The sequence below is a fragment of the Photobacterium sp. HL06 genome (genome assembly GCF_059552575.1).
On record NZ_CM183914.1, the window covers coordinates 3750001 to 3865343 of the forward strand.

The 115343-nt window shown below is 49.9% G+C and carries 94 protein-coding genes, 20 tRNA genes and 4 rRNA genes (2 of these 118 only partly in view); 45 read left to right on the forward strand and 73 right to left on the reverse strand.

The annotated features are described in order from the left end of the window. From AC51G0_RS16865 to cysG, 10 genes are all read right to left on the reverse strand, one after another. Positions 1-240, reverse strand: a 16S ribosomal RNA gene (locus AC51G0_RS16865) (it extends 1313 nt beyond the left edge of the window). Between the two features lie 329 nt (positions 241-569). Further along, positions 570-685: ribosomal RNA gene (rrf, locus tag AC51G0_RS16870) — 5S ribosomal RNA — on the reverse strand. 183 nt (positions 686-868) lie between these two features. Then, positions 869-3759, reverse strand: a 23S ribosomal RNA gene (locus AC51G0_RS16875). Positions 3760-4071: 312 nt separating this feature from the next. Further along, positions 4072-5624, reverse strand: a 16S ribosomal RNA gene (locus AC51G0_RS16880). Together the 16S, 23S and 5S rRNA genes form the textbook arrangement of a ribosomal RNA operon. Before the next feature lie 752 nt (positions 5625-6376). Beyond that, positions 6377-7117 carry a 3'(2'),5'-bisphosphate nucleotidase CysQ gene (gene cysQ / locus AC51G0_RS16885; RefSeq protein WP_496299900.1) on the reverse strand — a complete coding sequence of 247 codons (741 nt, stop codon included), beginning with the start codon at positions 7115-7117 and terminating at the stop codon, positions 6377-6379. 12 nt (positions 7118-7129) lie between these two features. Beyond that, positions 7130-7753, reverse strand: a complete 624-nt coding sequence (gene cysC, locus AC51G0_RS16890; RefSeq protein WP_496299901.1) for an adenylyl-sulfate kinase — start codon at positions 7751-7753, stop codon at positions 7130-7132. Positions 7754-7793: 40 nt separating this feature from the next. After that, complete coding sequence (locus AC51G0_RS16895) at positions 7794-9521, reverse strand: SLC13 family permease (RefSeq protein WP_496299902.1); 1728 nt, start codon at positions 9519-9521, stop codon at positions 7794-7796. Positions 9522-9525: 4 nt separating this feature from the next. Next, positions 9526-10956 (reverse strand): sulfate adenylyltransferase subunit CysN, encoded by a 1431-nt coding sequence (gene cysN, locus AC51G0_RS16900; protein ID WP_496299903.1) that lies wholly within the window; start codon positions 10954-10956, stop codon positions 9526-9528. 10 nt (positions 10957-10966) lie between these two features. Continuing rightward, a complete protein-coding gene (gene cysD, locus AC51G0_RS16905; protein ID WP_496299904.1) occupies positions 10967-11875 on the reverse strand; it encodes a sulfate adenylyltransferase subunit CysD in 909 nt (302 codons plus the stop codon). 13 nt (positions 11876-11888) lie between these two features. Beyond that, positions 11889-13310: a siroheme synthase CysG gene (gene cysG / locus AC51G0_RS16910; protein ID WP_496299905.1), complete on the reverse strand. Its 1422-nt coding sequence runs from the start codon at positions 13308-13310 to the stop codon at positions 11889-11891. 410 nt (positions 13311-13720) lie between these two features. Between cysG and AC51G0_RS16915 the strand changes: the two genes are divergently transcribed. The 4 genes from AC51G0_RS16915 to AC51G0_RS16930 all read left to right on the forward strand — a co-directional run bounded on the left by AC51G0_RS16915 (position 13721) and on the right by AC51G0_RS16930 (position 17774). Further along, positions 13721-15682, forward strand: a complete 1962-nt coding sequence (locus AC51G0_RS16915) for a bifunctional 2',3'-cyclic-nucleotide 2'-phosphodiesterase/3'-nucleotidase (protein ID WP_496299906.1) — start codon at positions 13721-13723, stop codon at positions 15680-15682. Between the two features lie 96 nt (positions 15683-15778). Further along, positions 15779-16345 carry a Crp/Fnr family transcriptional regulator gene (locus tag AC51G0_RS16920; RefSeq protein WP_496299907.1) on the forward strand — a complete coding sequence of 189 codons (567 nt, stop codon included), beginning with the start codon at positions 15779-15781 and terminating at the stop codon, positions 16343-16345. Between the two features lie 78 nt (positions 16346-16423). Beyond that, entirely contained in the window at positions 16424-16888 is a 465-nt protein-coding gene (locus AC51G0_RS16925; protein WP_496299908.1) for a GNAT family N-acetyltransferase, read from the forward strand. Beyond that, on the forward strand, positions 16881-17774 hold the full coding sequence (locus AC51G0_RS16930) for a DMT family transporter (RefSeq protein WP_496299909.1): 894 nt from the start codon (positions 16881-16883) through the stop codon (positions 17772-17774). Before AC51G0_RS16925 ends, AC51G0_RS16930 begins: the two co-directional genes overlap by 8 nt. A gap of 18 nt (positions 17775-17792) precedes the next feature. On the opposite strand, the gene AC51G0_RS16935 is transcribed toward AC51G0_RS16930, so the two are convergent. Further along, positions 17793-18464, reverse strand: coding sequence for a LysM-like peptidoglycan-binding domain-containing protein (locus AC51G0_RS16935; protein WP_496299910.1), 672 nt, complete (start codon positions 18462-18464; stop codon positions 17793-17795). Positions 18465-18587: 123 nt separating this feature from the next. Here AC51G0_RS16935 and bamJ point away from each other — a divergent pair, with 123 nt between their 5' ends. Then, complete coding sequence (gene bamJ, locus AC51G0_RS16940; RefSeq protein ID WP_496299911.1) at positions 18588-19208, forward strand: BamJ family beta-barrel-assembly machinery protein; 621 nt, start codon at positions 18588-18590, stop codon at positions 19206-19208. 175 nt (positions 19209-19383) lie between these two features. After that, positions 19384-19881, forward strand: coding sequence for a DUF2780 domain-containing protein (locus AC51G0_RS16945; protein ID WP_496299912.1), 498 nt, complete (start codon positions 19384-19386; stop codon positions 19879-19881). 189 nt (positions 19882-20070) lie between these two features. Here AC51G0_RS16945 and AC51G0_RS16950 read toward each other — a convergent pair whose 3' ends face one another. The 8 genes from AC51G0_RS16950 to cyaB form a co-directional block, all read right to left on the reverse strand. Beyond that, on the reverse strand, positions 20071-20832 hold the full coding sequence (locus tag AC51G0_RS16950; RefSeq protein ID WP_496299913.1) for a phosphoadenylyl-sulfate reductase: 762 nt from the start codon (positions 20830-20832) through the stop codon (positions 20071-20073). Then, the gene (gene cysI, locus AC51G0_RS16955; protein ID WP_496299914.1) at positions 20825-22516 is read right to left on the reverse strand and encodes an assimilatory sulfite reductase (NADPH) hemoprotein subunit; all 1692 of its coding nucleotides are present in this window, start codon (positions 22514-22516) and stop codon (positions 20825-20827) included. The genes AC51G0_RS16950 and cysI overlap by 8 nt, the downstream gene beginning before the upstream one ends. Next, entirely contained in the window at positions 22516-24327 is a 1812-nt protein-coding gene (locus AC51G0_RS16960; RefSeq protein WP_496299915.1) for an assimilatory sulfite reductase (NADPH) flavoprotein subunit, read from the reverse strand. The genes cysI and AC51G0_RS16960 overlap by 1 nt, the downstream gene beginning before the upstream one ends. Before the next feature lie 156 nt (positions 24328-24483). Then, the gene (locus AC51G0_RS16965) at positions 24484-24717 is read right to left on the reverse strand and encodes a thymidylate kinase (RefSeq protein ID WP_075767902.1); all 234 of its coding nucleotides are present in this window, start codon (positions 24715-24717) and stop codon (positions 24484-24486) included. A gap of 116 nt (positions 24718-24833) precedes the next feature. Beyond that, positions 24834-25475 carry a TIGR04219 family outer membrane beta-barrel protein gene (locus AC51G0_RS16970; protein ID WP_496299916.1) on the reverse strand — a complete coding sequence of 214 codons (642 nt, stop codon included), beginning with the start codon at positions 25473-25475 and terminating at the stop codon, positions 24834-24836. A 153-nt stretch (positions 25476-25628) separates the two neighbouring features. Continuing rightward, positions 25629-25865 (reverse strand): envelope stress response protein PspG, encoded by a 237-nt coding sequence (pspG, locus tag AC51G0_RS16975; protein WP_496299917.1) that lies wholly within the window; start codon positions 25863-25865, stop codon positions 25629-25631. A 211-nt stretch (positions 25866-26076) separates the two neighbouring features. Next, a complete protein-coding gene (dusA, locus tag AC51G0_RS16980; RefSeq protein WP_496301995.1) occupies positions 26077-27024 on the reverse strand; it encodes a tRNA dihydrouridine(20/20a) synthase DusA in 948 nt (315 codons plus the stop codon). A 657-nt stretch (positions 27025-27681) separates the two neighbouring features. Then, the gene (gene cyaB, locus AC51G0_RS16985) at positions 27682-28224 is read right to left on the reverse strand and encodes a class IV adenylate cyclase (protein WP_496299918.1); all 543 of its coding nucleotides are present in this window, start codon (positions 28222-28224) and stop codon (positions 27682-27684) included. Positions 28225-28805: 581 nt separating this feature from the next. Between cyaB and zur the strand changes: the two genes are divergently transcribed. The 3 genes from zur to AC51G0_RS17000 all read left to right on the forward strand — a co-directional run bounded on the left by zur (position 28806) and on the right by AC51G0_RS17000 (position 30234). After that, the gene (gene zur / locus AC51G0_RS16990) at positions 28806-29255 is read left to right on the forward strand and encodes a zinc uptake transcriptional repressor Zur (protein WP_496299919.1); all 450 of its coding nucleotides are present in this window, start codon (positions 28806-28808) and stop codon (positions 29253-29255) included. Positions 29256-29289: 34 nt separating this feature from the next. Further along, the gene (locus AC51G0_RS16995) at positions 29290-29754 is read left to right on the forward strand and encodes a chemotaxis protein CheX (RefSeq protein WP_496299920.1); all 465 of its coding nucleotides are present in this window, start codon (positions 29290-29292) and stop codon (positions 29752-29754) included. A 270-nt stretch (positions 29755-30024) separates the two neighbouring features. Continuing rightward, positions 30025-30234, forward strand: coding sequence for a cold-shock protein (locus tag AC51G0_RS17000; protein ID WP_047875438.1), 210 nt, complete (start codon positions 30025-30027; stop codon positions 30232-30234). 81 nt (positions 30235-30315) lie between these two features. Here the strand turns inward: AC51G0_RS17000 and pgi are convergent, their stop codons facing one another. Beyond that, positions 30316-31968, reverse strand: coding sequence for a glucose-6-phosphate isomerase (gene pgi / locus AC51G0_RS17005; RefSeq protein ID WP_496299921.1), 1653 nt, complete (start codon positions 31966-31968; stop codon positions 30316-30318). A gap of 283 nt (positions 31969-32251) precedes the next feature. On the opposite strand from pgi, the gene AC51G0_RS17010 reads away from it, so the two are divergent. Then, positions 32252-32671: a secondary thiamine-phosphate synthase enzyme YjbQ gene (locus tag AC51G0_RS17010; protein WP_496299922.1), complete on the forward strand. Its 420-nt coding sequence runs from the start codon at positions 32252-32254 to the stop codon at positions 32669-32671. Positions 32672-32740: 69 nt separating this feature from the next. Here the strand turns inward: AC51G0_RS17010 and AC51G0_RS17015 are convergent, their stop codons facing one another. The 3 genes from AC51G0_RS17015 to AC51G0_RS17025 form a co-directional block, all read right to left on the reverse strand. Further along, positions 32741-33988 carry a BamA/TamA family outer membrane protein gene (locus AC51G0_RS17015; RefSeq protein ID WP_496301996.1) on the reverse strand — a complete coding sequence of 416 codons (1248 nt, stop codon included), beginning with the start codon at positions 33986-33988 and terminating at the stop codon, positions 32741-32743. A gap of 25 nt (positions 33989-34013) precedes the next feature. After that, positions 34014-35093 carry an alanine racemase gene (gene alr / locus AC51G0_RS17020; RefSeq protein ID WP_496299923.1) on the reverse strand — a complete coding sequence of 360 codons (1080 nt, stop codon included), beginning with the start codon at positions 35091-35093 and terminating at the stop codon, positions 34014-34016. Between the two features lie 69 nt (positions 35094-35162). After that, positions 35163-36560 (reverse strand): replicative DNA helicase, encoded by a 1398-nt coding sequence (locus AC51G0_RS17025; RefSeq protein WP_496299924.1) that lies wholly within the window; start codon positions 36558-36560, stop codon positions 35163-35165. Between the two features lie 247 nt (positions 36561-36807). Between AC51G0_RS17025 and AC51G0_RS17030 the strand changes: the two genes are divergently transcribed. Further along, complete coding sequence (locus AC51G0_RS17030; RefSeq protein WP_496299925.1) at positions 36808-37563, forward strand: DUF481 domain-containing protein; 756 nt, start codon at positions 36808-36810, stop codon at positions 37561-37563. Between the two features lie 100 nt (positions 37564-37663). On the opposite strand, the gene rplI is transcribed toward AC51G0_RS17030, so the two are convergent. The 7 genes from rplI to nsrR all read right to left on the reverse strand — a co-directional run bounded on the left by rplI (position 37664) and on the right by nsrR (position 43297). Next, positions 37664-38116, reverse strand: coding sequence for a 50S ribosomal protein L9 (gene rplI / locus AC51G0_RS17035; RefSeq protein WP_496299926.1), 453 nt, complete (start codon positions 38114-38116; stop codon positions 37664-37666). Between the two features lie 37 nt (positions 38117-38153). Continuing rightward, positions 38154-38381 carry a 30S ribosomal protein S18 gene (gene rpsR, locus AC51G0_RS17040; protein WP_002539422.1) on the reverse strand — a complete coding sequence of 76 codons (228 nt, stop codon included), beginning with the start codon at positions 38379-38381 and terminating at the stop codon, positions 38154-38156. A gap of 3 nt (positions 38382-38384) precedes the next feature. Next, positions 38385-38699 carry a primosomal replication protein N gene (gene priB / locus AC51G0_RS17045; protein ID WP_496299927.1) on the reverse strand — a complete coding sequence of 105 codons (315 nt, stop codon included), beginning with the start codon at positions 38697-38699 and terminating at the stop codon, positions 38385-38387. Between the two features lie 7 nt (positions 38700-38706). Then, the gene (gene rpsF, locus AC51G0_RS17050) at positions 38707-39108 is read right to left on the reverse strand and encodes a 30S ribosomal protein S6 (RefSeq protein ID WP_496299928.1); all 402 of its coding nucleotides are present in this window, start codon (positions 39106-39108) and stop codon (positions 38707-38709) included. A gap of 354 nt (positions 39109-39462) precedes the next feature. Further along, on the reverse strand, positions 39463-40197 hold the full coding sequence (rlmB, locus tag AC51G0_RS17055) for a 23S rRNA (guanosine(2251)-2'-O)-methyltransferase RlmB (protein ID WP_496299929.1): 735 nt from the start codon (positions 40195-40197) through the stop codon (positions 39463-39465). Positions 40198-40200: 3 nt separating this feature from the next. Then, complete coding sequence (gene rnr / locus AC51G0_RS17060) at positions 40201-42741, reverse strand: ribonuclease R (RefSeq protein ID WP_496299930.1); 2541 nt, start codon at positions 42739-42741, stop codon at positions 40201-40203. A gap of 124 nt (positions 42742-42865) precedes the next feature. Next, entirely contained in the window at positions 42866-43297 is a 432-nt protein-coding gene (nsrR, locus tag AC51G0_RS17065) for a nitric oxide-sensing transcriptional repressor NsrR (protein WP_496299931.1), read from the reverse strand. A 115-nt stretch (positions 43298-43412) separates the two neighbouring features. Between nsrR and hmpA the strand changes: the two genes are divergently transcribed. Further along, complete coding sequence (hmpA, locus tag AC51G0_RS17070; RefSeq protein ID WP_496299932.1) at positions 43413-44597, forward strand: NO-inducible flavohemoprotein; 1185 nt, start codon at positions 43413-43415, stop codon at positions 44595-44597. Between the two features lie 84 nt (positions 44598-44681). On the opposite strand, the gene motX is transcribed toward hmpA, so the two are convergent. From motX to AC51G0_RS17130, 12 genes are all read right to left on the reverse strand, one after another. Next, the gene (motX, locus tag AC51G0_RS17075) at positions 44682-45308 is read right to left on the reverse strand and encodes a flagellar protein MotX (RefSeq protein WP_496299933.1); all 627 of its coding nucleotides are present in this window, start codon (positions 45306-45308) and stop codon (positions 44682-44684) included. A 254-nt stretch (positions 45309-45562) separates the two neighbouring features. Beyond that, entirely contained in the window at positions 45563-46879 is a 1317-nt protein-coding gene (locus AC51G0_RS17080) for an adenylosuccinate synthase (protein ID WP_496299934.1), read from the reverse strand. 122 nt (positions 46880-47001) lie between these two features. After that, positions 47002-47196, reverse strand: coding sequence for a DUF2065 domain-containing protein (locus AC51G0_RS17085; protein WP_496299935.1), 195 nt, complete (start codon positions 47194-47196; stop codon positions 47002-47004). A gap of 126 nt (positions 47197-47322) precedes the next feature. After that, complete coding sequence (gene hflC, locus AC51G0_RS17090; RefSeq protein ID WP_496299936.1) at positions 47323-48318, reverse strand: protease modulator HflC; 996 nt, start codon at positions 48316-48318, stop codon at positions 47323-47325. Between the two features lie 2 nt (positions 48319-48320). Beyond that, a complete protein-coding gene (gene hflK / locus AC51G0_RS17095; RefSeq protein WP_496299937.1) occupies positions 48321-49481 on the reverse strand; it encodes an FtsH protease activity modulator HflK in 1161 nt (386 codons plus the stop codon). A gap of 57 nt (positions 49482-49538) precedes the next feature. Continuing rightward, on the reverse strand, positions 49539-50828 hold the full coding sequence (gene hflX / locus AC51G0_RS17100) for a ribosome rescue GTPase HflX (protein WP_496299938.1): 1290 nt from the start codon (positions 50826-50828) through the stop codon (positions 49539-49541). 28 nt (positions 50829-50856) lie between these two features. Continuing rightward, positions 50857-51126 carry an RNA chaperone Hfq gene (gene hfq, locus AC51G0_RS17105; protein WP_160657761.1) on the reverse strand — a complete coding sequence of 90 codons (270 nt, stop codon included), beginning with the start codon at positions 51124-51126 and terminating at the stop codon, positions 50857-50859. 85 nt (positions 51127-51211) lie between these two features. Then, positions 51212-52147: a tRNA (adenosine(37)-N6)-dimethylallyltransferase MiaA gene (gene miaA / locus AC51G0_RS17110; RefSeq protein WP_496299939.1), complete on the reverse strand. Its 936-nt coding sequence runs from the start codon at positions 52145-52147 to the stop codon at positions 51212-51214. Further along, on the reverse strand, positions 52140-54221 hold the full coding sequence (gene mutL, locus AC51G0_RS17115; RefSeq protein ID WP_496299940.1) for a DNA mismatch repair endonuclease MutL: 2082 nt from the start codon (positions 54219-54221) through the stop codon (positions 52140-52142). Before mutL ends, miaA begins: the two co-directional genes overlap by 8 nt. A gap of 19 nt (positions 54222-54240) precedes the next feature. Continuing rightward, positions 54241-55911 carry an N-acetylmuramoyl-L-alanine amidase gene (locus AC51G0_RS17120; RefSeq protein ID WP_496299941.1) on the reverse strand — a complete coding sequence of 557 codons (1671 nt, stop codon included), beginning with the start codon at positions 55909-55911 and terminating at the stop codon, positions 54241-54243. A 50-nt stretch (positions 55912-55961) separates the two neighbouring features. Next, positions 55962-56426, reverse strand: a complete 465-nt coding sequence (tsaE, locus tag AC51G0_RS17125) for a tRNA (adenosine(37)-N6)-threonylcarbamoyltransferase complex ATPase subunit type 1 TsaE (protein WP_496299942.1) — start codon at positions 56424-56426, stop codon at positions 55962-55964. 8 nt (positions 56427-56434) lie between these two features. Continuing rightward, entirely contained in the window at positions 56435-57922 is a 1488-nt protein-coding gene (locus tag AC51G0_RS17130; protein ID WP_496299943.1) for an NAD(P)H-hydrate dehydratase, read from the reverse strand. Positions 57923-58153: 231 nt separating this feature from the next. Between AC51G0_RS17130 and queG the strand changes: the two genes are divergently transcribed. After that, positions 58154-59287, forward strand: coding sequence for a tRNA epoxyqueuosine(34) reductase QueG (queG, locus tag AC51G0_RS17135; RefSeq protein WP_496301997.1), 1134 nt, complete (start codon positions 58154-58156; stop codon positions 59285-59287). 866 nt (positions 59288-60153) lie between these two features. Here queG and AC51G0_RS17140 read toward each other — a convergent pair. From AC51G0_RS17140 to orn, 21 genes are all read right to left on the reverse strand, one after another. Then, positions 60154-60244 (reverse strand) — tRNA-Asn (locus AC51G0_RS17140). A gap of 24 nt (positions 60245-60268) precedes the next feature. Next, positions 60269-60345: transfer RNA gene (locus AC51G0_RS17145), tRNA-Met, on the reverse strand. 108 nt (positions 60346-60453) lie between these two features. After that, a tRNA-Gly gene (locus tag AC51G0_RS17150) sits at positions 60454-60529 on the reverse strand. Between the two features lie 24 nt (positions 60530-60553). Then, a tRNA-Met gene (locus tag AC51G0_RS17155) sits at positions 60554-60630 on the reverse strand. A 108-nt stretch (positions 60631-60738) separates the two neighbouring features. Then, positions 60739-60814 (reverse strand) — tRNA-Gly (locus AC51G0_RS17160). A gap of 24 nt (positions 60815-60838) precedes the next feature. Further along, positions 60839-60915: transfer RNA gene (locus AC51G0_RS17165), tRNA-Met, on the reverse strand. Positions 60916-61023: 108 nt separating this feature from the next. Continuing rightward, positions 61024-61099, reverse strand: a tRNA-Gly gene (locus tag AC51G0_RS17170). A 24-nt stretch (positions 61100-61123) separates the two neighbouring features. Then, positions 61124-61200: transfer RNA gene (locus AC51G0_RS17175), tRNA-Met, on the reverse strand. 108 nt (positions 61201-61308) lie between these two features. Further along, positions 61309-61384, reverse strand: a tRNA-Gly gene (locus tag AC51G0_RS17180). Positions 61385-61408: 24 nt separating this feature from the next. Continuing rightward, positions 61409-61485: transfer RNA gene (locus AC51G0_RS17185), tRNA-Met, on the reverse strand. Between the two features lie 108 nt (positions 61486-61593). Further along, positions 61594-61669: transfer RNA gene (locus AC51G0_RS17190), tRNA-Gly, on the reverse strand. Between the two features lie 24 nt (positions 61670-61693). Next, positions 61694-61770 (reverse strand) — tRNA-Met (locus AC51G0_RS17195). Between the two features lie 108 nt (positions 61771-61878). Further along, positions 61879-61954: transfer RNA gene (locus AC51G0_RS17200), tRNA-Gly, on the reverse strand. Between the two features lie 24 nt (positions 61955-61978). Next, positions 61979-62055 (reverse strand) — tRNA-Met (locus tag AC51G0_RS17205). A gap of 108 nt (positions 62056-62163) precedes the next feature. Next, positions 62164-62239, reverse strand: a tRNA-Gly gene (locus AC51G0_RS17210). 57 nt (positions 62240-62296) lie between these two features. Beyond that, positions 62297-62372 (reverse strand) — tRNA-Gly (locus AC51G0_RS17215). 57 nt (positions 62373-62429) lie between these two features. After that, positions 62430-62505: transfer RNA gene (locus AC51G0_RS17220), tRNA-Gly, on the reverse strand. A 57-nt stretch (positions 62506-62562) separates the two neighbouring features. Then, a tRNA-Gly gene (locus tag AC51G0_RS17225) sits at positions 62563-62638 on the reverse strand. A gap of 57 nt (positions 62639-62695) precedes the next feature. Next, positions 62696-62771 (reverse strand) — tRNA-Gly (locus AC51G0_RS17230). A 22-nt stretch (positions 62772-62793) separates the two neighbouring features. Next, positions 62794-62870: transfer RNA gene (locus AC51G0_RS17235), tRNA-Met, on the reverse strand. Positions 62871-62997: 127 nt separating this feature from the next. After that, positions 62998-63543 (reverse strand): oligoribonuclease, encoded by a 546-nt coding sequence (gene orn, locus AC51G0_RS17240; RefSeq protein WP_496299944.1) that lies wholly within the window; start codon positions 63541-63543, stop codon positions 62998-63000. A gap of 133 nt (positions 63544-63676) precedes the next feature. On the opposite strand from orn, the gene rsgA reads away from it, so the two are divergent. The 5 genes from rsgA to AC51G0_RS17265 all read left to right on the forward strand — a co-directional run bounded on the left by rsgA (position 63677) and on the right by AC51G0_RS17265 (position 70503). Next, complete coding sequence (gene rsgA / locus AC51G0_RS17245; protein WP_496299945.1) at positions 63677-64729, forward strand: small ribosomal subunit biogenesis GTPase RsgA; 1053 nt, start codon at positions 63677-63679, stop codon at positions 64727-64729. Between the two features lie 163 nt (positions 64730-64892). Continuing rightward, positions 64893-65774 carry an archaetidylserine decarboxylase gene (gene asd, locus AC51G0_RS17250; protein WP_496299946.1) on the forward strand — a complete coding sequence of 294 codons (882 nt, stop codon included), beginning with the start codon at positions 64893-64895 and terminating at the stop codon, positions 65772-65774. Between the two features lie 136 nt (positions 65775-65910). Continuing rightward, positions 65911-67326 carry an SLC13 family permease gene (locus AC51G0_RS17255; protein WP_496299947.1) on the forward strand — a complete coding sequence of 472 codons (1416 nt, stop codon included), beginning with the start codon at positions 65911-65913 and terminating at the stop codon, positions 67324-67326. Positions 67327-67568: 242 nt separating this feature from the next. Beyond that, positions 67569-69452: a methyl-accepting chemotaxis protein gene (locus AC51G0_RS17260; protein ID WP_496299948.1), complete on the forward strand. Its 1884-nt coding sequence runs from the start codon at positions 67569-67571 to the stop codon at positions 69450-69452. 166 nt (positions 69453-69618) lie between these two features. Continuing rightward, positions 69619-70503 (forward strand): DMT family transporter, encoded by an 885-nt coding sequence (locus AC51G0_RS17265; protein WP_496301998.1) that lies wholly within the window; start codon positions 69619-69621, stop codon positions 70501-70503. A gap of 338 nt (positions 70504-70841) precedes the next feature. Here AC51G0_RS17265 and epmA read toward each other — a convergent pair whose 3' ends face one another. Next, positions 70842-71813, reverse strand: coding sequence for an elongation factor P--(R)-beta-lysine ligase (gene epmA / locus AC51G0_RS17270; RefSeq protein WP_496299949.1), 972 nt, complete (start codon positions 71811-71813; stop codon positions 70842-70844). A 556-nt stretch (positions 71814-72369) separates the two neighbouring features. On the opposite strand from epmA, the gene frdA reads away from it, so the two are divergent. The 4 genes from frdA to frdD are packed head-to-tail and all read left to right on the forward strand — an operon-like array spanning position 72370 to position 75683. Continuing rightward, positions 72370-74184 (forward strand): fumarate reductase (quinol) flavoprotein subunit, encoded by a 1815-nt coding sequence (gene frdA, locus AC51G0_RS17275; protein ID WP_496299950.1) that lies wholly within the window; start codon positions 72370-72372, stop codon positions 74182-74184. Then, a complete protein-coding gene (locus tag AC51G0_RS17280; RefSeq protein ID WP_075768179.1) occupies positions 74184-74924 on the forward strand; it encodes a succinate dehydrogenase/fumarate reductase iron-sulfur subunit in 741 nt (246 codons plus the stop codon). Before frdA ends, AC51G0_RS17280 begins: the two co-directional genes overlap by 1 nt. A gap of 2 nt (positions 74925-74926) precedes the next feature. Continuing rightward, entirely contained in the window at positions 74927-75310 is a 384-nt protein-coding gene (gene frdC, locus AC51G0_RS17285; protein WP_496299951.1) for a fumarate reductase subunit FrdC, read from the forward strand. A gap of 10 nt (positions 75311-75320) precedes the next feature. Then, the gene (gene frdD / locus AC51G0_RS17290; protein WP_496299952.1) at positions 75321-75683 is read left to right on the forward strand and encodes a fumarate reductase subunit FrdD; all 363 of its coding nucleotides are present in this window, start codon (positions 75321-75323) and stop codon (positions 75681-75683) included. 162 nt (positions 75684-75845) lie between these two features. Here frdD and efp read toward each other — a convergent pair whose 3' ends face one another. Next, entirely contained in the window at positions 75846-76412 is a 567-nt protein-coding gene (gene efp, locus AC51G0_RS17295) for an elongation factor P (RefSeq protein ID WP_496299953.1), read from the reverse strand. Between the two features lie 33 nt (positions 76413-76445). On the opposite strand from efp, the gene epmB reads away from it, so the two are divergent. Further along, a complete protein-coding gene (gene epmB / locus AC51G0_RS17300) occupies positions 76446-77468 on the forward strand; it encodes an EF-P beta-lysylation protein EpmB (RefSeq protein ID WP_496299954.1) in 1023 nt (340 codons plus the stop codon). A gap of 1511 nt (positions 77469-78979) precedes the next feature. Here the strand turns inward: epmB and groL are convergent. Further along, the gene (groL, locus tag AC51G0_RS17305; RefSeq protein ID WP_496299955.1) at positions 78980-80626 is read right to left on the reverse strand and encodes a chaperonin GroEL; all 1647 of its coding nucleotides are present in this window, start codon (positions 80624-80626) and stop codon (positions 78980-78982) included. Between the two features lie 41 nt (positions 80627-80667). Further along, positions 80668-80958 carry a co-chaperone GroES gene (locus tag AC51G0_RS17310; protein WP_075768202.1) on the reverse strand — a complete coding sequence of 97 codons (291 nt, stop codon included), beginning with the start codon at positions 80956-80958 and terminating at the stop codon, positions 80668-80670. Positions 80959-81167: 209 nt separating this feature from the next. On the opposite strand from AC51G0_RS17310, the gene AC51G0_RS17315 reads away from it, so the two are divergent. Beyond that, positions 81168-82535, forward strand: a complete 1368-nt coding sequence (locus AC51G0_RS17315) for an MATE family efflux transporter (RefSeq protein WP_496299956.1) — start codon at positions 81168-81170, stop codon at positions 82533-82535. 107 nt (positions 82536-82642) lie between these two features. Here the strand turns inward: AC51G0_RS17315 and AC51G0_RS17320 are convergent, their stop codons facing one another. After that, positions 82643-83179, reverse strand: coding sequence for an FxsA family protein (locus AC51G0_RS17320; RefSeq protein ID WP_496299957.1), 537 nt, complete (start codon positions 83177-83179; stop codon positions 82643-82645). 466 nt (positions 83180-83645) lie between these two features. Between AC51G0_RS17320 and aspA the strand changes: the two genes are divergently transcribed. The 7 genes from aspA to AC51G0_RS17355 all read left to right on the forward strand — a co-directional run bounded on the left by aspA (position 83646) and on the right by AC51G0_RS17355 (position 93144). Then, positions 83646-85106 carry an aspartate ammonia-lyase gene (aspA, locus tag AC51G0_RS17325; RefSeq protein ID WP_496299958.1) on the forward strand — a complete coding sequence of 487 codons (1461 nt, stop codon included), beginning with the start codon at positions 83646-83648 and terminating at the stop codon, positions 85104-85106. A 108-nt stretch (positions 85107-85214) separates the two neighbouring features. Continuing rightward, positions 85215-86516 (forward strand): anaerobic C4-dicarboxylate transporter, encoded by a 1302-nt coding sequence (locus AC51G0_RS17330; RefSeq protein WP_496299959.1) that lies wholly within the window; start codon positions 85215-85217, stop codon positions 86514-86516. Between the two features lie 613 nt (positions 86517-87129). Beyond that, positions 87130-88026: a LysR family transcriptional regulator gene (locus AC51G0_RS17335; RefSeq protein WP_496299960.1), complete on the forward strand. Its 897-nt coding sequence runs from the start codon at positions 87130-87132 to the stop codon at positions 88024-88026. Between the two features lie 215 nt (positions 88027-88241). Next, positions 88242-90104, forward strand: a complete 1863-nt coding sequence (locus AC51G0_RS17340; protein WP_496301999.1) for a protein-disulfide reductase DsbD — start codon at positions 88242-88244, stop codon at positions 90102-90104. 193 nt (positions 90105-90297) lie between these two features. Beyond that, on the forward strand, positions 90298-90933 hold the full coding sequence (locus AC51G0_RS17345) for a response regulator transcription factor (RefSeq protein WP_496302001.1): 636 nt from the start codon (positions 90298-90300) through the stop codon (positions 90931-90933). A gap of 229 nt (positions 90934-91162) precedes the next feature. Beyond that, positions 91163-91429 carry a DUF4212 domain-containing protein gene (locus AC51G0_RS17350; RefSeq protein ID WP_496299961.1) on the forward strand — a complete coding sequence of 89 codons (267 nt, stop codon included), beginning with the start codon at positions 91163-91165 and terminating at the stop codon, positions 91427-91429. 11 nt (positions 91430-91440) lie between these two features. After that, positions 91441-93144 (forward strand): sodium:solute symporter family protein, encoded by a 1704-nt coding sequence (locus AC51G0_RS17355; RefSeq protein ID WP_496299962.1) that lies wholly within the window; start codon positions 91441-91443, stop codon positions 93142-93144. 112 nt (positions 93145-93256) lie between these two features. On the opposite strand, the gene AC51G0_RS17360 is transcribed toward AC51G0_RS17355, so the two are convergent. Together AC51G0_RS17360 and AC51G0_RS17365 are read right to left on the reverse strand one after the other, a co-directional pair. Continuing rightward, positions 93257-96709 (reverse strand): hybrid sensor histidine kinase/response regulator, encoded by a 3453-nt coding sequence (locus tag AC51G0_RS17360; protein WP_496299963.1) that lies wholly within the window; start codon positions 96707-96709, stop codon positions 93257-93259. A 124-nt stretch (positions 96710-96833) separates the two neighbouring features. Continuing rightward, a complete protein-coding gene (locus AC51G0_RS17365) occupies positions 96834-97997 on the reverse strand; it encodes a 3-phenylpropionate MFS transporter (RefSeq protein ID WP_496299964.1) in 1164 nt (387 codons plus the stop codon). A 227-nt stretch (positions 97998-98224) separates the two neighbouring features. On the opposite strand from AC51G0_RS17365, the gene AC51G0_RS17370 reads away from it, so the two are divergent. The 12 genes from AC51G0_RS17370 (at position 98225) to AC51G0_RS17425 (ending at position 110637) form a co-directional block, all read left to right on the forward strand. Beyond that, the gene (locus tag AC51G0_RS17370) at positions 98225-100027 is read left to right on the forward strand and encodes a DUF294 nucleotidyltransferase-like domain-containing protein (RefSeq protein ID WP_496299965.1); all 1803 of its coding nucleotides are present in this window, start codon (positions 98225-98227) and stop codon (positions 100025-100027) included. Positions 100028-100029: 2 nt separating this feature from the next. Then, a complete protein-coding gene (locus tag AC51G0_RS17375; protein ID WP_496299966.1) occupies positions 100030-100653 on the forward strand; it encodes a 3'-5' exonuclease in 624 nt (207 codons plus the stop codon). Positions 100654-100849: 196 nt separating this feature from the next. Continuing rightward, a complete protein-coding gene (gene acs / locus AC51G0_RS17380) occupies positions 100850-102799 on the forward strand; it encodes an acetate--CoA ligase (protein ID WP_496299967.1) in 1950 nt (649 codons plus the stop codon). Positions 102800-103247: 448 nt separating this feature from the next. Next, complete coding sequence (aroQ, locus tag AC51G0_RS17385) at positions 103248-103700, forward strand: type II 3-dehydroquinate dehydratase (RefSeq protein WP_496299968.1); 453 nt, start codon at positions 103248-103250, stop codon at positions 103698-103700. Between the two features lie 27 nt (positions 103701-103727). After that, positions 103728-104186, forward strand: coding sequence for an acetyl-CoA carboxylase biotin carboxyl carrier protein (gene accB, locus AC51G0_RS17390; RefSeq protein ID WP_496299969.1), 459 nt, complete (start codon positions 103728-103730; stop codon positions 104184-104186). A gap of 12 nt (positions 104187-104198) precedes the next feature. Continuing rightward, positions 104199-105542: an acetyl-CoA carboxylase biotin carboxylase subunit gene (gene accC, locus AC51G0_RS17395; protein ID WP_496299970.1), complete on the forward strand. Its 1344-nt coding sequence runs from the start codon at positions 104199-104201 to the stop codon at positions 105540-105542. Between the two features lie 196 nt (positions 105543-105738). After that, the gene (locus tag AC51G0_RS17400; RefSeq protein ID WP_496299971.1) at positions 105739-106023 is read left to right on the forward strand and encodes a YhdT family protein; all 285 of its coding nucleotides are present in this window, start codon (positions 105739-105741) and stop codon (positions 106021-106023) included. After that, complete coding sequence (gene panF, locus AC51G0_RS17405) at positions 106016-107476, forward strand: sodium/pantothenate symporter (protein WP_496299972.1); 1461 nt, start codon at positions 106016-106018, stop codon at positions 107474-107476. Before AC51G0_RS17400 ends, panF begins: the two co-directional genes overlap by 8 nt. Before the next feature lie 166 nt (positions 107477-107642). Continuing rightward, positions 107643-108527, forward strand: a complete 885-nt coding sequence (prmA, locus tag AC51G0_RS17410) for a 50S ribosomal protein L11 methyltransferase (protein ID WP_496299973.1) — start codon at positions 107643-107645, stop codon at positions 108525-108527. A 163-nt stretch (positions 108528-108690) separates the two neighbouring features. Beyond that, complete coding sequence (dusB, locus tag AC51G0_RS17415) at positions 108691-109656, forward strand: tRNA dihydrouridine synthase DusB (protein WP_496302003.1); 966 nt, start codon at positions 108691-108693, stop codon at positions 109654-109656. 22 nt (positions 109657-109678) lie between these two features. Further along, positions 109679-109975, forward strand: coding sequence for a DNA-binding transcriptional regulator Fis (gene fis / locus AC51G0_RS17420; protein ID WP_005372656.1), 297 nt, complete (start codon positions 109679-109681; stop codon positions 109973-109975). Between the two features lie 149 nt (positions 109976-110124). Then, positions 110125-110637: a fasciclin domain-containing protein gene (locus AC51G0_RS17425; protein ID WP_496299974.1), complete on the forward strand. Its 513-nt coding sequence runs from the start codon at positions 110125-110127 to the stop codon at positions 110635-110637. A gap of 51 nt (positions 110638-110688) precedes the next feature. Here the strand turns inward: AC51G0_RS17425 and ppnP are convergent, their stop codons facing one another. Beyond that, on the reverse strand, positions 110689-110970 hold the full coding sequence (gene ppnP / locus AC51G0_RS17430) for a pyrimidine/purine nucleoside phosphorylase (RefSeq protein WP_496299975.1): 282 nt from the start codon (positions 110968-110970) through the stop codon (positions 110689-110691). Positions 110971-111051: 81 nt separating this feature from the next. Next, positions 111052-111519 carry a Zn(2+)-responsive transcriptional regulator gene (gene zntR, locus AC51G0_RS17435; RefSeq protein ID WP_496299976.1) on the reverse strand — a complete coding sequence of 156 codons (468 nt, stop codon included), beginning with the start codon at positions 111517-111519 and terminating at the stop codon, positions 111052-111054. A gap of 239 nt (positions 111520-111758) precedes the next feature. Between zntR and purH the strand changes: the two genes are divergently transcribed. Together purH and purD are read left to right on the forward strand one after the other, a co-directional pair. Beyond that, positions 111759-113351, forward strand: coding sequence for a bifunctional phosphoribosylaminoimidazolecarboxamide formyltransferase/IMP cyclohydrolase (purH, locus tag AC51G0_RS17440; RefSeq protein ID WP_496299977.1), 1593 nt, complete (start codon positions 111759-111761; stop codon positions 113349-113351). 114 nt (positions 113352-113465) lie between these two features. Continuing rightward, positions 113466-114755, forward strand: coding sequence for a phosphoribosylamine--glycine ligase (purD, locus tag AC51G0_RS17445; protein WP_496299978.1), 1290 nt, complete (start codon positions 113466-113468; stop codon positions 114753-114755). A gap of 121 nt (positions 114756-114876) precedes the next feature. Here purD and AC51G0_RS17450 read toward each other — a convergent pair whose 3' ends face one another. Further along, positions 114877-115343 carry the 3' portion of a DUF1481 domain-containing protein gene (locus AC51G0_RS17450; RefSeq protein WP_496299979.1) on the reverse strand. 232 nt of this gene lie beyond the right edge of the window, so only the last 467 of its 699 coding nucleotides appear in the window; its start codon lies beyond the right edge, outside the window; it ends in the stop codon at positions 114877-114879.

A 115343-nucleotide genomic window follows, 5' to 3' on the forward strand; every position in this document is an offset into this window, starting at 1 on the left:
AATCTTAGCGCGAGAGGCCCGAAGGTCCCCCTCTTTGGCCCGTAGGCATTATGCGGTATTAGCTATCGTTTCCAATAGTTATCCCCCACACTAAGGCATATTCCCAGGCATTACTCACCCGTCCGCCGCTCGCCGCCCAACAGATCCCCCGAAGGGTCAATGTTGTCGCTGCCGCTCGACTTGCATGTGTTAGGCCTGCCGCCAGCGTTCAATCTGAGCCATGATTAAACTCTTCAATTAAAGTTTTGTTGTTTCTTTCGAAACGGCTCAATGAATACTGATTGAGTTCCTAGTGACTAGAAGCTAGTTCCTAGAAGCTCGAATTGACTGTGCCGATATTTCTATCGTTTTGGTCACTCAGTTCATTGATAAATCTTTCGACTTAACTTTTTCACGAGTGCCCACACAGATTGCATGGTCAAATTGTTAAAGAGCTTTGCTTTCAAGCGTTTAACGCTGAAGCAGGAGGCGTATAATACGCTTTCCACTTTGAAAGTCAACATAATATTCTAAGTTTTCACTTAAAATCTTATGGTGACTCACCTCTGACGAGGTCAGTCAAAATTAAAGCCTGGCGATGTCCTACTCTCACATGGGGAGACCCCACACTACCATCGGCGCTATTACGTTTCACTACTGAGTTCGGCATGGGATCAGGTGGGTCCATAATGCTATGGTCGCCAAGCAAATTCTGTTTTATTCACCGCCCAAAGGCGATAAATAGCAATCTGGGAAAGTTAACTAGTTGTTCTCAGCACCATTCAAGTGCTTCGTGGAGTCCATACCTACATGGATGTAGGCAATACTGATAATCGTCTTGGTCCGGCATTCCGGGAACGATTTCAGTGAAAAACCCCTTGGGTGTTGTATGGTTAAGCCTCACGGGCAATTAGTACAGGTTAGCTCAATGCCTCGCAGCACTTACACACCCTGCCTATCTACGTCGTAGTCTCCAACAACCCTTTAGGATACTTAAAGTATCAGGGATGACTCATCTCAGGGCTCGCTTCGCGCTTAGATGCTTTCAGCGCTTATCGATTCCGAACTTAGCTACCGGGCAATGCCACTGGCGTGACAACCCGAACACCAGAGGTTCGTCCACTCCGGTCCTCTCGTACTAGGAGCAGCCCCCTTCAATCATCCAACGCCCACGGCAGATAGGGACCGAACTGTCTCACGACGTTCTAAACCCAGCTCGCGTACCACTTTAAATGGCGAACAGCCATACCCTTGGGACCGACTTCAGCCCCAGGATGTGATGAGCCGACATCGAGGTGCCAAACACCGCCGTCGATATGAACTCTTGGGCGGTATCAGCCTGTTATCCCCGGAGTACCTTTTATCCGTTGAGCGATGGCCCTTCCATTCAGAACCACCGGATCACTATGACCTGCTTTCGCACCTGCTCGAATTGTCATTCTCGCAGTCAAGCGGGCTTATGCCATTGCACTAACCTCACGATGTCCGACCGTGATTAGCCCACCTTCGTGCTCCTCCGTTACTCTTTGGGAGGAGACCGCCCCAGTCAAACTACCCACCAGGCACTGTCCGCACCCCCGATAAGGGGGCGACGTTAGAACATCAACACTACAAGGGTGGTATTTCAAGGACGGCTCCACCATATCTAGCGACATGGTTTCAAAGCCTCCCACCTATCCTACACATGTAGGGTCAATGTTCAGTGCCAAGCTGTAGTAAAGGTTCACGGGGTCTTTCCGTCTAGCCGCGGGTACACAGCATCTTCACTGCGATTTCAATTTCACTGAGTCTCGGGTGGAGACAGCGTGGCCATCATTACGCCATTCGTGCAGGTCGGAACTTACCCGACAAGGAATTTCGCTACCTTAGGACCGTTATAGTTACGGCCGCCGTTTACCGGGGCTTCGATCAAGAGCTTCGACCGAAGTCTAACCCCATCAATTAACCTTCCGGCACCGGGCAGGCGTCACACCGTATACGTCATCTTTCGATTTTGCACAGTGCTGTGTTTTTAATAAACAGTTGCAGCCACCTGGTATCTGCGACTCCCAGTAGCTCCATCCGCAAGGGACTTCACCGCCAGGAGCGTACCTTCTCCCGAAGTTACGGTACCATTTTGCCTAGTTCCTTCACCCGAGTTCTCTCAAGCGCCTTGGTATTCTCTACCTGATCACCTGTGTCGGTTTGGGGTACGATTGCTTACAACCTATCGCTTAGAGGCTTTTCCCGGAAGCATGGCATCAATGACTTCATCACCGTAGTGACTCGACATCGGGTCTCAGCCTTAAGATGGTCCGGATTTACCTAAACCATCAGCCTACACCCTTGAACCAGGACAACCGTCGCCTGGCCCACCTAGCCTTCTCCGTCCCCCCATCGCAGTTATAAGCAGTACAGGAATATTAACCTGTTTCCCATCGACTACGCCTTTCGGCCTCGCCTTAGGGGTCGACTTACCCTGCCCCGATTAACGTTGGACAGGAACCCTTGATCTTCCGGCGAGGGAGTTTTTCACTCCCTTTATCGTTACTCATGTCAGCATTCGCACTTCTGATACCTCCAGCAAACCTTACGATTCACCTTCAACGGCTTACAGAACGCTCCCCTACCCAATGCAGTAAACTGCATTGCCGCAGCTTCGGTGTATAGCTTAGCCCCGTTAAATCTTCCGCGCAGGCCGACTCGACCAGTGAGCTATTACGCTTTCTTTAAATGATGGCTGCTTCTAAGCCAACATCCTGGCTGTCTGAGCCTTCCCACATCGTTTCCCACTTAGCTATAACTTTGGGACCTTAGCTGGCGGTCTGGGTTGTTTCCCTCTCCACGACGGACGTTAGCACCCGCCGTGTGTCTCCCGGATAGTACTTACTGGTATTCGGAGTTTGCAAAGGGTTGGTAAGTCGGGATGACCCCCTAGCCTTAACAGTGCTCTACCCCCAGTAGTATTCGTCCGAGGCGCTACCTAAATAGCTTTCGGGGAGAACCAGCTATCTCCAGGTTTGATTGGCCTTTCACCCCTAGCCACAAGTCATCCGCTAATTTTTCAACATTAGTCGGTTCGGTCCTCCAGTAAGTGTTACCTCACCTTCAACCTGCCCATGGCTAGATCACCTGGTTTCGGGTCTAATCCTAGCAACTGTACGCCCAGTTAAGACTCGGTTTCCCTACGGCTCCCCTATACGGTTAACCTTGCTACTAAAATTAAGTCGCTGACCCATTATACAAAAGGTACGCAGTCACACCACGAAGGTGCTCCTACTGCTTGTACGTACACGGTTTCAGGTTCTATTTCACTCCCCTCACAGGGGTTCTTTTCGCCTTTCCCTCACGGTACTGGTTCACTATCGGTCAGTCAGGAGTATTTAGCCTTGGAGGATGGTCCCCCCATGTTCAGACAGGATATCACGTGTCCCGTCCTACTCGATTTCACTAAGAGCGCGCTGTCGGCTACGGGGCTATCACCCTTTACTGCTGTGCTTTCCAGCACATTCGCCTAACGCTCAACTAGCTTAAGGGCTAATCCGGTTTCGCTCGCCGCTACTGCCGGAATCTCGGTTGATTTCTGTTCCTCGGGGTACTTAGATGTTTCAGTTCCCCCGGTTCGCCTCGCTACGCTATGTATTCACGTAGCGATACTGGCTTATGCCAGTGGGTTTCCCCATTCGGAAATCCCAGTCTCAGGTGGCTTTTACTGCCTAAACTGGGCTTATCGCAAGTTAATACGTCCTTCATCGCCTCTGACTGCCAAGGCATCCACCGTGTACGCTTAGTCACTTAACCATACAACCCCAAGAGGTTTCGTATGGTCAACAACCAAGGTTTGTGTGCCTGATAAGGACACAATTGGTTTTTCGCCGGACTCTACACAAGACACTTGAATGTGTTTGCTTGAGAACTCGTTTCATCTCTCGATGAAACATTTTAATTCAATTGTAAAAATTGAATTTACTAGTCAGCTTTCCAGATTGTTAAAGAGCATAACGCAAAAAGCGTTAATCAATAACCGGAGTCATTCATTAGCGCTTTCGCTGTTCTTTCACATTTTAACCAAGCAATCTGTGTGGACACTGCATAAAACAGCAAGTCTTTAGGTAAGGAGGTGATCCAGCCCCAGGTTCCCCTAGGGCTACCTTGTTACGACTTCACCCCAGTCATGAACCACACCGTGGTAAACGCCCTCCCGAAGGTTAAGCTATCTACTTCTGGTGCAGCCCACTCCCATGGTGTGACGGGCGGTGTGTACAAGGCCCGGGAACGTATTCACCGTAGCATTCTGATCTACGATTACTAGCGATTCCGACTTCATGGAGTCGAGTTGCAGACTCCAATCCGGACTACGACGTACTTTGTGGGATTCGCTCACCATCGCTGGTTGGCAGCCCTCTGTATACGCCATTGTAGCACGTGTGTAGCCCTACTCGTAAGGGCCATGATGACTTGACGTCGTCCCCACCTTCCTCCGGTTTATCACCGGCAGTCTCCCTGGAGTTCCCGCCATTACGCGCTGGCAAACAAGGATAGGGGTTGCGCTCGTTGCGGGACTTAACCCAACATTTCACAACACGAGCTGACGACAGCCATGCAGCACCTGTCTCAGAGTTCCCGAAGGCACGAAACCATCTCTGGTAACTTCTCTGGATGTCAAGAGTAGGTAAGGTTCTTCGCGTTGCATCGAATTAAACCACATGCTCCACCGCTTGTGCGGGCCCCCGTCAATTCATTTGAGTTTTAATCTTGCGACCGTACTCCCCAGGCGGTCTACTTAACGCGTTAGCTCCGAAAGCCACGGCTCAAGGCCACAACCTCCAAGTAGACATCGTTTACGGCGTGGACTACCAGGGTATCTAATCCTGTTTGCTCCCCACGCTTTCGCATCTGAGCGTCAGTCTTTGTCCAGGGGGCCGCCTTCGCCACCGGTATTCCTTCAGATCTCTACGCATTTCACCGCTACACCTGAAATTCTACCCCCCTCTACAAGACTCTAGTCTGCCAGTTCAAAATGCTGTTCCGAGGTTGAGCCCCGGGCTTTCACATCTTGCTTAACAGACCGCCTGCATGCGCTTTACGCCCAGTAATTCCGATTAACGCTCGCACCCTCCGTATTACCGCGGCTGCTGGCACGGAGTTAGCCGGTGCTTCTTCTGTCGCTAACGTCAAGGCATGCAGCTATTAACTACACACCCTTCCTCACGACTGAAAGTACTTTACAACCCGAAGGCCTTCTTCATACACGCGGCATGGCTGCATCAGGGTTTCCCCCATTGTGCAATATTCCCCACTGCTGCCTCCCGTAGGAGTCTGGACCGTGTCTCAGTTCCAGTGTGGCTGATCATCCTCTCAGACCAGCTAGGGATCGTTGCCTTGGTGAGCCGTTACCCCACCAACAAGCTAATCCCACCTGGGCTAATCTTAGCGCGAGAGGCCCGAAGGTCCCCCTCTTTGGCCCGTAGGCATTATGCGGTATTAGCTATCGTTTCCAATAGTTATCCCCCACACTAAGGCATATTCCCAGGCATTACTCACCCGTCCGCCGCTCGCCGCCCTTAACGTCCCCCGAAGGTTCAGTTAAGTCGCTGCCGCTCGACTTGCATGTGTTAGGCCTGCCGCCAGCGTTCAATCTGAGCCATGATCAAACTCTTCAATTAAAGTTTTGTTGTTCCTTTCGGAACGGCTCAATGAATACTGATTGAGTTCCTAGTGACTAGAAGCTAGTTCCTAGAAGCTCGAATTGACTGTGCCAAATAACCCCTCTCTATAAAGAGAAAAAGTATTTGTATTGGTCACTCAGTTCATTGATAAATCTTTTGACTAATCATTTTACGAGTGCCCACACAGATTGCATGGTCAAATTGTTAAAGAGCGTTGACTCAACATCTTGTGTTGGTCAGGGCTGCGTATGTTACGCGCCTCTATTTTTAAGTCAAGAAGTATTTTTGATTTAATCAAAACCACTCTCTGACTGGCCTCAACGATGCAAAATGTTATTTTTAACGATTTCGTCTAACTCGCTGAAGAAGTTGGCCATTCTAAGCAATTAAAAGTCAGTGTCAAGCACTTAATTTCAATGATTTTCTTTACCAACCTATTTACCTACAAGTTATACACAGCTTGCAAATAGCTTACTAAGTGCCTAGCTGCCTTGTTGGTGAGGCGGCATTATAGGGGGGCAAGGAGATATGACAACCGATATTTTGATCTTTTTTACTGATCGATGATGATTCAATCCAAAACCCACATAAATGACAATAAATACATCAATTCAAAACCACAAAACAAAGACTCTAAACTCATTGCAGTAGATTAAGCGTAGTCAAAAATAAAAAGAAGTGATCTTATTTGAGAGAATTCGTAAAAAAGGCAGCCTTAGGCCGCCTTGGTCTTGTCGCAATAAAGATGATTAAACAGCGACAATGAAGTGAGGGTTAAGTAACTCTTCCCTGTGATAACTCAGCTCTTCACCATTAAGCTGTTTAACTGTTGCTCCTGCACTTTCCGCAATACATTGTCCTGCAGCTGTATCCCACATCATTGTTGGACCTAGACGTGGATAGTATTGAGCTCGCCCTTCGGCCACCAAGCAGAACTTTAACGATGAACCGACTTCTGTCATCTTATGCTCGCCAAGCTCTTCTAGGTATTTCGCCATATCTGGGCTAGGGTGTGAACGGCTACCTACCACCGTAGGAACAGTTGCCGGCCTGATCTTGATTTGATCCCGGCCTGCTTTCGTTTGTAGCCAGGCTTTTTCATTATCACCTAACCATGTTTTATCCAATGCTGGAGCATGGACCACAGCCAAGGTCGGCTTTCCATTCTTTATCAAGGCAATATTAACGGTGAACTCACCATTCTTACGCAAAAACTCTTTGGTTCCGTCAAGAGGATCCACCAGCCAGAATGAAGACCAATGCTGTCGCTCTGGCCAAGGAGTATGGGCAGACTCTTCAGATAGGATAGGAATATCTGGTGTTAAAGCTTTTAACTGCTCAACAATAATAGCATTAGCAGCGAGATCTGCTTCCGTTACCGGGCTACTGTCAGCCTTTTCAGAAACTTGAACATTGCCGTGATAACGCTCCATGATAGCCACCCCGGCTTCTAGCGCTATACCATAAATCGATTCGAGTAGAGTACTCACCCGCGGCTCCTTTTATTCGCAGATAATCTGACGTTCTTTCAACGACTCCAAACACAGCTCAACCAACTCTGCTATCGATGCCTCTCCAGCTTGCAAATGGATTTCTGGAGAATCTGGCGCCTGATATTCAGAATCAATCCCTGTGAACTGCTTAATTTCACCTGCTCGTGCTTTCTTATACAAGCCTTTCGGATCACGCTTCTCACATTCAGCTAATGGTGTATCGACAAAGACTTCAAGAAATTCACCTTCCGGCAATAAGTCACGAACCAGCTGACGTTCCTGACGGTGGGGGGAAATGAATGCACTCAGCACAATTAAGCCGGCGTCTGCCATTAGCTTGGCCACTTCACCAATTCGCCGAATATTCTCACGACGATCTTCAGCTGAAAATCCGAGATCTCGGCATAACCCATGCCTGACATTATCCCCATCCAGCAAATAAGTATGGTGCCCCAGCTCTGCAAGACGAGATTCCAGTGCGCCTGCTACTGTTGACTTCCCAGCGCCACTCAAACCGGTAAACCACATGACACAAGGTTTTTGTTTTTTCTGCTGGGCGCGAAAAGCCTTATCTGTTTGATGGCTATGCCATACAACATTCTCATTATCATGAGACTGAACGGTGGCTGTCATAATAAACTCCGTTTCGTGACGTTCAATTTTAAAAGTAGGTTTAAAAAGGAAATAGTTGAGGGATCAATGAAAGAACAACCACTGAATACACAATAGATATCGGTAAACCGATTCTCAGATAGTCTCTTAGTTTGTAGTTCCCAACGCTATATACCAATAAGTTAGTCTGGTAACCATAAGGAGAGATAAAGCTGGCACTGGCCCCAAACAAAATAGCCATAATGAACGGCATAGGGTCAGCGCCATAGCTCACAGCCAAACTGTAAGCGATGGGAAACGACAAAGCAGCCGCGGCATTATTCGTTATCAATTCAGTTAACACTAAAGTCAACAGGTATACCGCTATCAAGGCGCCATATATTCCCCAACTATCAAATGATGTCATGAGCATATTGCCCATACGCTCGGACAGGCCGCTGGAAAGCATCAATTGGGCTAGCGATAAGGCAGAACCAACAATCACTACGATATCAATCGGGAACCGCCGCCTTATTTCAGCAAAAGAGATGATACCTGTTACCACCAGCACCAATAGGTAAGCTGCCAGCCCATTGATAATAGGAAAAAAATCCAGTAAGGCTGATGCAATTACCGCCATGAAGCCAACCAGTACAGTTAAACTTTTGGTGCTATCAAGCCTCGCACTGGAGTCCAAGCCGTTAACCAAAACAAATTCACGGTTTAACTGCTGCTTTTTTTCATTGAATGTTTTACCGGGTACCACCACTAAGGTATCACCAGCATGAAGTTCGATGTTGCCAAGCCCACCAGCCAAACGTTCATGTCCTCGGCGGATAGCAACAACAACGGCATCAAAACGCTCCCTAAAGCGAACACTCTTCAGCGTTTTTCCTCGAATTCCGGCTGAGTGACTGACGATCACTTCCAACATTGACTGGCCATTGAGGTGGTGCTGGCCAAATAAATGTAAGCCATTTATTTCCTGTAAGGTGGTAACACTTTCAATATCACCGCAAAACAATAAAGTATCACCTGCCATTAGCCGAGTATCTGGGCATACCGGCGCTATTGTTTTGCCATTGCGGATCACCTCGGCCAGAAACAAACGCCGCAGTGCCCTTAGGCCATTGTCGGTAACGGTTTTACCTGCAAGCGGCGAACCACCTTCAATTCTGGCTTCAAGGAAGTAAGGCAAATCATCCTGACTATGATCATCATAAACAGGCAATAGGTAGCTTAACGGGACCAAAATAATCAGCCCTATAACCAACACCGCCAACCCTATGGTTGTTGGAGCAAAAAAACCTAAACTGGGTAACCCTGCGCCTTCAACAAAACTGTTGATGATCAAATTGGTGGAAGTCCCAATCAGCGTCAGGGTTCCGCCTAAAATGGCGGCATAAGACAGTGGAATCAGTAATCTTGATGGTGCATGGCGCTGATTACGTTTAATTGCACCGATCAACGACACGACGACTGCGGTGTTATTGGTAAACGATGACAGAAACGCCGTCGATAACCCTAACTTGGCTACTACGGTAGACTGGCCACCTTGGGAAATTTGACGCCCGACCCAGCTGATCAGGCGTGTTTTCTCCAAGGCAATGGAAACAAGGATCAGCAGCACCAAGGTCAACAGTGATGAATTAGTAAAATTGCCCGCCAACGTTGGCAGATCAATCATTCCAACCTGAAAGCCGACAAAGGCCGCCCCGGCAAATAAATAAGCCGGTTTGATCCGTGTTGTCAGCAGACAGGTTACTATCACCATTAACATGGCAAGAACCATTCCTTGTTCCCAACTCATGCCATTATCCCAGTAGTTTACTGATATCTTTCGCATCCCAATGCGGGAAGTGCTTACGGATCAGTGCATTCAGCTCGACTTCAAACTCGCTAAACGAATTGTCTTGCGCTTTGTCAGTACCTGCCAAGGCCTCACGAACCATACCCGCCCCAACCGTTACGTTGGTTAAGCGATCGATAATAATGAACCCACCGGTATCAGCACTATTTTGGTAAGCATCAACGGCAATCGCTTCATTCAACGTGACTTCACACAGTCCAATACCATTTAGCGGTAATGCCTCAACAGCGAAAGTATCCAGGTTATTGATGTCTACCTGATGACGTATTGCTTGTACTGAACCTATCGTTTTCTTGCCAGCAACTTTAATATCGTACTGACGGCCGACTTCCAGTGGTGCTTCTGCCATCCATACAATGTCAGCTAGTAACTGATTGCTCAGTGGAACGTCATCATCAGCGGCAACGATGGTGTCACCACGGCTAATGTCGATCTCATCCGCCAGGGTTAGTGTTACCGCCTGACCAGGATGTGCTTCTGGCAAATCACCATCAAAAGTCACGATACGATCAATAGTAGAAGTTTTACCTGACGGTAACGCTTTAATTCTATCGCCCGCCTTTATGACGCCTGAGGCAATCGTTCCGGCAAACCCCCGGAAATCTAAATTAGGGCGGTTCACATACTGCACCGGGAAACGAAAATCACCTGATTCGCGTTCCTGACCAAAATCAACATCTTCTAGAAGCGTTAATAGTGAGTCGCCATCATACCAAGGTGTTTTATCACTCAGGCTAACAACGTTGTCGCCATCAAGTGCCGAAAGCGGCACCAACTTAATATCAAGTTCAGCATTAAGCTTCTCGGCAAACGCCAAGTACTCATCACGAATCGCTTCGAAGCGTTCTTGTTCATAGCCAACCAAGTCCATCTTGTTAATTGCCACAACAAAATGACGAATACCCAGTAGGCTGGCAATGTAGGAGTGACGGCGAGTTTGATCCAGCACCCCTTTACGGGCATCAATTAAGATCACGGCAACATCACAAGTCGATGCGCCCGTTGCCATATTCCGGGTGTACTGCTCATGCCCGGGGGTATCAGCAATAATGAATTTACGTTTTTTGGTTGAGAAATAACGGTAAGCAACATCAATGGTGATGCCCTGCTCACGCTCGGCCTGAAGGCCATCAACCAATAACGCTAGATCTGGTCTGTCTCCGGTCGTACCGACTTTCTGGCTATCGGTATGGATGGCGGCCAACTGATCTTCATAGATCTGGTGAGAATCATGGAGCAGACGACCAATCAGCGTACTTTTTCCATCATCAACAGAGCCACAGGTTAAAAACCGAAGCAACGATTTATTATGGTGTTGGTCAAGGTAAGCTTCTATGCCTAGCTCAGCCACTTGTTGTTCAATAAGACTGTTCATATATCTTTCCTTAGAAGTAACCTTGACGCTTTTTCAATTCCATCGATCCTGACTGATCGTGGTCAATAGCCCGGCCCTGGCGCTCACTGGATGTTGCCACCAGCATTTCTTCAATGATACCCGGTAGCGTTTTGGCCTCTGATTCAATGGCTCCCGTCAGTGGGTAGCAACCAAGGGTGCGGAAACGTACGCTCTTGTGCTCAATTTTCTCACCAGGCTGTAGTTCCATACGCTCATCATCCACCATGATCAACATGCCATCACGATCGACAACAGGACGCACTTCAGACAGGTACAACGGGACAATCTCAATGCCTTCTAGGTAGATGTACTGCCAGATATCAAGCTCAGTCCAATTCGACAACGGGAAGACCCGGATACTCTCACCTTTGTTGATCTGACCGTTGTAGGTTTTCCAAAGTTCAGGACGCTGGTTTTTCGGATCCCAGGTATGGTTCTTGTCACGGAAGGAATAAACACGCTCTTTGGCTCGTGATTTTTCTTCATCACGACGCGCACCGCCAAATGCAGCATCAAAACCGTATTTGTTCAGTGCTTGCTTCAGGCCCTGGGTTTTCATGATATCGGTATGCTTTGACGAGCCATGCTTGAAGGGGCTAATCCCCATTGCCATGCCTTCTGGATTTTTGTGTACCAGCAAATCAAAGCCGTACTTTTCAGCGGTGCGATCGCGAAATTCGATCATTTCACGGAATTTCCAGTCGGTATCCACATGTAGCAGAGGGAATGGGATTTTGCCCGGATAGAACGCCTTGCGTGCAAGGTGCAACATAACCGATGAGTCTTTCCCGATGGAATACATCATCACGGGGTTATCGAACTCAGCAGCCACTTCGCGGATAATATGAATACTCTCCGCTTCTAACTGCTTGAGGTGGGTTAAACGTTTAGGGTCCATCACTCTCTCCATACTATGCCAACTTCACAACATCAGACTGCTGCGATTGCTGTTCCTGCTTTCCGAACCAATGTAGTTTTTCTGATAAATTCACCACTTCCCCGACGACAATCAATGAGGGAGAAGCGGCGTGTTGAGCTAACTCTGCCAGCTCACTGAGCTGACCTTTCAATACTTTTTGCGATTTCTGCGTACCACGTTCAATGATGGCAATAGGCGTCTCTGCCTCACGGCCGTGGGTCAGTAACTGCTGCTGGATGTGGCTGGATTTCATCAGCCCCATATAAATCACCAAGGTTTGCTTGCCACGGGCAAGGGTTGACCAATCCAGCTGATCGCCATCCGGCTTTAGGTGCCCGGTAATGAACATCGCTGTTTGAGCATAATCACGGTGGGTTAATGGAATTCCGGCATAGGCCGTCGCTCCCGCCGCTGCCGTAATACCCGGCACAACCTGAAAAGGGATATCGGCATCAAACAGTACTTCCAGCTCTTCGCCGCCGCGGCCAAAAACAAACGGGTCACCACCTTTGAGGCGAACGACACGCTTGCCCTGCTTGGCATAATGAACAATAAGTTGATTGGTGTCTTCCTGCGGCACACTATGGAAACCGGCTTTCTTACCCACGCAAACCAACTCGGCATCGCGGCGAACTAACTCCATCACCTCATCTGAAACCAAGTAGTCATATAGCACGACATCAGCCTGTTGCATTAACTGCAAAGCACGTAGCGTAAGCAGGCCAGCATCACCAGGCCCTGCACCAATCAAGGCCACTTGCCCGTGAGGTTGTACTTGCTGCTGCGTTTGCTGCGCTAGGGAAGTCAACTCCTGCTCGGCTTCTTTTTCCTGACCTGAAGCGACAAGTTCGGAAAAACGTCCATCAAACGCCTGCTCCCAAAAATGCCGACGCGCCGACAGTGAAGATACGCTTTGGGTCAACCGTGCACGAAAGCGCCCGGCAATGTCTGCCATCCGGCCTAGGTGCTGAGGTAACAGTGCTTCTAACTTTTCACGAATTAACCGGGCAAGGACGGGTGCCTTGCCAGAAGAAGAAATGGCGACGATGATCGGCGAGCGATCAACAATAGAAGGAACAATAAAACTGCAGCGCTGAGTATCATCAACGACATTCACCATCACCTGGCGTTGGTTAGCCGACTGGTACACCAAAGCATTCACCGCTTTGCGATCGGTCGCGGCAATAGCCAAGAAAATGCCATCTAGATCTGACGGTACAAACTCTTCAGCCTGATGAATAATGCTGCCAGCCTGTAAGGCTTGCTGAAAATCATGATTCAGCTCTCGGGCAATCACTCGCACATCGGCTCCCGCCTTCAAGAGCATGCGGGTTTTACGCCATGCGACTTCACCGCCCCCAACAACCAAGCAAGGTCGACGTTTTATGTCTGCAAAAATTGGCAAGTAATCCATTTACAGCGCCCTCTGTTCCTATAACTAAAAGCACTATAGTCGGGCTGGAATATTACCTGAAATTCTAAAATTTCATTTTTTATTCCAAAAAGTTTGGATGATGTATATACGAGGCAAATAGAAGAACAAGAAACGTTCCCGTTAATAAATCAGTCTAAAAAAGGCAGTAATTACAGGTAAATATAGCCTAGGTTCATATTTGCCCCATGGCCATTAGGTTTATGTTATTCCTTTTTTGTATTACTGGCCGATCACGAATTCGATGAAATCATAAGCATAATGCGATGTTGTCCGCCTTTTTGAGCAAAAAACGAGATTCCGCACACAATAAGGTAACCAGTTCACGTAAAAACAACATATTTTTTGATACCTTAAGCACGCTTTTTCTGTTCTATTTCCTGGAGAAAATCATGAAACTATCTGCCAAGCCACTGTCAATTGCAGTACTGGGCGGCCTGCTGACAATGGCGGGTCCTGCCACGGCTGAAACGATCAAGTTACGTATTTTAGAAACGACCGATATCCATACCAATGTGATGGATTACGATTACTACAAAGACAAGCCGACCAAAAAAACCGGCTTGGTACGTACTGCCACACTTGTAAAGGAAGCTCGTGCAGAAGTTACCAATAGCGTATTGGTAGATAACGGTGATTTATTGCAGGGTAGTCCTATGGGAGACTACATGGCTGCTAAAGGTATTAAAGCTGGCGAAATCCACCCAGTTTATAAAGCCATGAACCAACTGAATTATGATGTGGGTAACTTAGGTAACCACGAGTTCAACTATGGTTTAGACTTCCTGAAAACCTCACTTGAAGGTGCAACTTTCCCATATATCAACTCGAACGTGATTGACCTGAAGACAGGCAAAAACATGTTCACACCTTACATTATCAAGCCGCACACATTTAAAGATACTGACGGTGTAGAGCACGAAATCAAAGTAGGTTATATCGGTTTTGTCCCACCGCAGATCCTTATCTGGGACAAGAAAAACCTAGAAGGCAAAGTTGAAGCGTTAGATATCAAGCAAGCTGCTGAGAAATTTGTTCCGCAAATGAAGGCAGAAGGGGCGGATGTTATTGTTGCAATCCCTCACTCCGGTGTCTCTGCAGACCCATATAAAGTGATGGCAGAAAACTCGGTTTACTACCTCACAGAGGTGGACGGTATTGATGCGATTGCCTTTGGTCACTCACATGCTGTCTTTCCTGGAAAAGCCTTTGCCAACCTACCAAATACTGATGTTGAAAAAGGCACCATCAACGGTGTTGCCGCAGTCATGCCGGGCCGTTGGGGTGATCACCTCGGCGTGATGGATTTGGTGCTGGAAAAAGACGGTGATGAGTGGGCTGTCACAGGCGCACAAACCGAAGCTCGCCCTATCTATGACAAATACAAAAAAGAAGCCCTTGTCGAAGCCGACGAAAAATTGGTTGCCGCTGTCAGCGCAGATCACAAAGGCACCCGAGAGTTTGTCAACCAGCCTATCGGCAAAGCCAGCGATGTGATGTACAGCTTCCTGGCTCTGGTACAGGACGATCCGACCGTCCAGATCGTGAGCCTGGCCCAGAAAGATTATGTTGAGCGCTTCATTCAGGGCGATCCGGATCTGGACGGTATTCCTGTTCTATCGGCAGCGGCCCCATTCAAAGCCGGTGGCCGTGGTAACGATCCAGCTAACTTTACCGAAGTGGAATCCGGCCAGCTGACTTTCCGTAATGCTGCCGATCTCTACCTGTACCCTAACACCCTGGTTGCGATGAAAGTAACGGGTAAAGAAGTCAAAGAGTGGCTGGAGTGCTCTGCAGGCCAGTTCAACCAAATCGACCTAAGCAGCACCGAGCAGCAAGGGCTGATCAACTGGGACGGCTTTAGAACCTATAACTTCGATGTTATCGACGGTGTTAACTACAGCATCGATATTTCGCAGCCAGCCCGCTATGACGGCGACTGTAAGCTGATCAATGACAAGGCATCACGTATCAAAGAGCTGACGTTCAACGGCAAGCCTGTCGATCCTGCCCAGCCATTCATCATTGCCACCAACAACTACCGTGCATACAGCGGTAAGTTTGCCGGAACCGGCGAGCAGTTTGTTGCCTTTGCTTCACCTGATGAGAACCGTACCGTTATTGCCGACTACATCAGCCGGATCAGCAAAGAACAAGGCCTGGTCACACCAAGCGCCGATAATAACTGGCAATTTACGCCACTGAAGAGTGACAAGAAGCTCAATGTGACGTTTGAAACCTCGCCAAGCGATAAGGCTGCACAATTTATTAAAGACAAAGGCCAGTACCCAATGGACAAAGTGGGTACGGACAAGGTTGGCTTTGCGGTTTATCGTATCGACCTGCAAAAATAACCTCTGATGCACTGTCAACCCCAAGGTACCGCGGCTTAGCCCGCGGTATTTTTTTGCTATGATGGCAACATAGACCTAAAACCAATGACGACTGTTATGAACGAAGCCCTACAAGCATTTCTCAGCCAGCTCGGTGCCTCACCGGAGACGATTCAAGATGCAATCACTGCTGCCGAGCCAATGGAGTTACCCACCCGCCATGTTCTGCTAAACCAAGGGGAAAAACCGGCTTATTGCTACTTTCTGCTCGATGGGCTCTGCCATGCCTGCTACCTCACCGAGGATGGCAAACAGTTCAGCAAGGAATTCTACTGGGATCAAGATGTCCTGGTTGGCTTTGAAAGCCTCATTAACGATCTGCCGTCGCCTTTTTTATTAGAAACCCTCTCTGCCAGCAAACTACTGGCACTGCCAATCAGCCTCCTCCAGCAGTGGCGGGAGCAGGGCAATCCACTCTACCTCCGTTTGATCGAGCGCCAGCTGAGCTATAAAGAACACAAAGAACGTTTCATGCTGATGCACAGCCCGGAAGAGCGCTACCAACTATTCACCGCCAGCTTTCCGGAGCTACTGAGCCGTATCGCTGATTATCAAATAGCCTCTTACCTTGGGATCACGCCAATTAGCCTCAGCCGGATCAAAAAGCGCCTTGAAGAGGAATAATTAACATTCGTTAATGCCAGACGAGCGCACTGAGATTAACCTGCAGCTATCAATCCAGTATCAATCAAGGAGAATACGATGCAATGGCAATGCCTGCCTTTTGAACAACTCACCACCCACCAGCTTTATGACTTGCTCAAGCTCAGGGTGGATGTCTTTGTGGTCGAGCAGAACTGCCCCTATCCCGAGCTGGATAACTGTGATCGCCAAGCAGGTACCCATCATTTGCTGGGGTACCAAAATGACGAGATCGTTGCCTACCTGAGGCTGCTACCTCCGGGCACTACCTATGCCAATACCAGTATCGGCCGCGTGCTGACCGCTGCCAATGCCCGGGGGACAGGAGCCGGCCATGAACTGCTCATGCTAGGGCTTGAACACGCCGAACGCCTATGGCCAGATCACACCATCGATATCGGTGCCCAGTCTCACCTACAACACTATTATGGCCGCTACGGCTTTGAAGCGATTTCCGCAGAGTACCTGGAGGATGGTATTCCGCATGTCGATATGAGGTTGAGTAAAGGCATCATGTGTGAGTAAGCTTTCCCCCTTTGCCATCGGGGCGTTACTGCTGCTACTGGGCAACCTGTCCTCATCATTTTCCGATGTGGCGGTGAAGTTACTCGATGGTGGCGTCAGTGCCTTTCAGTATATGTTCATCCGCCAACTGATCAGTGTCTTGCTGCTATTTCCGCTATGGCTAAAATTGACACCGCAGCAACAGGCAATCGGCAACCGCGGTATTACCTTGATCCGGTCACATCTGGTGCTCGCCGGTAGCGGGTTTGTCATGGTCGCCCTGACCTGGCTACCCCTGGCGACTGCCAATGCACTTTTTTACGCGGCCCCGCTTCTGATGCTGCCATTATCAGCCTGGCTACTTAAAGAAAAGCCGGAACGGCAGAAAGTACAGGCAACCATCATTGGCTTTTGTGGGGTTTTGTTGGTGCTCAGGCCAGATCAGTTCCACTGGGCCGCGATGGCCGCACTAGGCTGCGCTTTCACCCTGGCATTGTATAACGTCCTGGTCAGAAAACTGCCGGAGCAGCAACCCGTGATCAGCACCCTGTTCTGGACCGGGGTATTCTCATTGCCTCTTGCGGGAGTTCTCGCAGCTCTATTCTGGCAGCCAATGACCTCCATAGAATTACTACTCATTGCTGCCAGCGCACTGTTTACCCTTGGGTACCATGGCTGTGGTGTTGCCGCCTACCGGCGTGCCGAAACCTGTCAGCTTGGGTTGATTGAGTACTCCGGACTGATTTTTGTCACCCTGCTGGGCATCATTGGGTTTGATGAAACCCCGGACCTATTGACAAGCATGGGGATCATACTGATCGTACTGCCGATGCTCCCTCTACCAAGAAAGGGCCGTTTGACTCCCTCAGGCCACGGCGACGCAACAATCGAAAAAAAGGCCGCTTAGCGGCCTTTTCTCTGTCAATTATTGGCTTCGGACGAAGCTACCGTCAGAGCGGCGGAAAAACATCACAGGCTCACCGCTACGACTTTCAATCTGCAATGCATCCAGCCCGCCTTTTGCCGTCTGCTTATAGCGCAGCCATTGGCCGGCTTTGATCCGGCTAAGCGGCTTGCCTTTGCCTTCAATAGCCGCAACCGCATAGAGGTCAGTTAAAGGTAACGACTGTTCACGGAAAATAGCGGCAAGCGTTTCACCCTGCTGTACCTGGTATTTTTGCCATTGCTTTTCTGGTGGCAATATTTCAACCTGCTGTTCACGATCCGGGGAGGCAGGTTCTTGGGCAGTTGTTGTGGCAGGACGTTTAGGCGATAGTGGTTCGGCGCGCTGTCCAACCGGAGGAGGGGTGCCCTGGCCATCATCAAGATTTAACGCCAGTTCGCGTCGCTCAGGCTCTCCGGATGCTACCGTCAACGGCTGTTCACTGGCCGGTAACAGCATCAATAGCCCAACGACAGGGAGCAACACTGCAAGCGCTCTGCGGTGCAGGGATGGCAAGGCCAACCATTTAGCCTTCAGAGGCTCCAGCTTGGCTTTCAACAGATCATAATTGATATGCAAGCTATCCTTGTTAAAGGAAAAACGGGGAAGTTTAAACTCACTTTTTTTATTTGAACGGCGTCTGGCCTGTCCCATATTCAACACTCCGGCGCTCTCAACTCACGCTATCAAACGACATCTTGTCACAAAAGTTTACCCCTTGGGGTCGAAACTGTTATCCTGCCTGCTTTAATTCACTCTACATTAAGAGATGACATCATGTCTGACGTTAAACTAGATACAGTTGAAACTAAAGCAAGCTACGGTATCGGTCTACAAATGGGCCAACAACTAGCACAAAGCGGTCTTGAAGGCCTGAACGTTGCTGCTATCGCTAAAGGTATCGCAACTTCACTAACTGGCGAAATGCCAGAAATCGAAGTTGACGAAATCAACAATGCACTACGTGACATCCACACTCGTGCAGAAGCGGCTCGTCAAGAGCAAGCTAAAGTGGCAGCAGCTGACGGTGAAGCTTTCCTAAAAGATAACGCACTACGCTCTGAAGTAACAGTGACTGAATCTGGTCTTCAGTACGAAGTTCTTGTTGAAGGTAACGGCGAAATCCCAACTTCAGACAAGCAAGTACGTGTTCACTACCACGGCGAGCTAACTGACGGAACTGTATTCGACAGCTCTGTATCTCGCGGTCAGCCTGCAGAATTCCCAGTAACTGGCGTTATCGCTGGTTGGGTTGAAGCTCTACAGATGATGCCTGTTGGCTCTAAGTGGAAGCTATACATCCCTCAAGATCTTGCTTATGGCGAGCGCGGCGCAGGTGCTGCTATCCCTCCATACGCAGCACTAGTATTCGAAGTTGAACTACTAGACATCCTGTAAGCCTCCTTTGGCTACACAGAACATCTAAAACGGTGCCTTGGCACCGTTTTTTTATCCTACCAAACACCGAACCCCAGCATACAGCCCATCTAAGTAAAACATATTTTTTTAATTTAATTTGGTAGCTACACCGCATTCCCCACTACGCTTATAACGTTAATCATAGGAGGATGCCATGGTATATAAACCATCTACAATCGGTCACTTACTTGCACTCGCTACTCTTTTTTTCAGCTTAGTGTTCTCAACCACCAGCTTTGCTTTTAGCCTATCAGATCTTTTCGGCGGCGGTGATGATGACAAGCAAGCCGCAGCAACTACATCCAATCCCTTAACAGACATACTCAGTAGCCAACTTGGCGTCACATCGGAGCAAGCCGCAGGAGGCGCTGGTGCCCTGCTGTCACTGGCATCAAGTCAGCTCAGTGGCGATCAAGCGAGCGAATTAAGCAAAATGATCCCCGGAGGGGATGCCCTCAACGCAGCTATTCCACCAGGTTTAAGCGGGATGATGTCCAATATAGATACGATTAACCAGGTGTTCTCTGCACTCGGTATGGATGCCAGCATGGTCAGCCAGTTTATTCCCGTTGTAATGCAGTTCCTTGGTGATCAGGGAGCCAGTGCCGGGCTCATGGATGCCTTAGGGAAAGTGTGGAGCCCTACCAGCTAACCCATTTCGGCCGCGAGGATATAGGGAAAGACACCTCCCCCTGTCAGGGTAAGGTAAAATATTTAACAAAAACAGCAAGCTGAAGTAAAGATCACAATGTTCATAAAAAAACCTTATCTGGCTGCCTATTGGGCAAAAACAGATAAGGTTTTTATTTTCAGAGATCTTGCCTAGCCCAAAACAGTCAGATCAAATACCCGAACCATCGGACTCCGCATCATCTTCATGCAGCCCACACTCTCGCTTAAGACCAAAGAAGCGGGTTTCCTCTTCTTTCATTCCTGGCTCCCATTTGCGGGTCGTATGGGTATCACCAACAGATAAATAACCTTGCTCCCACAACGGGTGATAGGGTAAGTCATACTGAGTCAAATACTGATGAATATCTTTGTTGCTCCAGTCGATCAATGGCAAAAATTTAAACAAGCCATTTTGAATAGCCAGTATCGGCAACGTCGCTCGGGTATCAGATTGCTCCCGGCGCAACCCCGAAAACCAACTGCCGACATTGAGCTCATCCAATGCACGGCGCATGGGTTCCACCTTGTTCAGGCGGTTGTATTGCTTGATCCCATCAACCCCTTGCTCCCATAACTGACCAAATCGAGCTTCCTGCCAGGCTGTACTCACCTCTGATCGGTACACATACAGATTCAGCGACAGGCGTTCGGTCAGCTGGTCAATAAACTGATAGGTTTCCGGAAATAAATAGCCCGTATCCGTCAAGATCACAGGTACATCAGGTTTTTCCTGAGTCACCAGATGCAGCATAACGGCTGATTGGATCCCAAAACTTGATGCCAGCGCAAATTCACCGTCCAGATTCTCTAACGCCCAACGAACTCTTTCCTGGGCTGTCAGGGTCTCCAATTCTGCATTAATTTCCGCTAGCTGCAGGATCTGCTCCACTTTATTTTTCTGAAGCAGCTCTGCTAACGCTAACTTAGGCATAAAAATCCCTCTTTGAGACTAACACCGGCTCAATGATCCCGGCACGTATCGTGAAATCGCCAAAGGCTTCACCGTCTTCGCGCTCTTGTGCCCAACGTCCCACCAGTGAATCAATCTCTTCCATGATCTGGGCGACGGTAATGTTTTCCCGGTACATTTTTGGCACCCGGGTACCACTTCGGTTACCGCCAAGGTGGAAGTTATAGCGCCCCGGCGCCTTACCGACCAAGCCAATTTCTGCCAGCATTGCCCGGCCACAACCATTTGGACAGCCCGTAACGCGCAGAATAATATTGTCGTCTTCGGCTAAACCGTGCTTCTCTAGTACGCCTTCAACGTCGGTCACAAACTCAGGCAAGAAACGCTCGGCTTCAGCCATGGCTAATGGACAGGTTGGAAAGGCAACACACGCCATAGAATTTTTACGCTGCTCACTGACACCGTCGTCGATCAGACCATGATCGCGTGCGATCTTTTCGATCCTACTCTTATCCTTCGCAGCCACCCCAGCCACAATCAAATTCTGGTTGGCTGTCATACGGAAGTCACCCTTATGGACTTTGGCAATTTCAGCCACACCCGTTTTCAGCGGCTTACCCGGATAATCCAGCAAACGACCATTTTCGATAAACAGCGCCAGGTGGTGCTTACCATCAATACCTTCTACCCAGCCAATACGGTCACCACGGTCGGTGAACTCATATGGGCGGCTATCAGCAAACGCGATCCCCGCACGTTTCTCGACCTCAGCCTTAAATACATCGCTACCCACGCGATCTAGGGTGTACTTAGTCTTAGCATTCTTACGGTTAGAGCGGTTACCCCAATCTCGCTGGGTTGTCACGACCGCAGCGGCAACGTCCAGTGTTTTATCCAATGGGACAAAACCAAAATCATCGGCACGACGCGGATAGGTTGACTTGTCACCGTGGGTCATCGCCAAACCGCCGCCAACCAGTACATTAAAGCCGATCAGCTTGCCTTGTTCGGCAATCGCGACAAAGTTCAAGTCATTAGCGTGCACATCAACGTCATTCTGCGGCGGGATCACCACTGTCGTCTTGAACTTACGCGGCAGATAAGTACTACCGAGGATCGGCTCTTCATCAGTGGTTTCGACTTTATCACCATCGAGCCAAATTTCAGCATAGGCGCGTGTTTTCGGCAGCAGGTGCTCACTGATCTTCTTTGCCCATTCATAGGCTTCTTGGTGCAGTTCAGATTCAACCGGGTTGGTGGTACATAATACGTTACGGTTTACGTCACCCGCGGTTGCGATAGAATCAATACCAATCTTATTTAGCGTCTGGTGCATCAACTTAATGTTTGGCTTCAATACACCGTGAAACTGAAACGTCTGGCGCGTCGTTAAACGGATACTGCCATACAGGCTGTGCTCTTCGGCAAACTTGTCGATCGCCAGCCACTGCTTCGGCGTAATCACCCCCCCCGGCATCCGGGCACGCAGCATCACATTTTGCAACGGCTCCAGTTTCTGCTTGGCACGTTCGGCGCGGATATCGCGGTCATCTTGCTGGTACATACCATGAAAGCGGATCAACTGGAAGTTATCTGCCGTAAACCCACCGGTGATGCGATCTTTCAAATCGTCCTCGATGGTGCCGCGCAAGAAGTTGCTTTCCCGCTTCAGGCGTTCGTTATCTGATAATTTTTGATCGCTCATTAGTACACATCCCTTTGATAACGCTTGTTCTTACGCAGCTCGGTGAGATACTGCTCTGCCTGCTCACGGCTTTGTTGACCTTGTTGCTCAGCTATGGTGATTAGGGCCTCGTGCACATCTTTGGCCATATGGTTGGCATCACCGCAGACATAGACATGTGCGCCATCCTGTAGCCACTGCCAGACCTGGGCAGCATGCTCAAGAAGTCGATGCTGGACATACACCTTTTCTACCTGATCGCGGCTAAAGGCCACGTCCAACTGAGTCACGGCTCCCGATTTCAGGTACTTCTGCCACTCAACCTGATACAGGAAATCTTCGGTAAAGGTACGGTCGCCAAAGAATAGCCAGTTCTTACCTTCTGCTTCTCGGTTATCCCGTTCCTGGACAAAAGCTCGGAATGGGGCAATACCGGTACCCGGGCCAACCATGATCACCGGAGTATTGTCATCAGCTGGCAATTTGAAGTGATTATTGCCCTCAACAAACACCTTGACGCTATCCCCTTCTTCCAGGCGATACGACAGGTGACTAGAGGCTCCACCCTGTCGGGTTTCGTCACCACTATCAAACTCAACCACACCAACAGTTAAGTGGACTTCCTCGCCGACTTCTTCCTGACTGGAAGCAATTGAATACAGACGCGGTGTCAAACGGCGCAGCAACCCTATCAGCTGATCAGCACTGAGCTTGGTTTTCTTTTCTGCAAGGACATCAATAACCTGAGTTTGGCCGGCATAACTGCGTAGCTTGTCTTTGTCAGCGACCAATTTTTCCAACTTTTTACTGCCAGAAAGCTCAGCAAACTTCGTCACCAGCTGCGGATTCGCCGCAGTAATTTCATACTTGCTGATCAGAGCCTGTTTCAGCGTCAGGGCTTCCCCGTCAACTTCGACACTTTCAGTACCATCCAGTCCAACACGTACCGCCAGGGCTTCTGCCAGAGCCGGATCATTTTCATACCAGACTCCAAGCGCATCCCCCGGCTGGTAAGTCAGCCCGGAGCCTTCAAGATCGATTTCTATATGACGGACATCTTTACCAGAGCGGCGCCCGGTGATCTTCTGGCTCGTCAGCAGCGTCGCCGGATAAGGGTTTTGCTTTGAATATTGCGAAACAGCTTGCTGGGCATTCGCAACAGGCAGCTGAACGACTTCAGCTTCCCCGGTTGATAAGGTTTCTTTTACCTTATCCAGGGCCTTGGCTCGCCACTCAGCGGCTGGCGCTTCATAGTCGACATCACAGTCAAGACGCTCCAGCATCGATTCACCACCCAGGCGGCTTAGATAGCTATCGAAATCTTTTGCTGTCTGGCAGAAGAACTCATAACTAGAATCACCGAGGCCAATAACTGCATATTTTAAATTCGGCAGCTTCGGGGCTTTCTTCGATTGTAAGAATTCATGCAACTCAATAGCATCATCTGGCGCTTCACCCTCACCATGAGTAGAGGCAACAATAACCACATGGGTTTCTTTCGCTAAATTTTTGCCTTTGTAGTCACCGGCGGCAAATAGCTCGACAGCAATACCGGCAGCCTCTGCTTCACCTTTCAGTGTTTCAGCGACACCTTTGGCATTTCCCGTTTGAGAAGCATGAATAATGGTTAGCTTGCCTGCTGGCTGGGCAGCCGCTGCAAGTTGTTGAGCAGGTTGCTGTTGGCCTGCTGGCTGAGTTTGGCTTAGCCCCCAAAAATAACCACTGATCCACGCCATTTGCTGTGGCGATAATTCTGCAGCGGCCTGCTGCAGTTGACCTATTTGCTGATCATTGAGTGGGCTGGCTATGGCCGAGAGTTCCTTAAGTAACATGACACGACGATCCCTATACATTGCGTAGTGTTAGATTAGCTACTCAAGGAAATAACAAGAAAGAATAGATAAGAATGTTTTATAACTTTTAGTAAGGTTGAAAGGCAAAAGAAAGGCGGCTTAATCGGGTATTAAGCCGGATTGTCACGCTTCTAGCTAAAAAGTATCGGCTATACGCACCTGATGAAAACCCACTTCAAAGGCCCGTTCCGTAGCAGTATCAATGTCACGGTAGCACTTTTCACTGCCGGCACCGTCAGTCAACGGCACGAATCCACCACGGCGATGGCGAAACTCAACAATCCAGCCGTTGGCCTGAATCGAAGGCTCGATAACCGCTTCCACAATATCGCTATTGGCATATAGTTGCTGTAGTTCAGTTAATGTCATTTACCCACTTCCTGACTGCTGTATCATTATTAAAAATGGTACAGAAAAGCAGAAACAGGCAACAAAAAAGCCACGATAAATCGTGGCTTTTACAATCTGGCTCTGTGAACAAAGGCTTAGAAGTCGAGTTCTAGACCGGCAAACCAACCGTCTAACTTCACATTGCCGTCTGTTTGCTTGATAAAATCAAACTCATAATCCATCACTCGGTAGCCCGCACGAAGGTTCAGATCAGCAGCAATCAAAGGCAGTGACCACTTCACACCCGCCTGGCCGTCGACCGTGTTCGTACTGTCGTAGTTGCCCATATTCAGATCGCCAAAGAAAGATACCGGCGTCATCGGAATACCAACCTCAACATTACCGTATAGGTTTGGCTGCCATTCGCTAAAGCTCTCGCCTACAAATTTACCGGCATTGAACTTAGACAGCGTAATACCCACATCAAAAGCAATCGCGTCGTTATCTAAGATCTCATAGTAGGCCGTGTAATCAGTCTGGCCAAATGATACCGAACCAGCATCAACATCTGCATAGCGCAGACGGAAATTCGGCACTAGTGGAATAAAGTGCTCAAAGGCAACATGATACGAGAAGTGGGTATCGTCACCGTTGTCACTACGAGAGTCGTTAATTTTTGCATCTGCAAACCATGCATCCGCACCTGCTTTTACGCCAAGAAGCATCGCTGCCTGCGCAGGAACTGCTGCTGCAAAAGCAACCGCAGCTGCCACAGCAGAAATAGCCAATTTATTCATGCCGAGTCTCCGCTCTTATTAGAATGTTCATAATCGGCCAAACTATACCAGATGCTGTACAAAAAAACTGTACTTCCTTATCACCACTACTATTTTCAGTACAAAAGCTAGACACTAATCCATAATACAAAGCCATTTATCTAGCTTAAGTTATTAGCGGCGGTGATAGCGATCACGGTGATGATGCCGCCCGGCCTTTTTTCCGCGATACAACCAAACCACCACCGCAATCAGAATAAGCCAAGGCAGGAGCTTGAACATTATCCCAACCATGCCAGCCAGTGCCATCACCACAAACCCAGCCAATACAGCGAAAGCCATTCCCACCAAGCTCACACCGGTGAATATCAGCACCACAGCAAATGACAGTAAAAATAATAATTCAATCATCTTATGACCCTTTTGTTTTGATCTTGTATTAACGATTGCACAAACTAGGCCAATTGAAAGAAAAATAACTAAAGCTATATTTTTCAGTCATATAAACAAAAAGGCGCTGACAGATAACTGCCAACGCCTTTTTAAATTTAGCTATTTTCACCATTTATCATGGTGAAAAAGACCACATTCATTATACATCTATAACTTACACAGCTCTTACTTATACATCTAGATGAGCAGGGATTTTTTCGAGAGCCTGCTGCAGCACTTCGATACCCGCTCCTGGCTTATGCGCATTCTCACTAATATAACGACGCCACTGGCGAGCACCTGGCATGTTCTGGAATAGGCCCAGCATATGGCGGGAGATGTGGTTTAGGTAAGAGCCGTTCGCCATCTGGCGTTCAATATATGGGTACATCGCTTCAACCACCTCGCGACGTTTTTTCACCGGCTTGTCACTGCCAAACAGGTGCTGATCAAGCTCGGCCATCATATAAGGGTTCTGATACGCTTCGCGTCCAATCATCACACCATCAAGGTGTTCCAGGTGCGCTTCAATTTCAGCCAGCGTTTTTACCCCACCATTGACCGCCATGGTCAGGTGCGGGAAATCTTGTTTTAACTGGTAGACGCGAGGGTAATCCAGAGGTGGGATTTCACGGTTCTCTTTTGGGCTCAACCCCTTCAGCCACGCTTTTCGCGCATGAATCGTGAAATCATCACAGCCGCCTTTCTCGCTGACCGTACCAATAAAGTCAGTCAGGAACGAGTAGGAATCCTGTTCATCAATACCAATACGTGTTTTCACCGTTACCGGAATATCAACCACTTCGCGCATGGCTGCCACACACTGTGCCACTAACTCAGCTTCCCCCATCAGGCAGGCACCGAAACGGCCATTTTGAACACGATCCGATGGGCAACCCACATTCAGGTTTATTTCATCATAGCCGCGCTCTTGGGCCAATTTGGCGCAATGGGCAAGGTCAGCAGGATTTGAACCACCTAACTGAAGCGCCAACGGATGCTCTTCGTCGTTGTAAGCCAGATAGTCCGCCTTACCGTGAATAATCGCACCTGTAGTCACCATTTCGGTGTACAACAACGCATTCTCACTTAACAGGCGGTGAAAATAACGGCAGTGACGATCTGTCCAATCGAGCATGGGGGCAACAGAAAAACGGCCTGATGGAAAATCAGCACTCAGTGTTGGTTCTGGTTGTAAATCGTCGCGGTTGGCAACAGCACTATCTAACATCAAAAAGCCTCATTTTACCCATGTCCCCGTCTCTGAATGCTACTGGTATGTCAACGATTAGCGATGCCAAATATTAACAAAATAGAGCAACCGATCTCTTCCCTCAGCAGCGCACGCTACCAAGCTTGAAACCGAATTTCTGAACGGCTGTTTACTAAAGAGAGCGGATTCTACCTCATAACAGCCGTCAGCCCAACAGAACTAGGAGATGAAACACCAAAGACAGCCCCTGTTTCCTCAATGTCACAGCCTCTCCTTCGGGCCAATAAACTCGACTAAAAAGAATATGGCAGGCAAATTACAAAACAAGCATAAAACACTGTTATATATAAATAATACTTATAAATCCTTCACTTCATGTACAGCAGTTACAGCTTTTGAACACCAACAACCCAAAAAGCTGAACACGTCATTTTTTACTTAACTATCAGTGAATTAGCAATAGAGCCCAGGTGCAAGCCAATACCTAGGGATCTTTTTGCTTCGGTTACCGCAAAAAGCTGTACACCCCTATGCAGGCTGCTGAACCGACCAATATAGAAAAACACTCCCTGAATCGGCTTGTTAAGCATAGCCCAGTAGCTGCCGGTAAGAACTAGGTTCAATGTCAGCACTACCTAATCCAAGCTTACAGCCAAGCTCAAGGCAGCCAGCCCTCAATGCATCCAGTTGTTTTTGATCATCTGTCATTACCGCAATTTCAACAAAATACCCAAGTTCACTAACCTCATCCAGGGTGATATGGAACTGCTCAAGGAAGTAAATACTGCGAGTCTTTTCTATCTTGAATCCAACCTGATAGCCCAATGTCCGGAGCATACTGTGCGTTTTCTCAACAGACTCCACCTTCACCGCTTCACAGCGATCATCACCCGGACCTTTCACAATCCATAACTTAATCCCGGAAGGCTCCATGCTACGTACACTCATGCTGATATTCTGCTGTGCCAGAGTGCTCCCCGCCATATCGAAGTAGGTATCTTGCTCCCGGTTATTGACTACAAACTCTGAAGCCCCAAGCAATCGCAGGCGCTGTAATAGCCCCTCATGTGCTTCAACCCGGTACTTATATTCCACTTCATACTTACCAATAAAATGCTCTGTCATTTTGATCCCTGCAGCTATGCCCTATGATGCTCAAACCCATCACTCACGATATCCGCACCAGTGTAGCGGCTCCTGCTCTGTTATCAATTCAACCAGCCATTCTTTATTATGCTCCCCATAGGCCAAAAGCTTTTCAAAAAAGTAAAAGTAACATCATAGCTCTTTTTATATTTAATATAACAGCATGAAAATAAAGGAGTTAACGCGAGGTCAAAATAAGAGCGTACAGCTTATCAAGCTTTAGGAACATAATAATCAAAAAGCTGTACAGGCTGTACGTGATAGAGAAATCAATAACTTAAAGCCATGGCTCATTAGAGCCTTTAGCCTTGTTCTGCTTTTACCTGAACTTGTTCAATAAAGGTGTACAGGGTTCACTTAAAATCAAGAGATCCATGCTCAAAGGGAGCATCCGCATGCTACGACCTGTCACTATTTACTCCTCGCCACGATTTTCAGTTTAATTGACGTGATCAGGCACACGAATTCTCTGACCTATTTCTTTGGAATTAAGGGAACTAAGGTACGTTTGCCAAATGCTATGATAGACTATTGGACTTATCGCTGTTTTTTGAGGTTATATGGCAAATCAAACGCAACTGCTGACGAAAGCACAACAGATTTGCGAGCAACGAGGAGTAAGGCTGACACCTCAAAGGCTGAAAGTACTTGAGATAATCATTGAGCACCATAGCTCGATCAGCGCCTATGAGCTGCTGGATCTTCTCAGGGAAACCGAACCACAAGCGAAGCCACCGACGGTATACCGAGCTCTTGATTTCCTATTAGCTCAAGGTTTTGTGCATAAGGTCGAGTCAACCAACAGCTATATCGCCTGTTGTGTACTCGGACATGCCGACCACTGCTCTCAGCTGCTTATTTGTGACGAGTGTGGTACTGTCGAAGAATGCCATGATGATGAACTGGCTAAACTACTGCGCCAAAAGGCAGAAAAGCACGGCTTCCAGATTTCGAATCATGTTGTGGAAAGCCACGGCATTTGTCATGAATGTCAGAACAGCAAGCAGTAACTCTTAAATTTACTAATACAGTCATTATCAGATTATGCGCGCAGAATTCGTAAACCCTTTTCTAGCTTCACTTCTGAATGTTTTAAAGACCATGGCGTCGATGGAGCTAGCACCACAAAAACCTCGAGTAAAGAAAGATGAAGTTGCTCGCGGTGATGTATCAGGCCTGATTGGCATGATTGGCCCCCAAACCAAGGGCTCGATGTCGATCACCTTTGATGAGCCCCTGGCGCTGGAAATCATGCACCGAATGTTGGGTGAAAAACCAAACGGTATCAATGAAGAAGTCACTGATATGGTTGGTGAAATCACCAACATGGTCACCGGAGGTGCTAAACGCATCCTGGCAGACAGAGGCTATGATTTTGAGATGGCCACACCCGCGGTGGTCTCCGGTCGCGGCCATACCATCACCCATAAGTGCGACGGTGCCATTATTATCATGCCGTTCGATTCCGAGTATGGTAAGGCATTTATTGAGATCTGCTTTGACGGCTAGTCATCGCTACATTACCTGTCAATCGCCCCAGCCAGAGCTCTCTGGCTGGCGATTCCTCCCTTCCTGCATTAAGTTAACTATCACTTTGAAATTTCTGTGAAGTTGCCACAAATCCCAGATAAAAAACTACCACCTGCCACATATTCGGTCTAGACTGGATATGCTGAATAAGCATCAACACACTTATTGTTCCTGTTTTTCAGCGTGAAATTTTGCTGGCTACCCTCGGCTTGGCAAGGAACTACCCTCATTCAAAGGAAAGATCGTAACATGAACAAACTGACTGGAACCGTAAAATGGTTTAACGATGAAAAAGGCTTTGGCTTTATTTCTGGTGCTGATGGCAAAGATGTATTCGTTCACTTTAGTGCTATTCAGGCTCAAGGCCGTCGCACTCTTCAAGAAGGCCAAAGTGTTGAGTTTATCGTGACAGATGGTCAGAAAGGTCCACAAGCAAGCGAAGTTGTCGCGCTTTCTTGATTCTGCTGAGCGTTTTATACCTCAGAATGAAAAAAACGCCGCATAGCGGCGTTTTTTATACATCATTAAGCAATCGGCGGCTTAGCTACGCCACTGTTTAAATGCATTGATCAGGCCATTGGTAGAGCTGTCATGGCTGGCTATCGCATCAGCATTGTTCAACTCTGGCAAGATATTGTTCGCTAGCTGTTTGCCCAGCTCAACGCCCCACTGATCAAAACTGAAGATATTCCAGATAACACCCTGAGTGAAAATCTTCTGCTCGTACAGTGCAATCAACGAACCCAGTACCGAAGGCGTTACCTGCTTAACCAAGATTGAGTTGGTTGGACGGTTGCCGTCGAACACTTTGAACGGAACCAGCTCTTTCACTTCATCCAGCGTTTTACCTGCTGCAACGAATTCCGCTTCCACTTGGTCTTTGGTTTTACCAAATGCCAGCGCTTCAGTTTGCGCAAAAAAGTTCGCCATCAACTTAGGGTGGTGATCGCTGAGTGGGTTGTGGCTGATAGCTGGGGCAATGAAGTCACATGGGATCAACTTGGTGCCCTGGTGGATCAGCTGGTAGAACGCGTGCTGACCGTTGGTACCTGGTTCGCCCCAGATAATTGGGCCAGTTTGGTAGTCAATCGGGTTGCCGCCACGGTCTACACACTTACCATTGGATTCCATATTGCCTTGCTGGAAGTAGGCAGCAAAACGATGCAGGTACTGATCATACGGCAAGATAGCTTCAGATTCTGCACCGTGGAAGTTGTTATACCAAATGCCGATAAGCGCCAGGATAACCGGTAGGTTTTCTTCCAGAGGGGCTTCTGCGAAATGCTTGTCCATTGCGTGGGCACCGTCAAGCAGCTCAACAAAGTTATCGAAGCCAATAGACAGGCTGATAGACAGGCCAATCGCAGAACATAGAGAGTAGCGACCGCCGACCCAGTCCCAGAACTCGAACATGTTGTCAGTATCGATACCGAAGTCAGCCACTGATGGCGCATTGGTAGAAAGCGCAGCAAAATGCTTGGCAACGTGTGCCTGATCTTGGGCTGTTGCCAGGAACCAATCACGTGCAGAGTGTGCATTGGTCATGGTTTCCTGGGTCGTGAACGTCTTAGAGGCGATCAGGAACAGGGTTGTTTCCGGGTTAAGTGCTTTTAGTGTTTCAGCAATATGTGTGCCGTCAACATTTGAGACGAAGTGCATGTTCAGGCGGGTTTTGTATGGTGCCAGAGCTTCAGTCACCATGTAAGGGCCAAGGTCCGAGCCGCCAATTCCGATATTGACCACATCGGTGATCTCTTTTCCGGTGTAGCCTTTCCAGTCGCCGTCAACGATGCGCGCAGTGAAGCCTTTCATCTTCTCCAGTACTGCATTCACTTTTGGCATCACATCTTCACCGTCAACCATTACCGGCGTGTTGCTGCGGTTACGAAGTGCTGAGTGCAAGACTGCACGGCCTTCTGTCTGGTTGATTTTGTCACCGCTGAACAGATCAGCAATCGCTGCTTTTAGTTCAGTCTGCTCTGCCAAAGCAAGTAGCTTGCTCATCGTTTCTTCGGTGATTAAGTTCTTAGAGTAATCAAGCAGAATGTCTGAGCCAAAGTTTGCCGAGAACTTGGCAAAACGCTCGCTGTCTTGTGCAAACAGTTCGCTCAGCTGAAGATCCTGTGCATCTTCAAAATGGGCAGTCAGTGCTTTCCACGCCTGAGTATGCGTTGGGTTGATGTTTTTCAACATGGTGAAGTTCCTGATATTGTAATTTCTTAATCCATTGACCGAGTCAGTATCATCCCAGCCATGGATCCCCGATATTTGTGAATGTTGTCAATTTTAGCGCAACCAGCTTGGTAGGCTATATTTTTGTAATTTTACGACTTATGACAGATTATGACGCGAAGCCGCCTCTACCTTCATTGAGTCAGGTCACGAAAATCAAGAGTAAATAATAGACTGAAAATTCCCAGATGAGTACAGTAATCATCTAAGATTGCAGCAATATGATAACAATGAGGCAAATACTATGTGGTTCCAGAAGACCATTCAGCTCAAACCAAGACGTCGGGGGTTTCACCTTATAACCGATGAAATTGAACAACAAATTCCGGAGCTTCATCAATACCATGTCGGCCTGGCTCACTGCTTTATCCAGCATACCTCTGCCAGCCTGACTATCAATGAGAATGCTGATCCCACCGTACGCAGCGATATGGAGTCCCATTTCAATCAGTTTGTCCCAGAGCGGGCGGCTTACTACCAGCATACCTATGAAGGTGATGATGACATGCCAGCCCATATCAAGGCCTCGACCCTAGGTAACAGCATTACCATACCTATTTCGCAGGGGCGTTTGGCGCTCGGGACCTGGCAGGGGATCTATTTAGGTGAGCATCGCTATCATGGCGGGAGTCGCCGGATCGTGGTGACGATCCAGGGTGAATAGAAACGGGAAGCGCAGCGCACTCGCTTCCTATGCGCAGCATAGATGCGCCTCCTGTGCGCTGCAAGCTGGTTAGAAAGGTTGGTTGATCATCACCCGGAACAAGCTGTCCTCGCTGCCCCAGGCCATTTCTGTACGAACAACAATACCTTCGACCTGAAAACGGATCACCCCACCGGCGCTCCATTTCATGTCCCGGTGCAACTCTGCCAGATCGTACTCCTCAGCAACCCGTCCAACATCGGCAAAGGCCACCCACTGCCACCATGGTACGTCATACCAGTTAAACACCGGCCAGTCGCTGAGTGGTTGCCAGTCTGGCAAGACTCGGTACTCCATGCTGTAGCTCAGGGCGGCACGATCGACAAAACGGCCGCTCTGGAAGCTTCGCAGGCGATACAGTCCGCCTAGCCGGGTTCCAGCATACGCCGGAGGCCGACGGAACGTTTCAACACCATTGACGCTTTCCTTGCTGTTCCAGCTTGGGGTGTCGCCAGTGTATACATTAAATGCCAGCACCTGCTGATCAATCACCTCACCCAAGGCACCGATATCCCAGAACCAGCTCTGGCTCAGCTCCCACTTCCACCAGCTGGCATGATCTGAACTCCCCGGATCATAGGTCACCCCAAACTGGCTACGGCTGCCCTTGGTTGGATTACGGCTGTTATTACGGTTATCCCAGTCAAAACGGGTTTCCAGCCCCCAGACGCTTTCCGCTTCGCTAAATTCTTGTGCCGCGCCTGTCTCTAGACTGGAAAATTCCCGGCTCTGGTAAAATGGCCTGAACTCGATTGATGACACCCCGCTATTCCAAGGCGCATTGCCTGAAACCGGACGATTGGGCCTTAATGCCGCTTTTAGTCCCTGTGTTTCAGCGGCGCCAAGCGGCAAAATATAGCGGGCAGACAGGCGGTACTGGCTTTCTCCGGCATCTGCGACAGTGGCGTCGTCAGCCACCGAGTCATTGCTGGTCGCATCACCAAGGTAGTAGTCAAACTGCTTGAATTCGGCCGAATACAACTCGGCACCAAACAGCCAGCGGCTATTTTTGCTGAAGGTATAGTTGCTTGCTCCCAGATAAGTAATCCAGGTACCTTTGTCCGATACCAACCCGGCCCCCAGCAAAGCGGCCTGGGGCTGCCCAGCCCCTTTCAGTACCCCGGCCATACCAACTGATAGCCCCATCGAATCTGTCGAGAAAATAAACGGCACGGCCGCCGTTTCAGGTTCCCAGGTCGGCCAGCCATCGGCATGTGATGCAAATGAATATGATAAAGCCGCAGCAACTGCCGCGGCTTTTAAATTATAAGACTTAATCAACATTGTCCGTATCGGTACTAAATTATAAATAGGCCATTGCCACCCGGGAGGTGAGTTTCGTCACCAGCTCATAGGCTATTGTTCCAATATGTTCGGCAACGACTTCGGCAGGCAGACCCTCTCCCCACAAAATCGCTTCGTCGCCCACTTTATCAGTGGCATCCGGGCCGAGATCGACCGTCAGCATGTCCATCGAGACCCTTCCCGCCATCGGAACTATACGGCCATTAACCAGCACGGGCGTTCCGTTTGGCGCAGAGCGAGGGTAGCCATCGCCGTAGCCAATCGCAATCACACCCACTTTGGTATCGCGCTCACTGGTCCAAATTCCGCCATAACCCACCTTCTCGCCTTTTTTTACATCCCTGACAGCTATCAGGCTAGAGGTCAGCGTCATCACTGGCTTTATATTGTATGCCGCTGCCGAACGTTCGGTCTCCCTAAAAGGTGAAACCCCGTACATGATGATACCGGGACGGATCCACTCAAGGTGGCTATCCGGCCAGGCTAGCGTCCCCGCTGATGCTGCCAGCGAGCGTTCACCACGACAGCCTTCGGTCAATGCCAAGAAAGCATCGATTTGTTGATGGGTAACCGTACTATTCATCTCATCGGCACAGCCAAAATGACTCATATAACGCAAGGGTTTAGCAACATTCTCGCAGGCATGCAGACGCTCAACAAACTCTGTGTATTGCTCCGGGCGCACGCCAAGGCGGTGCATACCAGTATCGATTTTCAGCCACACGACAACAGGGCTATCTAGTTGCGCCTGTTCTAATGCATCCAGCTGCTCGAGAGAGTGGACAACCGTGTGGATATTGTTTGTTACCAACACAGGGAGATCTGAAGCAGCATAGAACCCCTCTAACAGAAGCACGGGCTTCACTACACCACCAGCGCGCAAAGTCAGTGCCTCTTCAATACGCGCGACACCAAAGCCGTCAACATCAGGCAGGCTTTGTGCGACGTGTGCCAGCCCATGGCCATAGCCGTTGGCTTTCACCACTGCCAGTATTTTACTGTTCGGTGCCTGTAACCGGATCTGGCTGATATTATGAATCAGCGCTTCTGTATTGATATAAGCTGTCGCCGCTTTCATCAAAAATCCTACACTCGTGTGTTCAAGCCAGGCCAGTTATCCACTGTCCAGCCAAAAGAAAGCCGCCGGTTATTCTTCGTCGAAAGCCGGGCCGGCGTAGTTATCAAATCGTGAGAACTGACCCTGGAAGGTCAGGCGCACAGAACCAATAGGACCGTTACGCTGCTTACCGAGAATGATTTCTGCAATCCCTTTCAAGGCACTGTCTTCGTGGTACACCTCATCACGGTAAATGAACATGATCAAGTCGGCATCCTGCTCGATGGCACCGGACTCACGCAAATCTGAGTTAACCGGGCGCTTATCGGCACGTTGCTCCAACGATCGGTTCAGCTGCGACAGCGCAACAACCGGGACATTCAGCTCTTTCGCCAAGGCTTTCAGAGAGCGTGAAATTTCGGCAATTTCCAATGTACGGTTATCCTGCAAGCCCGGTACGCGCATCAACTGAAGGTAATCGATCATGATCATACTAATCCCACCGTTATCACGGGCGATACGGCGAGCACGAGAACGGACCTCGGTCGGGGTCAAACCCGAGCTGTCATCGATGAACATATTCTTCTTTTCCATCAGAATACCCATCGTCGACGAAATGCGCGCCCAGTCTTCATCATCCAGCTGACCAGTACGGATCTTGGTTTGATCGACCCGTGACAATGAGGCAAGCATACGCATCATAATCTGTTCGGCGGGCATCTCCAGTGAGAAGATCAGAACCGGTTTTTCCTGCTCCATGGCCGCATTTTCACACAGGTTCATCGCAAAGGTTGTTTTACCCATCGATGGACGTGCCGCCACGATAATCAAATCGGAACCTTGCAGACCGGCGGTTTTCTTGTTCAGGTCGCTAAAACCGGTCGATACACCAGTAACGCCATCCTGTGGTGTCTGATATAACAGCTCAATACGCTCTAAGGTTTTCTCCAGAATGGTATCAACATTCTGCGGGCCTTCGTTTTCATTGGTACGCTGCTCGGCAATGGCAAAAACTTTGCTTTCCGCCATATCGAGCAAATCTTCACTGTTTCGCCCCTGCGGATCATAACCGGCATCGGCGATCTCATTCGCCACACCGATCATATCTCGGATCAGTGCCCGCTCCCGCACAATCTCTGCGTAGGCGGAAATATTTGCCGCTGACGGCGTATTTTTGGCAAGCTCAGCCAGATAAGCAAAGCCTCCCACATCTTCAAGATGATCGGCACGCTCGAGATGCTCAGACAAGGTGATCAGATCGAGCGGCTGGCCACCTTCAAGTAAAACCGATACGCCTTCGAAAATAATGCGATGAGGGCGGCTGTAGAAGTCTTTGGCGACCACTTTCTCTGCCACGGTATCCCACTTCTCATTATCCAGCATCAAGCCGCCCAGGACGGACTGCTCAGCTTCCAGAGAGTGAGGAGGCATTTTGATAGCGTCCATCTGGGAGTCTTTAGGTTTATTCGGTTTACTTTTCTCTGCCATAGTAATTGCGTGCTTACCGGAAACTAGGCCGGGCATTATACCTTATTCATGCTGGGTCTATGTATCAATATAGCGGGGAAAAGCACAATAACTGAAAAGCCCCCAGCTCCCATGGATGATTATGCCGAGTATTCCCTCTCGCTATCGATAATCACCAGGATTCTTGACCAATTGCTGACATTAATCAGGTAAACTGCATAGCTTGCTTCCAGATTGACTGTTTACTTTCACCCCTAAAGGAGGACGCTTGGCAAGATATTTACTAACGTTATTGCTGCTTGCCAATACCACCGTCTATGCCGAGGTCGACGACGACACCCCAACCCGGATACCTCCTCCCTGGTCGAGCGAGCTCGAGCTGGGATACCATTCATTAGGGGGCAACTCTGACTCAGAATCACTCAACACCCGTGTCGGGCTGACCTATGTGAAAAACCAGTATCGCCAGACTGCCGAAGCTAAGTACCTGCTGGCGGAAAAGGATGGCGAGGAAGATAAACGCAAAGGCCAGGTTGAGCTACAGAGTGACATGAAAATCAACGAGCGTACCTACGTGCTGGGTAACATCAACTTCATCGATGACAGGTACGGCCCCTATTTTACCGACTTTACCCTGTCTACCGGTCTTGGTTACCAGCTGCTCAGGCTTGAGACTTTCCAGATGGAAGTAGAAGCCGGCCCGGGCTATCGCCACCAGGAGCCAAATATTGATGAGATTGACGATGATGACATTATCGTCCCGGAAACCGTTGACGAGCTAATCCTCAGGGGCAGCACCAAATTGACCTGGAAACCGTCAAAGACCGTCGAGCTCAACGCCAGGATCATCGGCATTGCCGGTAATAGCAACAGTACCCTTGAAACAGAGCTCAACTTAACCAGTTCAATCTCCGAACATATTGCCATCAAGTTCAGCAACACCCAGAAACTGAACAGTTGGGTACCGGAAGGGTTGGAAAAGCGCGATTCTATTATGACAATCAACTTGCTATTCAAGATATAACGGCAGCACTTCCAGGCCGGTTTATACCCATATGAATAAACGCCAGACACAAAAAAGCCAGCCCGAAGGCTGGCTCTTTTACTAACAACACTAAAAGCTATTACTCTGCAGCAACAACAGCTAGGTTGATAGTTGCGAATACGTCAGAGTGCAGCTGAATGCTGATCTCGAATTCGCCAGTAGTACGTAGTGCGCCTTCAGGTAGACGAACTTCGCTCTTCACTACTTCAACGCCAGCTGCAGTTACAGCGTCAGCGATGTCACGAGTACCGATAGAGCCGAATAGCTTACCTTCGTCGCCTGCTTTAGAAGCGATAACAACAGCTTCTAGAGCGCTTAGCTTGTCAGCACGAGCTTGAGCAGCTACTAGTTGCTCAGCAACTTTCGCTTCAAGTTCTGCACGGCGAGCTTCGAACATTTCAACGTTGCCTTTAGTTGCCATTACAGCCTTACCTTGTGGGATAAGGAAGTTACGAGCGTAACCAGACTTAACGTTAACTTGATCGCCTAGACCACCTAGGTTACCGATTTTATCAAGTAGAATAACTTGCATTATCTTGTCCTCTTAAACTTAATTTAACCGCTACCGATTACTGATGCTTGTCAGTGTACGGTAGAAGTGCTAGGTAACGAGAACGCTTGATAGCGCGAGCTAGCTGACGTTGGTATTTAGCACGAGTACCAGTGATACGGCTCGGTACAATTTTACCAGCTTCAGTAATGTAGTTTTTTAGAGTTGCTACGTCTTTGTAGTCAATCTCTTGTACGCCTTCTGCAGTGAAACGGCAGAATTTACGACGACGGAAGAAACGTGCCATGGGCTAATCTCCTGAACAAAATAATTCAATGTGGTCGGCATGCAATACTAATTTACCGATACCATTACGGCCGGTTTGGTATGAGATAAATCCCGCTACCTTAATATGACTGCCAACAGCTAAATCTTGAGTGAGTATTTGCTGACCTTTACCACTGACTACCACGTTGATATAGCAATATACCTGCCGGGGTAAATCGGCTTCCCGTTGGTAGGAACGATGCTCAAGCACAAAGTGACAATGAGGTATTCCTGCCAGGGATTGGCTTCGTTTGGGGTCTTTGGCAATGACGCCAGATAACTCCAGACGATTGGTCACTTACAAATTACTCAGCTGCTGCTTCGCCTTCAGACTGTGCTGGAGCAGCTGGCTGCTCTGCACGATCGTCACGCTTAGTGAAACGCTCTTCTTTAGCCTTCATCATTGGAGATGGCTCAGTTACAGCGTTTTTCGCACGCATGATCATGTTACGGATCACTGCATCGTTGAAACGGAAGCTTGACTCAAGCTCGTCAATTACAGACTGCTCAGCTTCAACGTTCATTAGAACGTAGTGTGCTTTGTGCAGTTTGTTGATTGGGTAAGCCATTTGACGGCGGCCCCAATCTTCTAGACGGTGAATCTGACCACCAGAATCTTTGATTGAACCAGTGTAACGCTCGATCATGCCAGCAACCTGTTCGCTTTGATCAGGGTGCACCATGAATACGATTTCGTAATGACGCATTGGTTGCTCCTTACGGATTAATCAGCTTCTCTATTTGGCTCGGTCATCCAGGAGAAGCAAGGAACTAAAAAAAGAACCGAGAATTTGGACGCTGAATAGTACAGAGAATGGGCAATCTAGGCAAGCGAATTTTATGGTTTGGCGGGAAGTAACTGAGATTAAGTGGATAGAATGGGTTCTGGGTTCTGGGTTCTGGGTTCTGGGTTCTGGGTTCTGGGTTCTGACAGAAAGCATAGACTTGGTTAAGCAAAATCCAGTTAGCATCCTCGTCAAAAATAAAAAAGCAGAAGCGTCGTGATAACTCCGCTCCTGCTCTTGCTAGGGCCTAGGATCTGCTTTTCCTAGTGTCCGCTTTTATTGGCGCTGACGCACAGCCTCAAACAGGCAGATACCGGTTGCTACCGATACGTTCAGGCTCGAGACGGATCCCGCCATCGGGATTTTGATCAAGTCATCACAGGTTTCGCGGGTCAGACGGCGCATGCCCTCGCCCTCGGCACCCATCACAATCGCCAGCGGGCCCGTCAGCTTGCTGTGATAGATATCATGAGTCGCTTCACCAGCCGTACCGACAACCCAGACGCCTTTGTCTTGCAGCGCTCGCAGTGAGCGTGCCAGGTTGGTCACTCGCACCAACGGCATGACTTCCGCTGCACCACACGCGACCTTGCTGGCTGTTGCGTTCAATTGTGCCGAACGGTCTTTCGGCACAATTACCGCCACAGCGCCAGCTGCATCGGCATTACGCAGGCAAGCACCGAGGTTGTGCGGGTCGGTCACACCGTCGAGTACCAACAACAATGGGTTCTCTTCGCCTGCCAGCAGGTCGTCGAGATCATTTTCATTGTACTGCTTGCCCGGTTTGACGCGCGCAATGATGCCCTGGTGGGAGGCACCTTTGACTTTATCGTCCATCGCCTTACGGCCGGCCTGCTGCATGGTAATGCCTAGCATCTGTAGCTCATTGAGCACAGGCATCAGGCGATCATCCTGGCGCCCTTTCATCACAAACACTTCGATAAAGCGTGACGGATCGGAAGCCAATATGGCTTTCACGGCATGGATGCCGAAAATTACTTGATTACTCATTACTTAGTTCTTCTTCGCTGCGCGTTCTTTTTTACCAGCTCGTTGCTTGCGTTTCTTGGTCGACTTCTTCTTGGCTTTCGTTTTATCGTCCGCCTTGCCTTTTGGGGCTTTGTCGTCCTCAAGGCGTGGGATCGCTCCTGCCTTCAGTTTCTGGCGTACCGAGCTACGTTCTTTTTTCGATTTACTACGGTGCTCTTGCTGCGCTTGAGCCTCGCCGTCTTCGACGCGGTAAACCTTCATGCTCTGGCGCTGCAGCCCTTCAGCCTTGCGCATCCGCTGCTTTTTCTCGCGGTTCTTAGCCGTTTTGCCTTCGCCACGAGGTTTGCGGGTACTACCGACGATATCAAAGTCAATCTGGCGATCATTCAAGTTAATTGAGGCGACCTTCACTTTAACCGTATCGCCCAGGCGATAGATCTGGCCCGAGCTATCACCAATCAATCGCTGGCCAATCGCGTCATACTGGTAGTAGTCATTAGCCAGATTAGAAATGTGGACCAAGCCGTCAATGTTAAGCTCATTGAGGCGAACAAAGAAACCGAAGCCCGTCACGTTGGCAATCACACCGTCAAACTCATCGCCGACATGATCCTGCATGTACTCACATTTCAACCAATCCGCCACATCGCGGGTAGCATCATCCGCACGGCGCTCGGTCATCGAGCACTGCTCGCCCAGCGTATCCATATCATCAAACGAGTAATGGTAGCCACCTGTCGGTGTCCAGCGATCAGTATTCTTGCCTTCCTTCTTCGCAATCAAGTACTTAAGTGCACGGTGCAAGGTCAGATCCGGATAACGGCGGATTGGCGAGGTAAAGTGTGCGTACTGCTTCAGCGCCAGACCAAAGTGGCCGATGTTATCAGCCTGGTACACCGCCTGCTTCATCGAACGCAGCAGCATGGTCTGGATCAGCTCTTTATCCGGACGGTTGTGGATCAGGGTTGCCAATTCCGCATAGTCACGTGGCGACGGTTCCAATCCTCCCGACAGGTGCAGGCTCAGCTCACCCAGGAAGTCACGGAAGCCCATCAGGCGCTCCTCACCCGGAGCGTCATGCACCCGGTACAGTGCAGGCTCTTTGGCTTTCTCAACAAAACGTGCTGAGGCAATATTGGCCAGGATCATACATTCTTCGATGATCTTATGAGCATCATTGCGCTCTGCCGGCACAATACGGTCAATCTTGCGATCCGCATTGAAGATGAACTTGGTTTCCACCGTTTCAAATTCAATCGCACCACGCGACTCTCGCTCCGTCTTCAGCACTTTATACATGCTGTACAGCTCTTCAAGGTGCGGAACCAGTGGGGCATAACGCTCACGCAGCTCTTCATTGCCTTCCAGCATACTGCTGACCTTGGTATAGGTCAGACGGGCATGAGAGTTCATTACCGCTTCGTAATGCTTGTAGCCTGAGAGCTTGCCACTTTCCGAGATGGTCATTTCACAGACCATACACAGGCGATCGACCTGCGGGTTCAGTGAACATAAACCGTTCGACAGCACTTCCGGCAGCATTGGGATCACCTGGGACGGGAAGTACACCGAGTTACCGCGCTTAACCGCTTCGTTATCCAGTGCAGAGCCCTGGCGAACATAGTGACTGACATCGGCAATGGCCACCCATAGGCGCCAACCACCAGATTTCTTACGCTCACAGTAGACGGCATCATCGAAGTCGCGGGCATCTTCACCATCAATAGTTACCAACGGCAAGTCACGCAGATCAACACGGCCTTTTTTAGCCTCTTCAGGGACTTCTTCCGCTAATCCCTGGATCTGCTTCTCAACTTCACTCGGCCACTCATTGGGAATATCGTGGGTCCGCAGGGCAATTTCAATTTCCATCCCCGGCGCCATATTCTCACCCAGCAATTCCACCACTTTACCGACGGCGTTGTGCTGACGAGTTGCACGCTGGTTGATCTCGACTACCACCACATTACCCATCCGGGCTCCCATACGGTGCTCGTTCGGGATCACAATATCCTGGGCAATACGGGAGTCATCTGGCACTACATAGCCCAAGCTATCTTCAATAAAGAAGCGGCCCACTATCTGGCCGGAGTATTGTTGCAGCACACGAACCACACGGCCTTCACGACGGCCTCGCTTATCCGTGCCCGCGACTTGGGCCAGGATATAGTCGCCGTGGATCACTCCGCGCATTTGGTGGTGCGGCAGCAGTAAGTCTTCGTCTTTGGCGTTGGTGCCTTCAGGACGCAAGAAACCAAAGCCATCACGGTGGCCAATCACATGGCCTTTAATCAGATCAAGGCGCTCAGGCAGGGCGTAGCACTGACGGCGTGTAAAAATAAGCTGGCCATCACGCTCCATCGCTCGCAAGCGGCGACGTAAGCCTTCGTACTGATCATCCCCCTCAAGCTTGAGTTCAGCAAACAGCTGATCCCGGCTCACTGGCGCAGTAAAGCCACGGATCACTTCAAGGAGCATCTCACGGCTTGGAATTGGGTTTTCATAATTTGATGCTTCGCGATCGCGAAAAGGGTCGACCGGTAAATCGGTAGTACCTTTGGACATAAGTAGATCCATATTGGCGAAGATATAACCATAGTATATCCGGGCCACAGGTGAACAGACGGGAGCAAAGTTCAATTTCTTTGCTCCACTGAATAATTTAAGAAGTTATTGATTGGCTATACAGTTATGCGACAGGGCGATCCAGCAGTACGCGCAGCGGCGGGTTATCCGAGATCATACTGGCCAGCGTATGCTGGTCAAGTTCAGCTAAAAACGCGAGCCTTGCCGAATCCAAGATCCCTTTCAGGCGACAAGCTGGTGTAATATGGCAAAAGTCTTCACTGCAATTCACTATCTGCAATGGCTCAATTGCACGCACCACGTCTCCAAGGATTATCTTATCCGCAGGCATCCCCAGGCGAATACCGCCATTTTTTCCACGCACTGTCTCGACATAGCCCAGCTGGCCCAATTTATTAATAATTTTGACCATATGGTTACGTGACACGCTATAAACGTCGGTCACTTTCGAAATACTGGCCAACTCACCTTCCGGTAATGTTGCCAGGTATATCAGGGCCCTCAGGCCATAATCGGTAAAACTTGTTAACTGCACAATAACTTCCTCCTGTTGCCATTTTAATCTGGTTATTGACTAAAAGATACAGATCAGATACAACTTATAAGGTGCATTATAAATATAACTTTAATATAAGAAAGTAAAGAAAGTCATGATAAGTCAAAAAACCATCGATACCGTTAAAGCAACTGCTCCGTTGCTTGCTCAAACCGGTCCGGCGCTCACGGCCCATTTCTATCAACGTATGTTCAGCCATAACCCTGAACTGAAAGATATTTTCAACATGAGTAACCAGCGAAACGGTGATCAGCGCGAAGCACTGTTCAACGCTATCTGCGGTTACGCGAACAATATCGATAACCTGGCGGCCCTGCTGCCGGCGGTCGAGAAAATTGCGCATAAGCACACCAGCTTTATGATCACGGCCGAACAATATTCCATTGTTGGCAGCCACCTGCTCGGTACCATTGACGAATTATTCTCACCAGGGCAAGACGTATTGGACGCATGGGCCGAGGCTTACGGCGTCTTGGCAGATGTATTTATCAAGCGTGAAGAAGCAATCTACCAAGAAAACGAGCACAAAGCCGGTGGCTGGCGCGGTACCCGTTCATTTGAGGTTGTCGACAAAACCCAAGAGAGCGATGTGATCACCAGCTTCACTTTCAAACCCGTTGATGGTGGTGAAGTCGCGGCATTCAAACCAGGCCAGTACCTGGGGATCTACCTAAAACCTGATGATTTCGAGTTCCAGGAAATTCGCCAATACAGCCTGTCTTGTGCGCCGCGCAAAGACAGCTACCGTATCTCAGTCAAGCGCGAGGACGGTGGCAAAGTCTCGAGCTACCTGCACGATACCCTAGCGGTTGGCGACAAGGTTGAGCTTGCCTCACCAGCGGGTGACTTTTTCCTTGAGGTTGAACCAACAACCCCTGTTGCCCTCATTTCGGCCGGTGTCGGCCTGACGCCTACCCTCTCAATGCTAGAAACCCTAACCGCCCACCAGGCAGAGGTGCACTGGCTGCATGCGGCAGAAAACGGTGCCCAGCACGCGTTCAAAGATCAGATTCGCGTAATTGCAGACCAGCATCACCATGTTTCGAGCAACACTTGGTACCGTGAGCCGCTAGCTTCTGACCGCCCGGCGGAAGACTTCCAACATCAAGGTCTAATGGATCTGAGCAAACTCAAAGAGACACTGGCCACACCAGGGATGCATTATTACTTCTGTGGTCCGGTCGGTTTCATGCAATATGTTGCCAAACAGCTGATTGGAATGGGGATCAGTGAAGATCGTCTTCATTACGAATGCTTCGGGCCTCACAAGGTGTTGTAAGCCGACGGGCACGCCACACTTAACGTAAAAGAGAGGCCATTTGGCCTCTCTTTATTATTCGCTCGGATAACGTCGATATAATCTCTACCAGAAGGTATCACGCCGTTTTGCCCTGGCAATCACATTACCTGGCATCCGGTTTTCCAGGCTGCGGCGCAGGCTGGTAATTTTGCTATGGGTTGATCGGCTAGCTGTAACAGTGTTGTACAACCAGCGGTAGGCATCTTCAAAATCCAACGGGCTGCCATAATTGCTCAGTAGTAATTCAGCCAGCTGGATACGGGCATTGACATTCCCCATCGCGGCAGCCTCACGCAAATAAGGGACCGCGCGTTCTTGATCTTTCTGGACAAGTGTCCCCGTCGCATAGTAACGCCCTAGCTGCTCCAGCGCAGCAGGTGAGCCTTGATGAGCGGCCGACTGCATATAATACACGCCCAGTTCAACATCACGATCAACACACACACCCCATGCCAGCATGTCACCATACAGGAACTGGTAGGCAGGCGACTCAACCCGAATAGCATGCGCTTCAATATCCTGAAGTAACTGGCAATCATCAGCTTTTACCTGCTGAAGATGGCTGTTGGAGTCAAACATCCGGATCAGTTCTGTTTCGGTATACACAGGAACCGCCTCACCTACACTCTCTAATGCATAGGCGGGTGCCGCTGTCAGCAATGTGGAAAGAAGCAGTGTACGCAGTTTCATTCACTAATCTCTGTTGAACCGTAGATAACTTATCGGCAAGAGCGAGCCAGACTTTAATCACTTTATCCGGAAAACGGCAATTTTTTGCCGCATGAATATACCGCACAGCAGGAAAATTGACGCAACCGCCTTTGTCTAAATATGGAAGCAACCTCCATACTAGAACAATATCGCCAATTCCCCCAATTAACAGCCATAAAAAAACCAACCCCTTAGGGTTGGCTTTTTCTAATCACACTCATCAATAGCGATGATTATTCACCGTATGGGTGAACCTTGATGATTGTTTCGTTACGGTCAGGGCCAGTTGAGATAATATCAATTGGCACACCCGTTAGCTCTTCGATGCGAGCGATGTAATCTAGTGCAGCTTGTGGAAGCGCGTCCAGTGATTTAGCACCGAATGTCTTCTCAGTCCAACCAGGTACTGTTTCGTAGATTAGCTCTAGATCTTCGTAAGCGTCAGCCGCCATTGGTGATACTTCTAGGATTTCGCCATCTTTCGTTTTGTAACCAGTACAGATCTTGATCTCTTTTAGGCCGTCCATTACGTCAAGCTTAGTTAGGCAGAAGCCTGAGATTGAGTTGATCTGTACTGCACGACGCATAGCAACGGCATCAAACCAACCAGTACGACGTAGACGACCAGTCGTTGCGCCAAACTCGTGACCAACTTCACCTAGGTGCTTACCAACTGGGTCTTGCTTATCTAGACCATCGTATAGCTCAGTCGGGAACGGACCAGCACCAACACGTGTGCAGTATGCTTTCGCGATACCCAGGATGTAACCTAGGTGACGAGGACCAAAACCAGAACCAGCAGCAACGCCACCAGCAGTAGTGTTTGAAGACGTTACGTACGGGTAAGTACCGTGGTCGATATCTAGCAGTGTACCTTGCGCACCTTCGAACATGATCTTGTCGCCACGTAGACGCGCATCATCAAGCTCTTTAGTCACATCAATAACCATAGCAGTCAGTACGTCAGCCTGAGCCATGATTGTCTCTAGTACTTCTTCGTAGCTTACAGGCTCGGCATTGTAGTAATGCTCAAGCTGGAAGTTGTGGTAAGCCATAACTTCTTTAAGCTTCTCAGCAAATGCTTCTTTATCGAATAGATCGCCAACACGTAGACCGCGACGAGCAACTTTATCTTCGTAAGCTGGACCAATACCACGACCAGTAGTACCAATAGCTTTTTTACCGCGAGCGATTTCACGAGCCTGGTCTAGTGCGATGTGGTATGGAAGAATTAGCGGACAAGCTTCTGACAGGAACAGACGTTCACGAACAGGGATACCACGCTCTTCTAGCGGGCCCATTTCTTTCATCAGTGCATCTGGAGAAAGTACAACACCGTTACCGATGATGCATTTAACGTTGTCACGCAGGATACCTGATGGGATCAGGTGAAGGACAGTTTTTTCACCGTCAATGACAAGAGTGTGACCTGCATTGTGGCCACCTTGGTAGCGTACTACATACTTTGCATCTTCGGTCAAAAGATCAACGATCTTACCCTTACCTTCGTCACCCCATTGGGTGCCAAGAACGACTACATTATTTGCCATCTTTCTTCGTCTATCAGTAGTTAAAAAAGGATTCTAGCACCTTAAAGGACGCCTTGCAGTCATTTTTTGACCATAGGGGATATTTCTGCAAGAAGACTGTCACGGTTGCATGCTAGGGCGATTTACATACTAGTGTACATCATGTAAGCAATCACACTGCCCGCCACCACCAGGCAACCACCAATCCGGCGCAGGGAATTATCACTTTGCTGGCTCAACTGACTGACCATCTCACGCCACCCCCTTGGCGCAAGTAATGGCCCAAGCCCTTCAAAGACCAACACTAATCCCAGAGCCAACCAAATTGCTTTATTCATGATTACGACCTATGTCCTGCTAGCTGTATCAACGGGCAAACTCCGCTGTTTCTGCGCAGATTATGATATAACGACAAAAAAAAAGACAAGGCCGAGGCCTTGTCTTTCTCTCTATTTAACGCTGGCTTAGTTAACGCCGTTCGCTTCTTTCATGTATTTGAAGAAGTCAGTACTTGGATCAATCACCAAGATGTCATTCTTCGAGTTGAAGCTATTTTCGTAGGCTTTCAGTGAACGCAGGAAGCTATAGAATTCCGGATCCTTGTTGAAGGCTTCAGAGAAAATCTCAGCGGTTCTCGCATCTGCTGTACCGCGCACAACGCGCGCTTGGCGATCAGCTTCGGCAAGAATTTTCGCCACTTCCAGCTCAGACTGAGCACGGATAACCTCTGCCTTCTCACGACCTTGCGAGCGGTGCTTACGTGCTACGGACTCACGCTCGGCACGCATACGGCGATAGATAGACTCACTGATTTCATCAGGCAGGTTGATTTTCTTCATACGGAAATCAACCACTTCAACACCCAAGTCTTTCATTGCGCTTATCTTGATGTCAGCCAGTACATTGGTCATGATCTGATCACGCTGACCTTCAACCTCTTTGCGAGGAGCGACTTCCGCCACGATTTCCGTCGCAGGAGCATCATCTTCAACAACAGGGGCATTCTCATCTTGCAGCTTGCCGCGATCCGGACCGGAAACGATTTGCTTGATCTCACGCGAACCAATTTCCGAACGCAGACTATCAACCACCTTACGTTTCAATAGCGCTTCCGCCGTCGAGGCATTACCGCCACCGGTTGTCAGGTAGTACTGGCCAAAATCTTCGATACGCCATTTAACGTAGGTATCAATGATTACGTCCTTTTTCTCTGACGTTACAAAACGGTCAGCCTGGTCATCCATGGTCTGGATACGGGCATCAAGCATACGTACACGGTCAAAAACAGGCACTTTAAAGTGCAGGCCTGGTTCATAGATACGTGCAATTTCGGTATTGTTATCTTTCAAAATACGGCCAAATCGGACCACAATACCGCGCTCGCCTTCCTGCACGATAAACATCGACATCAGCAACGCAGCAATAAAGATGACAATCACTGGGATCATTAACTTACGCATAATTAATATCTCCCTTGACGGCCAGTATCACCACGCGGAGCCGTGGATACAGGTGCTGTAGATTCAACTTTTTCAAGCTCAATACCGTAGGAGCCGCTTGATGTGCTGCTCTTTGGCTTGCTGCTTTGCTCGGACTGATTGATGATTTTATCTAGCGGCAAATACAACAAGTTGCCACTGGAACTTGAATCAACCATTACCTTGCTGGTATTACCGTATACACGCTCCATCGTTTCCAGATACAGACGGTTACGGGTTACTTCCTGGGCAGCTAGGTATTCAGGTAATAGCTTTTCAAACTGTGCCACTTCACCGAGTGCACCGTTGACAGCTTTCTCAGAATAACCTTCCGCTTCTTTCTTCAAACGTTCCGCACGACCAGTCGCTTTCGGCAAAATATCATTGCTGTATGCTTCCGCTTCACGCACGAAACGTTCTTCATCTTCTCGTGCCGCGATAGCATCATCAAACGCATCTTTAACCGCTTCCGGCGGACGCGCAGACTGGAAGTTCACATCGACAACGAAGATACCCATATCGTAGGTCTGGATAATTTTGTCGATCGCTTCTTGGGTATTGGCACGAATCGTCTGTCGACCTGTGGTCAACGCCTGATCCATTGTCGAGTCACCAATCACCGCACGCAGTGCAGAGTCAGTGGCCTGACGCAGACTATCATCAGCATTGGTCACGCTAAACAGATACCTATTGGCATCAGAAACACGGTACTGAACATCCATCTCAACTTTCAGTACGTTTTCGTCCTTGGTCAGCATCAAACCGGAGCTACGCAGAGAACGAATCGCTTGAACGTTAACTGGTGTAACTTCGTCGATGAACGTTGGCTTCCAGTTCAAACCCGGATCAACCATTTCGTAAAACTTACCAAAACGCAGTACTACGCCTCGTTCCGCTTCACCAATGGTATAGAAACCAGAGAAACCCCATACCGCAGTAGCTAATACCGCAATCGCCCCTAAACCAGCAGCACTGCCACCAGCCGAAGGCCCTTTTTTATTTCCCAAAATGCCACCGAACTTACGACTCAGTTTTGAAAACACTTCATCGAGATCCGGTGGACCTTGATCACGACCGCCGCGATTATTGTTACCCCAAGGGTCTTTATCACGGCCACCGTTGTTACCAGGCTCATTCCACGCCATTATAGAACTCCATCAATATGATATGACGACAGTTTTTCTTATTACTCTAGCAGTCCATTAAGCAACGATAAAGTCATCTAACGAAGTACTTTCTCTTTTTTGTAACCGAGACCACTCTGCCAACGGTAAACGAATATCAATCGTCAGGCTGCCATCAGACTCATATTCTTCACGCAAAATACATCCAAGCTGGTAAAACTTACTGCGATAACGGCCAATCAGATGTGGCGGTAAGCACAGGGTATGTTTCACCATGGTGCCAGACAGACGTTCAGTAAGCGCTTCAAACAGCAGGTCGATACCCTGCCCTTCAATGGCAGATACCCAAACACGACGGGGGATCCCGTCTTCGTCTCTCTCAATGCGAGGCTCAGCGCCTTCCAGATTGTCGATTTTATTCATCACAATCAGGACCGGCACCTCATCGGCATCAATCTCTTCGAGCACGTTATCGACTGCATCCATGTTTTCGCGAAAACGTTCATCACTGGCATCCACCACATGCAATAGCAAACTTGCATCTTGGGTTTCTTTCAGTGTTGCCTTGAATGCAGCCACCAAGTCATGGGGCAAGTGACGAATAAACCCAACAGTATCAGCTAAAATCGAGGTACCGACATCGGCAACATCAATTTTACGCAGGGTTGGATCCAAGGTCGCAAACAGCTGGTCTGCCGCATAGACCCCAGCATTCGTGACTTGGTTAAATAATGTCGATTTACCCGCATTGGTGTAACCGACCAATGAGATAGTGGGTATTTCAGCTCGGTTCCTAGCTCTACGTCCCTGATCGCGCTGTTTCGAAACCTTTTCTAATCTACGTAAAATAGTTTTGATACGGTCTCGCAGTAAACGGCGATCCGTTTCCAGCTGGGTTTCACCCGGACCACGCAGACCGATACCACCTTTCTGTCGTTCAAGGTGAGTCCAACCGCGGATCAATCGAGTGGAGATATGACGTAACTGAGCAAGCTCAACCTGCAGCTTACCCTCATGGGTACGCGCACGCTGGGCAAAAATATCCAAGATCAGACCGGTACGGTCCAACACTCTGCATTTGCAAATTTGCTCCAGATTACGCTCTTGCGCTGGAGAGAGGGAGTGGTTGAATATCACGATTTCGGCTTCTTCAGCCCGAACCGCTTCGGCAATTTCCTGTGCTTTACCTTCACCCACGTAATACTTAGGGTGGGGAGTTTTACGACTACCTGTTACCACACGTAGCGTATTGACTCCCGCCGAGGAGACCAGCATTTCGCATTCGCTTAAGTCTTCCCATTCCCCTTCTTGCGTGAAGTTGATATGAACAAGAATAGCCTGCTCACCGGCTTCATAACGGTCAAACAAGCAATCAACTCCTTATCGAAGAATAATCTTATTCTTCAGTTTTTTCTTGAGAACGCTCAGCAGAGGCCGGACGGTCGCCTGCATGATGGTGGTTCACTGGACGAGCAGGAACCACAGTAGAGATCGCATGCTTGTACACCATCTGGTTAACAGTGTTTTTAAGTAGGATCACGAACTGATCAAATGATTCAATCTGGCCCTGAAGTTTAATGCCGTTAACCAGGTAAATAGAGACCGGTATTCTTTCACGACGCAGCGCATTCAAAAACGGGTCTTGCAAAGATTGCCCCTTAGCCATTATTTCTTTTCCTTATTTGTTTGTAGTTGTATTTAGCAACGAACAAAATTAAAAATACGCAAAACAGTGTGAGTATACACGTTAATCAAACATCACATCTAACTGAGTTTGTGACTGTTTGTAACGCAGTATCCACGTCACTGCTATCCAACCACGTCAAATTTTTCCAGCTTCTCAGCCAGGTAATTTGACGTTTCGCCAATTGACGGGTTGCGCAGATCCCGCGAAAAACCGCTTCGTCCAAATCACACTTCCCGTCCAAGTATTCCCACATCTGTCGGTAACCCACGCAACGTATCGATGGAAGATCTGGATGCAGATCACCTCGCTCATACAAAGCACGAACTTCCTGTTCAAAACCTGCTTCGATCATTTTTTCAAAACGTTGCTCGATCCTTTGATGTAGGACAGCCCTATCCTTGGGTGTTATTGCAAATTGGTGAACCTTATATGGCAACGATTCACCTTGGGTTTTCGTCAGCTCTGTTAAAGTTTTACCCGAAATGCGGAAAACTTCCAATGCCCGAGAGAGTCGCTGCGGATCATTGGGATGGATCCTGGCACCAGATACCGGATCAATCCGCACTAACTCCTCATGCAGTGCCTGCCAGCCTTTCTCTTGTGCTTCTCGCTCAATATCGGCTCGGATCTCAGGATCCGCGGCCGGTAATGGTGATAAACCTTCCAGTAACGCCTTGTAGTACAACATAGTACCACCAACCAGCAAAGGAATTCGCCCTGCTGCAACTATATCAGCCATTTCTTTCAGTGCATCTGCACGAAAGTCTGCAGCTGAATAACTTTGCGCTGGATCACGAATATCTATCAGACGGTGAGGAGCAAGGGAAAGTTCCCGCTCATCTGGCTTTGCTGTACCGATATCCATATCTTTATAGATAAGGGCTGAATCAACACTTATCAACTCCACCGGTAACTGCTGACGCAATCGAATCGCCAGATCTGTTTTTCCCGATGCGGTCGGCCCCATTAAAAAAATGGCCTGAGGGTGTGGCTTACTCATAGTTAAATGCTTCTATTGCTGCGCCAACATCAACCGGGCGCAACAAATTTGGATAATAATGTTCAAGCGTATTCCCCCATAATTGCTCCAGTTCTGTCACCAACTGAATTGCCTGTGACAAACTGAATGCATCGGTCGGAATCACTAACTGCGATGCTAACCAGTCCAGCAACTTATCCCAGCCCTGGGCTTCGGGATCATCCGCCACCAAGGCCAGGTACCCCAACAGAGCCGGGATCAATTGCTGCAGGTTTTGCTGCCGAAGCGGCATGCAGACCGACATAATGATCAGTCCAGCCTTGCCCTTGGCTTTAAGATGAATACCCAACTGCTTGAGCAACTGGGCATGCTGCTCGGCACATTCTATCATGCCTGGCTCTACGGGTATTGAATGCGGGATCAGCAGGGGCTGAGGTTTCAACCCTTCGCTCTGTGCCAGCTGTAGTTGGCCTTTATGACGCAAGCGCTGAGCATCATCGAGCGACAGGACAAATACGCCGTTGTCTCGGCTCAGTAGCAGGTAACGTTGCTCGACCAGACACAATGCCTTGCCCAAACCAATACCATTTTGCGCATCGATGGCAGTTTGGTGCACCGATGGTGATATGGCCGGAGAAGGTGCTTCTCGGTATGGATTCACAGGAGCCGGCCCAGAGTGTGGGATCACAGTTGCAGCAGGCTCAGGAGGCGCGAAAGCCTCGGGTTCAGGCGTCGCCATCAGCTGTTGGTAAGCACTAACCTCACGCTTTGATGGCGTATCATTACCAAACTGGCGCGGCTGCCCTTTCCCCGCTTGAGAAGACGAACCTGCAGAATATCCCGCAGGGCCACGGCTATCACTGGTACCAGCACGGCTATGCTGCCCACTCGTATCTCGGTACGCTATTGACGCCCGCTCCTCTGAAGTGGGTAACCACTCACTCGGCTGAGCCTTGTTGGGGTAATCCGGGGTACGTGCCACTGCCGACATCACGGCCGAAGGCTCGGCAATGTCACCCGCAGGCGAATTGGTACTCGGATTGGCAGCGGCACTGGCCCGCTGAGGAGGCTGGTACAGGGATTCGCCGCTTTCTTCTAAACTTTGCTGCAACGCGCTCTGTAACCCCTGACAAATAAAGTCATGCACCAAGCGAGCCTGATGAAAACGTACTTCATGTTTAGCCGGGTGGACATTGACATCAACCTGGTGCGGGTCAACCTCAATAAACAGTACATAGGCGGCATATTGATCTGCGGTCAGGCTAGTTTCATACGCCTGGCGGATAGCATGATTGATGAGCTTGTCCTTCATCATGCGGCCATTAACGTAGCAATACTGGATATCATTCTGGGCTCTGGCACCCTGCGGGCTACAGATCCAACCCGATAGCTTCAGATCGCCATGTTCCAGCTCGACAGCCAGCGCATGATTGAGAAAGCTGGAACCGCACACGGCGGCTAACCGGCGTTCTTTCTGTATCTGCGTTTGGGCGGCGCGGTATTGCCGGATCATTTTTCCGTTATGGCGCAGGTTGATGGTGACATCGAGCCTGCTCAAAGCGATCCGCTTGAGCAGCTCATCAATATGGCTGAACTCGGTTTTCTCGGTACGCAGGAACTTGCGCCGGGCCGGGGTATTGAAAAACAGATCCAGTACCTCCAGCGTCGTCCCGACAGGGTGCGCGGCCGGTTTGAGCTGGACATCCATATCACGCCCTTCCGCATAGGCTGACCAGGCTTCTTCCTGCGCTGCTGTTTTAGACGCCAAGGTTAAGCGGGAAACAGAGCTGATACTTGCCAACGCTTCACCACGGAAGCCAAGGCTCACGATCGCTTCAAGATCATCGAGTGACGTGATTTTTGACGTCGCGTGACGGCTTAAGGCCAGGCTGAGTTCATCTTTCGGGATCCCCTTCCCGTTATCGCGGATCCGGATGGTACGGCTGCCGCCCTTATCAATATCAATATCAATCCGGGTGGCACCGGCATCCAAACTGTTTTCAACCAGCTCTTTGACCACCGAGGCGGGGCGTTCAACAACTTCACCAGCGGCAATTTGGTTTGCCAGCCGGGCGGGCAAGATCTGAATCGGCATAATTCACTTCTAGGTACGGTTAACTACTGGGTATAGTGAGCTTTTGACCTACGGCCAATGTATCTGAGCTTAGCTTATTTGCCTGGCGGAGACTATTCACACTGATCCCATAATGGGAAGCAATCTTACCCAGAAACTCACCACGCTTCACGGTGTGCTTAACCATCTTACGGTTACTGGTGTCTATCTTCAGCTTCTGACCGATAGCCAGCTCATCAGAGCGCAACTTGTTCAGCTTGCGGATACTTGCAACGGTTACGCCATAGTGAGCTGCAATTTTGCCAAGAAATTCACCCCGTTGCACGGTGTGTGTCGTTGTTTTCACCGTGCGTTGAATAGGCCGAGATGATTTCGTTGCAGGGGCGTTGGTGACTGCAACGGTACTGCCTCCCGGAATGGCCAGCACCTGACCGATTTTCAATGTATTGCTTTTGAGCTTATTGACCTTTTTCAGCGCAGCTACCGAGGTGCCATACTTGCTGGCAATAATACTCAGAGACTGGCCTGATGTGACTTTATGCTTCACCCCGCCTTTTCTTGCGGCGAACAACGTCCCTTCCGGCGGTTTTTCATTGAAGTAGGCAAGTACCCCTTTATAAACCGCATTTGCCAGCTTATTCTGATGTGACCGCGTGTTAAGCAGCCGCTCTTCCTTCGGATTGGTAATGAATCCAGTTTCCACCAATAACGACGGAATATCCGGTGACTTCAGGACGGCGAGGCTGGCATGCTCCGGTTTGCTTTTATGCAGGGCGGTAACCTGGCTGAGCTCTTTCAGCACGCGAGTTGCAACATCATATCCCTCTTTCTGGGAGTGGCTGAACTGCAAGTCCAAGACTGCCATGCTGAGGTACTGATCATCATTCCCACCGGATAGCACATCACCGCCACCCAAGAGTTCTGACTGCTTCTCATGCTGCTCTAGCCAGCGACCAATCTCACTGTTGGCGCGGCGGGTATTGAGTACCCACACCGAGGCCCCGCGAGGTTGCGGTTTATGGAAACCATCGGCATGGATCGAGACCAGCAAATGGGCCTTATTACGGCGGGCAATATCAGAGCGCTTATTGAGATTAACAAAGTAGTCTGCCTGACGGGTCAATACCGCTTTCATCCCGGGGGTCGCATTGATCTTCGCCGCCACCTTTTTAGAGATGTCCAGGGTAACATTTTTCTCGTATTTACGGCTCGGGCCGATAGAGCCGGGATCCTCCCCGCCATGCCCGGCGTCAATCGCCACGATGATGTCATCGTTACCGTAAGGCAGCAGGGCTTTTTGATTTTCAGTCACCGACTTCTTTGGCGTCACTGGTTTGGCTTTTCCCGCCTTTTTACTGTGCGGTAGATCCAGGACCAAGCGATGGCTGTAGTGGCCATCCGGCGTCGGGGCCAATTTGAAAATCGTCGGATTGGTTCCAACCTTGGTCTCAAAAACTAAACGGTAGGTCCCTTTCTCCGGCGCACTGCTGCTACGGATTTTCTTCAAGACTGCACTATTGCTCACCGTCATTGGCAGCTTTGTTTTCAGTGTGGTCTTTTTGAGATCAACAACCAAGCGTTCAGGCTTGGTCAGAGTAAAATAGGAAAATGCCACCTCATCCTGTAGGTCCAACACCACACGGGTCTCGTCTGGCGCTGGCCAGACGCGAATACTTTTCAGCTCGTTGGCCATTGCCACCGAGCTGAACATCCCTACCCCTAAAATCAAAGCATGCAAAAAAGCCCGTAAAGACATCCTGATCAACACAACTCCAAACGTTTGATCAACTCTAGACCATATTCATTATTGGCGGTAACGGTGACTTTTCGCTGCTCATCGTAATAGCGCATATCAATCTCCAGATCCGGCGCTGGCAGCAAGCCCTCACCTTTGTCTGGCCATTCCACTAAACAAATTGCGTCATCGCTGAAGTAATCACGGATCCCCATAAATTCCAGCTCTTCCGGATCGGCAAGGCGGTATAAGTCAAAATGATAGACCTGCCATGGCGGCAACTCATAAGGTTCTACCAAGGTGTAAGTCGGGCTTTTCACATTGCCCTGATGGCCAAGCGCCCGAATAAAGCCTCGGCTGAATGTGGTTTTGCCTGCACCCAAGTCGCCGTGCAGGTAAATGGTTGTCTGGCGCTTACATGCCTTTGCCAGTTTAAGGCCTAAATCTACGGTTGCCTGCTCATCGGCAAGAAGTGTTTCAAATGTTTGCATTGTTATCTTTATCTTGGATTTACTAATTGTCGAATATAAGGATACAGATCACTGGCCAACACGCCACGCTCTCCTTCCCGAGCGCAGAGATCTGCCGCTGTACTATGGATCCAGACGCCGACTCGGGCTGCTTCTGATAAGGATAAGCCCTGCCCTGCCAGGGCACCTATAATGCCAGACAACACATCACCCATACCACCAGTAGCCATACCCGGATTACCCGCAGTACACACCCAGCACTGCCTACCGTCATGAATCAGTGTGCCGGCGCCTTTCAGGACGGCAACACCACCAAATTTTTGCTGCAGCAACTGCACTGCAGCAAAGCGGTCAGCTTCTACAGCTGCAACCGTTGTACCTAACAACCGGGCAGCTTCACCCGGATGTGGTGTTATTATACGATTATTTTTATAGTCTGGTGAGAGGGCCAATAAGTTCAATCCATCTGCATCGACCACCATTTTTTTATCAGTCGCATCAAAATGGAATAACAGCGCCTTGCTCCAGTCACTCTGCCCCAGGCCGGGTCCAATCACAATAACATCCGCCCATTCCAGCCTATGGCTGATTTCATGGGCTTTATCCTGCCATCCCTGCACCATTATTTCAGGTCTGGCGGTAATAATTGACATCACATTGTCAGGTTGGGTGATCACCGCTGTTAGCCCGGCTCCGCTTCTCGCACAGGCTTCAGCCGCCAGCCGAATCGCGCCCGCCATCCCCAGATCACCGCCAGCGCATAATACCCGGCCATGGTTACCTTTATGTGCAGTCCGATCTCGCAGCGGCAAACACCGCTTCACTTCAGCCTGGCAGAGCCGATAGGCCGAAGATGACGAGCATTGCTGAAAAGCCTCTTCGACCCCTAAGCCAGCAAAGTACACTTCGCCACTATAGTTGGCAGCCCGGCCGGTGCATAACCCTTGTTTTACCCCAATAAAAGTGACTGTCGATTGCGCCCGTATTACAGCACCCAGCTCAGCCCCCGTATCGGCACAGAGACCAGAAGGTACGTCCACGGCAATAATTGGGCAACCAGACCGATTCACCAGGTTGATCAGATCAGCGCTCTCTTTCCGGACTTTTCCTTTCAAGCCCGTGCCTAGCAGGGCATCGACAATCACCTCGGTTGAAGCCGGAACCCGTGGCTGCGGCGTGGCAATTTTCCCGCCACTGGCTAGCCAGGCATCACGGGCAAGCGCTGCATCACCGGTTAATCGACCGGCCTGGCCCTGTTGCCACAGCGTCACGGTCAGCCCAGACTCTCGGGCCAACCTGGCAACGATATAACCATCACCACCGTTATTGCCTCCCCCACAGCATACCAATAGCGATGTTGCCTCTGGGTATTGCTGACGAAGCACGGTAAACACGGCCTTACCAGCCCTTTCCATCAGTTGGTACATCTCAAGCTGCATCATTTGTGCAGCTAATTGCTCCCCCTGACGAACCTGTTCTGCTCGATATAACTGTGTCGGTAGTTGTGAAGTCACCATGGTATCGCTTTACCTCTGAACCTCTAACGTTCTTTCACGGCTGCCAATATGAGCCCAGACAGGGCAACCAAACCACATAATGCACAAATAGTGCCCAAAACTGCAGCTCGGCACAATGTCAAAAAAGCATTTCTGCTCCCATTCCTACTGACTTTTCTAATATCGGTGAAAGCTATTATGATTGTGGTACACTTCGGCCCCCAAGTATTCAGCCACACTGTGAATCAGACCATGAACATCGACTACAGCGAACTGACCCAGAAAATCAAACAATGGGGCAAAGAACTCGGCTTCCAGCAAGTAGGGATCAGTGATATTGATCTTCAGCAGCATGAAGCCCAGTTACAGCGTTGGATCGATGCAGGCTATCACGGTGAAATGGACTGGATGGCCCGTCATGGCATGATGCGGGCTCGCCCTGCCGAACTGCACCCCGGCACTGTCCGGGTCATCAGTGTGCGAATGAACTACCTACCTCCTGAAGCCGGATTTGCCCAAAGCCTCAACAAACCCGAGACCGCCTATATCAGTCGCTACTCACTGGGTCGTGACTACCATAAGCTGATTCGTAATCGTTTGAAGCGCCTTGGCCAGATGATAGAAAAAGAAGTCGGTGAATTCGGCTACCGCCCTTTTGTCGATTCGGCACCGATCCTAGAGCGCCCATTAGCAGAAAAAGCAGGCTTGGGCTGGACAGGGAAGCACTCTCTTATTCTCAGCCCTGAGGCTGGTTCGTGGTTTTTCCTGGGCGAGCTGCTCATCGATTTACCGCTGCCGGTCGATACCCCAGCCGAAAATCAGTGCGGAAAATGTGTCGTCTGCATAACCAGCTGCCCAACTGGCGCCATTATTGAAGAAGGCGTTGTCGATGCCAGGCGTTGTATTTCTTACCTAACGATTGAATTTGACGGGATCATCCCGGAAGAGCTGCGCGAACCGATCGGCAACCGAATTTACGGCTGTGACGACTGTCAATTAGTCTGTCCATTTAACCGTTTTTCAGATATTACCGAAGAAGTCGACTATCATTGTCGTGATAGCTTATATCAACAACCGCTCCATCATCTTTATCAATGGAGTGAACAGCAGTTTTTAAAGAATACGGAAGGCTCGGCGATACGGCGTATTGGCCATATCCAGTGGCTGCGCAATCTAACTATCGCTATGGGCAATGCGCCATACCATACAGACATCCTAGATGCCCTGCAGCAACGTTTAGGCGACAATGAACTGCTTGATGTCCATATTTACTGGGCCATCAGCAAACAACAGGAAAAACGCCAGGAGAATACAATTGAGGTACTACCAGGCAAAACTAAGAGGTTAATCAGAATCGTCGAGAAAGGCTTGCCCCGTGACGCATAAGTCTTCGCCGCTCAACGTAACCCACCTGTAAGTGGGTGCACAAAGTGGGAGCTAAATCAGGCTTCTGCATGAATGTGGAAAACAATTTCATTCCTACCGATTTATACCCATCCATAAAATATTAAACACAGGCCCAGATCTAGGGAATCAAAACAGTTATCCCTAGCTAAAACATATTGATCAGGCTGTATATAAACACTGGATAAGATATTAAAAAACCAACAAAATCAAAAGCTTACCCTGTTAGTAAGTTTTTAACAACAACTGGAATATTTATCATTCAGAAAGAAGCTGGAGAGTTATTCACACGGAGTCGGCACACGTAATCAACTGACTTACCCACAGTTTACTTCATGTGGATAAGTCTGTGCACTAACCAATAGATTGATCTTAAGAGCAAGGCAGCAGCCCAGAAAGCATCAGCATTCTGGCGATTTTGGATTCTGGATAAAGAGAGCAGATACGATTCACAAGTCCTTCTCAGCAACATACAAAGCCGTTACTGGTATCAACAAAATCAAAGAGCATGTGTCGTTATTTGACTCCAATACCTCACGGTATTGGCTTACAGAGCATCCTATTTACTTGAGATAAATAATCCAGCCGGTTAAGACTGTCTCAATAAATATTCTGATGATGTAGTCGAAGCTGATTGCTTCTTATGGTTCCTTATAACCGAAGTTATGGAACTTGGAGCAACACACAAAGTCATCGGTTGTCGAATAACCCAGGAATGCTGCATTTGGACTAATACTTCACAGTAGTAGTTTTGCCGTTTCACCGTCAAACGCGGTGACAGCAGAAATTGGAGTGCCGCGGCCGGCTAGGTACACGAGGTTCCTCGTAGCCATGACTCTCTTTGAAATTGGAGCGACACACGAGGTTCCCGATCTTCAAGGAACTAGGCGTGACCTCAACCTTAATAAGGTTGTATGCTACCAGCTGAGCTAGTGTCGCATGCTTGTATCTCAACAAGTAAATTGGTTGCGGGAGCCGGATTTGAACCGACGACCTTCGGGTTATGAGCCCGACGAGCTACCAAACTGCTCCATCCCGCGTCCGATTTATATTTCACCGTTCAAAGTACGATGACAACTCAATTTGGAGCGTCGCGGCCGGCTAGGTACACGAGGTTCCTCGTGTGGCAGCCATGACTCTCTTAAATTTGGAGCGACACACGAGGTTCGAACTCGTGACCTCAACCTTGGCAAGGTTGCGCTCTACCAGCTGAGCTAGTGTCGCATGCTTGTATCTCAACAAGTAAATTGGTTGCGGGAGCCGGATTTGAACCGACGACCTTCGGGTTATGAGCCCGACGAGCTACCAAACTGCTCCATCCCGCGTCCGATTTATATTTCACCGTTCAAAGTACGATGACAACTCAATTTGGAGCGTCGCGGCCGGCTAGGTACACGAGGTTCCTCGTGTGGCAGCCATGACTCTCTTAAATTTGGAGCGACACACGAGGTTCGAACTCGTGACCTCAACCTTGGCAAGGTTGCGCTCTACCAGCTGAGCTAGTGTCGCATGCTTGTATCTCAACAAGTAAATTGGTTGCGGGAGCCGGATTTGAACCGACGACCTTCGGGTTATGAGCCCGACGAGCTACCAAACTGCTCCATCCCGCGTCCGATTTATATTTCACCGTTCAAAGTACGATGACAACTCAATTTGGAGCGTCGCGGCCGGCTAGGTACACGAGGTTCCTCGTGTGGCAGCCATGACTCTCTTAAATTTGGAGCGACACACGAGGTTCGAACTCGTGACCTCAACCTTGGCAAGGTTGCGCTCTACCAGCTGAGCTAGTGTCGCATGCTTGTATCTCAACAAGTAAATTGGTTGCGGGAGCCGGATTTGAACCGACGACCTTCGGGTTATGAGCCCGACGAGCTACCAAACTGCTCCATCCCGCGTCCGATTTATATTTCACCGTTCAAAGTACGATGACAACTCAATTTGGAGCGTCGCGGCCGGCTAGGTACACGAGGTTCCTCGTGTGGCAGCCATGACTCTCTTAAATTTGGAGCGACACACGAGGTTCGAACTCGTGACCTCAACCTTGGCAAGGTTGCGCTCTACCAGCTGAGCTAGTGTCGCATGCTTGTATCTCAACAAGTAAATTGGTTGCGGGAGCCGGATTTGAACCGACGACCTTCGGGTTATGAGCCCGACGAGCTACCAAACTGCTCCATCCCGCGTCCGATTTATATTTCACCGTTCAAAGTACGATGACAACTCAATTTGGAGCGTCGCGGCCGGCTAGGTACACGAGGTTCCTCGTGTGGCAGCCATGACTCTCTTAAATTTGGAGCGACACACGAGGTTCGAACTCGTGACCTCAACCTTGGCAAGGTTGCGCTCTACCAGCTGAGCTAGTGTCGCATGCTTGTATCTCAACAAGTAAATTGGTTGCGGGAGCCGGATTTGAACCGACGACCTTCGGGTTATGAGCCCGACGAGCTACCAAACTGCTCCATCCCGCGTCCGATTTATATTTCACCGTTCAAAGTACGATGACAACTCAATTTGGAGCGTCGCGGCCGGCTAGGTACACGAGGTTCCTCGTGTGGCAGCCATGACTCTCTTAAATTTGGAGCGACACACGAGGTTCGAACTCGTGACCTCAACCTTGGCAAGGTTGCGCTCTACCAGCTGAGCTAGTGTCGCATGCTTGTATCTCAACAAGTAAATTGGTTGCGGGAGCCGGATTTGAACCGACGACCTTCGGGTTATGAGCCCGACGAGCTACCAAACTGCTCCATCCCGCGTCCGATTTATATTTCACCGTTCAAAGTACGATGACAACTCAATTTGGAGCGTCGCGGCCGGCTAGGTACACGAGGTTCCTCGTGTGGCAGCCATGACTCTCTTAAATTTGGAGCGACACACGAGGTTCGAACTCGTGACCTCAACCTTGGCAAGGTTGCGCTCTACCAGCTGAGCTAGTGTCGCATCACATGGAAGTCTTTCATCTTCCGCTCACCGCCGTCAGGCCGTGAACTATCAAATTGGAGCGACACACGAGGTTCGAACTCGTGACCTCAACCTTGGCAAGGTTGCGCTCTACCAGCTGAGCTAGTGTCGCATCACATGGAAGTCTTTCATCTTCCGCTCACCGCCGTTAGGCCATGAACTATCAAATTGGAGCGACACACGAGGTTCGAACTCGTGACCTCAACCTTGGCAAGGTTGCGCTCTACCAGCTGAGCTAGTGTCGCATCACATGGAAGTCTTTCATCTTCCGCTCACCGCCGTTAGGCCATGAACTATCAAATTGGAGCGACACACGAGGTTCGAACTCGTGACCTCAACCTTGGCAAGGTTGCGCTCTACCAGCTGAGCTAGTGTCGCATCACATGGAAGTCTTTCACCTTCCGTTCACCGCCGTTAGGCCATGAACTATCAAATTGGAGCGACACACGAGGTTCGAACTCGTGACCTCAACCTTGGCAAGGTTGCGCTCTACCAGCTGAGCTAGTGTCGCATATTTCTCAAAAATGAGAAAGTGGTTGCGGGGGCCGGATTTGAACCGACGACCTTCGGGTTATGAGCCCGACGAGCTACCAAGCTGCTCCACCCCGCGTCCGTACTGTCGAAAGCAACCAATTGATAATTGCCTTTCGAGGCTGCGCATTATACGAGGAAAATTTACGGATGCAATAGTTCTCAAAAAAAACCCGCAGATTTCCCTCCAAGCGCTCATTTTACCATCAAATACTGAAAATATGCTCACGATAGTAGCGCAATTCAGCAATCGAATCACGGATATCATCCAATGCTAAGTGACTCCCTTTCTTGGAAAAACCATTAAGAAGCTCTGGCTTCCAGCGACGGGTTAGCTCTTTTAGGGTACTGACATCTAGATAGCGATAATGGAAGTACTGCTCTAGCTCAGACATATGCTTATATAGGAAACGGCGATCCTGCCCTATGCTGTTGCCACATATAGGTGATGCGCCTTTCGGTACCCACAGCTCCAAGAAAGCAATGGTCTGGCGAACTGCTTCTTCCTCACTCACCTTACTCTGGCGGATCCGCTCAACCAGCCCACTCTTGGTATGCGTAGTCGTGCACCACTCATCCATTTTGGCCAATTCCGCTTCAGGCTGGTGAATAGCGAGTACAGGGCCCTCAGCTAAAATATTAAGTTGAGCATCTGTCACTATGGTTGCGATTTCAATGATTTGATGTATTTCCGGATCCAGTCCAGTCATCTCCAAATCAATCCAAATCAGGTTCTGATCGCTGATCGTCATCGGATATTGCCTATTTTATGAGTAAACCATGTATGATACTACCAAACGGAGCCATTATCTGAACCCCAACCGGGCCAGATAATTCTTCCAACGGGTATATTACCGTAAGCCAACTTAACTGAACGATATTCTTGTGGCAAAAAAGAAAAAGCTTACCAAAGGTCAGAGCCGTCGCGTACGCTCGAACCAAAATAAACGACTACGTCGTGATAAAGATGACGTACAGTGGGATGAAACCCTGCTGGAAACCGCTCGTGAAGGCTTAGTGATCACTCGCTTTGGCCAACATGCCGATATTGAAGATCCGGAAACCGGGCTGATCCACCGCTGTAACCTGCGCCGTAGTATCCAGAGCCTGGTTTCAGGTGATCGGGTGGTCTGGCGTCCTGGTGTTGAAGCCCTGCAGGGGATCGCAGGTGTCGTCGAAGCCGTTCACGAACGGGAATCGATGCTGACCCGCCCCGATTATTATGATGGCGTAAAGGCCGTAGCAGCCAATGTAAATCGCATCATCATTGTGTCGGCGGTATTGCCGGAGCTTTCCCTCAACATTATCGACCGCTACCTGATTGCGGCCGAAACCGTGGGCGTTGAGCCACTGATCGTCCTCAATAAAGTCGACTTGCTGGATGCTGAAAGCCGCCTACAGATTGAGCAGACTCTGTCTCTGTACCAGGACATCGGTTATGAACTACGCTATGTCAGCTCCGATACCGGAGAAGGGATGGAAAGCCTTAAAGATGACCTGAAAGGTCATGTTAATATCTTTGCAGGCCAGTCAGGCGTCGGCAAATCTAGCATGGTGAACTCACTGATGCCTGAAGTCGATGCCGAAATCGGCGATGTCTCTGAAAACTCAGGTTTAGGCACGCACACCACGACCGCGGCACGACTCTATCACTTCCCAGGTGGTGGCGATTTGATCGATTCACCGGGGGTACGAGAGTTTGGCCTGTGGCATTTAGAACCAGAACAAGTGACCGAAGCCTTTGTCGAGTTCCGAGAATACCTCGGCGGATGTAAGTTCCGTGACTGTAAGCACGGCGACGACCCAGGCTGTATCATTCGGGAGGCCATGGAAGAGGGAAAAATTAGCCGAGAGCGCTACGATAGCTACCACAAGATCATTGATAGCATGTCGGAGAACATTGCCAACCGCCAGTTTTCTCGCAATAAACCCGACTAATATACCATCCCCTGGCAACAGGGGATGTTACTCCCCTAGGTAACACACTGCATTTAACTGACTTTCCTCAGCCTTTTAGGTATCATTCTTGGTTCGAGTTATTCTTAAGTTGTTATAAGAGTAACCAGGTTGTTGATTAGTTGACACTTTCTGGAAAACTACCGTGCAAGATAATCTTAAAATCGGCCTGCAGTACTGCGCGCCAAAACATGCTCTAACCCGTTTAGCGGGTAAGCTGGCTTCTTTAAAAGCCGGCATGCTGACTACCGCTGTCATTCGCTGGTTCATCGGCCGATACAAGGTTGATATGTCTGAAGCACGCAACCCAGATCCTGCGGCTTACGCGACCTTCAACGATTTCTTCGTCCGCGAGCTCAAAGAAGGGGTCCGCCCTATCAATGATGAGGCCGACATCATCTCTCACCCGGCTGATGCCTGTGTAAGCCAGTTAGGCCCAATCACAGAGGGCCGTCTGTTCCAGGCCAAAGGCCATTACTTTGATGCCGTTGAACTATTGGGCGGAGACGAAACGCTGGCTGACGAATTCAAGGACGGCGATTTTGCTACCCTGTACCTGTCACCACGTGATTACCACCGTGTCCATATGCCATGTGATGGTACCCTGCGCCAGATGATTTATATTCCTGGCGATCTGTTCTCGGTCAATCCGCTTACCGCACAGAACGTACCTAACCTGTTTGCCCGCAATGAACGAGTGGTGTGCATCTTTGATACTGCACACGGCCCAATCGCCCATATACTGGTTGGCGCGACGATCGTCGGCAGTATTGAAACCGTATGGGCAGGGACCGTAACCCCACCAACGGGCCCAGACGTTCGCCGCTGGGATTACCCGGCGACTGGCGACCAGGCCATCGTGTTGAAAAAAGGCGATGAGATGGGCCGCTTCAAACTGGGCTCAACAGTGATCAACCTGTTCCCGAAAGACATGATCCATTTCGTCGAAGACATGCAACCTGAGCAGCCAACACGCATGGGCCAACCTTATGCGAAGTTGAAGCACCAGGAAAAAGTAGAAGCGTAACAACTTAACACTTTGGAATAAAAGGGGCTTTGACGGCCCCTTTTTTAGTGCAAAAAATTGACCATGTCGAGGAAATTTCCAGCGGTCAAATAGTATGCTGTTTGGTAGTCTACAACTATAAGCAAGCCAACATACTATGAAGAAGATATCCATTGCTCAGCTATTCAAGCTGTTGATTGCCTTCGGGATCCCGCTCGGGATTTTGATGCTACCTATCAATGCTATCCCGATAGAAGGCCTGACCCTCATCCAGCACCGGTTGCTGGCCATTTTTGCCCTTGCTGCCCTGCTATGGGTACTCGAGCCTGTCCCGGTTTTTGCCACTTCTATTCTCATCATTGCCCTTGAACTGATCATGATTTCCGACAAGGGGCTGCACCTATTTCGGACCGCACCTAGTGGCCACGAAATGGGCGAGATGATGATATACACCGATATATTTAGCGCCTTCTCATCGCCGATCATTATCCTATTTATGGGTGGCTTTGCCCTGGCTATCGCCGCCTCTAAGTATGAACTGGATAACAACCTCGCCCGGGTACTACTAAAGCCCTTCGGTACCCAACCCAAATTTATCATGCTCGGCCTGATGCTGATCACCGCCGTATTTTCGATGTTCATGTCAAACACGGCGACCACAGTGATGATGCTGGCATTGCTGGCACCAATTGTCGCTTCAGTCCCTAAGGGTGACATCGGGATCAAAGCCCTGGTTCTGTGTATCCCAATTGCCGCCAACACCGGTGGTATCGCCACCCCTATCGGTACCCCGCCCAACGCCATCGCCCTGCAGTACCTCACAGGGGAGCACAGCATCAGCTTCCTTGGCTGGATGATGATGGGTTTGCCGTTTGTCACCCTACAGCTGACTTTTGCCTGGTGGCTGTTACAAAAGCTGTTCCCATCGACGCAACAGCAAATGGAACTCAAGCTCGAAGGCCGTTTCCAGCAAAGCTGGCAGGCCATCGTGGTTTACATCACGTTTGCCCTCACCATTATCATGTGGATGACCACCTCGCTGCATGGTATGAACACTTATGTGGTATCAATCATTCCATTGGCTGTCTTCACCCTTACCGGGATCATGGGCAAGGAAGAGCTAAAGCTCATCAACTGGGATGTGTTATGGCTGGTCGCCGGGGGGATCGCTATCGGTATCGGTTTGGATAAAACCGGACTGGCAGCAGCATTAGCCCATGCCATCGACTATGATGCCCTTTCACCGGTTGCGGTGGTACTGACACTGTCAATTATCTGCTGGTTGATGGCTAACTTCATGTCCAACACCGCCACGGCCAATCTGCTGATGCCGATTGCCGCCGCTGTCGCCGCTTCCATGGAAAGCCTGGTCGCAATGGGGGGCTTGCAGGGAGTACTGGTTGTTGTCGCCTTCTCGGCGTCACTCGGTATGATCTTGCCAGTCTCGACTCCCCCTAACTCACTGGCTTATTCAACCGGGCTGATTGAAAGTAAAGATATGGCCAAAACCGGGCTCATTATCGGGATTGTCGGCCTCCTTGTTGTCTATGCAGGCGCCATGGTATTGACCTAACAAATGCAAAGCACCGCATCTATCACACCTGCGAAGGTAAGCATGATTGCCTTCGCATTCTTCTCCCTGCCACTCTGACCTTTCGCTTTTATTTGCTACTGCAATCACGGTTTTTCTGCCAGAGCTCACAGATGATCATCCCGTCAGTGCCGATGAAAAAACCGAGTGATGCCATAACAACAACTCTTCACACTGCGTCATACCGATAAATCTATAAACCTGGCCATCTGCGAGAGTCTAAGATGAAAAATACGATCAAATTAAAAATTCAGGTCGCAATAGCGGTGATTATTGCTTCCGTCAGCGCCGTCCAGGCCTGGATATCCATCAGTCAGCTAAAACAGGAAACCACAACAGAAGTCAGCAACCAAATGCGCGATATCGGCCAGGCTACCAGCCGCTACATTGCCGATTGGCTCAACACCCGCAGTGATATGATGCTGGCCAACGAGTCCTTGATTGCCAACCAAGATAACGTCGATCGCGAACTTCTACTGACCAAACGTGCCGGTCAGTTCCTGTCAGTCTATGCCGGTTTCAGTGACGGCAGCATTGCCTATGGTGACAAAACGGAAGATTGGCCGGCCGACTATGATCCTCGCACCCGCCCTTGGTACAAGGATGCCACGAGCGCCGGCGGCCTGGTGCTAACCGAACCCTACCAAGACTTTGACGGCAGCATTGTGGTAAGTTTTGCCAAAGCCTTCCAGGGCCGGTACCAAGGTGTATTGGCTGCCGACTTGACCGTCAGCCATATCATTGACCAAGTGTTGAACCTGAAGCTGGAGCATAACGGCTTTGCCTTTCTTATCGACGGTAACCACAACATTGTTGCCTACCGCGATGAAAAGCTCAGCCAGCAACCCATTACCCAGCTAGACAGCGAGCTAACACCAGCGCTGTTCCGCCAGTTACAGGGCGGTCAGACAATCCAAACCATCACCCTAAATAGCGACAACCAGGAAAAGCTGATCTATGCCAACCCAATAGCAGGTACCGATTGGACACTGGCACTGGTGGAAGACAAATCACTGGCCTTTGCCTCTATTGGAGAGCAGGTCAAGTTTGTTGTATTGGCATCAATCATGCTCTATCTGGTCATTTCTGTTATCGCCACAATGATCATCAACAGCCTGCTCCGCCCCCTGAATAACCTGAACCAATCCGTCAGCCAGCTAGCACAGGGCAACGGCGATTTGACCCAGCGTATTGAAATCGAGCGTATGGATGAAATTGGCGAACTGGCCGATAACATGAACCGTTTTCTTGCCCAGTTGCAAACCATGATCACAGGTGTCGTCAACCATTCGCAGACTTTAGGCCAACATGCCGAGCGCTCGGCCCAACTGAGTAACCACGCCTCGCAGCGCGTCACCGATCAGCAAAATGATGTCAACCAGATAGCGACAGCTATCCATGAAATGTCAGCAACATCAGGCGAAGTGGCCAATCATGCTGAGATGACGGCAGCAGCCGCACAAGCCTCCACGACAGCGTGTGAACAAGGCCAACAGGTTATCGGCCAAAACCGTGATGCGATCACCTCACTGGCCAATCAGGTACAGGATGCCGCCAATGTTATCCATGAACTGGAAAACAATGCCCAGGGCATCAACCAGATCCTGTCGACAATCCAAGGTATTGCAGAGCAGACAAACCTGTTGGCACTCAATGCCGCGATTGAGGCTGCCCGTGCCGGTGAACAGGGCCGGGGCTTTGCCGTGGTAGCCGATGAAGTTCGGGTACTGAGCCAGCGTACCCATGACTCGACCGAGGAGATCCGCAGTATGATTGACACCCTGCAACAAAATACCCTGCAGGCCGTCGACAGCATGCAAACCAGCACCGAGCTGGCCGGACAAAGTGTCGGCTATGCAGAGGCGGCTAGCGAGAGCCTAAACCAAATCACCCATACCATTACGGAAATCTCGGATATGGCCACCCATATCGCCAGCGCCGCCGAAGAGCAGCGGGCGGTAAGTGAAGATATCAGCCGCAATACACAGGCCATCAAGGAAGTTTCTGATCACCTCGCAGAGCAAACTGCAGAGGTCAGCCAGAGCAGCCGGGAGATGAACGATTCAGCCGAGACCATGCGCCAGGATGTATCACGTTTTCGGGTATAACTCGCCCCCTTCGCAAATCATGAAATTTGCTCATGTTCTACATGAAAAGAATGATTGAAGACATTATCAACATGACATAGCCCCTTGTGTAAAATAAGGCAACTTCCAGCGCCGGAATCACTACCGGCGCTGATTTTTCGCAAGGATTGTTATGTCAGTCGGGATGATTGGGTATGAATGGCTAGCATTGGGCGCGGCTATGTTGTGGGCACTCAGCAGCCTGATTTCAGTTGCCCCCGCCCGCCACCTTGGTGCTTTTGCCTACAGTCGCTGGCGCATGGCCTGCGTTACCATCATGCTATCGCTCATGGCGATGCTCAACCACGGCTGGGACAGCATGCAGTGGGACTATGCCTCGGTTATGATCCTATCGGGACTGATTGGCATCTTTATTGGCGATACCGCCTTGTTCTCCTGCTTTAACCGGATCGGCCCCCGCCGGGGAGGGTTGCTATTTTCCTGCCACGCTGTTTTTTCTGCACTGCTGGGGATCTGGCTGTTTAACGAAGAATTACTCGGCTGGAAACTGGTCGGCGGGTTATTCGTATTTCTCGGTGTGGCCAGCGCTATCTTTTTTGGCCAGCAACAAAACCATACCTGGGAGGAGATCCGGGGCAAACTCTGGGTAGCCATCGCCTTAGGGCTCATTGCTGCCCTGTGTCAGTCACTCGGGGCTGTTATTGCCAAACCCGTGATGCAGACCGATATCGATCCGATAGCTGCCTCAGCGGTCAGGATGGCCAGTGCGTTCGGCGCCCATTTCCTGCTGCGCCTCAGCGGTGCCCCTCTCTTTCGACCAGTCACGCCGATCACCTTGCCAATTCTAGGTATGGTCGCCATCAATGGCTTTCTCGCCATGGCGGTCGGCATGACCTTGATCCTCTATGCATTACGCTATGGTGATGTCGGCATGGTAGCCCTGCTCTCTTCAACGACCCCAATCATGGTACTGCCCTTGCTTTGTCTGCATACCGGAAACATCCCCAATAGAAGTGCCTGGATGGGTGCCATTCTGGCCGTTATTGGTACCGGATTGATTGTTAGCTATTAACCATTAGTTATATGAACAACCAATTGCAATTGATAACCGTTTGCATTTGAGGCTGTAATTGCTTATAGTTTAAACCGCTTCGATATGACGCCTTGAAATCCTAACTTGCCGCCTGTCGATGCTGTTATCAATATAGAACTTGCTGTTCCCCCCAGCTCCCTGCTTATCGTCAGGGAGTAAAAGCCCGTGTCTTCTGGCTTAGATACGGCAATACCCAATGGTATTTTTGGCCACCCTCTTACCTGGAGTGACATCCGGTAAATAGCCAGACACAAAAAGCGCGGCATTTGCCGCGCTTTTTGTGCTAGATGTATGGTTAACTGGCAATGTATGGAAAATCAGGCAATGTGGATCGGAAAGGCTGTAACCTGATCAATATGATCCAATTGCTGCGCCAGCATGATCAAACGATCAATACCCAGCGCAACCCCTGCACAGTCAGGAAAGCCAGCCCGCAGTGATTCAACCAGATTTAAATCAATCGGCTGGGGCTGCAATCCCATTTTCAGACGTTTCTGGTTATCTTCTTCAAAGCGAGCCAACTGTTCGTCACCATCGGCCAGCTCATGGAAGCCATTAGCCAGCTCAATCCCTTTGAAATACACCTCAAAACGTTCTGCCACCCGCGGATCTATCGGGTTAATTTGCGCAAGCGCAGCCTGTGACGCAGGGAAATCATAAACAAAAGCAGGGGCTTGCTGACCAATCTTCGACTCAACACCAACACTGAACAATAACTGCAGTAAGGTATCACGATCCTCTTCAGGATCAGCAATATCGGCCAGCCCCAAGGTACTTGCGGCTTCTTTCAGCTGCGCCATGCTGCCTTCCAGCGGGCAAACCCCGAGTACTTTAACAAACGCTTGCTGGTAGGTCATACGCTCGGCCTGGACTGAGCCCAAGACTAACTGCAGCAGTTCATCCATCTCATCCATCAGGGCATGGTGATCAAAGTCAGGGCGGTACCATTCCAGCATCGTGAACTCGGGGTTGTGGAACCGTCCCGACTCTTCATTACGAAATGACTTACAGATCTGATAGATAGGTCCACTTCCCGCCGACAGCAGCCGCTTCATGTGAAATTCAGGACTGGTCATCAGGTACAGGGTCTGCCCCTTGGCATAGCCCGGTCCAACAAACTGGGTTTGGAAAGTATGAAGATGAATATCTGTTACTGTCGCCTGACTCATAGCAGGTGTATCAACTTCCAGAACCTCTCGGCGGGCAAAGAAATCACGAATTGAGGCAATAGTAGCAGCGCGCTGTTTCAGTTGCGCGATCGAGGCGGTCGGTTGCCAATGCAAAGTCATAGCATCACTTCTTATCTATCGGGGGATCATTGAGTCAACCAGTTTACCAAACTCCCCTCTCAGCAGCAGCTACTGACTTCGTCCTCAAAGCCAACCAGAGCTCCTGTCATTCATTATTAAGAATTATGAATGGCGCCATATAAAAGCTAAATATCAGCATTATCAAAACAACCACTAAATTCAAACAAATACGCAACAGCCACATCACCAAAGTGCTATAAACTCAACATTAAGTTACACCACGCTACCACTAACGATTTAGTTTCTTTTTTAAATGAATGACTTGATGACATATTGCGAAACACATTCTTAATGAGCCAGAAACAATTAACACAAAATAAAACGGCGAATTAACAACCACAAAACATTACAGCTTGTGACAATAATCACACTTTCTGTAATCACCTTATACTTTTGGGCTATTTCAGTAAAAAAGCTGCGTCTAAATCAAATTTTCTATCGATATTGTTTCATAGAATGAAACTCAGGATTTCAAGGATAAGTACGCTGTTGCGTGCTTTTTTAAATTTTATCGTCTTACCTTCGGAGGATAGCTGTGAAGACTATTACCACAGATATCGCTGTAATCGGCGCAGGTGGTGCAGGCCTACGTGCTGCCATCGCTGCTGCAGAAGCAAACCCAGACTTAGAAATTGCACTAATTTCAAAAGTTTACCCAATGCGCTCTCATACCGTAGCTGCAGAGGGTGGCTCCGCTGCCGTCATCAAGGATGAGGATAGCTTAGATAACCACTTCAACGACACTGTTGGTGGTGGGGACTGGCTATGTGAACAGGACGTTGTTGAATATTTTGTAGAAAACGCGACTCGCGAGATGACCCAGCTAGAACAGTGGGGTTGTCCTTGGAGCCGTAAGGAAAACGGTGACGTTAACGTTCGTCGTTTCGGTGGTATGAAGGTTGAGCGTACTTGGTTCGCTGCGGATAAAACCGGCTTCCACATGCTGCACACACTATTCCAAACTTCTATCAAATACACGCAAATCAATCGCTTTGACGAGTACTTCGTGGTTGATCTACTGGTAGAAGAAGGCGAAGTGCAAGGCCTTATCGCCATTCACATGTCTGAAGGCGAACTGGTTTGTATTAAAGCTAAATCTGTTGTTCTTGCTACAGGTGGCGCGGGCCGAGTTTACAACTGCAACACCAACGGTGGCATCGTAACCGGCGACGGTATGGCGATGGCATTCCGCCACGGTGTACCGCTACGTGATATGGAATTCGTTCAGTATCACCCAACAGGCCTACCTGGTACCGGGATCCTGATGACCGAAGGTTGTCGTGGTGAAGGCGGTATCATGCTGAACAAGAATGGCTACCGTTACCTGCAAGATTACGGTATGGGCCCAGAAACACCAATCGGCCAGCCTAAAAACAAATACATGGAACTTGGTCCTCGTGACAAAGTCTCTCAAGCGTTCTGGCACGAGATGCAAAAAGGTAACACTATCAAGCACCCACTGGGTGATGTAGTCCACCTTGATCTTCGCCACCTAGGTAAAGAATACCTGCACGAGCGCCTACCATTCATCTGTGAACTTGCGAAAGCATACGTGAACGTTGACCCTGCGGAAGAGCCAATTCCAATTCGTCCAACCGTACACTACACCATGGGTGGTATCGAAACAGACAAGAACAACGAAACACGTATCTCTGGTCTATTCGCCGTCGGTGAGTGTTCTTCTGTTGGCCTACATGGTGCTAACCGCCTGGGCTCTAACTCTCTGGCAGAGCTTGTTGTATTCGGCCGCCTGGCGGGTGAAGGTGCAGCGAAGCGTGCAGAAGAATTCAAAGGTTGGAACGAAGAGTCTATCACTAAGCAAATGAAGGCTGTTCAAGACCGCATCGATACCCTTCTTTCTCAGGAAGGTGACGAGAACTGGGCTGATATCCGCACCGAAATGGGTCACTCCATGGAAGCAGGTTGTGGTATCTACCGCCAAGAAGATCTGATGCAGGCTACTGTTGATAAACTTGCAGAGCTTCGTGAGCGTTACAAGAAAATCAGCATCAAAGATAAAGGCAAGGTATTCAACACCGATCTGCTATACGCAATCGAAGTGGGTTACGGCCTTGAAGTTGCTGAAGCGATGGCTCACTCAGCAATTCTTCGTCGCGAATCACGTGGTGCGCACCAGCGTCTTGACGACAACTGCACCGAGCGTGATGACGTGAACTTCCTGAAGCACTCGCTAGCATTCTACAACGGTGATAAAGCACCTCGCATCGAATACAGCGACGTGAAAATCACCAAGTCTCAGCCTAAGGCTCGTCTATACGGCGCGGCAGCAGAAGAGGCAGCAGCAAAAGAAGCAGCAGAAGCGGCAGCGAAAAAAGAGGAGCAGGCATAATGTCAGGCAACCGTATCCAAAAAGTTGAAATTCTGCGTTATGACCCAGAAAAAGATGCAGAACCGTACTTCGAGATGTTCGAAGTTCCGTTTAACGAAACCATGTCTGTGCTTGATGCGCTGGGTTACATCAAAGATAACCTAGACAAAGATCTGGCTTACCGCTGGTCTTGCCGCATGGCGATCTGTGGTTCTTGCGGCATGATGGTCAACAAGGTGCCAAAACTGGCCTGTAAGACTTTCCTGCGTGACTACCCGAACGGTCTGAAAATCGAAGCACTGTCTAACTTTGCCATCGAGAAAGATTTGATTGTCGACATGACACCGTTCATCGAGCGTCTGGAAGCTATCAAGCCTTACATCATCGGTAACGATCGCAAGCCTGAAGATGGTCCAAACAACCAGACGCCTGAGCAAATGGCAAAATACAAGCAGTTCTCTGCCTGTATCAACTGTGGCCTGTGCTACGCAGCATGTCCTCAGTTTGGCCTGAACCCTGAGTTCATCGGTCCTGCCGCTCTGACTCTGGCTCACCGTTATAACCTGGATAGCCGTGACAACGGTGCTGATGAGCGTATGAAGCTGATCAACGGCGAAAACGGCGCTTGGGGTTGTACGTTTGTTGGTTACTGTTCTGAAGTTTGTCCAAAGAGCGTCGATCCAGCAGCAGCGGTTAACCAAGGTAAAGTTGAATCTTCTAAAGATTTTGTTATTGCCATGATTAAGCCTCAGGAGGCATAAGGATGAGCAACCGTAAACCTTACGTTCGTGAAATGACACGTACCTGGTGGAAAGATCATCCTTTCTACCGCTTCTACATGGTTCGTGAAGCAACAATTTTGCCATTGATCTTTTTCACAGTGTGCCTGACTTTCGGTTTAGGTAGCCTAGTGAAAGGTCCTGAAGCTTGGGCAACCTGGTTAAGCTTTATGTCTAACCCAATCGTTGTTGTGCTTAACATTCTGGCTCTTGCAGGCAGCTTGTTCCACGCACAAACATTCTTCAGCATGATGCCTCAAGTAATGCCGATTAAAATCAAAGGCAAAGCACTTGATAAGAAAATTGTTGTGCTGGCGCAGTGGGCGGCAGTTGCTGCTATCTCACTAGTCGTTCTAGTACTAGTTTAAGGAGAACCACGTGGTAAATCTAAATCCTAAACGTTCTGACGAGCCAGTATGGTGGGGTCTGTTTGGTGCAGGTGGTACTTGGTTCGCAATGCTAACACCAGTTACCGTACTTGTTCTGGGGATCATGGTGCCACTAGGCATGATTGATGCCGAAGCAATGAGCTATGAGCGTGTAACAGGCTTCGTAACCAGCATCATTGGCGCGCTATTTACGATTGCAACGCTTGCACTTCCTATGTGGCATGCAATGCACCGTCTACACCACGGTATGCACGACCTGAAATTCCACACGGGTGTTGCAGGTAAAATCGCGTGTTACGCGTCTGCATTCCTAGTGTCTGCGCTGGCTGTTATCTTTGTATTCATGATCTAATCATCAAGGTATTGCCATGTTAAAAAGCACCGCTCAGGCGGTGCTTTTTTTTGCCGGTCCGGTATTCAGAACACCTTATAAAGTGTTTCATCAGAATATTCATAAACAGCAGGCAACAAAAAAGGCCGCCCAGGGCGACCTTTTTTCAGCAGTAATCAATGATTACTTCACACGGCCTACGTATTCAGCAGAACGTGTATCAACTTTAACTACTTCGCCAATCTGAATGAATAGCGGTACACGTACTACAGCGCCTGTAGTTAGTGTTGCAGGCTTACCACCCGTACCTTGGGTATCACCTTTCAGGCCTGGATCAGTTTCAACTACTTCCAGTTCAACAAAATTAGGTGGCGTTACTGTGATTGGGTTACCGTTCCACAGCGTCAGCGTACAAGTGTTGTTTTCTACCAGCCACTTCGCGTTGTCACCAACCGCTTTCAGATCAGCCGCTAGCTGCTCGAAAGTTTCGTTGTTCATGAAGTGGTAGAATTCGCCGTCGTTATATAGGTAATCAAGCTCGATGTCGACTACGTCTGCAGCTTCAACCGACTCACCAGATTTGAAAGTCTTCTCAAGCACCTTGCCTGAAAGTAGCTTACGGATCTTAACGCGGTTGAACGCCTGGCCTTTACCCGGCTTAACAAATTCGTTTTCGATAATGACACATGGTTCATTATCTAGCATAATTTTCATTCCGCCGCGGAATTCATTGGTGCTGAAAGACGCCATTTCTATCCTCTTAACATCTTCGAGTTGTATTTAATGCCGCATATAATAACCCGAAACGCATCAACTGTTGAGCAAAACTGGCTCAATGATCTTGCTAATGCGATTTCCGATCCCTTTCAGCTCCTAAAAACCCTAAAAATTGATCCCGCCCCATGGGAACAAGGGCTCGCTGCCCGGAAATTATTTGCACTGCGTGTCCCTATGAGCTTTGTCGAAAGAATGGAAGTTGGCAACCCCTATGATCCATTGCTGCGGCAAGTGCTCCCGCTCGAAGAAGAATTTGAGGTGCATAATGGCTACTCCCTCGATCCGCTGGAAGAGCAGGACAATGCGATTCCCGGCCTGCTGCACAAATACAAAAACCGGGTATTGATGATCGTGAAAGGGGGCTGTGCGGTGAATTGCCGTTACTGCTTCCGCCGCCATTTCCCGTACGAGGACAACAAGGGCGGAAAGCGCCATTGGCAGGCAGCACTCGACTATATCGCCACCCAGCCGGAAGTGAGCGAGGTTATCCTCTCCGGAGGCGATCCCTTGATGGCAAAAGACCATGAGTTGCAGTGGCTGATCGATGGTATCAGCCAAATTCCCCACATTAAGCGCCTCAGAGTCCACTCACGCCTTCCTGTGGTACTTCCATCGCGCGTTACCGAGCACCTGTGCGAGCTGCTACAACAAAGTCGCCTACAGACGGTGCTGGTCACTCATATTAACCATGCCAACGAAATCAATGATGAATTTCGCCAAGCCATGGCCAAGCTAAAACAAGCTGATGTCACACTGCTGAACCAAGGCGTGCTGCTAAAAGGGGTTAACGACTCGGTGGGTGCTCTGGCACAGCTGAGTGAGGCTTTATTTGGCGCCGGCATTTTACCTTACTACCTCCATGTTTTAGATAAAGTACAGGGCGCCGCGCACTTCATGGTTACTGATACACAAGCTCGTAGACTGATGGCGGGGTTACTGGAAAATGTCTCGGGCTATCTCGTGCCCAAGCTCACCCGGGAAATCGGTGGTCGCAGCAGCAAGACCCCACTCGATCTACATATGGAATAACAGTAGTTACCAACCGCCCCGCTCTTGTAGGCTGTGCAGCCCGTCTAGGCACAGCCACTCTCATTTCCACTGTAACGGCGTACAGCTTTTTTACCCAAAAACACATTTTTAATGTTCAAAATGACCCTTGTGCTCTGAACGCACTAAGCAACACATAAACATATGTTTTTAAACAACTTATTCATGTGCAGCTTTTTGAGCTTTTTTTTAAGCAAACTCACTTTTCCACTCACTGCACTTTTACCACGAAATAGTACAGCTTTCGTTCGCTTTGGCAGCAAAAAGATGCACCTTTTGAGGTGCTGGTGTAAAATTACAAGCGTCAAATATAACGAGTTGATTTTAAACCAAATAATTCATGTACAGCTTTTCTAGCTTTTCCCCATTTAAACTAACTTATCTGTTTTGGGTTACTACGGACCAATTGATTCACTTCCGATCCGTCTTTTGCTGTCTTCTAAGCAAATGATTTCTGCTGATGATAAAAAATAAATCATCATTCATGGACGCTCAGTCCTTCATCAGGGTGAAATAATGGATGCGCTCTAGATGGTGGACAGCACTCTTTGGCTATAAAACCACGGGAAGGGACCCAAGATATTTGAGTTGTGCAAATGGAAGCCCAACAGGCCACAGAAAGCGTGATTGAAGCATTATGGGACTCAAGGCCATAACAATAGTGCAGTAGTACATTGAAGAGACAGGCGTCACGGATATACGCGGCTTCGTAATTGGCGACAACACAATTGCAGCAAGAAAGCGCAGCCAGCCTCAGCCACATCACGGGGAAACAAGCCGTGCACCATTGGCAGGAATGTACAGCTCAAAGCTGAGCAATATCGCACATTGAGAGCAATACATAAACTTCCGCTCTAAATCACTGTTTTTAAAGCATAATACTTTGTTCAGCTTTTCAAGCTTTTTTCCGCTAAAGCTTATCATGATTAATATACTAACTTCCGACGAAAACAGTACAGCTTTTTGTGATTTATTCAGCTTTTACATGAGCAAAAAAGAACGCATTGAACAAAAGCCCAATAACAACAACTAAGTGATTGATTTTAAATAAATAAAATAACGTGCAGCTTTTCATGCTTTTTACCCGCTAAACCTTGAACACTACTTTTACTGCCAACGAACTATCAAAACGTCGTGGCGAGCAGCTTTTCTCGCAAAATTCAGCAAAAAGCTGAGCAAATGTGACACCATGATAAAACAACCACAGAAATGAAAGTAAATCATTGTTTTATAACGACTTTAATTTACGTGCAGCTTTTCGAGCAATTTCCCCGATGAACGGTACAGATGCGAGATGCGAGATGCGAGATGCGAGATGCGAGAAAAGATGGTATCGCTATATGTTAACTAGACAACCTATTCCATTTGCTACAGGTACAAAAAAGCTGGAGACTAGCTCCAGCTTTAAACAATCTACAAGCGCAGAAAGTAGTAATGGTTCAGCTCAAAGCGATATTGTCTTAATACCGCAAAGAGATGAGCGATTACGGCAATTACATCATGCCGCCCATACCACCCATACCGCCCATGCCGCCCATATCAGGCATTGCAGGTGCTGCATCTTGTGGTAGGTCTGTAACCATTGCTTCAGTGGTGATCATCAGGCCAGCAACAGAAGCAGCAAACTGCAGTGCAGAACGCGTTACTTTTGTTGGGTCCAGAATACCCATTTCAATCATGTCGCCGTATTCGCCAGTTGCCGCGTTGTAACCGTAGTTACCTTCGCCCGCACGAACGTTGTTAGCTACAACAGACTCTTCATCACCCGCATTTTTGGTGATTTGACGGATTGGAGATTCCATTGCGCGTAGTGCAACACGGATACCCACGTTCTGCTCTTCGTTATCACCTTCAAGGCCAACAACTTTAGATGCAGCACGGATTAGTGCAACACCACCACCCGCAACCACGCCTTCTTCTACCGCTGCACGCGTTGCGTGTAGGGCATCTTCAACACGGTCTTTCTTCTCTTTCATTTCAACTTCAGTTGCCGCACCAACTTTGATCACTGCAACACCGCCAGCTAGTTTCGCTACACGCTCTTGAAGTTTTTCTTTATCGTAGTCAGATGTGGCTTCTTCAATCTGCTGGCGGATCTGGGCAACACGGCCCTGGATCATCGTTTCTTCACCCATACCGTCGATGATAGTGGTGTTTTCTTTCGTGATCGTAATACGCTTCGCCTGGCCTAGGTCTTCAAGCTGAACTTTTTCTAGCTCAAGACCGATTTCTTCAGAAATCACCGTGCCTGCAGTCAGCACTGCAATATCTTGCAGCATTGCTTTACGACGGTCACCGAAACCAGGTGCTTTAACAGCAGCAACTTTAACGATGCCACGCATGTTATTCACAACAAGTGTTGCCAGCGCTTCACCTTCAACGTCTTCTGCAATGATAAGAAGAGGACGAGATGCTTTAGCAACCGCTTCTAGTGTAGGCAGTAGCTCACGGATGTTTGAGACTTTCTTGTCAACAAGCAGGATGAATGGGCTTTCCAGATCAACAGAACCCGCTTCCTGGTTATTGATGAAGTAAGGAGACAGGTAACCGCGGTCGAACTGCATACCTTCAACTACGTCTAGCTCATCATGCAAAGCCTGACCTTCTTCAACCGTGATAACGCCATCACGACCCACTTTTTCCATTGCTTCTGCAATGATGTTACCGACAGTCACATCAGAGTTCGCAGAGATAGTACCTACCTGTGCAATCGCCTTAGTGTCTGCACATGGTACAGATAGCTCTTTAAGCGCTTCAACTGCAGCAACAACCGCTTTGTCGATACCGCGCTTAAGATCCATTGGGTTCATACCAGCAGCAACCGCTTTTAGGCCTTCAGTGATAATAGACTGAGCCAATACTGTTGCAGTTGTTGTACCGTCACCTGCCGCGTCATTCGCTTGCGAAGCAACTTCTTTCACCATTTGTGCGCCCATGTTCTGGAACTTGTCTTCCAGTTCAATTTCACGCGCAACAGAAACACCATCTTTAGTAATCGTTGGTGCACCGAAAGATTTGTCCAGTACAACATTACGGCCTTTAGGACCCAGTGTTACTTTTACTGCATCAGCTAGAACGTTGACACCTTCTAGCATTTTAATTCGTGCGTCGTTACCAAACTTAACGTCTTTAGCAGCCATGTCTTTCTTCCTTTCTTAATTTTTAATTCGAAGTGATCGGATTATTCAACGATTGCCATGATGTCGTTTTCAGACATGATCAGGACTTCTTTACCGTCGATCTTTTCAGATTTTGTGCCGTAGCCTTCTGCAAAGATCACAGTATCACCAACTTTAACGTCCAGCGGCTGTACTGTGCCGTTTTCTAGGATGCGGCCTTTGCCTACTGCCAGTACTGTACCGCGAGTAGATTTTTCAGCTGCTGAACCAGTTAGAACGATGCCGCCAGCAGATTTTGATTCAACTTCTTGGCGCTCAACGATAACTCGGTCATGTAAAGGACGAATGTTCATCGGTCGTCTCTCCTGATTTTGGTAATATCCATACAATTAATAAAGCCAGCGTGGTCTCACGCTAACTTTTTCTGATACCTAAACATGTTGGGACGTTTTTCTAGATCCCAAGTCCCCGAGGCTATTTTTTTCAAAAAATTCTCTGAGATTTTTTGCCCGGTCACACTCTTTGCTTTAGGGTAGGCGGGGATCCCAACACCGAGACCACTATGTCAACAGAAAGAAAGGCAGATAAACATGGGCTGTTGTCTGCGCCCATTCCTACCGTCCTGCGCAAGTTAACCGTTCCTATGGTGTTCGGGATGGTGGCGATCTTGATGTTTAACCTGGTCGATACTTTCTTTATTTCGCTATTGGGTACCGAAGCGCTGGCTGCCGTCAGCTTTACCTTCCCGGTCACTTTTGCCCTAAACTGCATCACCATGGGAGTCAGTGTCGGGATCTCAACCCGAATTGGTCGCCTGCTCGGCAGTGGCGATACCCATAGTGCGGCCCGCTTCGCCAGCCACGGGCTATTGTTGGCAATGATACTGATGATCATGGCATCCAGTGTTGGGTTGCTGACCCTCGAGCCGCTATTCACCCTCATTGGTGCCTCACCGGAGCTGCTACCCATCATCAAGCAATATATGAGTGTCTGGTATCTGGCAATCCCCTTGTTGGTGATCCCCATGGCGGGTAATAGTGCCATTCGCGCCACCGGGGATGCCAAAACCCCGGCCAAAATCATGATGCTGGCCGGGGTGATCAATGGTGTGCTCGATCCTTTGCTGATCTTCGGTTTCGGTCCGTTTCCTGAACTGGGCGTCAAAGGGGCGGCCATTGCCAGCGGGATCAGCTGGGCATTTGCGCTGGTCAACTCGCTCTATATCTTGATAAAAAGGGAAAAGCTATTGGCCTTGCCGCAGCTAAGGCTCGTCGGTAAAGACTGGCACCAAATAATGCAAGTCGGCACACCGGCCGCCTTGTCGAATGCCCTGAACCCCTTGTCCGGTGCCATACTGATGTCATTGCTCGCCATTCAGGGAACAGCCTCGGTGGCCGCCTATGGGGCCGCGATGCGGATAGAATCTCTGTTGGTGATTGTGATGATGGCACTCGGATCGGCGCTGATGCCATTAATGGCGCAGAATTTGGGGGCCAATAACCCTCAACGGGCTTTCAGGGCATTGTTTACGGCGATGCGTTTCGCCATCCTGTTCCAGCTGCTGATCTTCATTATGATGGTACCGCTCAGCTGGCCCCTGTCCTCACTATTTAGCCAAGATAGCGCTGTACAAGAGCAGCTATGGCACTACCTGATTGTCGTTCCGGTTAGCTACGGTATGCAGGCGGTATGTATGTTGCTGATCAGCGCGCTTAACGCAATGCACAAATCAATCCATGCGCTGGTGTGGAATTTACTGCGGTTGTTTGCCTTCTTGCTGCCCGCAGCTTGGCTGGGAAGCTGGATAATGGGTACAGAGGGGCTATTTATCGGTATCGCCGTCGCCAATACTCTTAGCGGTATAGGGGCCTACTTATATGCAGTTAGAATGCGACAAAGCATGTATGACAATTTAGCCAAATCCTGCTAAATCAACTCCCCTCCTTTTTGCAGGAGGAATATGAACAGTATTAACAAGAAGGCAGCCATTGGCTGCCTTCTCTGTATTCAACAAACTGCACCTTCTATTGAAAGGTATCAATGTAATCGGTGGTTGTTGTCATCATCTCTATTTTCGTCTTTACGCTCAAATTCACCGTCAAACACATCACCGTCAGAAGAGCGCTGCTTAGACGGATCCGAATGGTGGTCAAACGGCCCCTGGCCACTGAAACCCTGCCCACCGCCAAAACCGGCGCTAAAGCCCGATCCCATACCCTGAACCTTCACCCGGCTCATCAGCTGCTTGGCCAACATGGCACGCGGGGCAGGCAGCAAGACCAGCATCCCAAGTGCATCTGTCATAAAGCCCGGGGTCAATAGCAATACCCCCGCGACCGCCAGCATGACACCTTCAACAATTTGCTGCGCCGGCAGTTCACCTTGCTGCAAGCGGCTTTGCACCGACATTAGGGTCGCTATTCCCTGGCTCCGTACTAGCGATGCCCCGACAACTGCCGTCACCAGGACCAGTGCAATCGTTGGCCATAAGCCCAAAAATCCCCCTAGCTGGACGAACAGAGCGATTTCAATGATAGGAACAACAATAAACAGAAATAGTAAAACAGGAAACACGACTCACCCCTTTGTGGTTGTTGTCTGTGATAAACAGTTCAGCACTTCACGGCGAAATCGCCCCGAAGTCATCACTATACGTTCTATCCCTTAATATTGGGAATAATGAGGTTCTTTTCAACCTTCAGAGTGTACCAAAAGTTGCAACAATTAGTTACCTTAACCAACGCTGACATCACAAAACAGAAGCTTCACATCTTGTCACAATTGATCATTTATCGACATAAATCGCGAGCTAGTTGTTAACAGAAAACGTGATCAAGATCGTGTTTTTGTGCAAATGTTTTCAGTCAAATTAAAAAAGTGATCTGGGTTATGTTTTTACCACTAAAGGGGAGTATTATCAGCTTCAGACAATAGGTGTCAGGTACGATCATCTAGCCAAAATCTCTGCGGAACGGATTCTAAACTTTCAGAATTGGCTCAACATTTGAATTTTATTAGCAGATTCTACTAAGGCTACATCATGTCTCAGATGATTGATCTAGAAAAAAATGAAGCAACTCTAAACGTTGCAACCCGCATCGAAGAAGATCTTCTTGGCGATCGCCACGTCCCAGCTAACGCATACTGGGGTATTCACACTCTTCGTGCCGTTGAAAACTTCAACATTTCCCAAACTACTATTTCAGACGTACCAGAATTTGTTCGCGGTATGGTTTTCACCAAGAAAGCTGCTGCGATGGCGAACAAAGAGCTGGGTGTTATCCCATCAGATGTTGGCGAATACATTATCAAAGCGTGTGATGAGATCCTTGAAACAGGTAAGTGCATGGATCAGTTCCCGTCAGATGTTTACCAGGGTGGTGCCGGCACTTCAGTTAACATGAACACTAACGAAGTGATTGCGAACCTTGCTCTTGAGCTTATGGGCAAAGAGAAAGGCGAGTACGACATCGTCAACCCGAACGACCACGTCAATAAGAGCCAGTCAACAAACTGCGCTTACCCAACAGGTTTCCGTGTTGCGGTTTACAACAGCATCATGAACATGCTGGAAGCGCTGGAGTACCTTAAAGGTGCATTCGATGCGAAAGACAAAGAATTCGCCGATGTACTAAAAATGGGCCGTACTCAGCTGCAAGATGCCGTGCCTATGACCGTGGGTCAGGAATTCCACGCATTTGGCGTACTGATCAAAGAAGAAATCAAAAACCTTCGCCACACTGCCCAGCTTCTACTTGAAGTAAACCTAGGTGCAACAGCGATCGGTACAGGCCTGAACGCCGCGACAGGTTACCAGGAGCTGGCTGTTCAACGTCTTGCTGAAGTAACTGGCCTACCATGTGTACCTGCAGAAGATCTGATTGAAGCGACATCTGACTGTGGCGCATACGTAATGATCCACGGTGCGCTGAAGCGTACTGCGGTTAAGCTGTCCAAGATTTGTAACGACCTACGTCTGCTGTCTTCTGGTCCTCGCTCTGGCCTGAATGAACTAAACCTACCAGAAATGCAGGCAGGCTCTTCAATCATGCCTGCAAAAGTAAACCCAGTGATCCCTGAAGTGGTTAACCAAGTTTGCTTTAAAGTGATCGGTAACGACACCACCATTACTTTCGCCGCCGAAGCGGGTCAGCTTCAGCTGAACGTGATGGAGCCAGTAATTGGCCAGGCACTGTTCGAATCTATCGACCTGCTGAAAAACGCGGTTATCAACCTACGCGACAAGTGTATTGACGGCATCACGGTTAACAAAGAAGTCTGTGAGCACTTCGTGTTCAACTCTATCGGTATCGTGACTTACCTTAACCCGTTCATCGGCCACCACGAAGGTGACATCGTCGGTAAGATCTGTGCTGAAACAGGCAAGAGCGTACGTGACGTTGTTCTAGAACGCGGCCTTCTGACTGAAGCGCAGCTAGATGACATCTTCTCGGTACAGAACCTGATGCATCCAGAATATAAAGCGAAGCGTTACAACTAATAAAAACGCAAACGCGATAAAACCTGGCGGATTTTCAGGATGAAGATCCGCCCCCTTTTGCTACAGATTTCCCCCTTTTATTTTTTAACTTTAAGACAGGACAATCATATGATTGGTGTAGAACTCTTTGTCGTTCTAGCGTTCATTTACCTGGGCGCACGAATCGGCGGTATTGGTATTGGTTTTGCTGGCGGTGCTGGCGTATTGGTACTTTCTCTTCTTTTGGGTGTCGATGCAGGTAATATCCCTGTAGACGTTATCCTGATCATCATGTCAGTTATTACGGCTATCGCAGCAATGCAGGTTGCAGGCGGTATGGACTGGCTCGTTGATCTGGCAGAAAAATTTCTGCGTAAAAATCCTAAGCGCATCACTTTCTACGCGCCGATGGTCACTTACTTCATGACATTGCTTGCCGGTACCGGTCATACCGCGTTCTCTACCCTACCAGTGATCGCTGAAGTTGCTAAAGAGCAAGGCGTTCGCCCTTCTCGTCCACTTTCTATTGCAGTTGTGGCCTCACAAATTGCAATCACCGCATCGCCTATCTCCGCAGCGGTTGTTTTCTTCTCAGGCATTCTTGAACCGCTGGGAGTAGGCTACCTAACCTTACTGGCTATCAGTATCCCAACCACATTTGTGGCGTGTATGGCAGGTGCATTTGTTTCTAACTTCCTAGGTTGCGAGCTAAAAGACGACGCAATTTATAAAGACCGCCTGGCTAAGGGCCTGATCAAAATCCAGGGCGCCACCAAGCGTGAAATCCTTCCGACAGCGAAGCCTGCTACCTACATCTTTATTACAGCGATCATCGCCGTAGTTGCTTACGCAACCATGATTTCTAGCGCGGTAGGCCTGATTGAAGACCCTGCACTGGGCCGTAACGACGCGATCATGGTATTCATGCTGACCGCAGCGATGGCTATCGTCACAATTACTAAGATTGATGCCTCTAAGATTGCCAATGCAGCAACGTTCAAATCAGGTATGAGTGCTTGTGTGTGCGTACTGGGTGTTGCATGGTTAGGTGATACTTTCGTATCTGGCCACATCACTGAAATCAAAGAGCTTGCGGGTGAAGTCCTTGAGCAATATCCGTGGATGCTAGCTGTAACGCTATTCTTTGCCTCTATGCTGCTTTACTCTCAGGGTGCAACAACCACAGCCCTAATGCCTGCAGCACTGGCGATTGGCGTAGCGCCTCTAACAGCAATTGCTTCTTTCGCGGCAGTAAGTGCGCTGTTTGTACTACCGACTTACCCAACACTGCTTGCAGCAGTTGAAATGGATGACACAGGCTCTACCCGTATTGGTAACCTGGTCTTCAACCACCCATTCTTCATTCCAGGTGTGGTGACCATCACAACGTCTGTAGCACTGGGCTTTGCTCTTGGTGGTATCTTCTTGTAACAGAACCAGATTAACTGGAAATAATAAAGGCTGCCTTCGGGTAGCCTTTTCTTTTATAGGTCCTGGTTCCTGGTTCCTGGTTCCTGGTTCCTGGTTCCTGGTTCCTGGTTCCTGGTTCCTGGTTCCTGGTTCCTGGTTCCTGCACGACAGGCTCTCCGAACCTAAAAGATAAATCAAGATTTTGCTCTTCCCTAGGATCTGCTCTTCCTGCTTTTTCAAGGAACTAGGATCCAGGAACTCGTACCTTTATTTCGATAAGGTCGCTTTTTGACATAAAAGTAAGTAACCACTAATAAAACATATGGACTAGGCGTAACAACGATAAATTTGGTTACTTTTATTCAGGAAACAGAGAAAGAATTGAAGCAGTAAGAAAGGTAAAATGAAGGATTTAATGTCTCCGCCCCATCCTGAGGCGAAGACAGTGAACAAATACAGATTCCCAACGTATTTGTTCAGCCCGGTTAGCTCGTCAATCCCAACGTTCTATCCGGAGTCATGTCTCAATTTGCTACAGATCAGGCTTAAGACAGGAAAGCCTGCCCAGTTATAGTAGTGATTGAGCGAGCTAGGCGATAGAGGTAAAAGCGTGATGCAGCGATGCAAAAATGGTATGAAGTTAGACGACCTGCGCACCCTGATTGCGATTGCTCAACAAGGAAGTTTCAGAGCCGCAGCCAGTGCGTTAGATATTCCCCCGGCGACACTGAGCCGCCGGTTACAACGATTAGAAGATACCCTGGGCAGCCAGCTGGTGATCCGTGACAGTCGCAATGTATCACTAACCCCCCTTGGGCAGAGTTACTTTGAGCGTTGCAGGCCTCTGATTGACGAACTGGAAACGACCACCTCTGAACTTCAGGATAGCAGCGATGCAAATCCGCGCGGGGCACTGCGGATCTCTGCCCCGGTCGGCCTGCTGACCTATCGGCTGATGCCACTGTTCAACCAGTTCCTGGCCTTATATCCAGAAATCACCTTGTCGCTGACCCATTTGTCCAATCAGCACCATGACTACAGCCCGGAACAGTATGATGTGGTATTTCGCGTTGGCCAGCAGCCGGACTCCAGCTTTGCCGCTGCCAAAATTGGGGAATCACAACGGGTGCTGGTCGCCTCTCCGCTGTATCTAGCCAGACACGGCACACCTGAATACCCGCAAGATCTGAACCAGCATGCTCGCTTGGCCAGTGTGCCTGAGTTTGAGTGGGCACTTACATACAAGCACAGCACTGCACACCCGGAAACCATCTGGATAAACTCCCCGGTGAAAATGGCGATCGCCGATCTCAACAGCATCAAACAAGCAACCATCGATGGATTGGGTATCGCCAGCCTACCAAATTATGTGGTGGCCGATGCCTGTGAGCAGGGGCTACTGACTACGATGATGGACAACTGGTACTCACCACCGCGCCCAATCTATATGCTCTATCAGCGTCTTGGATATGTGCCGGCCCATATCCGCTGCTTCACCGATTTCATGCGTGATGCACTAACGTGTGAGTGATCACTCTCTTCATAGTTATCGCGCAGTGATCCGTGTTGATTTAACGGTAGATGAAACCAAACGCTGAATAACACGGTCTGAGGGAGTATAGTAATAAATCCAGACGGAATCGTTATCCCACTTCTTGGTCGCTCAAGAAGACTGACAATGCTTCCGTTTGATCTAACCCTTTCTGCATTTACAGGGATTCCCTGCAGACGAGTCTGACCTGAATGATGAAATTAAAACGATATAGCGGGTTCTCCCGTTTTCTTGCCCTTGTTGCACTAACAGGGATGTTACTGGCCAGTGTAGCCAGCCTGCCTGTTCGGGCTGAATTTTCCCTACCGGGATTTTCAGACAGCAATACCAACAAGTTTGTTACCGTCGATGAAGCCTTTCCTTTCAACTTCAGCCAGCAAGGAAATGTGGTTTACCTCGACTGGCAAGTGAAACCGGGCTATTACCTCTACCAGCACCAGCTGTCGGTCACCTCTGACAGTGCCGAGCTGGGCACCATCAATATTCCGGCAGGCCAGCCGTATAAAGATGAATTTTTCGGTGACGTCAACATCTATACCAAACCGCTGACCATCAGTGTTCCAGTGGTGGAAGCCAGCGATAGTTCGACACTAACCGTGCGCTATCAGGGCTGTGCCAAAGCCGGTTTTTGCTATCCACCGGAGATCCGCCAGGTACCGTTATCCGCCGTAGTAGCCAGCTCACCCCCAACACCACCAGCAAGCTCAAGTGAATCTGGCAACGCTAGTGGCAAAAGAGATGTTTCGCAAGTAAGTACTAACATCAATAACTTACAAACCGCAGTAGCCCCAGCCTCCGAGCAGGATCAGCTGGCCAGCGATCTGGCCGATCAGTGGTGGACGCCGCTGGTATTTTTGGCCCTAGGCATCGGCCTGGCCTTCACCCCATGTGTCCTACCGATGTACCCGATCCTGACCGGGATTGTGCTGGGCAATGGTCAGCTTAGCCATAGCCGGACGTTCCGCCTGTCATTTACCTATGTACAGGGCATGGCCCTGACCTATACCTTACTCGGCCTGGTCGTGGCCTCAGCGGGTATGCAATTCCAGGCCGCCTTGCAGCACCCGTATGTTCTGATCGGCCTGAGTGTTATGTTTGTCCTGCTGGCCCTGTCAATGTTTGGCGCCTATACGCTGCAACTGCCGAGCAGTATCCAAACCTGGCTCAGCAGCCTGAGCAACAAACAACAGGGTGGCAATACCGGTGGAGTATTTGCGATGGGGGCCATTTCCGGCCTGGTGTGTTCTCCTTGCACCACCGCCCCGCTCTCCGGTGCCCTGATCTATGTCGCCCAAAGCGGTGACTTGCTAACCGGTGCCATCGCCCTGTATGCGCTGGCTATCGGTATGGGGATCCCGCTAATTTTGGCAGCCATGTTTGGTAATAAGCTATTGCCAAAAGCGGGTAACTGGATGAACCATGTCAAAGTCTTCTTCGGCTTCATCCTGTTGGCCGTTCCGGTCTTCTTGCTTGAGCGTATATTGCCGCACAACCTGGTACCTTACCTATGGTCGCTGCTGGGTATCGCCGCCTTCGGCTGGCTGTACCATATCAAAAACACTCTGGCTGTCTCATGGCGCAGCAGCACCCTGGCGGTGATTGCTATTCTCGGCCTGTTTGCATCAGTCCAGCCGCTGTTCCAATACATGGCAGGCACAGCGCCATCACAAACCCAAGAACCCGTCACGGTTGAGTTTGAGCGCATTGCTACCATTGATGATCTGAACCTGGCTCTGGCTGAGGCCAAAGCCCAGGGCAAACCGGTAATGTTGGATTTCTACGCTGACTGGTGTGTAGCCTGCAAGGAGTTTGAAAAATATACCTTTCACGATCCGGCTGTTGCTCCGAAACTACAACAGTTTGTTCTGTTGCAAGCCGACGTTACCAAAAGCTCGCCGGCTGATATCGAGCTACTGAAAGAGATGGATGTACTCGGCCTGCCGACGCTGGATTTTTGGGATGCGAAGGGCAACCGCAATAGCAATGCCCGCCTGACAGGCTTTATGGAAGCAACCCCTTTTCTCAACCATCTGGAAAATCACCAATTGGTTCAGTAATTGAAACCTACAGTTACAGAGCACCTTAGGGTGCTCTTTTTCTAGGCTCATATGCCCCCTTCGACAAAAACGAAGCAAATAGTTGCAGCGCAACTGTACTAGTAGCCGATCCAGTTCAGATCTTGACTGTTAACAAATTGATCTACTCTATAAGCAGTGATAGCTTTATTAAAAACAATCAGACATGACTGCCATGGACGCTCAGTACACTATTGTTATTGCCGATGACCACCCGCTATTCCGTAATGCCTTGTTCCAATCAGTGCATATGGCCATAAGCGGTGCCAATCTGCTGGAAGCAGATTCGCTTGATACCCTGCTCTCCCTGCTGGAAAAAGAGCCGGACGTTGACTTGCTGCTGCTGGATTTGAAAATGCCCGGGGCCAATGGCATGTCCGGATTGATCCAGCTACGTAACCAATACCCAGATCTCCCCGTGGTGGTGATCTCCGCCAGTGAAGAAACCAGCGTCATACGCCAGGTCCGCAGTCATGGTGCATTTGGCTTTATCCCCAAATCCAGTGACATGCGAGCTCTGATCGGCGCACTGAACCAAGTACTGGAAGGCGAACCCTTCTTCCCCGAAGGGCTCGGCGACGAAGACGATGAGGTCAACGAGCTGGCCGAACGTATTGCTACCCTGACACCACAGCAATACAAGGTACTGTGCATGCTGTCTGACGGCCTGCTCAACAAACAGATTGCCTATGATCTCAATGTGTCCGAAGCAACCATCAAGGCCCACATGACCGCGATCTTCCGTAAGCTCGGGGTAAAAAACCGTACCCAGGCGGTGATCCTACTGCAGCAGATGGATCTGACTCAGTGATCGTTATCTTGCACACCAGTTTTTTTATTCGAACCGTTAGACCTTTGGCTAACGCAACATTTCCTTAACATCCTCAAACTTCTGCTTTGCTCACAAAATCGCCGCATTTAGGGCGATTTTGTCGTTTTTATCTCGACTAAAGTTGCACTGTTTCCTTGCCTGATCGTTGCTATTGTCATTACGTAACATTTTATTAACGCGATTTATAACGACGTGAAAGGAGATAACAATGGCGTTTGAATCCAAGGAGCACGCTCAAGCCTACTGGAAAGAGAACCTTGCAACGATGGGCTCCCTACTAGCCATCTGGTTCGTGGTGTCTTATGGCGCAGGCATATTATTTGTCGATGCCCTTAACAACATCCAACTTGGCGGTTTTAAGTTGGGATTCTGGTTCTCACAACAGGGTTCAATTTACACCTTTGTTGCCCTGATTTTTGTCTACGTGGTGCGTATGAACGCGCTAGATCGTAAGTTCAACGTACAAGAAGACTAAGAGGTTTAAGCATGGATATCCAAACCTGGACGTTTATTTTAGTAGGTATAACCTTTGCGGTTTATATCGGCATCGCAATCTGGGCCCGTGCCGGCTCAACCAGTGAATTCTATGTCGCCGGTGGTGGTGTTCACCCGGTAGCCAATGGTATGGCTACAGCCGCTGACTGGATGTCAGCCGCATCATTCATCTCAATGGCCGGTATTATCTCATTCGTCGGCTACGACGGCGGTGTGTACCTCATGGGCTGGACCGGTGGTTATGTACTGCTTGCCCTTTGCCTGGCACCTTACCTACGTAAATTTGGCCAGTTCACTGTGCCTGATTTCATCGGTGAGCGTTATTATTCAAAAACTGCACGTATGGTAGCTGTCTTTTGTGCCATCTTCGTTTCATTTACCTATGTTGCAGGCCAGATGCGTGGGGTTGGTGTAGTATTCGCCCGCTTCCTAGAAGTTGATATCAACATGGGTATCATCATCGGTATGGGTATCGTGTTCTTCTATGCGGTACTAGGCGGCATGAAAGGGATCACCTACACCCAGGTTGCCCAGTTCTGCGTACTGATTTTTGCCTTCCTGGTTCCGGCTATCTTTACCTCTATCATGATGACAGGTAACCCGCTGCCGCAAATTGGTATGGGTTCAACGTTAACAGGTTCGGAAACTTATGTACTGGATAAACTCGACGGGTTAACCACGGAATTAGGCTTTACCGCCTATACTGACGGCTCGAAGAGTATGGTTGATGTATTCTTCATCTGTGCCGCTCTAATGGTCGGTACTGCGGGTCTACCACATGTAATCATCCGTTTCTTCACTGTTCCTCGTGTTAAAGATGCACGTATTTCAGCAGGTTGGGCACTACTGTTCATTTCACTGCTATATACCACAGCACCAGCTGTTGCCGCCTTTGCCCGTGTCAACATGATTGAAACTATCAATGGCCCGGACATGCAAGGTGTCGCTGCAGAGCAAGCACCTGGCTGGGTTAAAAACTGGGAGAAAACTGGCCTAGTTAACTGGGAAGACAAAAATGGCGACGGCAAGATGTTCTACTCGGGCGATGATCGCAACGAGATGAAGATCAACCGTGACATCATCGTACTAGCAAGCCCTGAGCTGGCAAACCTACCAAACTGGGTGGTTGCCCTGTTGGCTGCAGGTGGCCTGGCTGCCGCACTATCGACAGCTGCCGGTCTGCTACTGGTTATCTCAACCTCGATTTCCCATGACTTGCTGAAGAAAGGCTTTAGGCCGAACATGACCGATAAACAAGAACTACTAGCCGCCCGAGTCGGTGCTGCTGTGGCCATTGTCGGTGCCGGTTACCTGGGTATTAACCCTCCAGGCTTTGTCGCGCAGGTTGTTGCCTTCGCCTTCGGACTGGCAGCTGCATCCTTCTTCCCAGCTATCATCTTGGGTATCTTCTATAAGAAGATGAATAAAGAAGGCGCGATTGCAGGTATGCTTTCAGGTATCGCATTTACCGCGTCATACATCATCTACTTCAAGTTCATCAACCCGGCAGCAAGTACGCCAGATAACTGGTTCTTCGGTATCAGCCCAGAAGGCATCGGTACACTAGGTATGTGTCTGAACTTTGTTGTCTCGATTGTTGTGAACAAGTTCACCGCCGAAGTACCGACAGAAGTACAGGATATGGTTGAATCCATCCGTTATCCAAAAGGCGCTGGAGCTGCACAGGATCACTAATACTGCCTCAATAGTCAGTGGCTAGAAACCAAAACGGAGCATAATGCTCCGTTTTTCTTTGCCTCCCGTTTGCTATCTCACCGACAGATAGCTGATCAAAATAGCCTTCCGCTTAGCTCGCCGCTTCCCTGACATGCTGGTTAAGCAGTGCCCGCAGCTTCAATGGCTTTACCGGCTTGCTGATAAAGCTGAAGCCGTGTCCCCGGATGGTCTGTTGGGTTTCTGCCGTTCGGTCTGCACTGATCACAGCCCCTTTGAAGGTTTTACCCAGCCGTAGGCTACATTGCTGCAATACCTGCAATCCTGTCTGTTCGTTAGCCAGGTGATAATCGCTGAGCACAAAATCAGGACGCCAGTCATCATCAAGTAACTGCATGGCCCCGGCGACAGTTTCTGCCAACCTGACCTCACAGCCCCAGCGAGTCAGCAGCGTTTCCATTCCCAGCAAAATATCGGGTTCATTGTCGACACAAAGCACCTTGATACCTGCCAGCGGTGCCGCCTTGATTTCGGCTGCTTTTCGCTGCGTGACCGATGGAACCGCAACACCACGCTGAACACTCAGTTCAAACACCGTTCCCTGTCCCGGCCAAGAACGCAGCGACAGCTGATGATCTAGCACCCGGCTGATCCCTCGCGCAATAGCCAGCCCAAGACCGAGGCCATGATCGACGCCGCTACGTTCAATACGGGTAAATTCATCAAAAATATCAGCCTGCTTTTCTTCAGGGATCCCCGGGCCATTATCCCAGACTTCGATCTTCAACTGGCCCTGTTTTCTCCGTACACCCAGCACCACTTTCCCATTCGGGTTATAGCGAAAGGCATTGGTCAGAAAATTCTGCAGGGCCCGGCGCAACAACTTGGGATCAGACACAATCACCGCATTGCTATTAATCACCTCAAACGTGATCCCCTGTTGGCGGGCCAATGCACCAAACTCCGCACTCAAGGTATTGAGGACATCGCTCACCGGAAACGGATGGACATTCACCTGTAGCTTACCCGCTTCAAGCCGGGAAACATCCAGCAGATCGCCAATCAGATCTTCGGCAGCCCCCAAGGCACTTTCAATATGGTGTGCTAGCTTGGTGGTTTCCTCCTCTTTGGCAACCTCCGTTAGTGATGACGAAAACAATCGGGCAGCGTTCAACGGCTGCATCAAGTCATGGCTCACCGCTGCCAGGAAACGGCCTTTCGAGTGGGCCTGCTGCTCCGCCTGCTGGGTGGCCGATACCAGCTGCCTGTTCAGCTGTTCTAATTCCTTGGTACGTAGCTTCACCCGCTCTTCAAGGTTCTCATTGGCTTCTTTCAATGCCTGCTCCGCTTTGCGGAACGCGGTAATATCCGTAAAGCTCATGACAAATCCGCCGCCGGGCATAGGATTACCCTGCACTTCGATGACCTGGCCATCCTGGCGGATCCGCGAGGAAGTATGGGCCGTGCCCCGCTGCAAATGCTCAACCCGCTTGGCGACATGCGCTTCTGGATCTCCGGGGCCACATAACCCTAGCCGGGCATTATGGCGGATCACATCGGCAATAGGGCGGCCGACCTGGATCAATCCAGGCGGAAAGGTAAACAGCTCCAAATAGCGCTGGTTCCATGCCACCAGCCGCAACTGTTTATCCACCACTGCAATCCCCTGGCTAATATGCTCAATCGCGCCTTGTAACAGGCCGCGGCTGAAATCAAATAACTCCGAGGCCTCATCGACAATAGTGGCCACCTCTTCCAGCTGCATGTTGCGCCCCTGCAAGGCAGACGTCAGCACCAAACGGGCCGAAGACGCGCCAAACACCCCAGCCAGCACCCGCTCGGTATGGCGGATCAGTGCAGCCGATGCCTGCTGCTGTGGCATCAGCTCGGCCTGATGCTGATCGGCAAACTGATGAAAGGCATAACGCACCCGCTTACGGCCAACAAAACGGGCAGCTAGCATCTCTAGCTCGGCAACGGTCACCCGGGTCTGGTACAAGCTGGCATTTTCAGTTTCAGGCAACGGTGCCCCTACAAACGTCGCAGCCTGCAAGCGCTCAGTCAACGACGTTCTGGTGGTCAGCGATACCGTGAAATATAAGGAAACATTAACAACTAAGCTCAGCAACATGCCCCAGTCGACGGCTGACAACTCATGCAGTATTGGCCATTGCGGTGGCGTTAGCAGCCACAGCAGCAGGTTAGTCTCAGCGCTACCTGCCAGCATATTAGTCTGGCCCATCATAGTGATCACCCACACTGCCGAACCACCTAACAAACCGGCATAGACGCCATTGCGATTGCCTTCCCGCCAATAAATGCCCCCCAGCAGGGCGGGGACAAACTGAGCGATAGCCGCAAAAGACAATAGACCTATGCCTGACAGCGACTGGATTTCATCTAAGACCTGGTGAAAACCCCAAGCCGCCATTAGCAACAACAGGATCAACGCACGCCGAACATTGAGTAACATCCCGGAAAAAGCATTGAAATTACGGCCCGATACCCGTAACCGCCGTAGCAGCAAGGGCAAAACCAAATCATTGGATACCATAATGGCCAGCGCAATCGTCGAGACAATCACCATCCCCGTCGCGGCGGACGTCCCGCCGAGAAATGCCAGTAAGGCAATACTGTCGGCCCCCTGCTGCAAGGGTAGGTTAATCACATAGGTATCAGCGGAAATGTGCGGCAGCATAGCCTGGCCGGCCAGTGCCAGCGGAACCACAAAGATCCCCATCAACACTAGATATAGCGGGAATACCCAGCGCGCCATATGGAGATCCTGTGCCCGGCTGTTTTCCACCACGATAGTATGGAACTGGCGCGGCAAGCAGATAATCGCCGCCATGGTGAGCATCGTGTGGATCAGCAGGCTACCGACATTCGGGGTATGTGGCTGCAGGTATTCCTGCTTCACCGCCTGCAGATCAGGCAGCTCAAACAACAATCCGACCGCAAAAACTCCGACAACCAAAAAGGCCACCAGCTTGACAATCGACTCGAACGCCACCGCCATCATCATGCCACGGTGATGCTCGGTAGTATCGATATGCCGGGTGCCGAACAGCACCGTAAAGACCGCCAGTGCCAAGGTCACCATCCAGGCGATATCGGCATCATCGACCCCGCTGTGCTGACCCAAATCTGGGGCAATTTGTTCCAGCCCCATGGTAATACCACGTAGCTGCAAGGCGATATACGGCAAGATCCCCACCACCGCAATGATGGTGACCAATACGGCCAACCCTTGCGACTTACCGTAACGCGCCGCAATAAAATCAGCAATGGAGGTGATGTGCTCGCGCTTGGCTATCAGGATCAACCGCGCCAGAATGCGCCAGCCAATGGTAAACACCAGGATCGGCGCAAGATAGATAGGTAAAAAGGACCAGATATCCTGGCTAGCCTGCCCGACCGTGCCATAGAAGGTCCATGAGGTGCAGTAGACTGCAATCGAAAGGCTGTAAATCCACGGTCGCCAGCCAGCCATCCATTGCGGTTTCTTGTCGCCATACCAAGCGATAATAAACAGCAGTACGAGATAAGCCAGCGAGACCGGCACGACGATCCATCCCTGTGCCATGATGCGTCCTGATTGTAAATAAGATGTAAGGCTATAGTAACGAATTCACACCCATTCTCTCAATCAAGACGATCACAGCTTTGGCTGAAACGTCTTTTTGCCGATCTCAATTCGCTATTGACGACTAGCAGCTAGTCACAACATGTTGCCTGGGCTGTGACTTGATCTTCATTAGCAATACCGGCGCACCCATCACGGCCATCAGCCAGAACAGGTCAGCTCCCCAGATCCCATAAAGCCAGCCGCTCAGCGCCGTCATCATAGCCATAAAGGCCCCCATCGGCAGCGCATTATACAGCGCCTGAAGAGCAACCATCTGATTGCTCTGAGCATGCTGGATATAGCGAATCGTTGCCAGGTGGCAGGCGGCAAACGTGATCCCGTGCAGGGCCTGGGACATCACGAGTATAGGCAGCTCTGTCATCGTCGCCGTTACTCCCCAGCGCACCATTACCCCAAGTGCAGCCAGGCGAAACATAGCCGATATACTCCAGCCCGCAAACAATCGCTTGCTCAGGGCAAAGACAGCCACTTCCGCTACTACACTGAAGCTCCACAGGTAACCAATCACAGCTTCGCTATAGCCCACCTCTTTCCAGTAGATAGCACTAAAGCTGTAATAAGCGGCATGACTTCCCTGCAGCAGCGCAACTGCGCCAAGAAAACGCAGTACCTGACGATCCCGCATTAGCTGCATCAGGGCCGGACGAGCCTGATCATGAGCGGCTTCTGACTGCGGTAAAATGGTTGGCTGGCGCATCGATAGCACAAGTGCTGCTACCAGCCCCGATGCTGCCACCCATGGGATCACATCCGGGGTATATTCTGCCGCCAGCAAGCCAACCACGGTTGAGCCAGCAATAAAGGCAATAGAGCCCCACAACCGGGTACGACCATAGTCTAAATGGCCATCTTTGGCATAGTGGTTCGCCAATGCATCAGATAGCGGGACAATCGGACCAACCAGCATGTTGTATATAACAGTAACGATAGTAAGTGCCCACAGACTTCCACCGCAATAAATATAAATAATACAACTAATCAGGGCGGCCAGGGCCAGCCAGCGCAGCGCCGGGATCAAATGTTCAGCCTTGTGAATGCGCGGGGTGATCACCAGGTTAGCCAAACAACGCACCCCAAAACCCAGCCCCAGCAACAAGCCTATATTCGAGGCACTCACTTCCAGATGAGCCAGCCATAACGCCCAAAAAGGAAGATAAACACCATAGTTAAAGAAGAAACCGAGCAGATACTGCGAGGTCCAGCCATAGGGGCTACTACGAAACATGCCAAGTCCTATATGCAGAAAGAAGAATAAAGAGCGCCTATTATGCCGAATTCACCACCGCCTCCCCAATGAAATTATCAGACAATTTTACTTCCCCTTTTTTCTGTCTGATCTCACTGTAGACTAAAGTCGTCTGGAGCGAATGCCTATCCTGGGCGACACTGGTTGCATCATTGCCAAACCTAATTTTCCAGTGCGCAATGCACTCAATAAGCCGGATGGTTGCTATGCCTGATAAGTTCGATACCTCACTGCCCCCCTTTGACCGCCTCAGCAATGAGCAGCAGCACCTGCTCAAAGAAGCGCTGGATGTCGCTTACTACCGGGTCGGTGACATCATCATTGATGCGGATGAAAAATGCACCCAGCTCTACATCATCATCAAAGGCAGCGTTGAAGAAACCTCGGCAGACAGCAACGAAATCTTCGCGCACTATACCGCCGACGATATGTTTGATGTCCGCTCACAAATGGAGCATCGCAGCCGCCATCGCTATACTGCACTGGAAGATACCTTGTGCTACTTGCTACCCCGGGCTATTTTTGTTGAGTTCTATCAGTCCAACGAGCAATTCTCCGCCTACTTTGACGGTAACCTTGCCCGCCGCCAACAATTGCTGGAAGAAGCACAAAGGCAGCAGAACCTGGCTGAGTTTATCCTGACCAAGGTCAATGACGACAACATCCAGCCCTGCCTGATCGTGCCGCACGATACCGATCTCAAATCCGTGACAGAGCAGATGCGCAGCAAAGGCATGGATGCGGCCTTGGTCGAGCTCAATACCACGCCACAATACGGCATCGTTACCCGTACCAACCTGCTTCATGCCGTGATGCTAGAAGCGCTCCCAGCCTCCACCCCGGTCAGCCAAATAGCGACGACCCCGGTTATCAGTGTTAATAAAGGCGACTTCCTGTTCAATGCCATGCTTGCCATGACCCGAAATAAAGTAAAGCGGGTCCAGGTTCTCGATGGCAACCAGGTGGCCGGGATGCTGGATCTGACCCAGGTTCTGAGCCTGTTTTCAACCCACTCACACGTCCTGACCTTGCGTATTGCCCGGGCCGAAACCATCGAAGAGCTGGCCATGGCAGCCAGTAGTCAGCACCGCCTGGTGGAAACCCTGTTTAACAACGGGATCCATACCCTGTTTGTGATGGAGCTCATCGCCACCGTTAACGAACAAATTATTGAAAAAGCCTTTAAGCTGGTGGTTCCCCCACACATGCATGAACACTGCTGCTTTATGGTGATGGGCTCGGAAGGACGCGGCGAGCAAATCTTAAAGACCGATCAGGACAATGCCCTGATCATCCAGGACGGGATCGACTGGCCGGACTGCCCGCAGGTCATGGCGCAGCTTACCCATACCCTGCACCAGCTCGGCTACCCGTTATGCCCTGGCAAGGTTATGGTCAACAACCCCAAATGGGTTAAGCACCAAAGTGAGTGGTTACACACTATTAGCGAATACGCCCAGGCAGGCAATGAAGCCACCATGATGGATTTGGCGATATTGGCTGACAGCCACGCCGTTGCCGGCAATCGCGCCCTGCTCGTCCCCCTGCAAACACACCTCCACCAGCAGCTGGCCGATCAGGAATTATTGCTGGCCACCTTCACCCGTCCGGCACTGAAGTTCAGCGTGCCGCTGACCCTGTTTGGCAAACTGAAAGCCAGCAAAGAAGGACTCGATATCAAGCGGGGCGGGGTTTTCCCTATCGTCCATGGTATCCGCGCCCTGGCGCTGGAACACAGTATCGAAGACAACAATACCTTCCAGCGTATTTCACAGCTCGAACAGCACAACGTTCTGGAACCATCAACGGCATCAAACCTGAGCGAAGCGCTTAAATTGTTTATCAAGCTTCGCCTGAGGCAACAGCTGGATCACCAGACCAACGGGCTACAGCAGCACCTCAATATCAGCTATCTCAGCCGCGCCGAGCGTGATTTGCTGCGCCACAGCCTGCATGTTGTGAAGAAATTCAAAGAATGGCTGGGTTATCACTATCAGATCAGAGACTAACTATGAATATTTTACGACGCTGGTGGTATCAGAATAAATTCAAAAGCAGCCCATACCAAACGCTGTTCGATAGCTATCAGGGTGATGAGCTGGTCTCGCTAGACTGTGAGACAACCAGCCTGGACCCTCATAGTGCCGAACTGGTAACCATCGCGGCAACCCGGATCAAGGCCAACCGGATCCTGACCAGCCAGTCCATTCACCTGACCCTGCGTGCGCCAGTCAGCCTTGATGCCGACTCTATTGCCATTCACCGGATCCGTCACCAGGATCTCCAAGAAGGGCTCGATGAGCGGCAGGCATTGACTGCCTTGTTGAAGTTTATCGGTAATCGGCCATTGGTCGGCTACCATATTCGCTATGACAAGACCATTCTCGACCGTTATTTCCAGCGTTTGTTTGATTTCTCCTTGCCCAACAAAATGGTCGAGGTCAGCCACCTATACCATGAAAGGCTCGAGCGGTTGCTGCCCAATGCCTATTACGACCTCAGCCTGGAAGCAATTAGTCGCCACCTGGATCTGCCCGTACCAGAACGCCATGATGCACTCCAGGATGCGATTACTGCCGCCTTAATTTACGTTCGCCTGAAACATGGTGATATCCCGACCCTCAGATCGGCCTGATCACATCTCGTTACACGACATCCTGCGCGGCGCAAGATTTTTAATGCAAATGCAATGTAACAGATGACTTGTCACGCTAATTTCTCTTCTCTCATCCTAAAGTCTAATTGTGACTAACCGCGATCTAGCGGAAGTTATATACCAAACTGAATTATCCGGTCCGGTACGGACATTGACGGAACACAAGGAGAATAGAATGAGTGAGGTTCATGTGTATCCAGTAAACCAGGAAATCGCAGCCAAAGCCCATATCAATGACGAGCAATACCGCGAGATGTATCAGCAGTCAGTGATCAACCCGGCAGGCTTCTGGCGCGAGCACGGCCAGATTGTTGACTGGATTAAACCTTTTTCCCAGGTTAAGAACACCTCATTTGACACCGGCCACGTCAGTGTTAAATGGTTCGAAGACGGAACCCTGAACGTGTCTGCCAACTGCATTGACCGCCACCTGGCAACCCGCGGTGACCAAACAGCCATTATCTGGGAAGGCGATGACCCATCCGATGACGCAACCCTGACCTACAATGAACTGCACGAGCAGGTCTGTAAATTTTCCAATGCCCTGAAAAGCCAAGGTGTACGCAAAGGGGATGTGGTATGTCTGTACATGCCGATGGTTGCCGAAGCCGCTGTTGCAATGCTGGCCTGTACCCGCATCGGCGCTGTTCATACCATCGTGTTTGGTGGCTTCTCACCAGAGGCGCTAGCAGGGCGTATTATTGATTCCAACGCCAAAGTAGTTGTGACGGCTGATGAAGGTGTTCGTGGCGGCCGTGCGGTACCACTGAAGAAAAATGTCGATGCCGCCCTTGCCAACGACGACGTGACCACGGTTGAAAAAGTCCTGGTACTCAAGCGTACTGGCGGTGAAGTCGAGTGGGATGACGCGCATGACGTCTGGTGGCACGATGCCACAGCCGTTGCCTCTGCCCACTGCGAGCCGGAAGAAATGAATGCCGAAGATCCACTGTTTATTCTGTATACCTCAGGATCGACAGGCAAGCCGAAAGGTGTGCTTCATACTACCGGTGGTTACCTGGTTTACGCGACCATGACCTTCAAGTATGTATTCGACTACCAAGAAGGTGATGTGTACTGGTGTACTGCAGATGTCGGCTGGATCACCGGCCACAGCTACTTGGTATACGGCCCGCTGGCCAATGGCGCAACCACCTTGCTGTTTGAAGGCGTGCCGAACTACCCGTCCACCAGCCGTATGAGCGAAGTTGTCGACAAACACAACGTCAATATCCTGTATACCGCCCCTACTGCGATCCGCGCCCTGATGGCCAAAGGCAACCAGGCGATTGAAGGGACTAACCGTTCATCGCTACGTATCATGGGCTCTGTGGGTGAGCCAATTAACCCTGAGGCTTGGGAATGGTATCACCGCACCATCGGCGACAGCCGTTGCCCGATTGTCGATACTTGGTGGCAAACCGAAACCGGCGGTATCCTGATCACCCCGCTACCGGGCGCCACCGAGCTGAAGCCCGGTTCGGCAACCCGTCCGTTCTTCGGCGTACAGCCAGCTATTGTCGATAACATGGGCAACATCCTTGAGGGAGCCACAGAAGGCAACCTGGTGATGATTGACTCCTGGCCTGGCCAGATGCGCACATTGTGGGGCGATCACGATCGCTTTGAGCAAACCTACTTCTCAACCTTCCAAGGCATGTATTTCACCGGTGACGGTGCCCGTCGCGACGAAGACGGCTACTACTGGATCACCGGCCGTGTCGACGATGTCCTGAATATTTCAGGCCACCGTATGGGAACGGCAGAAATCGAATCGGCCCTAGTCGCCTTTGATAAAATCGCTGAAGCGGCCATCGTCGGTGTTCCGCACGACATTAAAGGCCAGGCCATCTACGCCTATATCACCCTAAATAACGGTGAAGTCCCGAGTGCCGAGCTACATAAAGAAGTCAAAGACTGGGTACGTAAGGAAATTGGTCCGATTGCGACGCCAGACTTCCTCCACTGGACTGATGCCCTGCCGAAGACCCGTTCAGGCAAGATCATGCGCCGTATCCTGCGTAAAATTGCCACCGGCGACACCGGTACCCTCGGCGATACCTCGACATTGGCCGACCCAAGCGTGGTCGACAAGCTCATCGCCGAAAAGCAGAAAGTACTATAAGCCTTTCTCCTGCACTGATAACAAACCGCCTCCGGGCGGTTTTGTTATTAATCGGCAAAAATCCCAGCCAGATCGCGTACTTCCACCCTCAGGCAAGCTACACTATACAAAACCAAGCCACGCTGACACTCTGCCCACAAACATTCAGACTCGTGATACATGAAACAAGTCCATAGCCAAAAGCGTGGACTGCGCCACAACTTGCATGTTTCGGGCTGAACTCTACGAATAAACAACCGTCTAACTCTACAATCCCATGAATACAGCGTACAACTGTCCACATTAATTGTGGTGATTAGACCAGTATTTTGCTGCGATTTGCGGTGAATTCTCTATAATTGCTCATCAAGCATGCTTTGTCAGCAAAATTGGGACACAGGGAAACAAGGTTGCAGCTTTCTGCGCGTTGTTAGAGTAAATCCTCAAAAACAAGTGATATAACGTCAAGATGTCGACCGTTCAACGAATTTTACTTATCAATGGACCTAACCTGAACTTATTGGGTCTCAGAGAGCCTGGCCACTATGGCCAACAAACACTGGCTCAGATCGTTACTAATTTAACTGCCAAAGCAACTGAACTGGGTGTAACGCTAGACCACATTCAATCTAACGCAGAGCATGAACTGATTGATGCCATCCATAATGCCCACGGCAACGTGGACTTTATCATCATCAATCCGGCCGCATTCACGCACACTAGCGTAGCGATCCGTGATGCCCTGCTCGGGGTGCAAATCCCGTTCATTGAGGTGCACTTGTCTAACGTCCATGCCCGTGAACCATTCCGCCATCACTCTTACTTGTCTGACAAGGCAGTCGGCGTGATTTGTGGCCTTGGCCCGGATGGTTATGAATTCGCCCTGAATGCAGCGGTTCGACGCCTGCATGCAGAAAGCTAAATGAACAACATATAAAGAGAAAGACAAATGGATATTCGTAAGATCAAAAAGCTAATTGAACTGGTTGAAGAGTCTGGTATCTCTGAACTTGAAATCTCTGAAGGCGAAGAGTCTGTACGCATCAGCCGCAACTCTCCTGTCGCAGCCGTAGCAGCACCAGCTCAAGTTGTTGCAGCCGCTCCTGTTGCCGCGCCAGCTCAAGCAGCTCCTGCTGAAGCGCCGGCAGCACCTGCTGCGCCAGCGGCACCTGCAGGCCACCAGGTTCTTTCTCCAATGGTAGGAACTTTCTACCGAGCGCCTAGCCCTGAAGCAAAAGCCTTTGTTGAAGTTGGTCAAACCGTCAATGCTGGCGATACGCTATGCATTGTTGAAGCGATGAAGATGATGAACCAAATCGAATCTGACAAATCAGGTACTGTGGTAGCAATTCTGGCTGAAGACGGTGATGCGATCGAGTTTGACCAGCCGCTAGTTATCATCGAGTAACCGGGGCGCCCTATGTTAGATAAATTAGTTATCGCCAACCGAGGCGAAATAGCGCTACGTATTTTACGTGCGTGTAAAGAGATTGGGATCAAAACCGTTGCTGTTCACTCAACGGCAGACCGCGACCTTAAACACGTTCTTCTTGCTGACGAATCAATCTGTATCGGCCCGGCAAAAGGGACTGACAGCTACCTGAATATTCCGCGTATTATCAGCGCCGCTGAAATTACCGGTGCAGTGGCTATCCACCCGGGTTACGGTTTCCTATCTGAAAACGCAGACTTTGCTGAACAAGTTGAACGCTCTGGCTTTATCTTTGTTGGCCCGAAAGCGGAAACTATCCGCATGATGGGTGACAAGGTATCGGCGATCACCTCAATGAAGAAAGCAGGCGTTCCTTGTGTGCCAGGTTCTGATGGCCCTCTGGATGATGATGCAGTTAAGAACAAATCATTTGCCAAGCGTATCGGCTACCCTGTGATCATCAAGGCATCGGGTGGTGGTGGCGGCCGCGGTATGCGTGTGGTTCGCACCGAAGCCGACCTGTCAGAAGCGATTGCAATGACCCGTGCCGAAGCAAAATCCTGCTTTAACAATGACATGGTTTACATGGAGAAATTCCTTGAAAACCCTCGTCATATCGAAGTCCAGGTACTGGCTGACGGCCAGGGCAATGCGATCCACCTGGGTGAACGAGACTGCTCAATGCAGCGTCGTCACCAGAAAGTCGTGGAAGAGGCACCGGCACCAGGCATCACTGAAGAAATGCGTAAGTACATCGGTGAGCGCTGTACCCGTGCATGTATCGAAATCGGCTACCGCGGTGCAGGCACGTTCGAGTTCCTATACGAAAACGGTGAGTTCTACTTCATCGAAATGAACACCCGTATCCAGGTTGAGCACCCTGTTACCGAAATGGTGACCGGTGTTGACCTGATCAAAGAGCAGCTACGTATTGCTGCTGGCCAGCCACTGTCATTCAGCCAGAGTGACATCCAGGTTCGTGGCCACGCCGTCGAATGCCGTATCAACGCCGAAGATCCAGAGCGCTTCCTACCTTGCCCTGGCAAGATTGAACGTTTCCACGCGCCAGGCGGCATGGGGGTCCGTTGGGAGTCTCATATCTACACCGGCTACACCGTACCACCGCACTACGACTCAATGATCGGCAAGCTGATTACCTTCGGCGAAAACCGTGATGTGGCGATCTCCCGTATGCGTAACGCACTGGGTGAAGCCATTATCGACGGTATCAAGACCAACATTCCTCTGCAGCAAGAAATCATGGCAGACGAAAACTTCCAGCATGGTGGCGCGAACATCCACTATCTTGAGAAAAAACTCGGTCTACAGTAATTAGTCACTGTAAAAACGAAAAGGCTGCCTCTGGGCAGCCTTTTTTATTTCAAATCAACGCAAATTGATATGCTTTCTAGCACTGTCCCCTAACTTTTGCCACAATACCTCACCTTTATTTGTATGAACATTACTCACTCTCAGTATTACCAACCACTTCTCTGAGTAGTGTTGCTGAACGACTGGAGACTTCGGCATGAAGACGCTCTCTGCGCGCTATCGTCAGGCTCATAAGGAAGCCAAATGGGCGATAGGTCTGGCACTCGCCTATTTCATCTGGTGGTATTGCTCAGCGTATGCATTCGCACCAAGCAACGTACACAATGCCTTACCAGAACTGTACTGGGGCTTTCCGCTCTGGTTCCTGCTCGCCTGCATCATTGGCCCGGTGATCTTTACCCTGTTGTGTGCCCTGATGGTGAAATACATCTACCAGGATATGTCACTGGAAATCGAAAAGGACGACACCCCGGATGAATAGTCAACTGCTTATTCCACTGATCCTGTATTTGGCGGCAGTCTTCGCCCTGGCACTGTTTACCCGTCGTCACCGCCGCACTGGCAGCGGCTTTCTCAATGAATACCTGGTCGGCAACCGCAGCATGGGCGGCTTCGTCCTCGCGATGACACTTGCAGCCACCTACGCCAGCGCCAGCTCCTTTATCGGTGGCCCGGGAGCGGCCTATAAAATGGGGCTGGGCTGGGTACTTCTGGCGATGATCCAGCTGCCCGCCGCCTGGCTCACGTTGGGGGTGCTCGGCAAAAAGTTTGCCATTGAGGCCCGTCGCCACAATGCCCTGACCCTCAATGACATTCTGTATGCCCGCTATAAAAACCGTGCCGTCGTCATCTTTGCCTCGCTGGCGCTTTTGCTGGCCTTCTTTGGCACCATGGTGGTGCAGTTTGTCGGCGGTGCCCGCCTGTTGCAAACAGTGACCGGGCTATCCTACTCCCACGGGCTGATGCTGTTTGCCGTCACCGTCGGCCTCTATACCACGATAGGCGGCTTCCGCGCCGTGGTGATGACGGACACTATCCAGGGCATCATGATGATGATCGGTACCGTTGCCCTCCTGGCAGGGATCGTCCATACAGGCGGTAGTTTTGGCGAGCTGGTGACCGAGCTACACCACATCAACCCTGAGCTGGTCACGCCGTTTGGCCCAGATAACTTTCTTACCCAGCCGTTCATGCTCAGTTTCTGGGTCTTGGTCTGCTTTGGGGTGATTGGCCTGCCCCATGCCGCAGTACGCTGCATGTCATACAAAGACAGCGGCTCGCTGCACAAGGGAATGGTGATCAGCACCGCGATGGTCGCCTTCCTGATGCTGGGGATGCACCTGGCCGGGGCCCTTGGCCGCGCGATTGTGCCGGATATTGCCAGCCCGGATCAGATCATGCCGACCCTGATGATGACGGTACTGCCTCCTGTCGTCGCCGGCGTATTCCTGGCTGGACCTATGGCCGCTATCATGTCGACGATCGACTCACAGCTGATCCAGGCCTCAGCCACGTTGCTCAAAGACCTGTACCTCAACTACATCAATCCGAAAGCCGCTAAAGGGCCAGAGGCCGAATCCCGCTTGCCGAAGATGTCGCTGTGGGTGACCGGTATTTTTTCCGCCCTGGTGTTTGTCGCTGCGACCAATCCGCCAGACATGATCATCTGGCTCAACCTGCTTGCCTTTGGTGGCATGCAGGCAGTGTTCCTGTGGCCGCTGGTACTCGGGCTCTATTGGAAAAAAGCCTCGGCGGCCGGAGCGTTTGCTTCAATGCTCTCCGGCTTGGTGTGCTATATCAGCCTGTCGGTCATCAAACCAGATTTAGGCGGCATGCATGCCATTGTCCCGACCCTGGCAATCGGCCTGATCACGTTTATTCTTGGGAGCCTCGCCAAACCTGTTGCAGCTCCCAGGGCGCAACATCAGCTATAGACCATGATATATCCCCGCAAGATAGCACCATTTGGTGCTATCTTTTTTTCAGGTTTATCCCAATCAACACTCTCCTACGGGCCGATGAATTAGGTGCGAGCTGACTAAATTTCATGCTAGACTTCGCATCCTTGAACCGTAGCCAAACATTAAAGCGAATTTACCCATGCCTTGGATTCAACTAAAACTGAACGCAACAGCAGAGAATGCTGAAGCTATTGGCGATATGCTGATGGAAGAAACTGGCGCCCTGTCCGCCACTTTCTTAGATGCGCAAGACACACCAGTTTTCGAACCGCTACCAGGTGAAACCCGCCTGTGGGGTGATACCGATGTTATTGGTTTGTATGATGCTGAAGCCGACATGGACTTCGTGCTCACCATGCTGAAAAACAGCTCGCTGATCGCAGAAGACTTCGCCTATAAAGTTGAGCAACTGGAAGACAAGGACTGGGAACGCGAGTGGATGGAAAACTTCCACCCAATGCGCTTTGGCCGCCGCCTGTGGATCTGCCCAAGCTGGCGCGAAGCGCCGGAGCCGGATGCCGTAAATGTATTGCTCGACCCGGGTCTGGCCTTTGGTACGGGCACCCACCCAACGACCTCACTGTGCCTAGAGTGGCTCGACGGCCAAGACCTATCAGGCAAGACCGTGGTCGATTTCGGTTGTGGTTCAGGTATCCTGGCGATTGCCGCCATCAAACTGGGTGCCGCCAAGGTGATCGGTATCGATATCGACCCACAGGCAATCTTAGCCTCTCGCGACAATGCCGAGCGTAACGGCGTCGCTGACAAGCTGGAACTGTTCCTGCCACAAGATCAGCCAGAAGGTATTCTGGCAGACGTGGTGGTTGCCAACATTCTGGCAGGGCCATTGCGTGAACTATCTCCAGTCATCAAAGGGCTGGTGAAACCTGGCGGTGACCTGGCTATCTCTGGCGTACTCGAAAGCCAGGCTGAGGACGTCGCGACCTACTACAGCGATGAACTGGCCCTAGACCCGATTGCCGCCCGTGAAGAATGGTGCCGTATTGCGGGCCGCAAGGCGTAATCGTCGATTATTCAAGACAAATTTATTGTGCAAGAAATGGTCAATTGGTTGAAAATCATGCAGTTTTGCAAATCAAAAACTAAATGCTCAATTATTGGCCTTTTCAGAGAGGGAAAAAATGCGTAAAATGCGCGCCCTTACTGGCACAGTCAGGAACAGACGTTTGAAGATCGGTCCTTATCAACTTAAAAACCAGCTGATAGTCGCGCCAATGGCGGGTGTGACCGATCGGCCATTTCGTGAACTATGCCTGCGCTATGGTGCCGGGATGGCTGTTAGCGAGATGATGTCTTCTAACCCAGACTTATGGAAAACGTCTAAATCCCAGAACCGCATGGTCCACGAAGGTGAATCGGGCATTCGCTCGGTTCAGATAGCCGGCGCGGATCCTAAGCTGATGGCTGAAGCGGCGCAATTTAGTGTTGAGAACGGTGCGCAAATCATCGATATCAACATGGGTTGCCCGGCCAAAAAGGTCAACAAGCGACTTGCGGGCTCTGCATTGCTGCAGCACCCTGAGCTGATCGAAGAGATCCTTCGTACGGTGGTGGATGCTGTCGATGTCCCTGTTACGCTGAAAACGCGTACAGGCTGGGATCTTGATAACCGTAACTGTGTCAAAATCGCACAACTTGCCGAGCAGTGTGGCATCCAGGCGCTGGCCCTTCACGGCCGCACCAAAGCCTGTATGTACAAGGGCGAGGCGGAATATGACTACATCAAAGCAGCTAAACAGGCAGTTTCAATTCCGGTGATCGCTAACGGTGATATCGATTCTCCGGAAAAGGCACGCTTTGTACTGGATTATACCGGTGCAGATGCTTTGATGATTGGCCGACCTGCACAAGGACGGCCGTGGATTTTCCAGGAAATCCACCATTACTTAACAACTGGCGAACACCTGCCGGCTCCGTCCATGGATGAAGTTGGCGGCATTATGCTGGGCCATGTTCAGGAACTCCACCGTTTCTACGGGGAGTATTTAGGGCTGCGCATTGCACGTAAACACGTGTCTTGGTACTTAAAAGAACATGCACCAGCAGGTGATTTTCGCCGGACCTTCAACGCTATCGAAGATGCCCAACAGCAACTCGATGCGCTGCAAGGCTACTTCGAAAACGTTGCATAAATACTAGAAGAGCTTACAGAATATGTTCGAACAAAATCTGACTTCCGAAGCATTAACAGTGACAACTGTAACTTCACAAGACCAAATCACACAGAAGCCACTACGTGACTCTGTCAAAGCGTCGCTTAAAAATTACCTTGCTCAGTTAAACGGTCAGGAAGTCGATGATCTGTACGAGCTAGTACTAGCTGAAGTTGAACAGCCGCTACTAGACACCATCATGCAGTACACCCGCGGTAACCAGACCCGCGCAGCAACCATGATGGGTATCAACCGCGGTACACTTCGCAAGAAGCTGAAAAAATACGGCATGAACTAATTATAATTCATTCCCTGTTATCAAAGGCCTGACCTCGTGTCAGGCCTTTTCTGTTTATAAGACAACTTTTATCCCTTCGTGAACCATACTCCCTCTTTGTACGTACAAAGCTCTGATGACACCAAAACAATAACGACGAGGGTTACCGAATGAAAACACTCCAACGCTATATCCCCTATTTGCTCAGCGCCTTCTTTCTCCTCACGGTCTCTGGCCTGGCAAACGCTACCCACCATGAAAAAAAGAAAATAAACCTGGTTGAGGTTGCAGCAACAAACAGTGACTTCCAAACCTTGGTCATGGTGATACGGGCATCAGGACTAAGTGGAACACTGGAAGGAAAGGGGCCCTTTACCATGCTGGCACCGACCGATGAGGCCTTTAATAAGTTACCGAATGGAGCACTGGCCGATCTGCTCAGGCCCGAAAATAAAGAACAGCTGCAAGCCCTTCTTAACTATCACGTCTTGCCTGGCGCTATTTCTTCTAAAGAAGTCAGCATGCTAAAACTGCCTAAAACGCTACAAGGGGGAACGGTGAAAATCGAAAACAGCGAAGATAGTGTAACTGTCAACGGAGCCAGGGTAATAGCCGGAGGTATTGAAGCCAGCAACGGTATCATTCATATCATCGATACCGTGCTTATCCCGGCGAAAGAATAAAAGCCATAAAAAAAGCTTCGCGCGGGCGAAGCTTTTTTCACAACAGGCCGTCTAGAGGTAATCACACAGATAGGCGGTGGTATCTGTCACTTTCACCTGGAAGGATGAATCCCCCGGTACTTCGAAGTCATCGCCGGCGTTGTAGGTTTCCCAGTCGATATGGCCTGGCAACTTCACTGTCAGCGCACCTTTGACTACCGTCATGCGCTCCGGCGCGGCAGTACCAAAAGTGTACTCCCCAGGCACCATCACCCCTACACTGGTGTGATCGCCTTGAGTTTCAAAGCCAATCGACTTCACCTGGCCATCAAAATATTCATTTACGTTTAACATGACTTTCCCTATCAGTAACTACGTGATAACTCGAAACTATCACAGTTTGCCGGCTTACCCAACTACAGAGAAGCAGATAGATTACTCCCCTTTACAGCGCCCTGAGCAGCACTGGGCACTGGAATCGGGCTGGTACGCCTCGTCATCATGCTCCCCCAGCGCTTCCAAAATAGAACAATGGCTGGCATTATCATCGACATGGCCACAGCAGGCATCATTGATCTTTTTCAGCGCCAGGCGAATGCGCCTGAGTTCGGCCATTTTCTGGTCAACTTCATCCAGCTTGGCCTGGGTGATAGCTTTAACTTCCGCGCAGCTGTGCTGGCTAGCCTCCAGCCGGATATCCAACAACTCACGGATTTCATCCAGGCTCAGCCCTATCGCCTTGGAGCGCATAATGAACTTCACCCGTGACAAATCGGCGTCGCTATAGAGGCGGTACCCACTATCGCTGCGTCCCGCCGGCTTCAGCAGGCCATTTTTTTCATAAAATCGTAAGGTGTCGCTGCTGACATCACATAACTTTGCCAGCTGTCCAATCAAATACATACCCGACTCTTTTCTTGATGTAAGCCAACACCTGCGGTAAACACCGTTAAAACCAAAAAAGCAAACGTTTGCGTGATGCTGGAATTCATGTAATATATGCGCCATCGGAAAAATTAAATCGCCCCCAGTTCGGGATATGGCACCCTTCGATTCTAACTGAGGGTATTTGCCAAAATCCAGCGCCAATATGACGTTGGCTTTTGGCAAATATTCCCCGTGTACATAAAGAGATGGTAGCAATGGAAAACGCTCGTCCTATTCGCCGTGCGCTGATCAGCGTATCAGACAAAACTGGTATTGTTGAATTCGCACAAGCTCTTGCCAACCGTGGTGTTGACATCCTTTCTACGGGCGGTACCGCCCGTCTGCTTGCCGAGCAAGGCATCAAGGTCACTGAAGTATCGGACTATACTGGCTTCCCTGAGATGATGGATGGCCGGGTTAAGACCCTTCACCCGAAAGTACACGGTGGCGTATTAGGTCGCCGCGGCCAGGATGATGCCGTTATGGCGCAGCACGGTATCGATCCGATTGATATGGTTGTCGTGAACCTGTATCCATTTGCCCAGACTGTCGCCAAGGCTGGCTGCACCCTGGAAGATGCAGTAGAAAACATTGATATCGGTGGCCCGACAATGGTTCGCTCGGCAGCGAAAAACCACAAAGATGTAACGATTGTGGTTAACGCCCATGACTACGACCGCGTGCTTTCCGAGCTTGAAACCAACAACGGCTCACTGACCCATGCAACCCGCTTTGATCTGGCAATTGCAGCTTTCGAGCACACTGCGGCCTATGACGGCATGATCGCCAACTATTTCGGTAAGATGGTGCCATCTTACGGCGATAACAAAGAAGGCGACGATGAGTCGAAGTTCCCGCGTACCTTCAACCAGCAGTTCGAAAAGAAGCAGGACATGCGCTATGGCGAGAACAGCCACCAGGCAGCGGCGTTCTATGTCGAAAGCAATCCAGAAGAAGCCTCTGTCTCAACTGCCCGTCAGATCCAGGGCAAGGCGCTGTCTTACAACAACATCGCTGATACCGATGCCGCCCTTGAGTGCGTGAAAGAGTTCGACCAGCCAGCCTGTGTGATCGTCAAGCACGCCAACCCTTGTGGTGTCGCGCTGGGTGACAATATCCTGGAAGCGTATGACCGTGCCTACAAGACGGATCCAACATCAGCCTTTGGCGGCATCATTGCCTTCAACCAGGAACTGGATGCTGCAACGGCACAAGCTATTGTCGAGCGCCAGTTTGTGGAAGTGATCATCGCACCAAGTGTCTCAGCAGAAGCCATCGAAGTGGTTGCCGCGAAGAAAAATGTTCGCCTGCTGGAGTGCGGCGAGTGGTCTGGCAAAACAACAGGTTTTGATGTTAAGCGTGTTAACGGTGGCCTGCTGGTTCAGGACCGTGACCAGGGTATGGTCAGCCAGGACGATCTGAAAGTCGTGTCTAAGCGCCAGCCAAGCGAAGACGAGCTGCGTGATGCGCTATTCTGCTGGAAAGTAGCTAAATACTTGAAATCTAACGCGATTGTCTACGCCAAAGGCAACATGACCATCGGTGTAGGCGCCGGCCAGATGAGCCGTGTTTACTCAGCAAAAATTGCTGGTATCAAGGCTGCAGATGAAAACCTGGAAGTTGCTGGTAGCGTAATGGCATCAGATGCCTTCTTCCCGTTCCGCGACGGTATCGACGCTGCAGCAGAAGCGGGGATCACATGCGTGATTCAGCCAGGCGGCTCGATGCGTGATGAAGAAGTTATCGCCGCTGCTGACGAACACGGTATGGCAATGGTCTTTACCGGCATGCGCCACTTCCGTCACTAAGCAATGAAGACCGGCAAATAACAAAAGCCGGTCTTTCTGTATGAATAAAATGCCTCTGACTCGCCTCAGGGGCATCTCCATTTAAGCGAATTGAGCGTTAGGGATAAAATTACGATGAAAGTTCTTATTATTGGTAACGGCGGTCGCGAACATGCCCTTGCATGGAAAGCAGCGCAATCTTCAGATGTTGACACTATTTTCGTTGCACCGGGCAACGCAGGCAGTGCCCTGGAACCTAAAGTTGAGAACGTCGCTATTGGTGTTGAAGATATTGATGCACTGGTGGCTTTTGCCAAAGACAATCAGGTTGACCTGACGATTGTCGGCCCTGAAGCCCCGTTGGTTATTGGCGTTGTTGACGCATTCCGCGCTGCAGATCTGCCTATCTTTGGCCCGACGCAAGCTGCTGCTCAGCTTGAAGGCTCCAAGGCCTTTACCAAAGACTTCCTGGCTCGCCACCAGATCCCAACGGCTGAGTACCAAAACTTCACGGAAATCGAACCTGCCCTGGCTTACCTTCGCGAGAAAGGCGCACCTATTGTTATTAAGGCTGACGGCTTGGCTGCAGGCAAGGGCGTTATCGTTGCAATGACATTGCAAGAAGCAGAAGACGCCGTTCGCGATATGCTGGCTGGTAACGCATTCGGCGAAGCGGGCCACCGTGTGGTGATTGAAGAGTTTCTTGATGGTGAAGAAGCCAGCTTCATCGTGATGGTTGACGGTAAGAATGTCTTGCCAATGGCCACCAGCCAAGATCACAAACGTGTTGGCAATGGCGATACCGGCCCCAATACTGGCGGCATGGGCGCTTACTCACCAGCCCCTGTAGTGACCCAGGCGATCCACGACCGCGTGATGGAAGAAGTGATCTACCCAACCGTCCGTGGTATGGAAGCAGAAGGCGCTCCTTACACTGGCTTCCTATATGCCGGCCTGATGGTCATGGCTGACGGCACTCCGAAAGTCATCGAATATAACTGTCGTTTTGGCGACCCAGAAACCCAGCCTATCATGCTGCGCATGCAATCAGACTTGGTTGAACTGTGCCTTGCCGCTATCGATGAAAAACTTGATACCGTTGAGTCCAAATGGGATCCACGCGCCTCTGTCGGTATTGTCCTGGCGGCCGGCGGTTACCCGGCAGACTATGCGAAAGGTGATGTTATCTCCGGTCTGCCTCAACAAGAAACCGCTGGCGAAAAAGTCTTCCAGGCAGGAACGGCCAATAACAACGGCGAGATTGTGACAAACGGTGGTCGCGTATTATGCGCTACCGCTATGGGAAATAGTGTATCAGAGGCCCAGCAACGCGCTTACGCGCTGGCAAAACAAATCTCATGGAAAGGTATGTTCCATCGCGATGACATAGGTTACCGTGCGATTGAGCGCGAACAACAGGCATAACGTCAACGATCATACCGACAAAAAAACGCGCTGTGATCAGCGCGTTTTTTTCAACCTTCCATTGGGCAATCATTCCTCCAGCACCTTGATGCCTGCATGGCGACGGAATCAGGAGCTCTCGTTAATTACCCAGTAAAACAGGTGGCGTCATACATTGCTCGCTGTCGTCAGTCAACATCAACAGCTGGCTTGCCTCTACGGTTTGCTTCCTAACCTTACCTGTCACCACGATAAAGCGGTTCTGAGCCTGTTGGCTAAGCTGCCGGGCAGTAAAGTCAGACAAGGCAGGGGCAAAAGTCATATCTAACTGCTTTTCATCACCACAGCGTGTAAAGCGGTTTCCTTGCCAATAGCCCTGTATCAGCGACTGACCGTCTTTACGCTGCTTTTTAACGATACTGACGGCGCTCTGAGCCTGTTGGGTTAGCTGATAGAGCTGAGAGTCAGACAATGGCAGCACGGAGCCATCAACGTTATAACGCTGGAACACCGCATTCCCCTGGGTGTCATAACGGACATGAAGGGTAAAAGGCTTGAGCGTATTATCGCTTAGCCGCATTCCCTTACGCTTAATTTCACGTAATTTAC

Coding starts and splice junctions, on each gene's coding strand:
- cysC (WP_496299901.1), bottom strand. CDS start 7,753: ATGACAGCCACCGTTCAGTCTCATGATAATGAGAATGTTGTATGGCAT.
- AC51G0_RS16895 (WP_496299902.1), bottom strand. CDS start 9,521: ATGAGTTGGGAACAAGGAATGGTTCTTGCCATGTTAATGGTGATAGTA.
- cysN (WP_496299903.1), bottom strand. CDS start 10,956: ATGAACAGTCTTATTGAACAACAAGTGGCTGAGCTAGGCATAGAAGCT.
- cysD (WP_496299904.1), bottom strand. CDS start 11,875: ATGGACCCTAAACGTTTAACCCACCTCAAGCAGTTAGAAGCGGAGAGT.
- cysG (WP_496299905.1), bottom strand. CDS start 13,310: ATGGATTACTTGCCAATTTTTGCAGACATAAAACGTCGACCTTGCTTG.
- AC51G0_RS16915 (WP_496299906.1), top strand. CDS start 13,721: ATGAAACTATCTGCCAAGCCACTGTCAATTGCAGTACTGGGCGGCCTG.
- AC51G0_RS16920 (WP_496299907.1), top strand. CDS start 15,779: ATGAACGAAGCCCTACAAGCATTTCTCAGCCAGCTCGGTGCCTCACCG.
- AC51G0_RS16925 (WP_496299908.1), top strand. CDS start 16,424: ATGCAATGGCAATGCCTGCCTTTTGAACAACTCACCACCCACCAGCTT.
- AC51G0_RS16935 (WP_496299910.1), bottom strand. CDS start 18,464: ATGGGACAGGCCAGACGCCGTTCAAATAAAAAAAGTGAGTTTAAACTT.
- bamJ (WP_496299911.1), top strand. CDS start 18,588: ATGTCTGACGTTAAACTAGATACAGTTGAAACTAAAGCAAGCTACGGT.
- AC51G0_RS16945 (WP_496299912.1), top strand. CDS start 19,384: ATGGTATATAAACCATCTACAATCGGTCACTTACTTGCACTCGCTACT.
- AC51G0_RS16950 (WP_496299913.1), bottom strand. CDS start 20,832: ATGCCTAAGTTAGCGTTAGCAGAGCTGCTTCAGAAAAATAAAGTGGAG.
- cysI (WP_496299914.1), bottom strand. CDS start 22,516: ATGAGCGATCAAAAATTATCAGATAACGAACGCCTGAAGCGGGAAAGC.
- AC51G0_RS16960 (WP_496299915.1), bottom strand. CDS start 24,327: ATGTTACTTAAGGAACTCTCGGCCATAGCCAGCCCACTCAATGATCAG.
- AC51G0_RS16965 (WP_075767902.1), bottom strand. CDS start 24,717: ATGACATTAACTGAACTACAGCAACTATATGCCAATAGCGATATTGTG.
- AC51G0_RS16970 (WP_496299916.1), bottom strand. CDS start 25,475: ATGAATAAATTGGCTATTTCTGCTGTGGCAGCTGCGGTTGCTTTTGCA.
- pspG (WP_496299917.1), bottom strand. CDS start 25,865: ATGATTGAATTATTATTTTTACTGTCATTTGCTGTGGTGCTGATATTC.
- dusA (WP_496301995.1), bottom strand. CDS start 27,024: ATGCTCGATTGGACAGATCGTCACTGCCGTTATTTTCACCGCCTGTTA.
- cyaB (WP_496299918.1), bottom strand. CDS start 28,224: ATGACAGAGCATTTTATTGGTAAGTATGAAGTGGAATATAAGTACCGG.
- zur (WP_496299919.1), top strand. CDS start 28,806: ATGGCAAATCAAACGCAACTGCTGACGAAAGCACAACAGATTTGCGAG.
- AC51G0_RS16995 (WP_496299920.1), top strand. CDS start 29,290: ATGCGCGCAGAATTCGTAAACCCTTTTCTAGCTTCACTTCTGAATGTT.
- AC51G0_RS17000 (WP_047875438.1), top strand. CDS start 30,025: ATGAACAAACTGACTGGAACCGTAAAATGGTTTAACGATGAAAAAGGC.
- pgi (WP_496299921.1), bottom strand. CDS start 31,968: ATGTTGAAAAACATCAACCCAACGCATACTCAGGCGTGGAAAGCACTG.
- AC51G0_RS17010 (WP_496299922.1), top strand. CDS start 32,252: ATGTGGTTCCAGAAGACCATTCAGCTCAAACCAAGACGTCGGGGGTTT.
- alr (WP_496299923.1), bottom strand. CDS start 35,093: ATGAAAGCGGCGACAGCTTATATCAATACAGAAGCGCTGATTCATAAT.
- AC51G0_RS17025 (WP_496299924.1), bottom strand. CDS start 36,560: ATGGCAGAGAAAAGTAAACCGAATAAACCTAAAGACTCCCAGATGGAC.
- rplI (WP_496299926.1), bottom strand. CDS start 38,116: ATGCAAGTTATTCTACTTGATAAAATCGGTAACCTAGGTGGTCTAGGC.
- rpsR (WP_002539422.1), bottom strand. CDS start 38,381: ATGGCACGTTTCTTCCGTCGTCGTAAATTCTGCCGTTTCACTGCAGAA.
- rpsF (WP_496299928.1), bottom strand. CDS start 39,108: ATGCGTCATTACGAAATCGTATTCATGGTGCACCCTGATCAAAGCGAA.
- rlmB (WP_496299929.1), bottom strand. CDS start 40,197: ATGAGTAATCAAGTAATTTTCGGCATCCATGCCGTGAAAGCCATATTG.
- rnr (WP_496299930.1), bottom strand. CDS start 42,741: ATGTCCAAAGGTACTACCGATTTACCGGTCGACCCTTTTCGCGATCGC.
- hmpA (WP_496299932.1), top strand. CDS start 43,413: ATGATAAGTCAAAAAACCATCGATACCGTTAAAGCAACTGCTCCGTTG.
- motX (WP_496299933.1), bottom strand. CDS start 45,308: ATGAAACTGCGTACACTGCTTCTTTCCACATTGCTGACAGCGGCACCC.
- AC51G0_RS17080 (WP_496299934.1), bottom strand. CDS start 46,879: ATGGCAAATAATGTAGTCGTTCTTGGCACCCAATGGGGTGACGAAGGT.
- AC51G0_RS17085 (WP_496299935.1), bottom strand. CDS start 47,196: ATGAATAAAGCAATTTGGTTGGCTCTGGGATTAGTGTTGGTCTTTGAA.
- hflC (WP_496299936.1), bottom strand. CDS start 48,318: ATGCGTAAGTTAATGATCCCAGTGATTGTCATCTTTATTGCTGCGTTG.
- hflK (WP_496299937.1), bottom strand. CDS start 49,481: ATGGCGTGGAATGAGCCTGGTAACAACGGTGGCCGTGATAAAGACCCT.
- hfq (WP_160657761.1), bottom strand. CDS start 51,126: ATGGCTAAGGGGCAATCTTTGCAAGACCCGTTTTTGAATGCGCTGCGT.
- miaA (WP_496299939.1), bottom strand. CDS start 52,147: ATGAGTAAGCCACACCCTCAGGCCATTTTTTTAATGGGGCCGACCGCA.
- mutL (WP_496299940.1), bottom strand. CDS start 54,221: ATGCCGATTCAGATCTTGCCCGCCCGGCTGGCAAACCAAATTGCCGCT.
- AC51G0_RS17120 (WP_496299941.1), bottom strand. CDS start 55,911: ATGTTCAGCTCGGTGGCAATGGCCAACGAGCTGAAAAGTATTCGCGTC.
- tsaE (WP_496299942.1), bottom strand. CDS start 56,426: ATGCAAACATTTGAAACACTTCTTGCCGATGAGCAGGCAACCGTAGAT.
- AC51G0_RS17130 (WP_496299943.1), bottom strand. CDS start 57,922: ATGGTGACTTCACAACTACCGACACAGTTATATCGAGCAGAACAGGTT.
- queG (WP_496301997.1), top strand. CDS start 58,154: ATGAACATCGACTACAGCGAACTGACCCAGAAAATCAAACAATGGGGC.
- orn (WP_496299944.1), bottom strand. CDS start 63,543: ATGACGATCAGCGATCAGAACCTGATTTGGATTGATTTGGAGATGACT.
- AC51G0_RS17255 (WP_496299947.1), top strand. CDS start 65,911: ATGAAGAAGATATCCATTGCTCAGCTATTCAAGCTGTTGATTGCCTTC.
- AC51G0_RS17260 (WP_496299948.1), top strand. CDS start 67,569: ATGAAAAATACGATCAAATTAAAAATTCAGGTCGCAATAGCGGTGATT.
- epmA (WP_496299949.1), bottom strand. CDS start 71,813: ATGACTTTGCATTGGCAACCGACCGCCTCGATCGCGCAACTGAAACAG.
- AC51G0_RS17280 (WP_075768179.1), top strand. CDS start 74,184: ATGTCAGGCAACCGTATCCAAAAAGTTGAAATTCTGCGTTATGACCCA.
- frdC (WP_496299951.1), top strand. CDS start 74,927: ATGAGCAACCGTAAACCTTACGTTCGTGAAATGACACGTACCTGGTGG.
- efp (WP_496299953.1), bottom strand. CDS start 76,412: ATGGCGTCTTTCAGCACCAATGAATTCCGCGGCGGAATGAAAATTATG.
- epmB (WP_496299954.1), top strand. CDS start 76,446: ATGCCGCATATAATAACCCGAAACGCATCAACTGTTGAGCAAAACTGG.
- groL (WP_496299955.1), bottom strand. CDS start 80,626: ATGGCTGCTAAAGACGTTAAGTTTGGTAACGACGCACGAATTAAAATG.
- AC51G0_RS17310 (WP_075768202.1), bottom strand. CDS start 80,958: ATGAACATTCGTCCTTTACATGACCGAGTTATCGTTGAGCGCCAAGAA.
- AC51G0_RS17315 (WP_496299956.1), top strand. CDS start 81,168: ATGTCAACAGAAAGAAAGGCAGATAAACATGGGCTGTTGTCTGCGCCC.
- aspA (WP_496299958.1), top strand. CDS start 83,646: ATGTCTCAGATGATTGATCTAGAAAAAAATGAAGCAACTCTAAACGTT.
- AC51G0_RS17330 (WP_496299959.1), top strand. CDS start 85,215: ATGATTGGTGTAGAACTCTTTGTCGTTCTAGCGTTCATTTACCTGGGC.
- AC51G0_RS17335 (WP_496299960.1), top strand. CDS start 87,130: ATGAAGTTAGACGACCTGCGCACCCTGATTGCGATTGCTCAACAAGGA.
- AC51G0_RS17340 (WP_496301999.1), top strand. CDS start 88,242: ATGAAATTAAAACGATATAGCGGGTTCTCCCGTTTTCTTGCCCTTGTT.
- AC51G0_RS17345 (WP_496302001.1), top strand. CDS start 90,298: ATGGACGCTCAGTACACTATTGTTATTGCCGATGACCACCCGCTATTC.
- AC51G0_RS17350 (WP_496299961.1), top strand. CDS start 91,163: ATGGCGTTTGAATCCAAGGAGCACGCTCAAGCCTACTGGAAAGAGAAC.
- AC51G0_RS17355 (WP_496299962.1), top strand. CDS start 91,441: ATGGATATCCAAACCTGGACGTTTATTTTAGTAGGTATAACCTTTGCG.
- AC51G0_RS17360 (WP_496299963.1), bottom strand. CDS start 96,709: ATGGCACAGGGATGGATCGTCGTGCCGGTCTCGCTGGCTTATCTCGTA.
- AC51G0_RS17365 (WP_496299964.1), bottom strand. CDS start 97,997: ATGTTTCGTAGTAGCCCCTATGGCTGGACCTCGCAGTATCTGCTCGGT.
- AC51G0_RS17370 (WP_496299965.1), top strand. CDS start 98,225: ATGCCTGATAAGTTCGATACCTCACTGCCCCCCTTTGACCGCCTCAGC.
- AC51G0_RS17375 (WP_496299966.1), top strand. CDS start 100,030: ATGAATATTTTACGACGCTGGTGGTATCAGAATAAATTCAAAAGCAGC.
- acs (WP_496299967.1), top strand. CDS start 100,850: ATGAGTGAGGTTCATGTGTATCCAGTAAACCAGGAAATCGCAGCCAAA.
- aroQ (WP_496299968.1), top strand. CDS start 103,248: ATGTCGACCGTTCAACGAATTTTACTTATCAATGGACCTAACCTGAAC.
- accB (WP_496299969.1), top strand. CDS start 103,728: ATGGATATTCGTAAGATCAAAAAGCTAATTGAACTGGTTGAAGAGTCT.
- accC (WP_496299970.1), top strand. CDS start 104,199: ATGTTAGATAAATTAGTTATCGCCAACCGAGGCGAAATAGCGCTACGT.
- AC51G0_RS17400 (WP_496299971.1), top strand. CDS start 105,739: ATGAAGACGCTCTCTGCGCGCTATCGTCAGGCTCATAAGGAAGCCAAA.
- panF (WP_496299972.1), top strand. CDS start 106,016: ATGAATAGTCAACTGCTTATTCCACTGATCCTGTATTTGGCGGCAGTC.
- prmA (WP_496299973.1), top strand. CDS start 107,643: ATGCCTTGGATTCAACTAAAACTGAACGCAACAGCAGAGAATGCTGAA.
- fis (WP_005372656.1), top strand. CDS start 109,679: ATGTTCGAACAAAATCTGACTTCCGAAGCATTAACAGTGACAACTGTA.
- AC51G0_RS17425 (WP_496299974.1), top strand. CDS start 110,125: ATGAAAACACTCCAACGCTATATCCCCTATTTGCTCAGCGCCTTCTTT.
- ppnP (WP_496299975.1), bottom strand. CDS start 110,970: ATGTTAAACGTAAATGAATATTTTGATGGCCAGGTGAAGTCGATTGGC.
- zntR (WP_496299976.1), bottom strand. CDS start 111,519: ATGTATTTGATTGGACAGCTGGCAAAGTTATGTGATGTCAGCAGCGAC.
- purH (WP_496299977.1), top strand. CDS start 111,759: ATGGAAAACGCTCGTCCTATTCGCCGTGCGCTGATCAGCGTATCAGAC.
- purD (WP_496299978.1), top strand. CDS start 113,466: ATGAAAGTTCTTATTATTGGTAACGGCGGTCGCGAACATGCCCTTGCA.